102 protein-coding genes, 2 tRNA genes and 1 pseudogene (2 of these 105 only partly in view) are annotated in these 112690 nt (G+C 72.5%); 39 read left to right on the plus strand and 66 right to left on the minus strand.

Features of this window, described 5'->3' with window-relative positions:
- The 7 genes from CTZ28_RS00490 to CTZ28_RS00520 form a co-directional block, all read right to left on the minus strand.
- Positions 1–352, minus strand: partial view of a tetratricopeptide repeat protein gene (locus tag CTZ28_RS00490; protein ID WP_121887602.1) — the beginning only. Its footprint begins 656 nt before the window's first position; 352 of the gene's 1008 nt are visible here — the first part of the coding sequence; the start codon lies at positions 350–352; the stop codon falls past the left edge of the window.
- A gap of 111 nt (positions 353–463) precedes the next feature.
- Complete coding sequence (locus CTZ28_RS00495) at positions 464–1825, minus strand: HD-GYP domain-containing protein (protein ID WP_259471408.1); 1362 nt, start codon at positions 1823–1825, stop codon at positions 464–466.
- On the minus strand, positions 1822–3162 hold the full coding sequence (locus CTZ28_RS00500) for an HD-GYP domain-containing protein (RefSeq protein WP_121887156.1): 1341 nt from the start codon (positions 3160–3162) through the stop codon (positions 1822–1824). The genes CTZ28_RS00495 and CTZ28_RS00500 overlap by 4 nt, the downstream gene beginning before the upstream one ends.
- Positions 3163–3321: 159 nt before the next feature.
- A complete protein-coding gene (gene rsrA, locus CTZ28_RS00505) occupies positions 3322–3624 on the minus strand; it encodes a mycothiol system anti-sigma-R factor (RefSeq protein WP_121887157.1) in 303 nt (100 codons plus the stop codon).
- Entirely contained in the window at positions 3621–4304 is a 684-nt protein-coding gene (gene sigR, locus CTZ28_RS00510; protein ID WP_220795297.1) for an RNA polymerase sigma factor SigR, read from the minus strand. Before sigR ends, rsrA begins: the two co-directional genes overlap by 4 nt.
- A gap of 256 nt (positions 4305–4560) precedes the next feature.
- Complete coding sequence (locus CTZ28_RS00515) at positions 4561–5190, minus strand: alpha/beta hydrolase family protein (RefSeq protein WP_121887159.1); 630 nt, start codon at positions 5188–5190, stop codon at positions 4561–4563.
- 1 nt (position 5191) lies between these two features.
- Positions 5192–6046 (minus strand): SOS response-associated peptidase, encoded by an 855-nt coding sequence (locus CTZ28_RS00520; RefSeq protein ID WP_121887160.1) that lies wholly within the window; start codon positions 6044–6046, stop codon positions 5192–5194.
- A gap of 114 nt (positions 6047–6160) precedes the next feature.
- On the opposite strand from CTZ28_RS00520, the gene CTZ28_RS00525 reads away from it, so the two are divergent.
- From CTZ28_RS00525 to CTZ28_RS00540, 4 genes are all read left to right on the plus strand, one after another.
- On the plus strand, positions 6161–6883 hold the full coding sequence (locus CTZ28_RS00525; RefSeq protein ID WP_121887161.1) for a M50 family metallopeptidase: 723 nt from the start codon (positions 6161–6163) through the stop codon (positions 6881–6883).
- A 137-nt stretch (positions 6884–7020) separates the two neighbouring features.
- Positions 7021–8337, plus strand: a complete 1317-nt coding sequence (gene aroA / locus CTZ28_RS00530) for a 3-phosphoshikimate 1-carboxyvinyltransferase (RefSeq protein ID WP_121887162.1) — start codon at positions 7021–7023, stop codon at positions 8335–8337.
- 16 nt (positions 8338–8353) lie between these two features.
- The gene (gene rsgA / locus CTZ28_RS00535; protein ID WP_121887163.1) at positions 8354–9364 is read left to right on the plus strand and encodes a ribosome small subunit-dependent GTPase A; all 1011 of its coding nucleotides are present in this window, start codon (positions 8354–8356) and stop codon (positions 9362–9364) included.
- A 76-nt stretch (positions 9365–9440) separates the two neighbouring features.
- A complete protein-coding gene (locus tag CTZ28_RS00540) occupies positions 9441–9764 on the plus strand; it encodes a DMT family transporter (protein WP_121887164.1) in 324 nt (107 codons plus the stop codon).
- A gap of 175 nt (positions 9765–9939) precedes the next feature.
- On the opposite strand, the gene CTZ28_RS00545 is transcribed toward CTZ28_RS00540, so the two are convergent.
- A complete protein-coding gene (locus tag CTZ28_RS00545) occupies positions 9940–10545 on the minus strand; it encodes a TetR/AcrR family transcriptional regulator (RefSeq protein ID WP_121887165.1) in 606 nt (201 codons plus the stop codon).
- Between the two features lie 197 nt (positions 10546–10742).
- On the opposite strand from CTZ28_RS00545, the gene hisN reads away from it, so the two are divergent.
- The gene (gene hisN / locus CTZ28_RS00550; protein ID WP_121887166.1) at positions 10743–11543 is read left to right on the plus strand and encodes a histidinol-phosphatase; all 801 of its coding nucleotides are present in this window, start codon (positions 10743–10745) and stop codon (positions 11541–11543) included.
- Between the two features lie 279 nt (positions 11544–11822).
- On the plus strand, positions 11823–12215 hold the full coding sequence (locus tag CTZ28_RS00555; protein ID WP_121887167.1) for a CBS domain-containing protein: 393 nt from the start codon (positions 11823–11825) through the stop codon (positions 12213–12215).
- Between the two features lie 73 nt (positions 12216–12288).
- Here the strand turns inward: CTZ28_RS00555 and CTZ28_RS00560 are convergent, their stop codons facing one another.
- Positions 12289–13758, minus strand: coding sequence for a catalase (locus tag CTZ28_RS00560; RefSeq protein WP_121887168.1), 1470 nt, complete (start codon positions 13756–13758; stop codon positions 12289–12291).
- Positions 13759–13885: 127 nt separating this feature from the next.
- Between CTZ28_RS00560 and CTZ28_RS00565 the strand changes: the two genes are divergently transcribed.
- From CTZ28_RS00565 to CTZ28_RS00580, 4 genes are all read left to right on the plus strand, one after another.
- On the plus strand, positions 13886–14302 hold the full coding sequence (locus CTZ28_RS00565; protein WP_121887169.1) for a Fur family transcriptional regulator: 417 nt from the start codon (positions 13886–13888) through the stop codon (positions 14300–14302).
- Positions 14303–14456: 154 nt separating this feature from the next.
- Positions 14457–15224: an ABC transporter ATP-binding protein gene (locus CTZ28_RS00570; protein WP_121887170.1), complete on the plus strand. Its 768-nt coding sequence runs from the start codon at positions 14457–14459 to the stop codon at positions 15222–15224.
- Entirely contained in the window at positions 15221–16081 is an 861-nt protein-coding gene (locus CTZ28_RS00575; RefSeq protein WP_121887171.1) for an ABC transporter permease, read from the plus strand. Before CTZ28_RS00570 ends, CTZ28_RS00575 begins: the two co-directional genes overlap by 4 nt.
- On the plus strand, positions 16078–17229 hold the full coding sequence (locus tag CTZ28_RS00580) for an ABC transporter substrate-binding protein (protein ID WP_121887172.1): 1152 nt from the start codon (positions 16078–16080) through the stop codon (positions 17227–17229). The genes CTZ28_RS00575 and CTZ28_RS00580 overlap by 4 nt, the downstream gene beginning before the upstream one ends.
- Before the next feature lie 79 nt (positions 17230–17308).
- On the opposite strand, the gene CTZ28_RS00585 is transcribed toward CTZ28_RS00580, so the two are convergent.
- The 4 genes from CTZ28_RS00585 to CTZ28_RS00600 form a co-directional block, all read right to left on the minus strand.
- Positions 17309–17382 (minus strand) — tRNA-Met (locus CTZ28_RS00585).
- 301 nt (positions 17383–17683) lie between these two features.
- Positions 17684–19543 carry a TPR domain-containing protein gene (locus tag CTZ28_RS00590; RefSeq protein WP_183154197.1) on the minus strand — a complete coding sequence of 620 codons (1860 nt, stop codon included), beginning with the start codon at positions 19541–19543 and terminating at the stop codon, positions 17684–17686.
- Positions 19544–19759: 216 nt separating this feature from the next.
- Positions 19760–19833, minus strand: a tRNA-Met gene (locus tag CTZ28_RS00595).
- A 40-nt stretch (positions 19834–19873) separates the two neighbouring features.
- A complete protein-coding gene (locus tag CTZ28_RS00600; RefSeq protein ID WP_121887603.1) occupies positions 19874–22834 on the minus strand; it encodes a UPF0182 family membrane protein in 2961 nt (986 codons plus the stop codon).
- 175 nt (positions 22835–23009) lie between these two features.
- On the opposite strand from CTZ28_RS00600, the gene CTZ28_RS00605 reads away from it, so the two are divergent.
- A complete protein-coding gene (locus CTZ28_RS00605; RefSeq protein WP_183154198.1) occupies positions 23010–23552 on the plus strand; it encodes a PPA1309 family protein in 543 nt (180 codons plus the stop codon).
- A 130-nt stretch (positions 23553–23682) separates the two neighbouring features.
- On the opposite strand, the gene CTZ28_RS00610 is transcribed toward CTZ28_RS00605, so the two are convergent.
- From CTZ28_RS00610 to CTZ28_RS00620, 4 genes are all read right to left on the minus strand, one after another.
- Positions 23683–24780, minus strand: coding sequence for a YlbL family protein (locus CTZ28_RS00610; protein WP_183154199.1), 1098 nt, complete (start codon positions 24778–24780; stop codon positions 23683–23685).
- A gap of 58 nt (positions 24781–24838) precedes the next feature.
- The gene (locus CTZ28_RS46790) at positions 24839–25003 is read right to left on the minus strand and encodes a hypothetical protein (RefSeq protein ID WP_183154200.1); all 165 of its coding nucleotides are present in this window, start codon (positions 25001–25003) and stop codon (positions 24839–24841) included.
- A gap of 131 nt (positions 25004–25134) precedes the next feature.
- Positions 25135–25593, minus strand: coding sequence for a molybdenum cofactor biosynthesis protein MoaE (locus tag CTZ28_RS00615; RefSeq protein ID WP_121887174.1), 459 nt, complete (start codon positions 25591–25593; stop codon positions 25135–25137).
- Positions 25594–25731: 138 nt separating this feature from the next.
- The gene (locus CTZ28_RS00620; RefSeq protein ID WP_121887175.1) at positions 25732–26844 is read right to left on the minus strand and encodes an SDR family oxidoreductase; all 1113 of its coding nucleotides are present in this window, start codon (positions 26842–26844) and stop codon (positions 25732–25734) included.
- A 195-nt stretch (positions 26845–27039) separates the two neighbouring features.
- Here CTZ28_RS00620 and CTZ28_RS00625 point away from each other — a divergent pair, with 195 nt between their 5' ends.
- Positions 27040–28485 (plus strand): zinc-dependent metalloprotease, encoded by a 1446-nt coding sequence (locus CTZ28_RS00625; protein WP_121887176.1) that lies wholly within the window; start codon positions 27040–27042, stop codon positions 28483–28485.
- Positions 28482–29015 carry an NUDIX hydrolase gene (locus tag CTZ28_RS00630; RefSeq protein WP_121887177.1) on the plus strand — a complete coding sequence of 178 codons (534 nt, stop codon included), beginning with the start codon at positions 28482–28484 and terminating at the stop codon, positions 29013–29015. Before CTZ28_RS00625 ends, CTZ28_RS00630 begins: the two co-directional genes overlap by 4 nt.
- Before the next feature lie 139 nt (positions 29016–29154).
- Here CTZ28_RS00630 and CTZ28_RS00635 read toward each other — a convergent pair whose 3' ends face one another.
- From CTZ28_RS00635 to CTZ28_RS00650, 4 genes are all read right to left on the minus strand, one after another.
- A complete protein-coding gene (locus CTZ28_RS00635) occupies positions 29155–29910 on the minus strand; it encodes an AIM24 family protein (protein ID WP_121887178.1) in 756 nt (251 codons plus the stop codon).
- An 18-nt stretch (positions 29911–29928) separates the two neighbouring features.
- On the minus strand, positions 29929–30609 hold the full coding sequence (locus tag CTZ28_RS00640; RefSeq protein WP_121887179.1) for an AIM24 family protein: 681 nt from the start codon (positions 30607–30609) through the stop codon (positions 29929–29931).
- Between the two features lie 11 nt (positions 30610–30620).
- On the minus strand, positions 30621–32312 hold the full coding sequence (locus CTZ28_RS00645; RefSeq protein WP_121887180.1) for a TerD family protein: 1692 nt from the start codon (positions 32310–32312) through the stop codon (positions 30621–30623).
- A gap of 137 nt (positions 32313–32449) precedes the next feature.
- Positions 32450–33046, minus strand: coding sequence for a M48 metallopeptidase family protein (locus tag CTZ28_RS00650; protein WP_121887181.1), 597 nt, complete (start codon positions 33044–33046; stop codon positions 32450–32452).
- A 277-nt stretch (positions 33047–33323) separates the two neighbouring features.
- On the opposite strand from CTZ28_RS00650, the gene CTZ28_RS00655 reads away from it, so the two are divergent.
- Together CTZ28_RS00655 and CTZ28_RS00660 are read left to right on the plus strand one after the other, a co-directional pair.
- On the plus strand, positions 33324–34538 hold the full coding sequence (locus tag CTZ28_RS00655; protein ID WP_121887182.1) for a TOMM precursor leader peptide-binding protein: 1215 nt from the start codon (positions 33324–33326) through the stop codon (positions 34536–34538).
- Positions 34531–35904 carry an ABC1 kinase family protein gene (locus CTZ28_RS00660; protein WP_121887183.1) on the plus strand — a complete coding sequence of 458 codons (1374 nt, stop codon included), beginning with the start codon at positions 34531–34533 and terminating at the stop codon, positions 35902–35904. The genes CTZ28_RS00655 and CTZ28_RS00660 overlap by 8 nt, the downstream gene beginning before the upstream one ends.
- Positions 35905–35910: 6 nt before the next feature.
- Here the strand turns inward: CTZ28_RS00660 and CTZ28_RS00665 are convergent, their stop codons facing one another.
- The 5 genes from CTZ28_RS00665 to CTZ28_RS00685 all read right to left on the minus strand — a co-directional run bounded on the left by CTZ28_RS00665 (position 35911) and on the right by CTZ28_RS00685 (position 39813).
- The gene (locus CTZ28_RS00665) at positions 35911–36123 is read right to left on the minus strand and encodes a hypothetical protein (RefSeq protein ID WP_121887184.1); all 213 of its coding nucleotides are present in this window, start codon (positions 36121–36123) and stop codon (positions 35911–35913) included.
- A 134-nt stretch (positions 36124–36257) separates the two neighbouring features.
- Positions 36258–36581 carry a hypothetical protein gene (locus CTZ28_RS00670; RefSeq protein ID WP_121887185.1) on the minus strand — a complete coding sequence of 108 codons (324 nt, stop codon included), beginning with the start codon at positions 36579–36581 and terminating at the stop codon, positions 36258–36260.
- Positions 36578–36946 (minus strand): WhiB family transcriptional regulator, encoded by a 369-nt coding sequence (locus CTZ28_RS00675; RefSeq protein WP_121887186.1) that lies wholly within the window; start codon positions 36944–36946, stop codon positions 36578–36580. The genes CTZ28_RS00670 and CTZ28_RS00675 overlap by 4 nt, the downstream gene beginning before the upstream one ends.
- A 174-nt stretch (positions 36947–37120) precedes the next feature.
- Positions 37121–37417, minus strand: coding sequence for a hypothetical protein (locus tag CTZ28_RS00680; RefSeq protein ID WP_398655151.1), 297 nt, complete (start codon positions 37415–37417; stop codon positions 37121–37123).
- 200 nt (positions 37418–37617) lie between these two features.
- Positions 37618–39813, minus strand: coding sequence for an ATP-dependent DNA helicase UvrD2 (locus tag CTZ28_RS00685; RefSeq protein WP_121887188.1), 2196 nt, complete (start codon positions 39811–39813; stop codon positions 37618–37620).
- Positions 39814–39995: 182 nt separating this feature from the next.
- On the opposite strand from CTZ28_RS00685, the gene CTZ28_RS00690 reads away from it, so the two are divergent.
- Positions 39996–40238, plus strand: coding sequence for a mycoredoxin (locus CTZ28_RS00690; protein WP_121887189.1), 243 nt, complete (start codon positions 39996–39998; stop codon positions 40236–40238).
- Positions 40239–40316: 78 nt separating this feature from the next.
- Here CTZ28_RS00690 and nudC read toward each other — a convergent pair whose 3' ends face one another.
- From nudC to CTZ28_RS00715, 5 genes are all read right to left on the minus strand, one after another.
- The gene (gene nudC / locus CTZ28_RS00695) at positions 40317–41261 is read right to left on the minus strand and encodes an NAD(+) diphosphatase (protein WP_121887190.1); all 945 of its coding nucleotides are present in this window, start codon (positions 41259–41261) and stop codon (positions 40317–40319) included.
- A gap of 152 nt (positions 41262–41413) precedes the next feature.
- Positions 41414–42817, minus strand: a complete 1404-nt coding sequence (locus CTZ28_RS00700; protein WP_121887606.1) for a dipeptidase — start codon at positions 42815–42817, stop codon at positions 41414–41416.
- Between the two features lie 10 nt (positions 42818–42827).
- A complete protein-coding gene (locus CTZ28_RS00705; RefSeq protein ID WP_121887607.1) occupies positions 42828–46349 on the minus strand; it encodes a UvrD-helicase domain-containing protein in 3522 nt (1173 codons plus the stop codon).
- 98 nt (positions 46350–46447) lie between these two features.
- Positions 46448–49762, minus strand: coding sequence for an ATP-dependent helicase (locus tag CTZ28_RS00710; protein WP_121887191.1), 3315 nt, complete (start codon positions 49760–49762; stop codon positions 46448–46450).
- 254 nt (positions 49763–50016) lie between these two features.
- Entirely contained in the window at positions 50017–50406 is a 390-nt protein-coding gene (locus CTZ28_RS00715) for an MGMT family protein (RefSeq protein WP_183154201.1), read from the minus strand.
- Positions 50407–50591: 185 nt separating this feature from the next.
- On the opposite strand from CTZ28_RS00715, the gene CTZ28_RS00720 reads away from it, so the two are divergent.
- The 3 genes from CTZ28_RS00720 to CTZ28_RS00730 all read left to right on the plus strand — a co-directional run bounded on the left by CTZ28_RS00720 (position 50592) and on the right by CTZ28_RS00730 (position 56588).
- Positions 50592–53333, plus strand: a complete 2742-nt coding sequence (locus tag CTZ28_RS00720) for a lysylphosphatidylglycerol synthase transmembrane domain-containing protein (protein WP_121887193.1) — start codon at positions 50592–50594, stop codon at positions 53331–53333.
- An 86-nt stretch (positions 53334–53419) separates the two neighbouring features.
- Positions 53420–54958, plus strand: coding sequence for an alpha/beta hydrolase (locus CTZ28_RS00725; protein ID WP_121887194.1), 1539 nt, complete (start codon positions 53420–53422; stop codon positions 54956–54958).
- A gap of 181 nt (positions 54959–55139) precedes the next feature.
- Positions 55140–56588, plus strand: coding sequence for an alpha/beta hydrolase (locus CTZ28_RS00730; RefSeq protein WP_121887608.1), 1449 nt, complete (start codon positions 55140–55142; stop codon positions 56586–56588).
- Between the two features lie 98 nt (positions 56589–56686).
- Here the strand turns inward: CTZ28_RS00730 and moeZ are convergent, their stop codons facing one another.
- The 12 genes from moeZ to CTZ28_RS00785 form a co-directional block, all read right to left on the minus strand.
- The gene (moeZ, locus tag CTZ28_RS00735) at positions 56687–57865 is read right to left on the minus strand and encodes an adenylyltransferase/sulfurtransferase MoeZ (protein WP_121887195.1); all 1179 of its coding nucleotides are present in this window, start codon (positions 57863–57865) and stop codon (positions 56687–56689) included.
- Positions 57866–57928: 63 nt separating this feature from the next.
- Entirely contained in the window at positions 57929–58678 is a 750-nt protein-coding gene (locus tag CTZ28_RS00740) for a spherulation-specific family 4 protein (RefSeq protein WP_121887196.1), read from the minus strand.
- Positions 58666–59625, minus strand: a complete 960-nt coding sequence (locus CTZ28_RS00745) for an NAD-dependent epimerase/dehydratase family protein (protein ID WP_121887197.1) — start codon at positions 59623–59625, stop codon at positions 58666–58668. Before CTZ28_RS00745 ends, CTZ28_RS00740 begins: the two co-directional genes overlap by 13 nt.
- 139 nt (positions 59626–59764) lie before the next feature.
- A complete protein-coding gene (locus CTZ28_RS00750; RefSeq protein WP_121887198.1) occupies positions 59765–61243 on the minus strand; it encodes a hypothetical protein in 1479 nt (492 codons plus the stop codon).
- A complete protein-coding gene (pelF, locus tag CTZ28_RS00755; protein WP_121887199.1) occupies positions 61240–62925 on the minus strand; it encodes a GT4 family glycosyltransferase PelF in 1686 nt (561 codons plus the stop codon). The genes CTZ28_RS00750 and pelF overlap by 4 nt, the downstream gene beginning before the upstream one ends.
- A 190-nt stretch (positions 62926–63115) precedes the next feature.
- Positions 63116–64933 (minus strand): dipeptide ABC transporter ATP-binding protein, encoded by a 1818-nt coding sequence (locus CTZ28_RS00760; RefSeq protein ID WP_121887200.1) that lies wholly within the window; start codon positions 64931–64933, stop codon positions 63116–63118.
- Complete coding sequence (locus CTZ28_RS00765; protein ID WP_121887201.1) at positions 64930–65928, minus strand: ABC transporter permease; 999 nt, start codon at positions 65926–65928, stop codon at positions 64930–64932. The genes CTZ28_RS00760 and CTZ28_RS00765 overlap by 4 nt, the downstream gene beginning before the upstream one ends.
- Positions 65925–67004 carry an ABC transporter permease gene (locus CTZ28_RS00770; protein WP_121887202.1) on the minus strand — a complete coding sequence of 360 codons (1080 nt, stop codon included), beginning with the start codon at positions 67002–67004 and terminating at the stop codon, positions 65925–65927. The genes CTZ28_RS00765 and CTZ28_RS00770 overlap by 4 nt, the downstream gene beginning before the upstream one ends.
- A 21-nt stretch (positions 67005–67025) precedes the next feature.
- Entirely contained in the window at positions 67026–68744 is a 1719-nt protein-coding gene (locus CTZ28_RS00775) for an ABC transporter substrate-binding protein (RefSeq protein ID WP_121887203.1), read from the minus strand.
- A 181-nt stretch (positions 68745–68925) separates the two neighbouring features.
- A complete protein-coding gene (locus tag CTZ28_RS49245; protein ID WP_310887582.1) occupies positions 68926–69021 on the minus strand; it encodes an Ms4533A family Cys-rich leader peptide in 96 nt (31 codons plus the stop codon).
- 56 nt (positions 69022–69077) lie between these two features.
- A complete protein-coding gene (locus CTZ28_RS00780; RefSeq protein WP_121887204.1) occupies positions 69078–70592 on the minus strand; it encodes a DUF3152 domain-containing protein in 1515 nt (504 codons plus the stop codon).
- A 9-nt stretch (positions 70593–70601) separates the two neighbouring features.
- Positions 70602–71669, minus strand: a complete 1068-nt coding sequence (locus CTZ28_RS00785; RefSeq protein ID WP_121887205.1) for an alpha/beta fold hydrolase — start codon at positions 71667–71669, stop codon at positions 70602–70604.
- A gap of 207 nt (positions 71670–71876) precedes the next feature.
- On the opposite strand from CTZ28_RS00785, the gene CTZ28_RS00790 reads away from it, so the two are divergent.
- The 4 genes from CTZ28_RS00790 to CTZ28_RS00805 all read left to right on the plus strand — a co-directional run bounded on the left by CTZ28_RS00790 (position 71877) and on the right by CTZ28_RS00805 (position 73789).
- Positions 71877–72101 carry a hypothetical protein gene (locus CTZ28_RS00790; protein ID WP_121887206.1) on the plus strand — a complete coding sequence of 75 codons (225 nt, stop codon included), beginning with the start codon at positions 71877–71879 and terminating at the stop codon, positions 72099–72101.
- A 167-nt stretch (positions 72102–72268) separates the two neighbouring features.
- Positions 72269–72913: a TetR/AcrR family transcriptional regulator gene (locus CTZ28_RS00795; protein WP_121887207.1), complete on the plus strand. Its 645-nt coding sequence runs from the start codon at positions 72269–72271 to the stop codon at positions 72911–72913.
- A gap of 153 nt (positions 72914–73066) precedes the next feature.
- Positions 73067–73294 (plus strand): DUF3107 domain-containing protein, encoded by a 228-nt coding sequence (locus CTZ28_RS00800; RefSeq protein ID WP_183154202.1) that lies wholly within the window; start codon positions 73067–73069, stop codon positions 73292–73294.
- Positions 73295–73519: 225 nt separating this feature from the next.
- Positions 73520–73789: a hypothetical protein gene (locus CTZ28_RS00805; protein ID WP_121887209.1), complete on the plus strand. Its 270-nt coding sequence runs from the start codon at positions 73520–73522 to the stop codon at positions 73787–73789.
- Positions 73790–74557: 768 nt separating this feature from the next.
- Here CTZ28_RS00805 and CTZ28_RS00810 read toward each other — a convergent pair.
- The gene (locus CTZ28_RS00810) at positions 74558–75316 is read right to left on the minus strand and encodes a ferritin-like fold-containing protein (RefSeq protein ID WP_121887210.1); all 759 of its coding nucleotides are present in this window, start codon (positions 75314–75316) and stop codon (positions 74558–74560) included.
- Positions 75317–75812: 496 nt separating this feature from the next.
- On the opposite strand from CTZ28_RS00810, the gene CTZ28_RS00815 reads away from it, so the two are divergent.
- Both CTZ28_RS00815 and CTZ28_RS00820 read left to right on the plus strand, forming a co-directional pair.
- Positions 75813–78218: a DEAD/DEAH box helicase gene (locus CTZ28_RS00815; RefSeq protein WP_259471433.1), complete on the plus strand. Its 2406-nt coding sequence runs from the start codon at positions 75813–75815 to the stop codon at positions 78216–78218.
- Positions 78219–78346: 128 nt separating this feature from the next.
- A complete protein-coding gene (locus CTZ28_RS00820) occupies positions 78347–79234 on the plus strand; it encodes an alpha/beta fold hydrolase (RefSeq protein WP_121887212.1) in 888 nt (295 codons plus the stop codon).
- Positions 79235–79261: 27 nt separating this feature from the next.
- Here the strand turns inward: CTZ28_RS00820 and CTZ28_RS00825 are convergent, their stop codons facing one another.
- Positions 79262–80152 carry an NYN domain-containing protein gene (locus CTZ28_RS00825; RefSeq protein ID WP_121887213.1) on the minus strand — a complete coding sequence of 297 codons (891 nt, stop codon included), beginning with the start codon at positions 80150–80152 and terminating at the stop codon, positions 79262–79264.
- Positions 80153–80323: 171 nt separating this feature from the next.
- Here CTZ28_RS00825 and CTZ28_RS00830 point away from each other — a divergent pair, with 171 nt between their 5' ends.
- Positions 80324–80476 carry a hypothetical protein gene (locus tag CTZ28_RS00830; protein WP_121887214.1) on the plus strand — a complete coding sequence of 51 codons (153 nt, stop codon included), beginning with the start codon at positions 80324–80326 and terminating at the stop codon, positions 80474–80476.
- 122 nt (positions 80477–80598) lie between these two features.
- On the opposite strand, the gene CTZ28_RS00835 is transcribed toward CTZ28_RS00830, so the two are convergent.
- The 3 genes from CTZ28_RS00835 to CTZ28_RS00845 all read right to left on the minus strand — a co-directional run bounded on the left by CTZ28_RS00835 (position 80599) and on the right by CTZ28_RS00845 (position 82908).
- Positions 80599–81204, minus strand: a complete 606-nt coding sequence (locus CTZ28_RS00835) for a MarC family protein (protein ID WP_121887215.1) — start codon at positions 81202–81204, stop codon at positions 80599–80601.
- 51 nt (positions 81205–81255) lie between these two features.
- Positions 81256–82113, minus strand: a complete 858-nt coding sequence (locus CTZ28_RS00840) for a PHP domain-containing protein (protein ID WP_121887216.1) — start codon at positions 82111–82113, stop codon at positions 81256–81258.
- Positions 82114–82266: 153 nt separating this feature from the next.
- Positions 82267–82908 carry a DUF6758 family protein gene (locus tag CTZ28_RS00845; protein ID WP_121887217.1) on the minus strand — a complete coding sequence of 214 codons (642 nt, stop codon included), beginning with the start codon at positions 82906–82908 and terminating at the stop codon, positions 82267–82269.
- Positions 82909–83015: 107 nt separating this feature from the next.
- Here CTZ28_RS00845 and CTZ28_RS00850 point away from each other — a divergent pair.
- A pseudogene (locus CTZ28_RS00850) lies at positions 83016–83329 on the plus strand (hypothetical protein); the annotation flags it as partial.
- Between the two features lie 121 nt (positions 83330–83450).
- Here CTZ28_RS00850 and CTZ28_RS00855 read toward each other — a convergent pair.
- Positions 83451–84047, minus strand: a complete 597-nt coding sequence (locus CTZ28_RS00855; RefSeq protein ID WP_121887218.1) for a suppressor of fused domain protein — start codon at positions 84045–84047, stop codon at positions 83451–83453.
- A 491-nt stretch (positions 84048–84538) separates the two neighbouring features.
- Here CTZ28_RS00855 and CTZ28_RS00860 point away from each other — a divergent pair, with 491 nt between their 5' ends.
- Positions 84539–85672, plus strand: a complete 1134-nt coding sequence (locus CTZ28_RS00860; protein WP_121887219.1) for a magnesium and cobalt transport protein CorA — start codon at positions 84539–84541, stop codon at positions 85670–85672.
- A 53-nt stretch (positions 85673–85725) separates the two neighbouring features.
- Positions 85726–86241, plus strand: coding sequence for a hypothetical protein (locus CTZ28_RS00865; RefSeq protein WP_121887220.1), 516 nt, complete (start codon positions 85726–85728; stop codon positions 86239–86241).
- A 70-nt stretch (positions 86242–86311) separates the two neighbouring features.
- On the opposite strand, the gene CTZ28_RS00870 is transcribed toward CTZ28_RS00865, so the two are convergent.
- Complete coding sequence (locus CTZ28_RS00870) at positions 86312–87067, minus strand: hypothetical protein (RefSeq protein ID WP_398655012.1); 756 nt, start codon at positions 87065–87067, stop codon at positions 86312–86314.
- Positions 87068–87348: 281 nt separating this feature from the next.
- On the opposite strand from CTZ28_RS00870, the gene CTZ28_RS00875 reads away from it, so the two are divergent.
- The 3 genes from CTZ28_RS00875 to CTZ28_RS00885 are packed head-to-tail and all read left to right on the plus strand — an operon-like array spanning position 87349 to position 90403.
- Positions 87349–88626, plus strand: coding sequence for a magnesium transporter MgtE N-terminal domain-containing protein (locus CTZ28_RS00875; RefSeq protein WP_121887221.1), 1278 nt, complete (start codon positions 87349–87351; stop codon positions 88624–88626).
- Positions 88623–89225: a DUF1003 domain-containing protein gene (locus CTZ28_RS00880; RefSeq protein ID WP_121887222.1), complete on the plus strand. Its 603-nt coding sequence runs from the start codon at positions 88623–88625 to the stop codon at positions 89223–89225. The genes CTZ28_RS00875 and CTZ28_RS00880 overlap by 4 nt, the downstream gene beginning before the upstream one ends.
- Before the next feature lie 44 nt (positions 89226–89269).
- Positions 89270–90403: an Mrp/NBP35 family ATP-binding protein gene (locus tag CTZ28_RS00885; protein ID WP_121887223.1), complete on the plus strand. Its 1134-nt coding sequence runs from the start codon at positions 89270–89272 to the stop codon at positions 90401–90403.
- A gap of 262 nt (positions 90404–90665) precedes the next feature.
- On the opposite strand, the gene CTZ28_RS00890 is transcribed toward CTZ28_RS00885, so the two are convergent.
- From CTZ28_RS00890 to sigE, 5 genes are all read right to left on the minus strand, one after another.
- Positions 90666–91337 (minus strand): hypothetical protein, encoded by a 672-nt coding sequence (locus tag CTZ28_RS00890; RefSeq protein WP_183154203.1) that lies wholly within the window; start codon positions 91335–91337, stop codon positions 90666–90668.
- Positions 91338–91593: 256 nt separating this feature from the next.
- Positions 91594–92055, minus strand: coding sequence for a sec-independent translocase (locus CTZ28_RS00895; protein WP_121887225.1), 462 nt, complete (start codon positions 92053–92055; stop codon positions 91594–91596).
- Positions 92056–92181: 126 nt separating this feature from the next.
- The gene (locus tag CTZ28_RS00900) at positions 92182–94134 is read right to left on the minus strand and encodes a S1C family serine protease (RefSeq protein ID WP_121887226.1); all 1953 of its coding nucleotides are present in this window, start codon (positions 94132–94134) and stop codon (positions 92182–92184) included.
- Between the two features lie 134 nt (positions 94135–94268).
- Complete coding sequence (locus CTZ28_RS00905) at positions 94269–95243, minus strand: anti-sigma factor family protein (RefSeq protein WP_121887227.1); 975 nt, start codon at positions 95241–95243, stop codon at positions 94269–94271.
- Positions 95240–95959 carry an RNA polymerase sigma factor SigE gene (sigE, locus tag CTZ28_RS00910; protein WP_121887228.1) on the minus strand — a complete coding sequence of 240 codons (720 nt, stop codon included), beginning with the start codon at positions 95957–95959 and terminating at the stop codon, positions 95240–95242. Before sigE ends, CTZ28_RS00905 begins: the two co-directional genes overlap by 4 nt.
- Before the next feature lie 234 nt (positions 95960–96193).
- Between sigE and CTZ28_RS00915 the strand changes: the two genes are divergently transcribed.
- Positions 96194–96892, plus strand: a complete 699-nt coding sequence (locus tag CTZ28_RS00915; protein WP_121887229.1) for an O-methyltransferase — start codon at positions 96194–96196, stop codon at positions 96890–96892.
- Between the two features lie 269 nt (positions 96893–97161).
- Here CTZ28_RS00915 and CTZ28_RS00920 read toward each other — a convergent pair whose 3' ends face one another.
- The gene (locus tag CTZ28_RS00920) at positions 97162–97329 is read right to left on the minus strand and encodes a DUF3117 domain-containing protein (protein WP_018544333.1); all 168 of its coding nucleotides are present in this window, start codon (positions 97327–97329) and stop codon (positions 97162–97164) included.
- 374 nt (positions 97330–97703) lie between these two features.
- On the opposite strand from CTZ28_RS00920, the gene chcB reads away from it, so the two are divergent.
- Entirely contained in the window at positions 97704–98507 is an 804-nt protein-coding gene (gene chcB, locus CTZ28_RS00925) for a 2-cyclohexenylcarbonyl CoA isomerase (protein ID WP_121887230.1), read from the plus strand.
- On the opposite strand, the gene CTZ28_RS00930 is transcribed toward chcB, so the two are convergent.
- Positions 98504–99127, minus strand: a complete 624-nt coding sequence (locus tag CTZ28_RS00930; RefSeq protein ID WP_121887231.1) for a DNA-3-methyladenine glycosylase I — start codon at positions 99125–99127, stop codon at positions 98504–98506. The genes chcB and CTZ28_RS00930 overlap by 4 nt on opposite strands.
- Complete coding sequence (locus CTZ28_RS00935) at positions 99124–99477, minus strand: DivIVA domain-containing protein (RefSeq protein ID WP_121887232.1); 354 nt, start codon at positions 99475–99477, stop codon at positions 99124–99126. The genes CTZ28_RS00930 and CTZ28_RS00935 overlap by 4 nt, the downstream gene beginning before the upstream one ends.
- A gap of 165 nt (positions 99478–99642) precedes the next feature.
- Here CTZ28_RS00935 and folP point away from each other — a divergent pair, with 165 nt between their 5' ends.
- Positions 99643–100503, plus strand: a complete 861-nt coding sequence (gene folP / locus CTZ28_RS00940) for a dihydropteroate synthase (RefSeq protein WP_121887233.1) — start codon at positions 99643–99645, stop codon at positions 100501–100503.
- Positions 100504–101667: 1164 nt separating this feature from the next.
- Here the strand turns inward: folP and CTZ28_RS00950 are convergent.
- The gene (locus CTZ28_RS00950) at positions 101668–102426 is read right to left on the minus strand and encodes an LOG family protein (RefSeq protein WP_121887235.1); all 759 of its coding nucleotides are present in this window, start codon (positions 102424–102426) and stop codon (positions 101668–101670) included.
- A 125-nt stretch (positions 102427–102551) separates the two neighbouring features.
- A complete protein-coding gene (gene dapE, locus CTZ28_RS00955; protein ID WP_121887236.1) occupies positions 102552–103631 on the minus strand; it encodes a succinyl-diaminopimelate desuccinylase in 1080 nt (359 codons plus the stop codon).
- A 95-nt stretch (positions 103632–103726) separates the two neighbouring features.
- Between dapE and CTZ28_RS00960 the strand changes: the two genes are divergently transcribed.
- Positions 103727–104728 carry a VldE C-terminal domain-containing protein gene (locus tag CTZ28_RS00960; RefSeq protein ID WP_183154204.1) on the plus strand — a complete coding sequence of 334 codons (1002 nt, stop codon included), beginning with the start codon at positions 103727–103729 and terminating at the stop codon, positions 104726–104728.
- A 351-nt stretch (positions 104729–105079) separates the two neighbouring features.
- Positions 105080–105529 (plus strand): ATP-binding protein, encoded by a 450-nt coding sequence (locus CTZ28_RS00965; RefSeq protein WP_121887237.1) that lies wholly within the window; start codon positions 105080–105082, stop codon positions 105527–105529.
- An 82-nt stretch (positions 105530–105611) separates the two neighbouring features.
- Here the strand turns inward: CTZ28_RS00965 and CTZ28_RS00970 are convergent, their stop codons facing one another.
- Both CTZ28_RS00970 and fdxA read right to left on the minus strand, forming a co-directional pair.
- Positions 105612–106709 carry a bifunctional succinyldiaminopimelate transaminase/glutamate-prephenate aminotransferase gene (locus CTZ28_RS00970; RefSeq protein WP_121887238.1) on the minus strand — a complete coding sequence of 366 codons (1098 nt, stop codon included), beginning with the start codon at positions 106707–106709 and terminating at the stop codon, positions 105612–105614.
- Positions 106710–106849: 140 nt separating this feature from the next.
- Positions 106850–107170, minus strand: a complete 321-nt coding sequence (gene fdxA / locus CTZ28_RS00975) for a ferredoxin (protein ID WP_030929316.1) — start codon at positions 107168–107170, stop codon at positions 106850–106852.
- Positions 107171–107310: 140 nt separating this feature from the next.
- On the opposite strand from fdxA, the gene CTZ28_RS00980 reads away from it, so the two are divergent.
- Positions 107311–108384 (plus strand): GNAT family N-acetyltransferase, encoded by a 1074-nt coding sequence (locus CTZ28_RS00980; protein WP_121887239.1) that lies wholly within the window; start codon positions 107311–107313, stop codon positions 108382–108384.
- Between the two features lie 17 nt (positions 108385–108401).
- On the plus strand, positions 108402–109253 hold the full coding sequence (locus CTZ28_RS00985; protein ID WP_121887611.1) for a transglutaminase family protein: 852 nt from the start codon (positions 108402–108404) through the stop codon (positions 109251–109253).
- 503 nt (positions 109254–109756) lie between these two features.
- Here CTZ28_RS00985 and CTZ28_RS00990 read toward each other — a convergent pair.
- The 4 genes in view from CTZ28_RS00990 to CTZ28_RS01005 are tightly spaced (at most 10 nt apart) and all read right to left on the minus strand, a layout consistent with a single transcriptional unit that may run on beyond the window.
- Positions 109757–110371, minus strand: a complete 615-nt coding sequence (locus tag CTZ28_RS00990) for a response regulator transcription factor (protein WP_121887240.1) — start codon at positions 110369–110371, stop codon at positions 109757–109759.
- Positions 110372–110381: 10 nt separating this feature from the next.
- Entirely contained in the window at positions 110382–111563 is a 1182-nt protein-coding gene (locus CTZ28_RS00995; protein WP_121887612.1) for a sensor histidine kinase, read from the minus strand.
- 5 nt (positions 111564–111568) lie between these two features.
- Positions 111569–112309 carry an ABC transporter permease gene (locus CTZ28_RS01000; protein ID WP_121887241.1) on the minus strand — a complete coding sequence of 247 codons (741 nt, stop codon included), beginning with the start codon at positions 112307–112309 and terminating at the stop codon, positions 111569–111571.
- Positions 112306–112690 carry the 3' portion of an ABC transporter ATP-binding protein gene (locus tag CTZ28_RS01005; RefSeq protein ID WP_183154205.1) on the minus strand. Its footprint extends 542 nt past the window's final position, so the window shows 385 of its 927 coding nt (coding positions 543–927); its start codon lies beyond the right edge, outside the window; its stop codon occupies positions 112306–112308. The genes CTZ28_RS01000 and CTZ28_RS01005 overlap by 4 nt, the downstream gene beginning before the upstream one ends.

Below are 112690 nucleotides of genomic sequence, written 5' to 3' on the forward strand. Positions count from 1 at the left end.
CCCCGGGCACCCGCAGCCCATAGGCCTGCCAGGCGCGGTGGGCCAGCGGCCAGTCCTGCAGGGCGGTGGCGGCGATGCCCACGTTCCACCAGTCGGGCGCTCCGGTCTCCCGGTCGAGCAGCGCCACGGCGCGCAGTCCGGCGGCGCGGGCCTGCTCCCAGTCGTGCCGGAACTTGTGCAGCAGGGCGAGGTTGAACCAGGACTCGGACAGCCAGGGCTCCAGATCGGCGGCGCGTGTCAGCAGCTCGCCCGCGTCCTCGTACCGGCCGTCGCCGATGAGCGTGAACGCCCGGTCCGTGGCCTGCCGCCAGGAGGCGGAGGGCCGGTGCCGTCCCTTGCCGAAGATCCTCACGATTCCCGCCTGCCAGTTCCAGATCCGCACTGTGGGCTGGCTTGTGCCCCCGGACACCCTCTCCCTCGCATCCAACCACGTACGGCGGGAGAGGCGCTCATTACCCATGGGTTACCCAGCCGGGGCCGGGTCAGACCGTCCGGTCCTGCGCCCGCCGCCCCGACCGGGAAGCTCGCGCGCCGCACCCCGGTCCCCCAGCACTCGCGCGAGCGACTCCACCACCTCGGGTGCGTAGTCCCCGGCGGTGCCCAGCCGCAGTTCCTCCAGGGCCTTGAGGGCGGCACCGGGGCCGGCCTCCCGCGCCTTCTCCTCGTACGCGTTCACGGCCCGGATGATCCGCGCGGCCACCGGCTGCTCCCGGTAGGGGTCGGCCTGCCGCTCCACGACCACCGCGACCGCCGCGTCCACCCCGGTCTGCCGTACCACGGCGCCGCCGAGCAGCGCTATCCGCCGCTGTTCCGCGGCGGGCAGTCCGGCGGTGGCGCCGGCCGGCACCGGGTCGACCAGGCTCAGCTGGCCGATGTCGTGCATGAGGGCCGCGTACTCCAGCACGGTCAGCTCGGGCGCGGTCAGCCCGAGGTCCCGGCCGACGGCCCGGCTGAGCGCGGCGACCCGGTGGGCGTGACCGGCCGGGGTGTAACCGGCGATCTCGGTGGCCCGGGCGAGGGAGGCGATGGTCTGCCGGTAGGTGGCGCGCACGGCGACGTACCGGCGCAGTGTGAGCTGGGTGAGCAGGAGCGGCAGGCAGAACACGGGCAGCGCCCACAGTCCGACGACGGCCACCGCCAGCGCCATCACCGCGCCCGTCGCGCACACCGCGGAGCCGATGCCGAGCAGCCCCCGCAGCTCGTCCCGCAGCAGCGGGCCGAACGGCCACCGGGTGCGTGAGTGGGCCAGGGCGGCGGCCAGGACCGCGTCGCACAGGGCGGTGAGCACGAGGAGCGCGAGCAGCAGCACGGCGTGTACCGAACCGCCCAGGGACCCGAACAGGCCGTCCCCGTGCAGGGGTTGGCAGCAGACGGCGGCGAAGCCGATGGTGAGGACCCGGCGGGCCAGATGGTCGAGCGTGGCGGCCCGGCCGCACCAGATGTGCGGGACGCTGCCGAGCAGCGAGGCGGCGAGGACGACGGTGACGACCTGCGCGGCACGGACGGGTGTCCCCGAGCTCTGGGCCAGGTCGAGCGCGTGGGGGGCGGTCGCGTGCCCGGCTCCCTCGCCGAGCAGCGCGTACGACAGGGCGCCGGCCGCGCCGAGCGACGCCGTCTCCCGGACATCGGCGCCGGTGACGGTCACGGGAACGCCCGCCACCCGGGCCGGCGCGGAGGGCCGGGGGACGGTCAGCTCGCCGACGGCTATGAGCACACCGAAGGCGAGGGCGGTCCCGCGCTGCTCCAGGCCGAGGACGAGGGTGACGGCGAGGGAGACAGCGGCGAGCAGCGCGGCACAGACATGGACGAGCCGGAGCGCGCTCATCGATGTGCCTCGCGCGGGCCCGCGACGGGTTCGGGGGGCGGCACCGGGTACTGCCGCTCGTCGGCGGTGACCGCGGGATGCCAGCCTCCCCCGCTCCCGGCTTCGTTCGAGCGGGGGCACCCCCATCGCCCCACGGCCCGGACCAGCGCGGCGACCATCCGGGGGTCGAACTGGGTCCCGGCGCAGCGCTCCAGTTCCCGCAGTGCCGTCGGCACCGGGCGCGCCCTGCTGTAGGAGCGCGTGGACGTCATCGCGTCGAAGGCGTCGGCGACGGCCACCACTCGGGCGCACTCCGGGATCTGAGCGCCCGCCAGCCCGTACGGGTAGCCGCTGCCGTCGAGCCGTTCGTGGTGGTGCAGGATCGCCGCCCGCGCCTCGCCGAGGAAGGAGATGCCCCGGACCATCTCGTGGCCGTACTCGGGATGCAGCTCGATCACCCGCCGCTCCTCGGGGGTGAGCGGCCCGTCCTTGCGCAGCAGCCGGGTCGGCACGCCCAGCTTGCCGACGTCGTGCAGGATCCCGGCGAACCGCAGCACCTCGACGCGGTCGTCGTCCAGGCCGAGTTCGCGGGCGATCATCACGGACGCCTGTCCGACCCGCTCGCTGTGGCCGCGGGTGTAGCCGTCCTTGATGTCGACGGCCTGCACGAGCGCGCGGATCGTCGCCTGGTGGGCCGCCCGCTCCCGGTGGTACTGCGCGAAGACCCACCAGGACACGCCCATCGGCAGCAGCACGAGCAGCGCGGCGACCGGACCGTGCGGGCTGCGCCACAGCACGGCCATCATCAGCCCGGCCAGTCCGTGCACGGCGATCGGCGCGAGCGAGCGGGGCAGCAGCCCGCGCCAGGCCCGGCGGGCCGGCACCTGTTCGGCCAGGGCGAGGATGCCGCCGTCGAGCGCGGCGAGGACGAGGCAGAAGGCCAGCACGGCCGCGGCGGCCGGCACGAGGGCGTAGGGGAAGTCGGAGTGCACGACCGCGCCACGGCCGCCGAGCACCTCGTGCACGCGGGCCGCGGCGTACACGGCGAGCGAGGACTGGGCGGCGCGCCAGATCCGGCGCAGCGCGCGGGGCCGTTCGGCGGGCGAGAGCAGGGCACCGGGCACCGGTACGAGCGCGGCGGCGGGCGCGGGCAGCAGAAAGGCCCCGGCGAGCAGGACGGGGTGGAAGGTGCCTCCGAAGCGGCGCCTGACGATCTGCTCGCAGGCCGCGTACAGCGCGGTGAGCAGCGCGATCGCCCACCAGGGCGCGTGGGTTCTGGGCAGCGGCAGCATGCCGAGCAGGGCCAGGGCGGCGACGGAGGCCACGTACACGCGTGCCCGTGCCGGAACCGCATCCATGACGCCCTCCCCCGACCATGCCGTCCTGGTTCCGGAGCCTAGGACGCGGATCGGGGAGTCCGTGAGGCCATGCCGCACGGATTAGCACGTTCGGGTGATGACCGTGAAGTCAGCAGCGGGGTCGGACGGCGGACCGCGGAACGCGCCGGCCGGGAGCCGTCAGGACTCCTGCGGGGTCGCCGTGATGTCGTGCTCGGGCACCGCCTGGCCGGAACGGATCAGATCGATCCGCCCCATGACCTTGGCGCGCAGGTCGATCGGCACGTCGTCATGGCCGCAGCACCGCTTGACCAGCTTCTTCACCGCCTGCTCCAGGCCGTACTTCTCCAGGCACGGCGAGCACTCCTCGAAGTGCTGCTGGAACTTGTCGCGATCGGCTGCCGGCATCTCGCTGTCGAGGAACTCGTACAGATGATCGAGTACCTCACTGCAGTCCGTCTCGTGCGGCTCTCCGCAGCTCATGAGCCCGAGCCTTTCGCTTCGTTCGACTCTCCGGCGCCCGCCGGGACCAGCCCGCGCTCGCGGGCGTAGTCCTCCAGCATGCCGCGCAGCTGACGGCGGCCTCGGTGCAGCCGGGACATCACCGTACCGATGGGTGTCCCCATGATGTCCGCGATCTCCTTGTACGCAAAGCCCTCTACGTCCGCGAGGTAGACGGCGATGCGGAATTCCTCGGGGATCGCCTGCAGCGCTTCCTTCACATCGGAGTCGGGCAGGTGGTCGAGCGCCTGCGACTCGGCGGAGCGCAGACCGGTCGACATGTGCGACTCGGCACGGGCAAGCTGCCAGTCCTCGATCTCCTCGGCCGCACTGCGCTGCGGCTCGCGCTGCTTCTTGCGGTACGAGTTGATGAACGTGTTCGTGAGGATCCGGTACAGCCACGCCTTGAGGTTGGTGCCCTCGCGGAACTGGTGGAAGGACGCGTACGCCTTGGCATACGTCTCCTGCACCAGGTCCTCGGCGTCGGCCGGGTTGCGCGTCATGCGCAGCGCGGCCGAGTACATCTGGTCGAGGAATTCCAGCGCGTCCCGCTCGAAGCGCGCGTTGCGCTCCGAGTTCGACTCCGCGCCGACGCCCTGGCCCTCGGGCAGCTCCGCCTGGCCGTTGTCGGTCCCTGCGTCGGTCCCAGTGACCGGACCCACCTCCTCAAGATCCCGGGCAGGACCGATACCGGTCCCACTCGAATCGGAGGATAGAACACGACCCGTGCCTGCCGCCGCTCGAACCGGAGCCGTCCTGGCCGCGTGCAGCACCGTCCAGTCCAGGCCGGTGCGGCTGCTGCGGCTCGGGCAAAAGGTCGAACCCATGCGGCGGACTCCCTCTCCTACGGCGTGAGTGCTGGAGCTTCAGCACTTCTGACCGCCACAACAGTGCGCCGGCGCGCGGCATTCCCGGGCGTCACCCGAGTGACGCGACCCACTCCGCGACGCCGTCGGTGACGATCTCCAGGGCCCGCTCCTGGCCGATCTCCGCGCGCTTGGGCACGGCGAGGCCGTGGTCGCCGTGCGCCACCTCGACCAGCCGGTACGCACCCGCAGGGAACTCGTCCGGCCTGCCGAACGGGTCGTTGCCGCCCTGGACGACCAGCGTGGGCACCCCGGCCCCGAGCAGCTCCGCGGCCCGTGACTTCTCGGGCTTGCCCGGCGGGTGCAGCGGGAAGCTCAGGGCGAGGACCGCGTGCGCCCCCAGCTCGTGCGCGGTGCGGCAGGCGACCCGGGCCCCGGCGCTGCGCCCGCCGGAGATCACGGGCAGCCCGGGGGCGGTCAGCGCGGGCCAGACCCCGCGCCAGCCGGTGTCGAGGGTCTTCGGGGCCGGGGCGACCTTCCGGCCCGCCACCCGCCAGGGCTGCTCGACGAGGGCCACGGTGACGCCGTGGGCGGGCAGCGCCGCCGCGAGCGCCCGCAGGTCGCGCGCCTCGATGCCGCCGCCCGCCCCATGGCCCACGGCCAGCACGAACCGGGGCCGCCGCGCCGGGTGCCAGGTGATGCGGGCGTCCCCCGCGTCCGTACCGATGATCTCTGTGGTCACGTCAGAAGAGTGTGCCCGCTTCCGGCCCCGCCAGCTCCTTCAGCAGCTCCGGGCCGTTGTTGCGGACGTCGCTGACGGCCGTGGAGACCGGGTAGGCGCGCAGCAGGCCGTGCGGCGGCGGCTCCAGCAGCGAGCGCAGGTCCTCGGCCTCGGTGCGGGCGGGGTCGAGCCAGGCGTCCCAGCGGTCCGGGGTGAGCATCAGCGGCATCCGCGGGTGGATCTCGGCGAGGCTGTGCGGCCCCTCCGCGGGCGCCACGGCCAGCGGGGTGGTCTCCGCCTCCGTGGTGATCACCGAGCAGGTCGCCCACCAGGCCTGCGGGTGGTCGTCGGGCAGGGTCCGGTCCCGCCAGAACTCGTACAGGCCCGCCATCGCGAAGACCGAGCCGTCGGCGGGCAGCACGAAGTACGGCTGCTTGCGCGGCCGCTTCTTCCTGCCCGCGACCTCCAGGTCCCGCTCCTGCTTGCCGGTGACCCACTCGTAGTAGCCGTCGGCGGGCAGGATGCAGCGCCGGGCGGCGAAGGCACGACGGTACGACGGCTTCTCGTGCACGGTCTCCGCACGGGCGTTGATCATCCGGGCGGCGCCCTCGGGCGACTTGGCCCAGGACGGCACCAGACCCCACTTCAGCCGGCGCAGCTGGCGAACCGGACGCGGGTCGTCGGCGTCTTTCAACGGACGGTCGAGGACGGCGTAGACCTCCTTGGTGGGCGCCACGTTGTAGTCGGCCTGAAAAGTCTCCTCCGGCGGCTTCCCCTCAGTGCTCGACTCCGCGCCGACAGGAGGGACCCCCACCTCGACTTCAAAGACTCCTGCGAGATCCTCGGGCCTACGACTCGCTGCATACCGTCCGCACATACGTGCCACACTGCCAGGCCCACCCGCCACCCGGCCACCGTCTCCGACCCACCCGACCCGACCGGCCCGACCGGAGCCCGGCCGGAGCCCGACCAGAGGGAGCGACCGCACCACATGGACAGCACCGCATCGACCGCGCTGCCCGACCTCTGGGACCGGCTGTGGGGCACCCAGCCCGACCCGGACCTGTGGGTGGTGCTGGCCACCCTGGCCGCGGCGCTCGCCGTGGTCGTCCCGCACGGGCTGTGGCGCCTCTCGCGCAACGCCATCACCATCGCGCACGAGGGCGGGCACGGCCTGGTGGCCCTGCTCACCGGCCGGCAGCTCACCGGCATCCGCCTGCACTCCGACACCAGCGGCCTCACCGTCAGCCGGGGCAAGCCGCACGGCCTCGGCATGATCCTCACCGCGGCATCCGGTTACACCGCGCCGCCGCTGCTCGGCCTGGGCGGGGCCGCGCTGCTGGCCGCCGGGCACATCACGCTCCTGCTCTGGCTGGCCACCGCCCTGCTCGTCGCCATGCTGGTGATGATCCGCAACGCGTACGGGGCGCTGACCGTGCTCCTCACCGGCGGCACCTTCCTGCTGGTGTCCTGGCTGGCCGGCGCGCAGGTGCAGGCCGCGTTCGGGTACGCGGTGGTGTGGTTCCTGCTGCTGGGCGGGGTGCGGCCGGCCTTCGAACTGCAGGCCAAGCGGGCGCGGGGCGGAGCGGGCGACTCGGACGCGGACCAGCTGTCGCGCCTGACCCATGTGCCGGCGTGGCTGTGGCTGTTCCTGTTCCACACGGTGTCGCTGTGCTCACTGATCGGCGGGGGACGGTGGCTGCTACGGGGATGAGGGCCCGCCCCGAAGAGGCGCGGGGACCTGAGCGCCCAGCCCGCACGGCGCCGCACCCGACAACGCGACGCCCCGCACATCGCCGTCCGGAAAGCGCGCACCCGCGCCCGGCCGTCCCCGCCCACTAAAGTGGGGCCATGGCCCCGAACACCGCGCACACCGCCCTCTGGCCCGCCCCGCACGCGAGCGGAGCCGTCGACGCGACGGTCCACGTGCCCGGGTCCAAGTCCGTCACCAACCGCGCCCTCGTCCTCGCCGCCCTCGCCTCCGAACCGGGCTGGCTGCGCCGCCCGTTGCGCTCCCGCGACACCCTGCTGATGGCGGGCGCCCTGCGCGCCATGGGCGTCGGCATCGAGGAAGGGGTCGGCCCGGACGGCTCCGGCGAGGCCTGGCGGGTACTGCCCACGGGCCTGCACGGCCCGGCCTCGGTCGACGTCGGCAACGCCGGCACCGTCATGCGCTTCCTGCCGCCCGTCGCCGCGCTGGCCGACGGCCCGGTCCGCTTCGACGGCGACCCCAGGTCGTACGAGCGCCCGCTGCACGGCGTGATCGACGCCCTGCGCGAGCTCGGCGCCCGGATCGACGACGACGGCCGGGGCGCGCTGCCGCTGACCGTGCACGGCAGCGGCGCCCTGGAGGGCGGTCCGGTGTCGGTCGACGCCTCGTCGTCGTCCCAGTTCGTCTCGGCGCTGCTGCTGTCCGGGCCCCGCTTCAACCAGGGCGTCGAGGTCCGCCACACCGGCGCCTCGCTGCCCTCCCTGCCGCACATCCGGATGACCGTCGACATGCTGCGCGCGGTCGGCGCCCAGGTGGACACCCCGGAGTCGGGCGGCGAGCCGAACGTCTGGCGGGTCGCTCCGGGCGCCCTGCTGGGCCGCGACCTCACCATCGAGCCGGACCTGTCGAACGCCCAGCCGTTCCTGGCCGCGGCCCTGGTCACCGGCGGCAAGGTGCTCGTCCCCGACTGGCCGGCGCGCACGACCCAGCCGGGTGACCGGCTGCGCGAGATCTTCACCGAGATGGGCGGCTCCTGCACGCTGACCGAGTACGGCCTGGAGTTCACCGGCTCCGGCGCGATCCACGGCATCGACGTGGACCTGGGCGACGTGGGCGAGCTGACCCCGGGCATCGCCGCGCTCGCCGCGCTCGCGGACTCCCCGTCGACCCTGCGCGGCGTGTCCCACCTGCGGCTGCACGAGACGGACCGGCTGGCCGCGCTCACCAAGGAGATCAACGAGCTGGGCGGTGACGTGACCGAGACCGCCGACGGCCTGCACATCCGCCCGCGCGCGCTGCACGGCGGGATCTTCCATACGTACGACGATCACCGCATGGCGACGGCCGGCGCCGTCATCGGTCTGGCGGTCGCGGGCGTGCAGATCGAGAACGTGGCGACCACCGCCAAGACCCTGCCCGACTTCCCCGAACTGTGGGCCGGGATGCTCGGGAACTGACGGGCGGACCGGGATCATGCGCCGCTACGGCAAGCACACCGACGAGGACGACATCCGCACCCGCCCGAACCGCAAGGGCAACCGGCCCCGCACGAACATCCGGCCCAAGCACGAGGACGCCGCCGAGGGCATGGTCCTCACCGTGGACCGGGGCCGGCTGACCTGCCTCGTCGAGGGCCGTACGGTCCTGGCGATGAAGGCCCGCGAGCTGGGCCGCAAGGCGGCCGTCGTGGGCGACCGGGTGGCGCTGGTCGGTGATCTGTCCGGCCGGAAGGACACCCTCGCGCGGATCGTCCGCATCGAGGCGCGCACCTCGGTACTGCGCCGTACCGCGGACGACGACGACCCGTACGAGCGGGTGGTCGTCGCCAACGCCGACCAGCTCGCCATCGTCACCGCCCTCGCCGACCCCGAGCCCCGCCCCCGGCTGATCGACCGCTGCCTGGTCGCGGCCTACGACGGCGGCCTCGACCCGCTGCTGGTGCTCACCAAGTCGGACCTGGCCCCGCCCGGCAAGCTCCTCGACCTGTACGGCGACCTGGACATCCCGCACGTCGTCACCAGCCGCCTGGAACTGGAGGAGGGGGCCGCGGCGGACCGGGTGCGGGAGCATCTGGCGGACAAGGTCACCGCGTTCGTCGGCCACTCCGGCGTCGGCAAGACCACACTGGTCAACGCCCTGGTCCCGGAAGACCGCCGGCGCATGACGGGGCACGTCAACGCGGTGACGGGCCGCGGCAGGCACACCACCACGTCGGCGCTCGCGCTGCCGCTGGGCGACGCGGACGGCTGGGTCGTCGACACCCCGGGGGTGCGCTCCTTCGGCCTCGCCCACATCGACCCGTCCCGCGTGATCCACGCCTTCCCGGACCTGGAGCCAGGCACCGAGGGCTGCCCGCGCGCGTGCAGCCACGACGAACCGGACTGCGCACTGGACGAATGGGTGACCGAGGGACACGCGGACCCGGCACGCCTGTACTCTTTGCGCCGGTTGCTGGCCACACGGGAACGCAGGGACGGCGACTGACCTCAGCGGTGTTTGCGGGGGCGCGGGCCTGGCAAGTGCATAATCGCACCGAGCCGGACATACGGGAGGACAGCACATGGCGTGGCTGCTGGTCGTCGTGGCCGGATTGCTCGAAACCGGCTTCGCGGTCTGCCTGAAGCTATCGCACGGTTTCACCCGGCTGTGGCCGACCATCGCGTTCGCCTGTTTCGCCCTCGGCAGCTTCGGCCTGCTGACCCTCTCCCTGAAGAAGCTGGACGTGGGTCCCGCCTACGCCGTGTGGACCGGCATCGGCGCCGCGGGCACCGCGATCTACGGCATGGTCTTCCTGGGCGACCTGGTGTCGACGCTGAAGATCGTCTCGATCAGCCTGGTCATCATCGGCGTGATCGGCCTCCAACTGTCGGGCTCGTCCCACTAGGCCCTGTCGTCAAACTCCCTCCCCCAGCCTCCGGCCGGGAGGTGCCCCCAGCCCCACGACGCCATGCACGCTCCCCCAAGCTCTCGGCTCCGCTCGACCAGAGGGGGCACCCCCACGACGCCGCAGGGCCCGCCCTCCGGGCGGACGACGGGAGTTTGACGACAGGACCTAGGGTTCACACCGGCTGGCGGTGCAGTGCGTCCCGTACCAGTTCGGCGATCCCGCCCTCCGTGGGCGGCGCGGCCACGCAGGACAGCGCGAGCCGCACCACCAGCTCGCAGGAGCGGGCCAGTTCGGTGCCGGCCACCCTCACCGCGCCCGGCCCGGTCAGGGCCACCAGCGCCCGGTCGCGCACGATCTGCACGAAGTCGCCGGGCGACGGCAGCGGCCCGTCCGCGCGGCGCTGCGCCGGCACGGCGGAGGATGACGGCACGGCGGACAGCGTCGGCGCGGGCAGCCGCTCGCTCCAGCAGCCGGTGAGCATGGCGCGCACGATCGGATTGTCGCGGGCGAGGGCGGCGGTCCACTCGGCGGTGGCGGTGAGCCGCTCACGCGGTTCGACGCCACCGGCCAGGGCCCGCTCGATCCCGGCGAGATAGCCGTCGGCCTCCCGGCGCACCAGCGCCCGGGCGAGCCCTTCCTTGCTTCCGAACTCGTTGTAGAGGGTCTGCCGGGACACTCCGGCCGCCGCGGCCACGTCCACCATCCGCACGGCGGACCACGGCCGCCGCACGAGCGCGGTGTAGGCGGCGTCCAGCAGGGATTCCCGGGCAGCAGGCATCGTCGCCTCCCTGGGGTGAGCGGCTCTGCGCCCAGGTTTGACGCGCCTCCCGGCACTGTCAAGAGTTCGCGTAGCGGGTGCGCCTCCCGGGGACGGTTGTGCGCCACCGTCTCGGCCGAGCCGGGCGCGCCGGGGCGGCGTCCTCGCCCGCGGCCCCCGCTGGCCGCGCCGCGACCGGGCCGGATACGGTGCATCACATGCCCGACTACCTCGACGACCTCCGCCTCGCCCACGTCCTCGCGGACGCGGCCGACGCCGCGACAATGTCCCGCTTCAAGGCCCTCGACCTCAAGGTGGAGACCAAGCCGGACATGACCCCGGTGAGCGAGGCGGACAAGGCCGCCGAGGAGCTGATCCGCAGCCAGCTCCAGCGCGCCCGGCCCCGGGACGCGGTCCTCGGCGAGGAGTACGGCATCGAGGGCACCGGGCCCCGCCGCTGGGTGATCGACCCGATCGACGGCACCAAGAACTATGTGCGGGGCGTGCCCGTCTGGGCCACCCTGATCTCGCTGACGGAGGCGGGCGAGGGCGGCTACCAGCCGGTCGTCGGGGTGGTCTCCGCACCGGCCCTGGGCCGCCGCTGGTGGGCCGCCAGGGGCCATGGCGCCTTCACCGGCCGCAGCCTGTCCTCCGCGGCCCGCATCCACGCCTCGCGCGTCTCCCGGCTGGCGGACGCGTCCTTCGCGTACTCCTCGCTGTCCGGCTGGGAGGACCAGGGCCGGCTCGGCGGCTTCCTCGACCTCACCCGCGAGGTCTGGCGCACGCGCGCGTACGGCGATTTCTGGCCCTACATGATGGTCGCCGAGGGGTCGGTGGACATGTGTGCCGAGCCCGAGCTGTCCCTCTGGGACATGGCGGCGACGGCGATCGTCGTCACGGAGGCCGGCGGCACCTTCACGGGTCTCGACGGCCGCCCGGGCCCGCACAGCGGCAACGCCGCCGCGTCCAACGGGCTGCTCCACGACGAGTTGCTGGGGTATCTCAACCAGCGCTACTGAGAAACCTGGGCTGCCTGCGCACGCCCTCGGTCCGCTGCACGCGCCCCCTTGTTGACTCGCGCTTTGCCTGCGACTCTGAAAGTCCCCCCGATTTGTGAATTTGTGAATCCGCGAACTATCGATTCGTCGACGTGTCGATCCATCGATGCGCCGGTCCGCCGATCTGCCGGTCCTTCGATCCCGTGATCAGCCGGTCGGCCACTCCGTCGCCAGGTCACCACGTCGCTCGGTCGGTCCGGATTCCGCCGGAGGATTCTCCCTAGGAGGTGGCTCCATCCCATGCTCGTTCGCGACGCCATGAGCACGGTGGTCCTCACCATCGGCCCCGCACACACCCTCCGCCAAGCCGCCGCCCTGATGTCCGCCCGCCGCGTGGGCGCCGCGATCGTCCTCGACCCCGACGCCGGCGCCATCGGCATCCTCACCGAGCGCGACATCCTCAATTCCGTGGGCCTGGGCCAGAACCCGGACACGGAACGCACCCACGCGCACACCACCAACGACGTCGTGTTCGCCACCCCGACCTGGACGCTGGAGGAGGCGGCCCACGCGATGGCGCACGGCGGATTCCGCCATCTGATCGTCCTGGACCACGGCGAGCCCGCGGGCATCGTCTCGGTCCGCGACATCATCCGCTGCTGGGCGCCACGGCGGCAGCGGGTGCCGGCCTGACCTGCCAACGGGCCGGAATCCCCGTACCCGAGGAGTCCGGCCCGCGCCACGGCAAGCGGTCCAGTGCTGGTGATCAGCCGCGCAGGGCCTGGACCGCGGCCTCCAGCCGCTTGCCGAAGTCGTCGTCCGCCCGGCGGAAGTTGCCGATCGCGCGCTCGGCGATGTCGTCCCTCGACACCTTGGCGATGAAGCCCGCCAGATTGCCGATCAGGCGCTCCTTCTCGTCCTCGGACATCAGCCGGTAGAGGCTGCCGGCCTGCACGAAGTCATCGTCCTCGGCGTACACCGGTGCCGGGTGGTCGCCCGTGCCGCCAGCGACCGCCGTGGCCTGCCACAGCGGCCGGTCGGTCTGGAACGGGCCACCGAAGCTGTTCGGCTCGTAGTTCTTCGCGCCCTTGTGACGGCCGTCGTAGAGGAAGCCGTCACGGGAGTAGGTGCGCGCCTCGGTGGCGTGCGGGCGGTTCACCGGCAGGTGGTCGGCGTTGATGCCGACGCGGTAGCGGTGGGCGTCGCCGTACGCGAAGAGGCGGCCCTGGAGCATCTTGTCCGGGGACGGGCCGATGCCGGGCACGAAGTGCGCGGGGCTGAAGATCGACTGCTCGACCTCGGCGAAGATGTTCTCCGGGTTGCGGTCGAGCTCCAGCTTGCCGATCTCGATCGGCGGGTAGTCCGCGTGCGGCCAGACCTTGGTCAGGTCGAACGGGTTGAAGCGGTACGCCGCCGCGTCGGCCGCCGGCATGATCTGCACCTGCACGGTCCAGCTCGCGAACTCGCCCCGCTCGATGGCCTCGCGCAGATCGCGCTGGTGGGAGTCGGGGTCCTCGCCGGCGAGCCTGTTGGCCTCGGCCTGGGTCAGGTTCTTGATCCCCTGGTCGGTCTTGAAGTGGTACTTCACCCAGAAGACCTCGCCGGCCTCGTTGTTCCACTGATAGGTGTGCGAGCCGTAGCCGTTCATGTGGCGGTACGAGGCCGGGATGCCGCGGTCGCCGAACAGCCAGGTCACCTGGTGCGTGGACTCGGGCGACAGCCCCCAGAAGTCCCAGACGTTGTCCGCCTCCTGCGAGCCGGTGTACGGGTCGCGCTTCTGGGTGTGGATGAAGTCCGGGAACTTGATGGCGTCCTTGATGAAGAACACCGGGGTGTTGTTGCCGACGAGGTCGTAGTTGCCCTCCTCGGTGTAGAACTTCAGCGCGAAGCCGCGCGGGTCGCGGACCGCGTCCGCGGCGCCCAGGTTGCCGGCCACGGTCGAGAAGCGCAGGAAGGTCTCCGTCCGCTTGCCGACCTCGGAGAGGAACCGGGCGCGCGTGTACCGCGTGACATCGGCGGTGACCGTGAAGGTGCCGTACGCACCGGCGCCCCGCGCGTGCACCACGCGCTCCGGGACGCGCTCGCGGTTGAAGTGGGCCAGCTTCTCCAGCAGCAGCTGGTCCTGGACGAGCACCGGGCCGCCGACACCCGCGGTCTCGCTGTTCTGGTTGTCGGCAACCGGAGCACCGGCCTCCGTCGTGAGAGGTCCCTGCGTCACGTGCGCCTCCTGCGTCACTTTGCACTGATCCTGTCGCTTGGCCAAGGCCGAACTCGATCCTACAATGGACACTGTCTAAGTCAAATGGCGATCCAAAGTCACACCTGTTCGCGACCTGGTCCCCTCGACTGTTAGGCTGGGCTTTATGAGTGACCTTCTGGAACGGCTGCGCGGACGCGGATGGCGGATGACCGCGCAGCGGCGCGTCGTGGCCGAGGTCCTGGACGGCGAGCACGTCCATCTGACGGCCGACGAGGTCCACGCCCGGGCCGTCACCCGGCTGCCCGAGATCTCCCGCGCGACCGTCTACAACACCCTCGGGGAGCTGGTCTCGCTCGGCGAGGTACTGGAGGTCGCCACCGACAAGCGGGCCAAGCGCTACGACCCGAACGCCCACCGGCCGCACCACCACCTGGTGTGCGCCCGCTGCGGCGCGATCCGCGACGTCCACCCGAACGGGAACCCGCTCGCCGATCTCCCCGACTCGGAGCGCTTCGGCTTCGCGGTCTCGGACGTCGAGGTGACCTACCGCGGGGTGTGCCCGGACTGTGCGAGCGCCTAGCCGCAGCCCCGCACCCGCCTGACGGCGGCCCGACGAGCCCCGGCACCGACGGATGCCGGGGCTTTGTGCTGCGTACGGGCTTCCTGAATCTGACGGCCCGTCATATGGTCAACGGCGCCCACCAGTCCGTTCCGCACTCCGCGAGGAGACGCCCGTGGGAGAGCCGTATCCGAAACTCCGAGCCACCGATCTGACCCGTACCTTCGGCCGAACCCCCCACACGGTCGACGCCCTCGGCCCCCTCGGCCTCACCGTCGCCGCCGGCGAGTTCGTCTGCGTCGTCGGCCCCTCCGGCTGCGGCAAGTCCACGCTGCTGCGCATCGCCGCGGGCCTGCTGCGCCCCAGCACGGGCACGCTGGAGATCCGCACGACGAGCCCGCACCCGGTCGCCATGATCTTCCAGGACTACGGCATCTACGACTGGAAGACGGTCCAGGCGAACGTGCGCTTCGGCCTGGACGTCCAGCGCGTCCCGCGCCGCGAGGCGAACGCCCGCGCCGCCGACTGGCTGGCCCGGCTGGGCCTCGCGGACTTCGCGCACGCCTACCCTGCGACGCTCTCGGGCGGCATGCGCCAGCGCGTGGCGATCGCCCGCGCCCTGGCGGTGGAACCCGAACTGCTGCTCATGGACGAGCCGTTCGCCGCGCTGGACGCCCAGCTGCGCACCATCCTCCAGGACGAACTGCTGGAGATCACCCAGGCGCTGCACACCACCACCCTGTTCATCACGCACAGCCTGGAGGAGGCGATCGTCCTCGGCGACCGCGTCCTGGTGATGTCCGCGCGTCCCGGCCGGATCATCGCCGAGCGGCGCCCGCCGTTCCCGCGCCCGCGCACCGGCGGCATCCGCTCGGCGCCCGCTTTCACGGCCCTCAAGGGCGAGCTGTGGGACCTGCTGCGCAAGGAGGCGGTGCCGGCATGACGACCGTGCTCCCCGACCGGGCAACGGTCCTGGTCCGCCGTCCCGGCGTCCGCGAACTGCACCCGGTCGGCGCCCACCGCCGGCGCCGCGCCCTGGAGCTGTCCCTCGCGGTCGCCGTGCCCCTGCTGCTCGTCCTGCTGTGGCAGCTGGCCGCGAGCCGCGCCTGGATCGACGACCGCGTCTATCCGGCCCCGTCCACGATCCTGGCCGACGGCTGGGACCGGGCGGCGGCCGGCGAGCTGTGGCCGGACGTGTGGGCGACGCTGCGCCGCGTGCTGGCGGGCTACGCCGTCGGCACCGCGACGGGTTACCTGCTCGGCCTCCTGATGGGGTCGCTCCCCCTGGTACGGGCGGCCCTGGAACCGCTCCTTGACGCCCTGTACGTCGTGCCGAAGCTGGCCCTGCTCCCCGTCTTCCTGAACATGTTCGGCCTGGGCGAGGGCCCGCAGGTGGCCCTGGTCGCGGCCACCGTCTTCTTCTTCGTCTGGATCTCCACGATGTCGGCGGTGATCGCCGTCCCGGCCGGCCACCGGGATGCCGGGCGGGTCTTCGGCGCCTCACCGTGGCAGATGTTCCGCCACGTCCTGCTCCCCGCCTCCCTCCCGTCGGTCCTGGTCGGCGCGCGGATCGCGGCGGGCGTGGCGGTCCTGGTGATCGTCGCCTCGGAGCAGATCGCCGCGGCGGACGGCCTGGGCCATCTGATCTTCGACTCGCGCGCGCTGTTCCAGAACGACGTGATGTTCGTGGGGATCGTCTGCGTGGCCGTGCTCGGGGTGCTCTTCTCCGAGCTGGTCCGGATCGCGGGCCGGCTGCTCACCCCCTGGGCGCCGCGGGACCGGGGACGGGGGCAGTCATGAGGAAACGCCTCGGCCCCGGGCGGGGGACGGCGCTCGCCGTGGTCGCGGCCCTGCTGGCGGCGGCCGGCTGCTCGTCGGCGCGCTCCGGGGACGCCCCGCCGCGGTCCGGGACGGAACACCGCACGGTCCGCACGGTCGCCGGCTGCGGCACGGCGTCCTGGACCGACCCGGCGGACCTCTCCGCCGACCGCGCACCGGCCCGCTGCGCACCGCGGACCCCGGCCGCCCGGCCGCCGGCCCAGCGCCGGAAGCTCACCATCGCCACCGGGACGCTGAGCGCGGAGTACGCGGCCCCGCTGCACGTCGCCCTGGACAAGGGCGAGTTCACGGCGGACGGGCTGGATGTCACGCTGCGGGTGCTGCCCACGCCGGACGCGCTGCCGCTGCTGGCCAAGGGCGACATCGACGCCCTCTGGGCGGCTCCGGAGGCGGCCGTGATGAACGGCGTCCGCGGCGGTTTCGACATCAAGTGGGTCGCGGGCAACTTCTCGCCCGACCCGGAGTCGAAGAGCGGCCTGTGGGTGAAGCTGGCGGACGGCGAGAGCGCGGCGCAGGTCCCGATGGCGGGCCGCACCATGGGCACCATGATCGGCAAGGGGTCGGTGATCGCGTACCCGATGCAGCGGGCCCTGGCCCGGCACGGCGGTGGCCTGGACGAGATCCGCTACCAGCAGCTGGGCTCGGCGGATGTGCTCACGGCCCTGCAGAGCGGCGGCGTGGACTCGGCGTGGCTCCTCGACCCGGTGTGGCGCCGGGTGGACGGGGAGCGGGGCTATGCGTTCCTGGGCGGCCAGCCGCTCGGGGAGCCGCTGGGCGGCATGTTGTACGGCCCCTCGCTGCTCCAGGACGACGTGGACGCCGGGGTGGCCCTGCTCCGGGCCTACATCCGCACGGTCGACACCTACTTCGCCGGCGACTACAAGAAGGATGCGGGGTTCGTCACCTACCTGGCGAAGCTCCTGAAGACGGATGCGGCGGTCCTGAAGTCGACGCCGTCGCTCCGCATGGACTGGGAGATCAGATCCGGCACCGTCGCCCGCCTCCAGTCCGCCTACCGGGCCCAGGGCGTCACCGAGGGTGCGGCCCTGCCGGAGTCGAAGACGGTGGACCGCTCGTTGTACGAGGAGGCGGTGGGCCACGCCCCCTGAAGCGCCGCCCTGCTGCCCGTTCGCCGGGCATACGCCGAGGGCCGGAGTCCCTTGCCTGGACTCCGGCCCTCGGTTTCAGTAGCGGGGACAGGATTTGAACCTGCGACCTCTGGGTTATGAGCCCAGCGAGCTACCGAGCTGCTCCACCCCGCGTCGGTGAACGCAACATTACGTGAGCGCCGCCCCCAGAAGCAAATCGATAACGCCCCCACGCCCCAGGGCCCTGTTTCTCCCCCTGTGCCTGCCTGCCAACCCCCGGCACAACCAACCCAGGGACGCGAGGAACTGCGCACCCAACCCCCACACACCCGCACAGGCCGACGCACCGCACCCCCCACGGCGAGACCCAGCCCCCGCACCCACCAGCCAACCCCGGGCACAACCAACCCAGGGGCGCGAGGAACTGCGCACCCAGCCCCCACACACCCGCACGGACCAGCGCACCGCAACCGAACTACGCCGAGAGTTCCTCCCGCAGCGCATCCCGCAACCGAGCCGCACGCTCGCCGACCTCCGCGGGCCCCAGCGTCACCGCACGGTCGGCCCACCGCTGCCCCTCGACCAGCTCCCCGCGGCGGGCGTAGACGAGGGCCAGCCGCAGGGCCGCCCGGCCGTGCCCGGCGTCGGCGGCCCGCGTCCACCACACCGCGGCCTCCGGCTCGCTCCCCTCCCGGGCCAGGAGCAGCCCGAGGTTGAACGCCCCGTTCCGGGACCCGGCCTCGGCCGCCTCCCGGTACCACCGCGCCGCCTCCACGACATCGCCACGCGCGGCGGCCAGCATCCCGACCCGCACCTGCGCGCGCCGGTGCCCCTGACCTGCCGCCCGCTCGTACCACTCCTCGCACTCGGTCTTCTCGTGCACCGACTCCCCCAGCTCGTGCGCGGACCGCGCGGGCCGCCGCGCGTCGAGCAGGGCGGCCAGCCGGTACGCCGCCTCCGCGCTGCCGGCCCCCGCCGCGCACCGCAGATGCCGCTCCGCCTGCTGCTCGTCCCCCTCCCGCAGCCGGGCGATCCCGACCTGCAGCGCCGCCTCCGTGTGCCCGGCCGCCGCAGCCCGCTCGTAGTAGCGCAGCGCCACCCGCTCCTCGCCCCGCCCGGCGTACAGGATCCCCAGGTTGAACGCGGCGTCCACGCTGCCCGCCTCCGCCGCCTTGGAGAACCACGGCTCCGCACCGGCCGGGTCGCCGCTCTGCAGCAGCAGGATCGCCAGCGCGTTCGCCGCCTCCCGGTGCCCGGCGTACGCGGCCCGCCGGTACCACTGCTCGGCCTGCCCGATCCGCCCCTGCGCGGCGCAGAGCAGTCCGAGGTTGTACGCACCGTTGTCGTCCCCGGCGTCCAGCGCGGTCCGGTACCACCGCTCGGCGGTCTGCGGCTGGCCGCGCTCGGCGTACAGCGCGCCCAGCGCGTTCGCCGCGTTGCCGTCGCCGTCCTGCGCGGCCCGCAGCCACCACACGGCCGCGCTCTCGGTGTCCCCGGCGTCCCGGAGCAGGAACCCGAGCGCGCAGGCGGCCCGCGCCTCGCCGTCCTTGGCCGAGGTCAGGTACCAGCGCCCGGCCTCCTTCAGCTCACCCCGCCGCTCCAGGATCGCCCCGAGCTGGAGCGCGGCCCGCCGGTGGCCGCGCGCGGCGGCCTGCCGGTACCACTGCTCGGCCTCCCCCGGGCCGGACCTCCGGGCGCCGTTGCCGGCCCCGGTGCCCCCGCCGGCTCCCGCGGCGCGGTCCAGCATCCGCGCCAGCCGGTACGCCGCCTCGCGGTGCCCGCGCTCGGCGGCGGCCCGCAGCCACCGCTCGGCTCCGTCCGCACCGCGGTGTTCCAGCAGATCGGCGAGCGCGTACGCCCCCAGCACATGGCCCTGCTCGGCGGACTGGCGCAGCCAGTACTCCGCCGCGGGTTCGTCGCCGCGCTCACGGTGGTGCCGGCCGAGCGCGTGCGCGGCGGCCGACGAACCGGCGACGGCGGCGATCCGCCACCATCCGGCGGCCTCGTCGGGGTAGCCGCGCTGATGCAGAAGGACGCCGAGGTTGTTGGCGGCGGCGCGGTCGCCCGCGGCGGTGGCGGCACGCAACTGGGGTTCGGCTCCGTCGAGATCACCGCGGCGCAGCAGCATGGCCCCGAGGACGCTCATCGCCTCGGCGTCGCCCGCCTCCGCGGCGAGCCGGCGGCGCACCTCCTCGGCGGCCTCGCCGGCCTCGTCACGGTCGGCGGACTGCACAAGGTCGGCAGGCCGCACGAGGTCGGCAGCCTGCCCAAAGTCGGCAGGCTGCGCAAAACGCCCTGTCTCCAACAGACTTGCCTTGTCCCCCATAACGTCCATCGTCGCACCACCTGCAACCTGGGTACACCCGGTATACCCCAGCCCGTGAGGTCACTTCAGCGTTTTGTCGACATGCCCACAGAGAGACAAGTCAAACACACATCCCCCAAGTCCCCACGAAGACACGACGACCCGCACATCGGCAGATCCGCTCACCACGCGTCCGCACACGCCGAAGGCCCGGATCCTCTGGAGGATCCGGGCCTTCGATTTCAGTAGCGGGGACAGGATTTGAACCTGCGACCTCTGGGTTATGAGCCCAGCGAGCTACCGAGCTGCTCCACCCCGCGCCGTGTTCGGAAACCTTACCACGGCACGGGGTGTCCTTGATCAGCCGCCGCTCTGGCCGTCCCCGGGGCTGGGACTGCCGCTCGGACTCGGACTGCCGCCCTTGCCGTCGCCGTTCTTGCCGCCGCTCGCGCTGTCGGCCTTGGCCTGCGCCTCCTCGGCCCGTCGCAGCGCGTCCTGGAGGTCCTTCTGTGCCGTGCCGTAGGCCGCCCAGTCGTTGTTCTTCATGGCCTCCTGGCCGGCGTCGAAGGCCTTCTGCGCGTCCTCCAGTGCCTGCTGGACCGTGGGATCACCGGACGTCGGCGGCGGATTCTCGGTGCCGGTGCCGGTGTCGTCGTCCGACGGCGGAGGAGTCGAGGCCTTCGCCCCGAACACCACGTCCAGCGCCTCGTCGAGGGTGTCCTCGAAGGCGGTTCTGCCCCCGTAGGTCACCAACACCTTGCGCAGGAGCGGGTACTTGAGTCCGCCACCGCGTACGTAGACCGGCTCGACATACATCAGTCCGCCGTCGAGCGGCACGGTCAGGAGGTTGCCGTACTCGACCTGCGAGCTGCCGCCTTCGAGCAGCTTGATGGCCGAGGCGATGTCCTGTTCCGAGTTGAACTGGCTCTGCACCTGTTTGGGCCCGTCGACCGTCGTGCTCGTCGGCAGCTTCAGGATTCTGATCTTGCCGTAGTCGCCGGTGCCCGCCTCGGCATCGACCGACATGAACGCGCTGAGGTTGTCACGGCCGTTGGGCGTGAACGTCGTCGACAGCGAGAACGACTGCGCCGCCTGGTCCGGCATCCGCATGCTCAGGTAGTACGGCGGCACCGCGTTGCCCGACTTGTTGGTCGGGTCGTCCGGCACCTGCCACACCTCGCTGCCGGTCAGGAACGTCTGTGCGTCCGTCACGTGGTAGCGGGTGAGCAGTTCCCGCTGGACCTTGAACAGGTCCTGCGGGTAGCGGAGATGCGCCATCAGATCGCCCGAGATATCCGACTTCTGGTGAACCGTGCCGGGGAACGCCTTCATCCAGGTCTTCAGGACCGGGTCCTTGGTGTCCCACTCGTAGAGCTTGACCTCGCCGGTGTACGCGTCGACGGTCGCCTTCACCGAGTTGCGGATGTAGTTGACCTGGTTCTGCTGGGCCACCACCGCGCGCGAGTTGTTCGTCGCGGTCAGCGAGTCGGCCGTCGTGTCACCGAGGGTCGTACGCGAGGAGTACGGATAGCCGTTCGTCGTCGTGTACGCGTCGACGACCCACTGGATACGGCCCTTCACGACCGCCGGATAGGCGTCGCCGTCGATCGTCAGCCAGGGGGCCACCGCCTCGACGCGGTCCTTGGGCGTGCGGTTGTACAGGATCCGCGAACCGTCGCCGATCGCACCGGAGTAGAGGATCTGCGGCTCGTTGAACGCCAACGCGTACGCGGCGCGGTTGATCGGGTTGGCGAGGCTGACCCCGCTCTTGCCCTGGTAGCTGGTGGTCTTCTCGCCGTTGTCGTCGGAGTAGTCGATCTCCTTCTGGGGACCGCCGACGATCGAGTACGTGCCGGTCTTCTCGCCGTAGTAGATCCGCTGCTCGTACGTGCCCAGGTCACCCTTGGACGGCAGGTTGTACTCGGTGAAGACCGGGCGCCCCTCGGAGTCCGCCTCGGTGCCCTTGGCGGCGACCACACCGTACCCATGGGTGTAACGGAAGTGGTCGTTGATCCAGTTGTTCTTCGGGATGCCGTCCAGGTTCAGCTCACGCAGACCGATGACGGTGTCCTGGTCGTTGCCGTCCTTGGAGTACCGGTCGACGTCCAGATTGGTCGGGAACGCATAGTAGTTCCGCATCTGCTGGAGCTGCTGGAACGTCGGCGAGACGATGTTCGGGTCCATGATCCGGATGCTCGCCGCGGAGTTGACGTCGTCCCGCAGCTGCGTCTTGTCCGAGGTGGTGCTCTTGCCCTCGTACTCGGTGACCTTGGTGTCGTCGATGCCGTAGGCCTCGCGGGTCGCCTTGAGGTTCTTCTGGACGTACGGGGCTTCCTTGGCCTGCTCGTTGGGCTGGACCTGGAACTTCTGGACGATCGCCGGGTACAGGCCGCCGATGAGGATCGCCGAGAGGACCATCAGGCCGAAGCCGATGACGGGCAGCTGCCAGGTGCGCCGCCACAGCGTGGCGAAGAACAGCAGCGCGCAGATGACCGCGATGCAGAACAGGATCGTCTTGGCCGGCAGATAGGCGTTCGCGTCGACGTATCTGAGGCCCGTCCAGTTGCCGGTGGCCTTGAAGTCGCTGGACTTCACGGCCAGTCCGTACCGGTCGAGCCAGTAGGCGACCGCCTTCAGGGTGACGAAGACGCCGAGCAGCACCGACAGATGCCCGGTGGCCGCCGCGGTGGCGCGCGCGCCAGGGCTGGTCACGCGCAGCCCGCCGTACAGGTAGTGGGTGAGCGCGGCGGCGATCGCGGACAGGATCGTGGCGGCGAAGCCGAAGCCCAGCAGGAAGCGGTACCAGGGCAGATCGAAGGCGTAGAAGGAGACGTCGAGGTGGAACTGCGGGTCCTTCTCGTGGAAGGGCACGCCGTTGACCCACATCAGCCAGGTGCGCCACTGACTTGCCGCGGAGGCGCCGGCGATCAGGCCCACCAGGGCGGTGATGCCGAGCAGGAGCCACTTCTTGAAGGGCGCGATGCCCATGCGGTACCGGTCGAGACTCTGCTGCTCCATGGACATGGCGCTGAGCGGGGGCCGCAGCCGGTGTGCGAGCCAGATGTTGAAGCCGACCGCGAGCGCCATCAGCAGCCCGAAGACGGCGAACAGCCCGATCTTGGTCCACAGTGTGGTGGTGAACACGGACGAGTAGTGCACCGACCGATACCACAGCCAGTCCGTCCAGAACCCCGCGAACATGGTGAACGCCATGCCGAGGACGGCAAGGACGCCCAGTGTCATGAGCAGGGTCCGGACGCGCCGGGACGGGCGGCCCGCTCTGATCCGTGGCCCCGTCGGGCCTCCGCCGCGGTCCGGCATCTGGAAAGCCAAGGTGCGTACCTCGAAGTTCGGTGTTGATTCGCTGTCGTTACGTCAGGCCCCCGAGTTCGCGGACCGTCCGGTGGGCCCACAGATCGTGGGCCCACACCTATGCAACTTACTCACGGTTTACTCGGTTCCCGATTCCGGCGATGAACGAGGCAGGATTGTGACCATGTCCAACACTCCCATGGCAGCGAACCCGCTCACCCGGTCCGTGCTCGAGATCGACGAGTACGCCTCCGGCCTCGGCTGGGACCAGCCCGCTCGCCTCTTCGCCCTCGTCGACACCGCGCGGCTGCGGGCCGAGGAACCCGCGCTCGCGGCCCAGCTCGACCTGCCGGACGAGCCGGCGGCCGCCGGCCTCACCCCGATCGAGCAGGACGAGGTCCCCGCGGGCAAGCCGCTCGACGAGTTCCTCGGCACCATCGCCTGGCCCGACGCCGTGGCCGGCTGCGCGCTCACGGTGGAGCGGCTGATGCTGCCGCCGTCCGCCGAGGCCCAGGTCCCGCAGGGGCTGGACGGGGCGAAGCTGGCCAAGTGGGTGGCGGACCACCCCGAGCGCCAGGAGGTCCGGATGACGGTCGCGGTGCTGCGCGACGGCACCCGGGAGTCGGCCCTGCGGCTGCGTGACAAGGACACGCCGACGGAGGTGCTCACCGGGCCCGACCTGGTGCCGGGTCTGGCGGACGCGCTGACGGCGACGTTCGCGGACTGACCCGCGTCGGCGGCCCGCCGCCGGGACCTCGGCGCCGGCCGTCACCGCCGGCGCCGGGCACCCCTTCCGGCCGGGCGCTTCTTCCGGCCCGGTCCGCGGGCGGCCCCGGCCACGCGCGGGTGCCGGTTCCTCAGCCCTTGGCCGTGCACATCGGCAGGGCGGCCGTGTCCCCGTTGCGGATGTCGTCGAGGGCGCCCAGGGCGTCCTTCATGGTCTTGACCTTGACGAGGGTCAGCCCGCCCGGGGTGTCCTTGAGCGCGGCGGCGCAGTTGTCGGCGGGCGTCAGGAAGTACTGGGCGCCCTTGTCGCGCGCGCCGACGGTCTTCATCTCGATGCCGCCGATCGGCCCGACCTTGCCGCTGTCGTCGATCGTGCCGGTACCGGCGACGAACTTGCCGCCGGTGAGATCGCCCGGGGTGAGCTTGTCGTAGATGCCGAGCGCGAACATCAGGCCGGCGCTGGGCCCGCCGACGTCGGCAAGCTTGATGTCGATGGTGAACGGGAAGGTGTGGTCGGTCCCGGCGGAGATCCCCACGATGGCCCGCTTGGTCCCGCTGTCCTCGGACGTCGTCGTGGTGATCGTCACGTCCTGGGCGCCGGTCGGTGTCCGGTTCTCCTTCTCGGCGGCGGCCTGCTCCTTGGCCGGGATGATCGTGAAGACGACGTCCTGGCCGGGCTTGTGCTTGGTCACCAGCTCGGCGACGTCGGCGGGCTGCTTCACTGCCGTGCCGTCCACGGCCTTGATGACGTCACCGGCGTGCAGCCGGCCCTGGGCCGGGGAGCCCTTGACGACGGTGGAGACGATCACCCAGGACCTCACCGGGATGTCCAGTTCCTTCAGGGCGGCGACCTTGGCGCTCTCCTGGGACTGGCTGAACTCCTCGGCGTTCTCCTGGGTGGACTGCTCCTCGGTCTTGCCGTCCGGGTAGAGCGTGTCGTGCGGCACGACCTTGTCGTCGTGCGCCAGCCAGCCGTAGACGGCCTCGACCAGGTTCATCCTGTAGTCGGCGCTGGTGACCCGGACCGTGGTCATGTTGAGGTGTCCGGTCGCCGGGTACGTCTTGTGACCGGAGATCTGCAGTACCGGCTCGCCGTCGTGCTCCCCCAGCGTGTTCACCGTCGGCCCCGGGGACATCTCCGCGTACGGGACGGGCAACAGCACACCCGCGCACAGGAACGCGATCAGCATCAGGGTGGAGGCGAGCATCGTCGCGGTGCGGCGTGGCATGGTTCGACATTACGGGACGGGTCTGTCAGCGCACCGTCAGGGCACCCCTGCCCAGGCCTCACCGACCGGCGTGCGGTTTCTCCATCGCCGCGCAGAACCGGGCATAGCCGTCCAGCTCGGGGCCGTCGCTCCGGGCCTTCCGGTTCCGGTTGGCCCAACTGCCCCACAGACCCGCGCCTATCGCGGAGACAAACGGAATCAGCAACCAGGCGAGCGACGCCATGCCGACCTCCCAACCCCATGACCGTCCGCAACTGAGTGATCAGCAGATTAACCACTCGCACTGACAACGCTCAGCCCAGGGGTGCGGTTACGCAACCGGAAGGGTTACGGCGGGTCCGACCCGCCCTGGGGCTACGCGCCCACCCACTCCTCGGTGCCGTCGGAGAAGGTCTGGTGCTTCCAGATGGGCACCTCGTGCTTCAGGTCGTCGATCAGCTTCCGGCAGGCCTCGAAGGCCTCCGCCCGGTGCGGGCAGGCCACCGCGACGACGACGGCGATGTCCCCGACGCCCAGATCCCCCACTCGGTGGACGGCGGCCAGGGCCCGGACCGGGTACTCCGCGACGACCTTCTCGGCGACCCGGCGTATCTCGGCCTCGGCGCCGGGGTGGGACGAGTACCCGAGCCGGTCGACGTCCGCGCCCCCGTCGTGGTTGCGCACGGTCCCCACGAACAGCGCGATGCCGCCCGCCGCCGCGTCGCCCACGGCCTGGAACACCTCGTCCACGGACAGCGCGGTCCGGCGGACGCCGATCAGCTTGATGGGATCCTGAGCCGCCTGCTCACCGGGGTGACCGTTGGTGGGTGCCATGGGGCCATCGTGCCGCACCGCGGGCAGATCCCGGAACAGCAGGTACGCCCGTCACGCGCGCGTGCACCTCCGCAGGCTCCTCGCCTCCTCCGGAAGCGCGCGATCCGCCGGGCTTCCGCCAGAGGGCCGAAACCCTTCTCAGATCCGCCGCCGCGCCTTCCGCGCCCGCCGTACCACGGCCGCCGCGCCCAGCAGGGCGACCGTCGCCCCCGCGGCCCCCGCCGCGGTCGCGTCCTTGCGGCCCAGCCGCCGTCCGGCCACGGTGTGCCGCCCGGAGACCTCGTCCAGCAGCTCCGCCAGGACCTCCTCATTGGTCCACTGCGGCCGCCATCCGGCGTCGTGCAGCCGGCTCCCGCTGACCACCCACGGGTACATCGTGTAGGCCAGGTCCCCGGCCGGCGACGGAGTGAGCCCGATCCGGTGCAGCCGGGCCGCCGCCCCCAGGGCGACCGCCGACGGCAGTTCCATCCGCCGGATCCCGCTCAGCTCCTCGACCTCCTCCTGCTCCAGCCAGCCGTCACAGCCCACGGCCAGCTCCCCGTCGACCTTCTCCAGGACCGCGTACTCCAGTGCGCCGCACAGGTCCTCGACGTGACAGAACTGCCAGGCGGGCCGCGACCCGGCCACCACAAGGAGCCGCGGCGACTCGAAGTACCTGGTCAGCGCGGTGTCGGTGCCGCCGACCAGGACGGCGGGCCGCACCACGGTGACATTGAGCCCGGGATGCGCCCGCGGCGCCCGCCGGGCCAGCCGCTCGATCTCCAGCAGGTCACCCACGCCGGTCGCCTCGGCGGTCGCCCGCAGCTCCGCGTCCTCCGACAGGGGCAGCTCGTTGTCCGGCAGGGCCCCGTACACCATCGCGGAGGTGCACAGCACGACCCGGTGCACGCCGGCCGCCGCGGCGGCGGTCAGCACCGTCTGCGTGCCGCGCACGTTGTACGCCGTCCGGGCCGACGCGTCGGTCTCCAGGTCCAGGTCGAGCGCGAGGTGCACGACCACGTCCGCGCCGCGCAGCCGGTCCGCGATGGCCGGATCCCGTACATCGAGGATGTGCCACTGGGCCGCCGCGCACTCACCGCGCCGTTCGTCGATCGCGACGACCCGCTTGACCTCCTCGGACGCGGCGAGCCGCGCCGTGAGCAGCGCGCCGACCCCGGTCGCGGCGCCCGTGACCGCGACGACGGGCCCGCGCACGGCGGGAGGGGTTGAGTGGTTTCGCGCTGCGCGAACCTGCGGATCTGGGGAACTCACCAGGCGTCTCCAGCGGTTGTCTTGAGTATGCGCGCGTAGGACACGTACGTACCAGGTGGCATCCATCCTGCCGCAGGCCGAGAGTCGGCGAAGCACCGAGGCCCGATCGGGTCTTTGGTGTCTACGCTGGGTGGTGTTGTCGGGCAGCCGCGCCGTCGGAGAGAACCGGCGGCCTAACACCAGCCGAGGAACCCCGTGAGTGACACCCCATTCGGATTCGGCCTTCCGCCGGAGGAGCCGGAGAACGGCGACGAGGGCAAGAAGAAGGACCAGCAGAGCGGTGGTGGGCAGGGACCGGCCAACCCGTTCGGTTTCGGACTGTCCGGAGCCGGGGGCCTGGGCGGCCCGGGCGCCGACAATCCGCTCGCCGCCATGTTCGGTTCGCTGAACCCCGCCGACCTGGGCGCGGCCTTCCAGCAGCTGGGCCAGATGCTCTCCTACGAGGGCGGCCCGGTGAACTGGGACATGGCCAAGCAGATCGCCCGCCAGACGGTCTCGCAGGGCACCCCGGACGGCGTCAAGGACGCGAGCGTCGGCCCGGCCGAGCGCTCCGCGGTCCAGGAGGCCGTGCGCCTGGCCGACCTGTGGCTGGACGACGCGACGTCCCTGCCGTCCGGCGCGGGCTCCGCGGTGGCGTGGAGTCGCGCGGAGTGGGTCGAGGCCACGCTTCCGGCCTGGAAGGAGCTGGTCGACCCGGTCGCCGAGCGTGTCGGCGCGGCCATGGGCGACGTCCTGCCGGAGGAGATGCAGGCCATGGCGGGCCCGCTGATCGGCATGATGCGCTCGATGGGCGGCGCCATGTTCGGCACGCAGATCGGGCAGGCCGTCGGCGTGCTCGCGGGCGAGGTCGTCGGCTCCACCGACATCGGCCTGCCGCTCGGCCCGGCCGGCAAGGCCGCGCTGCTGCCGCTGAACATCGAGGCGTTCGGCAAGGACCTGGGCGTGCCCAAGGACGAGGTGCGGCTCTACCTCGCCCTGCGCGAGGCCGCCCACCAGCGTCTGTTCGCGCATGTGCCGTGGCTGCGCTCGCACCTGTTCGGCGCGGTCGACGGCTACGCGCGCGGGATCAAGGTCGACACGGCCAAGCTGGAGGACGTGGTCGGCCAGTTCGACCCGCAGAACCCGGAGCAGCTGCAGGACGCCCTTCAGCAGGGCATGTTCCAGCCGGAGGACACACCCGAGCAGAAGGCCGCCCTGGCGCGTCTGGAGACGGCTCTGGCGCTCGTCGAGGGCTGGGTGGACGCGGTGGTCCACGCGGCCGCGAAGCCGCGTCTGACGTCCGCCGACGCCCTGCGTGAGACGCTGCGCCGCCGCCGTGCCACGGGCGGGCCGGCCGAGCAGACGTTCGCGACGCTGATCGGCCTGGAGCTGCGGCCCCGCCGGCTGCGCGACGCCTCCCGGCTGTGGGCCTCCCTCACGGACGCGCGCGGTGTCGACGGCCGGGACGCCCTGTGGGCCCACCCGGACATGCTGCCGACGGCAACCGACCTGGACGACCCGGACGGCTTTGTCCACCGCGAGCAGCTGGACTTCTCCGAGCTGGACAAGATGCTCGGCGAGGCGGCCGACGGCACCGGCGAGAAGCCGAACCTGAAGAAGGGCGACGCGGGCGACGACGCCAAGGGTGACGGCACCGAGTGAGCCTGTACGACGACGCGGTCCTCGTCCTGAAGGGGTACGAGGGCCGGGAAGAGGGCCAGGAAGAGCTGCGCCAGGCCTATCTGGACCATCTCGCGGCGCATCCGGACGGCCTGTGGAAGGCCTGCGGGGCGGGGCACCTCACGGCGAGCGCCCTGGTCGTCGACCCGGCGCACGGCCGGGTGCTGCTCACCCTGCACAAGAAGCTGCGAATGTGGTTGCAGATGGGCGGCCACTGCGAACCGCAGGACACCTCCGTGCGGGCGGCGGCCGTGCGCGAGGCCACGGAGGAGTCCGGCGTCCCGGGGCTGACGCTGCTCCCGGGCGGCCCGGTGCGCCTGGACCGCCATCCGATCCCGGCCCCGTGCCACTGGCACTTCGACGTGCAGTACGCGGTCGTGGCGCCGCCCGGTGCGGTCCAGGAGATCAGCGACGAGTCGCTCGACCTGCGCTGGTTCGGCTACGACGAGGTGCCGCGCGTGGCGGACGAGTCGGTCGTACAGCTGCTGGACGCGACGCGCGCCAGGCTCTGAGACCCGACGGCATCCCGACGGACCGGGCAGGACCTGCATACGGGCGACCGGCCTGCGCGCGGGCGACCCACTTGTAAGGGGCGACCGCCCAGGGTGGTCGCCCCTTACTGCCGGCTCACTGCTGCCGGCTCGCTGCGGCTCAGCTCCAGACGTTCCCCTGGTTCTGGCCGCGCGCCCCGTGCTGTCCCATGCCGTACTGCGCGGCGAGCCCCCGCCCGATCGTGGCGTTCTGCGGCGGCAGCAGCTCGCTGGGCTGGACGAGCGCGTAACCGGTGCCCATGAAGCTCAGCTCCCAGCCCTCACCGGTGCTGCCGCGGCGCCGCCACACGCCGGAGGAGTGCGTCTGCGCCTGCATCTGGACGCGCAGGCCCGTGGACCAGGCGACGATCGCGTCGGCGTCGCAGTTGACGTACCGGTCGGGTGTCACCTGCATCATCAGTGGCACGCCCGAGGTCATCAGGGCGACCTTGCCGTGGCCGGTGATGTTGAGCTGGTACTTCCCGGACCCCGAGATGCCGTACAGGCTGTCGACGGCGATGACCTCGTGGTGCAGCGAGGAGTCCAGGGCGAGGACGTAGCTGCTGTCGACCGTCAGGCCCTCCTGCTCGACATCCACCACATGGACGTACTGGGCGAGGTTGGCGAAGTAGACCGTGCCCTGCCCGTGGCAGCGCATCAGGTCCAAGCCCTCCCCGGTGTACGCACGCGCGTGTGCCTGGCCGCTGCCCTGGTACTCGGCGTCGAACTCGACGAGGCCCTGGTAGGCGACCATGCTGCCCTTGCGGGCGAGGAGGTCTTCGTGGCCCTCCAGGGCGACGCGGAGCAGCTGCTTGTTCTGCAGGCTCCAACGCTCCTGGGTCTGCTGGTCGTTGTAGGCGAAAAGCGGGCTCTGCATGATGGCTCTGGCTCCCCCTCAGCCCCGGACCCGGAGGCGGTCGGTGCTGTCCTCGCTGGGCTGGACGACGACGATGCCCTGACCGGAGAAGGCCATCTGGTAGGCCTCGCCGCTGCCGCGGCCGATCAGCGACTGCGCCTTGAAGCTGCGCTTGCCCTTCACCTTGAGGTTCGGGGACCACGCGACGAGCGCGTCCGGGTCGACGTACGTCTCGTCCTCGCCGCCGCCGCAGTCGACGACGATCGGCTTGCCCCGGGAGGTCAGGGCGACCCAGCCCTGCCCGGAGATCCTGGTGTTCCACAGGCCCTGTCCGGCGAACTTCGCGAGCCCCTTGACCCGCTCCACGCCCCAGGTCAGCTGGGCGTCGAAGGCGAGCAGATTGGTGGCGTTGACGGAGATGCCGTCGCCGTTGAGGTTGATCACGACGACGTTCGCACCGTAGTCGGCCAGGTACAGCAACCCGTCCCCGGAGCACTTCATCAGGGGGGCGCCCTCGCCGGTGACCCAGTCGCGGGCGATCTGGCGGACGGCCGGCGGGTTGGGCTCGTACTGCACGAAGCCTTCGTAGGCGACCATGGACCCCACGCGCGCGAGGAGGTCGTTCCCGGTCTGCATGGCGACCTTCAGCATGTGGTCGCCGTGGTTCTCCATGCGGGCGGTGACCGGTGCGGGGGCGTAGCCCATGAGCGGCTGGTTCATGACGGGCTCCCTCAGACCTCGTACGGCTGGACGACGATGAAGTTGCCGGGTGCGCCCCGGAACTGCAGGTTGACGCTCTCGCCGGTGTCGCCGGGGTAGGCGTTGCGGCGCATACGGACCTGGCTGGAGACGATCACCTGGGAGGCGGCCGACCAGGCGACGACCGCGTTGCAGTCGGCGAACGTGGTGGGCGTGACGGGCAGGACGACGGGCGTGCCGTGCGTCTTGACGACGACGGTGCCGGTCCCCTGGAACTGCATCGTGAACAGGGCGCCTCCGGGGATGCCGTGTCCCTCGATGCGGCGGACCTCGTACTGGAGGCTCTCGTCGAAGGCGAGGACATTCTCGGAGGAGACGCAGATCGCGTCGCCCTGGAGTTCCACGGGGTGCAGATGCGTGGCCTCCTCGGCGAGGAACACCTGGCCCTGGCCGGTACAGCGCATCAGCTGCAGTTCCTGGCCGGTGGCGTTGCCCACGATCCGGCCCATGACGCCGGCGCCCTTGTAGCTGAAGTCGACCTTGCCCTGGTAGAGCACCATGCTGCCCTGCCGGGCCAGCACGGGCTGGCCGCCGATGCCGAGGTCGACGCGGACGAGCTTGCTGTTCTGCTGGGTCCAGCGCTGCCCGGTGGGCGTCTCCTTGAACTGCTGCAGCGCCGCGGTCACACCGGCGCCGCCCTGGGGCGCGCCCTGCGGCACGCCGTAGCCGGTGGCCTGCTGGCCGGGGACCGGTCCGAGCGGCGGCTGCTGGCCGTAGCCCAGGGGCGGGGTCGGCTGCCCGTAGCCGGGCGGCGGCGCCGGGGCCTGCGGGGCCGGGGGCTGGCCGTATCCGGGGGGCAGGGGGGCGCTCGGGGCGGCGGGCTGGCCGTAGGGCGCCGGTGGCGGGGGCGGGGGCGGGGGTGGCACCGTGCCGCCGGGGGGCAGGTTCAGGGGGGCGATGATGGTGGGCGCGCCGTGCACGTTGGGCGCGGGGGCCGGGGGCGCGGGCGGCGTGGCACCGGGCGGGGGCGCGAAGCCCTGCGGGGCGGGAGCCGGCGCCGGGGCGGGCGCAGGGGGTGCGGGAGCCGGGGCGGACGGGACGCCGAACGCGGGCGGCGCGGCGGCCTGGGCGGGCGGGGCGAAGCCCGGAACGGCGCCGGACTGCGGCTGCTGCGGGGCGGCCTCGGGCGCCTCCTCCTCCAGCACCTCGCCGCCGAAGTTCTTCAGCAGCGCTTCGAGGCCGCCGTCGAAGCCCTGGCCGACCGCCGCGAACCGCCACACGTCCTTCAAATAGAAGTCGCCCAGCATCACGGCTCGTTCGGTGGAGAACTCCGCGCCGTCGAACGCGTACCGGGCCACCTCCTCGCCGCCCGCGACGATGCGGAGGTACCCGGGCTGTATCTGCGACATCTGCCCGGCGCCGTCGACGGTCGCCGTGAACGACAGCTTCTGGATCTGCGGCGGGATCCGGTCCAGCGTGACCCGGAAGGACTCCGTGTCGCCGGCCTGGGCACCCAGCAACTGGATGGACTCCTCGGGGGACTTCGGCTGATTGAAGAAGACGAAGTACCGGTCGTCCGAGAGACGTTCGTCGGCGTCGAGCCCGAAACAGCTGATGTCGAAGGTCAGCCCGGGGCCCGAGATCTGCACACCTACGTACAGATCCGTGCCCGCGGTGAGGTCACTGATCCTGGCCTTGTGGCCCCGTTGGAATTCCCTGGTCATGCGTAACGACCGTCCCCCATCCCGAATGCAAGTGCGTCGCGCCAGGCTAACGGCAAACCCCGACATCGGACGAAGCCGGTACAGACCCGGTACACAACCGTCTTCCGCGGCACGCGCGGCCCCACCAGGGGAGCGGATCACTCGTCCTGCGGGCCGGGCGCAGGAGGCAGTCGGTCCGCGGCGGCCACGCCTTCGAGGTAGCCGCGCGCCCGCTCGGTCCGCGGGTACGCCTCCAGCAGCCGCCAGAACCGCGGCCCGTGCCCGGGCACCAGCAGATGGGCGAGTTCGTGACAGAGCACGTAGTCGACGACATAGTCGGGCATGCCCTGCAGCCGGTGCGAGAGCCGGATGCTGCCCTCGGCGGGGGTGCACGAACCCCAGCGCGTGTTCTGGTTGGTGACCCAGCGCACGGAGGCGGGCCGGGCCCGGCCGTCGAAGTACTGCTCCGACAACCGCTGGGCGCGCTCTCCCAGTTCCGTGTCGCCCAGCACCCGCTTGTTCTCCTGGGCGGCCAGTTTGTCGAGCATGACGGTCACCCAGCGCTGCTCCTCCGCCTCGGACATCCGGGCAGGGATCAGCACGACGGTGCGGTCGCCCTCGCGGTACGCGGAGACCGTCCGGCGTCGCCGGGCGCTCCTGCGGACCTCGATCGGGCTCGTCCCCGAGCCGCTCGGCGGCTGGCTCGTCGTACTGCGCTGTGGCTTTCCGGCACGGTGCGGTGGGTCGGCGGGCACGCCCCGACGTTACCTGCTGCGCCCGGGGGAAGTCCCGGGTCCGGAACGGTTCAGTGTCGTTCCCCCGACCATGCGCTTGATTCGTACGACGAATATCCACCGCCTGTGGACAACTTGCGGCACCGCCTCGGCGAGCCGGGCATGCTGGCACTCGTCGGCGGGGCGTGACCGGTTCCACCGACCATCACCGATATGCCGTGAATTGCCTTCCTTTTATGCGAATCACGGAGGATTACGGTGAAGTACGGGGAATAGCAGCGAATGACGGGGGACAGATATGCATCCGATGATGAAGCCCGCGTTCCGGCGCGGCTGGCGCGACCTCAACACCGTGCAGTTCGGCATGACACCGGCGCACGCGCTGACACTCGGCCCGATCGACACGGCGACGGGCAGTTTCCTGGAGCTGCTCAACGGCACCCGGGGACTGCCGCTCCTGCGCGACGAGGGACACCGGATGGACCTGCCCGACGGTCATGTCGACGCCGTGGTCCGCGGGCTGGCCGGGGCCGGGCTGCTCGACGACGCGCGAGGCGGCGGTCCCGCGGGCGCCGCCCTGCGCGAGCAGAAGGAGACGCTCGACCGGCTGCACCCCGATCTGGCCTCCCTGTCCCTGGCCACCTCCGAACCGGGCGAGGCGATCGACCGCCTGGCGGCCCGCCGCGCCCTGCGCGTGCAGATCAGGGGCGCGGGCCGGGTCGGGGCCGTCCTGGCCTCGCTGCTGTCGGGCGCGGGGGTCGGCGAGGTCGACGTGTGTGACGGCGGCCAGGTCGAGCCGTGGGACGTCGCCCCGGGCGGACTGCCCGCCGAGTCGGTCGGCGAGCGCAGGGACGAGGCCGCGCGGCAGGCCGTGCGGCGGGCGGCACCGGACCGCGCGCGCCGTCGCACCCGCGCCCGGCCGTCCCCGGTCGACGATCCCGGCTTCTCCCTGGTGGTCCTCGCACCGCGGGACGACGTCGCCGTGCACACTCCCGATCCGGGCGTCGCCGATCCGTTCCTGGCCTCCGGGACACCCCACCTGTACTGCGGCGTCGTGGAGGGAACCGCGGTCGTCGGTCCCCTCGTCCTGCCGGGCGAGACGGGCTGCGCCGGCTGTCTGCACCGGACCCGCGCGGACCGGGACCCGGTCTGGCCCCGTCTGGTCGCGCAGTGGCGCTCCGGGAGTACCCGCCCGGTGGGCCCCTGCGACCTGACGCTTTCGGCCACGGCCGCCGGGCTGGCGGCGGCACACGCGCTCGCCTTCCTCGACGGGGGTTCACCGTCGAGCACGGGTACACGCTGGGAGGCCGCGCTGCCGGGCCTGCGGTGGCATGCGCTGCCGGTCCCGCCCCACCCCGCATGCCCGTGCGGGGCGGCACGGAGAGGTAAGGAAGAACACATCTCCACGGACGGGCGGAGGCACGAGACAATGGCGGTGCAACGGCCGTCGACGCAACGACGACGCACCACGGACGCGGCGCGGCCGGCTGGGACTTGGAGGGCGCATGTCTGATCTTCCTCGGAAGGCGGTCACCCGGACCGCCAAGCTCGCCACGCTCCCGCTCGGCTTCGCCGGCCGGGCGACCTGGGGCCTGGGCAAGCGGATCGTGGGCGAGTCCGCGGAGATCGTCAGCCGCGAACTGCAACAGCGCACGGCGGAGCAGTTGTTCAAGGTCCTCGGCGAGCTGAAGGGCGGTGCGATGAAGTTCGGGCAGGCCCTGTCGGTCTTCGAGTCGGCACTGCCCGAGGAGGTCGCGGGTCCCTACCGGGCGGCCCTGACGAGGCTCCAGGAAGCGGCGCCCCCGATGCCCACCCGCACCGTGCACTCGGTGCTGGAGGAGCGGCTCGGGGCGGGCTGGCGTGAGCTGTTCCTGGAGTTCGAGGACAAGCCGGCCGCGGCGGCGTCGATCGGCCAGGTGCACCGGGCGGTGTGGCACGACGGCCGCAAGGTGGCGGTCAAGGTGCAGTACCCGGGAGCCGGCGAGGCCCTACTGTCCGATCTGAGGCAATTGAGCCGCTTTGCCGGCCTGTTGGGGCCACTCATCCCGGGCATGGACGTCAAGCCGCTCATCGCCGAGCTGCGGGACCGCGTCTCCGAGGAACTGGACTACGGTCTGGAGGCCCAGGCCCAGCAGGCACACGCGGAGGAGTTCGCGGACGACCCCGACGTGGTGGTCCCGGCCGTGGTGCACCAGTACGACCAGGTACTGGTCACCGAGTGGATCGACGGGATCCCGCTCTCGGAAGTGATCACGGACGGCACTCAGGAACAGCGCGACCGGGCCGGCCAGCTTCTGGCCCGCTTCCTGTTCTCGGGTCCGGCCCGCACCGGCCTCCTGCACGCCGACCCGCACCCGGGCAACTTCCGTCTGCTCCCCGGCGAACCGGAGGGCGAGGGCGACTGGCGCCTGGGCGTCCTGGACTTCGGCACCGTCGACCGTCTCCCCGGCGGCCTGCCGACGCCGATCGGCGACTCCCTGCGCATGACCCTGGACGGCGAGGCCGGCGCGGTCTACGAGATGCTGCGCACCGAGGGCTTCGTCAAGGACTCCATAGAACTGGACCCGGATGCCGTCCTCGACTACCTCCTGCCGATCATCGAGCCGGCCCTGGTGGACGAGTTCACCTTCACCCGCACCTGGATGCGCAGCCAGGCGGCCCGTATCGCCGACCCCCGCTCCCCCGCCTACCAGCTGGGCAAGCAGCTCAACCTGCCCCCGGCCTACCTGCTGATCCACCGGGTGACCCTGAGTACCATCGGCGTCCTGTGCCAACTGGGCGCGACGGTACGGCTGCGGGAGGAACTGGAGGATTGGCTTCCGGGATTCGTCCCCGACGACGAGGACCTGACCGTGCAGGAGCCGGCGGCGCCGGCGTGAGCCCCCTCACCAGCGGGCCGAGTCCAGCCGCCCCTCGATCGCTCTGAGGTTCTCCCGGGAGCAGCCGTCGCAGAAGTACTGACGGACGCCGTTCTCCACGGAGCAGGTCCAGGTCACGGGGTACAGGGCCGCGGACGGGGTGCGACAGCGGGCGCACACGAGGGGACGCGGCTGCGCGGTGGGGACGTCGTGGTCACCGTCTCCGGAAGAACTCGTCACTCGGTGACGATATCTCCGCGCCCCGGGTTCGGCGGGACAACGCACCGCGGGGGCCGGTCCGTTCGAACGGACCGGCCCCCGCGGGAAGGTTTCGCCCCCTCAAGGCCGGGGGCCACCGCTTCAGGTGTGGTCGGCTACTGCATGAGCGCCATGGCGAGCGCACGGCGGGCACGCCTGGAGGCACGCTCGGCCCGGCGCTGCATCCGACGGGCGGCCGCCAGGCGTACGGCCTGACGATCCCGTTCGGCCTCTTGCAGCCGGTCGTGCATATGCGCACGCGCCAGGGCTTCTGGGATGAGTTGCATCTCGCGGGTCCTGTTCTGACGCGAGTCGATCGCGCCGGTGCTGGTGAAGTCTGGGGTCGCGGAGCCTGCGGGCTCGCTGGTGGACGGCTTCATCGGGGCCTGCTTCTTGGGATCGTGCGTGAGGGGACGGTCGATGGTTCCTGGGATGTTCATGCTGTGACCGGGTTCTTGCGCGGGCGGCCACGCGGCCGCTTCCGGGCGACGACAACGCCCTGCACGAACAGCTCGCCACCCCAGACGCCCCAGGGCTCACGCCGTTCCTTGGCACCGGCGAGGCAGGCCTCGATCAGCGGGCAGGTCCGGCAGAGGGACTTGGCGTACTCGACGTCCGCCGGCGACTCCGCGAAGAAGACCTCCGGGTCGTAGGAACGGCAGGGGACCGGCACGCCGAGGTTCTCGATGGCGTCGTCGAGCGCGGTGAGCGGGGTGAGCGGGGTCAAGGTGGAGTCCTCCGTGGGGACGGGCGGGGGGATCGTGTCGGAAGGCGGTACGGACGGGGCGTGCGCTTCGAGTTGCACGGTTCGTCTTCCTCGTCTGGTCGGTCCGGCCTGTTGACCGGGTGTCGGCTTGGTACCGGGTTCTGTTCTTGTCCCGAGGCCCCTTCGCTCCGTCGTCCCCGTTCGGGGAAAACAGAAGGGCCGCGGATCCCGGATGGGGTTCCGCGGCCCTGAAGGCGCCGGCCTGATCGGCGATCAGGCTGGATCACTCCAGGGTTCTGGCCCACGGAAGGCCCACATCTGGTGGTGCTGCGTCGTCTGCTTCCGGAATCCGGCACCGGCTGCCGCAAAGGCATAGGCCCGCGCCTGCGCCACTACTGCTTCCAGTGCCTCGGTCGGTCGCTCATTGCGCTCACGCACGGGAAGACCCGCGAGAGACACGGAGGACGCCGGACGCACGGCACGGATGCCGGACAGACCGGTGCCCGGGTTCGAGGCGCCGAGCATGCACAGGGAGACGGTCGAGCGATCGCGCAGTTTGGCCATGCTCATGGAACCGGCGCTGGTGCTGATGTTGATGCTGATCACTGGACTCGCCTCCTCTCGGCGTCTCGGGGACTGGGATGAGCCAGTCCGCTCGGATATGCAAGTAGAACACGGAATCACTGCCTCCGAGAAGGCCGCGGTTTCCGTGCCTAGAACCTATGGGGATTGCCGGGGCATGCGCAAACCATTTTTTCGACGAGTTCGCATCAGTCGCGCTCGTCGTCCTGGGCGGTGCTCCGGCCTGCGCAGATGGCCAGTACGGCGGCCCCGTAGAGCTTGAGCTTGCGGGCCGGGACACCGGGGATCCGGGACAGCTCGGGATAGTCCTCGGGGACGGACTCAGCGATCGCCATCAGGGTCTTGTCGGTGAACACGCAGAAGTCCGGTTGGCCCGAACGCAACGCCTGCTCCGCACGCCACTCACGCAGCCGCTCATAGATTCCCTCGTCCATGTCGGAAGGGCAGCCGTCACAGCGCATCAGCTTCATCTCACCGGCGTCGGTGAGCGTACGGCCGCAGACCCGGCACCGGGCCGGGGTGCGCTGGGTACGCCGGGGCACGGCGGTGCCGCCCGTCGCCCGGCCCCGCTCGATGCCGCCCGCGGCACCGCCCGCCGAACGCCCGACCGTGCCCGTGGAACCGGGGCGCAGGCCGTCGAGGAAGCGGCTGGGCCGGCGGCTCGGGCGACCGCCCGGGGACCGGGCGAGGGACCAGGAGACATACAGCCGCTCCCGGGCGCGGGTCACTCCCACATAGAGGAGCCGGCGTTCCTCCTCGACCTGCTCGTCGGTCTTCGCGTAGCTGATCGGCATCATGCCCTCGGCGACGCCGACCAGGAAGACGACGTCCCACTCCAGGCCCTTGGCCGAATGCAGCGAGGCGAGGGTGACGCCCTGCACGGTGGGGGCGTGCTGGGCGTTCGCCCGTTCGTCGAGTTCCGCCACGAAGTCGCCCAGGGTGGCGCCCGCTCTGGCCGCCGCGAAGTCCTGCGCCAGGCTGACCAGGGCCGCCAGTGATTCCCAGCGCTCCCGGACCGCCCCCGAGCCGGCCGGGGGCTCGGTGGTCCAGCCCTCCCCCGACAGGACCGCGCGCACCTGGGAGGGCAGGTCCACGACGTCGTCCAGCAGCGCGTCGTTGCCGCCGAAGCGGGCCGCGCCGCGCAGGGCGATGCCCGCCTTGCGCACCTCGGGCCGGTCGAAGAACCGCTCGGCGCCGCGCAGTTGGTAGGGCACCCCGGCGTCGGCGAGGGCCTGCTCGTAGGTCTCGGACTGTGCGTTCGTGCGGAACAGGACCGCGATCTCGGCGGCGGGGACACTGGCGTCGATGAGTTCGCGGATGCGGCGGGCGGCGCCCTCGGCCTCGGCGGGCTCGTCCACGTACTCGGTGTAGCCCGGCTCGGGGCCCGCGGCTCGCTGCGAGACCAGCTCCAGCCGGTGGTCGGCGGCCCGCCCGTGGGCCTGGGCGAGCAGCCCGTTGGCGAGGCGGACGACCTGGGGGGTGGAGCGGTAGTCGCGGACCAGCTTGACGACGGTGGCACCGGGGTGGCGGATGCGGAAGTCGAGAAGGTGATCGGGGGTCGCACCGGTGAAGGAGTAGATCGTCTGGCTGGCGTCGCCGACGACGCACAGGCTCTCCCGGTTGCCCAGCCACAGCTCCAGCAGCCGCTGCTGGAGGGGGCTGACGTCCTGGTACTCGTCGACGACGAAGTGCTGGTACTGGGCGCGGACCTGCTCGGCGATGTCGTGCCGGTCCTGCAGGATCGCGACCGTCAGCAGCAGGACGTCCTCGAAGTCGATGACGGAGCGGCTGCGCTTGAGGTCCTCGTACACCGAGTAGAGCTGGGCGATCTCGGCCACGTCGCGAGGGGTTTCCCGGCCGGCCTTCGCGGCGGCGAGTGGATAGTCGGCGGGCACGGTCTGGGTGACCTTGGACCACTCGATCTCTGCGGTGACGTCACGCAGCTCACCACGGTCGAGACGGATGCGGCAGGCGGCGGCCGCGTCCGCGACGAGCTGGATCTTGCGGTCGATGAGCCGGGGCATGCCGCCGCCGACCGCCTTCGGCCAGAAGTACTGGAGCTGGCGGAGCGCGGCGGAGTGGAAGGTGCGGGCCTGGACCCCCTGGGCGCCGAGCTGGCGCAGCCGGCCGCGCATCTCGCCGGCGGCACGGTTGGTGAAGGTGACGGCGAGCACGCTGGAAGGCTGGAGGATGCCCGCCCGCACGCCGTAGGCGATGCGATGGGTGATCGCCCGCGTCTTGCCCGTGCCGGCCCCGGCCAGCACGCACACCGGGCCGTGCAGGGCGGTGGCCACCTCGCGCTGCTCGGGGTCGAGCCCTTCGAGCACCGCGTCGGCCGAGTCCGGTACCTGCGGGAAGAGGGTGGAATGCGTTGCTGCTGTCACACGGCCATGCTGCCAGGTCGCCCGGGACGGCTGTGGCGGTTGTCCACAGGGAGACCCGTGCAGTCGTACTGATACGGCAGGCGTCGCGCCCGGCCCCTATACCCCCGGCGGGAATGGCGGGCCCGGTGGCGTACGTTCCCACAGGACGACCTTCCCCGAGCTACCAGAGGAGCGCGAGCGAGATGCAGGGCACTGTGACGATGTACAGCACGACGTGGTGCGGATACTGCCGCCGGCTGAAGAGCCAGATGGAGCGGGAAGGCATCGCGTACACCGAGATCAACATCGAGCAGGACCCCGAGTCGGCCGCGTTCGTGGAAAAGGCGAACGACGGCAACCAGACCGTTCCGACCGTGCTCTTCGCCGACGGTTCGACGCTGACGAACCCGTCGCTGGCACAGGTGAAGCAGAAGATCGGCGCCTGAGCGAACACGCGCGCAAGGGGTGGCGGTCCCGGTCCGGGACCGCCACCCCTTCGCCGTCTTCGGCCTCCGCCCCGGTCCTCAGACGAAGCTGCGGGTCGGCAGCGGCTTGCCGTACCAGAGTTCGATGAGGCGGGCGGCGATGGAGATGCCGTACGGCGGCTGCACCTCGCCGGACTCGAACGCGGCCCGCAGCTCTTCGCGGGAGAACCAGCGGGCCTCGTGGATCTCGTCGCCGTCGACCTCGATGTCGGTCGTGGTGGCCTGGGCCATGAAGCCCAGCATGAGGCTGGACGGGAACGGCCAGGGCTGGCTGGCGACGTACTCGACCCGGCCGACGGTGACGCCGGCCTCCTCGAAGACCTCGCGGCGCACCGACTGCTCGATGGACTCACCGGGTTCGACGAAGCCGGCGAGCGTCGAGAAGCGGCCCTCGGGCCAGTGGACCTGGCGGCCGAGCAGGATGCGGTCCTCGTCATCGGTGACCGCCATGATCACGGCGGGGTCGGTGCGCGGGTAGTGCTCGGCGCCGCAGGCAGGGCAGCGGCGGATGTGTCCGGCGGCGGCGATGGCCGTGCGCTCGCCGCAGCGGGAGCAGAAACGGTGGGTGCGCTGCCAGTTCTCCAGGCCGACCGCGTGCACCATCAGACCGGCATCGCGGGGTGACAGCAGCAGTCCGGCCTCCCGCAGCCCGGCCGGGCGGGCGGACTGGTCGATGCGGCCGGGCAGGGAGTCCTTCTGGAGGGCGAAGTAGCTGACGCCGTCGTCGTCGGTGCCCAGGAAGTAGCGGTGCGCCTCGGTGAGGGGGGCCTCGAAGGACGGGGTCATGACGAGTTCGGTACGGCCGTCCGCCGTCTCGTCGATGAGGACCTGGCCGCCGGAGACCACGAAGCAGCGGGTCGTGGGGTGGCTCCACGCCGCCGCGAGCCAGGCCTCGTCGAGCCGGTGGTGGGCGGCGCGGTCGATGCCGCTGGGGGCGGTGAGCGAGATGGGTCGGTCGGCGGTCTGGTCGGTCCAGGTGGTCACAGGTGCTTCCAACTCCCCCGGTGGAACGGTCGGGTTCGGCGGGCGGTCAGCGGGATATGGGGCGGGAGGGAACCGGGTCGGGCGGGTGCGGGGCGGGCAGGACGGTCCTTCCAGTGTGCCGCGCGGGCGGTGCGGCCCCGCGCGACGCCGGATCAGGGCGCATGGCGCCAGTTCTGCGCGAGGTCGCCCCACAGGTGGGCACTGGTCTCGACGCCCTTGAGCAGCAGGTCCAGCTCGACCTTCTCGTTCGGGGCGTGCCAGCCGTCGGAGGGGACGGAGATGCCCAGGAACAGGACGGGGGCGCCGAGGACCTCCTGGAGGTCGGCGGCCGGTCCGGAACCGCCCTCGCGCGTGAAGCGGACGGGTTGGTCGAAGGCGCGGCCCATGGCGCGGACGACGGACTGCAGGGCGGGGTGGTCCAGCGGGGTCAGGCACGGGCGCGTGGCGGCGCCGAAGTCGATCTCGCAGCGGATCCCGGCGGGCACCTGGTCGGCGGCCCAGGCGCGGACCGCCTTCTCGATGTGGCCGGGGTCCTGGCCCGCGACCATCCGGAAGGAGAGTTTCACCAGCGCCGAGGCCGGGATGATCGTCTTGCTGCCGGGGCCCTGGTAGCCGCCGCCGATCCCGTTGACCTCGGCGGTGGGGCGGGCCCAGATGCGTTCCAGGGTGGTGTGTCCGGCCTCACCGTGGGCGGCGTGGGACTTGGCGGTGTGCAGCCACTGTCCCTCGTCGAACGGCAGCTCGGCGAAGAGTTCGCGCTCGCGGTCGGTGAGTTCGACGATGCCGTCGTAGAAGCCGGGGATCGCCACGCGCGCGTGCTCGTCGTGCAGGGCGGCGACCAGGCGGGCGACGGCGGTGGCCGGGTTGGGCACGGCGCCGCCGAACGAGCCGGAGTGGATGTCCTGGTCGGGGCCGTACAGGCGGATCTCGCACTCGGCGAGGCCACGCATGCCGGTGCACACGGTGGGGGTGTCCGCGGACCACATGCCGGTGTCGGAGACGACCACGGCGTCGGCGGCGAGCCGTCCGGCGTGCTTCTCGACGAGGGCCCGGAAGTGCGGGGAACCGGACTCCTCCTCGCCCTCGATGAGCAGCTTGAGGTGGACGGCGGGGGCGGTGCGGCCGGTGGCGGCGAGGTGGGCGCGGACGCCGAGTGTGTGGAAGAACACCTGGCCCTTGTCGTCGGCGGCCCCGCGCGCGTAGAGGCGGCCGTCCCGGACGACGGGCTCGAAGGGGTCGCTGTCCCAGCCGTCCTCGCGGGCGGCGGGCTGAACGTCATGGTGGCCGTAGACGAGGACCGTGGGTGCCTCGGAGTCGTCGGCGGGCCACTCGGCGAAGACGGCCGGGGCGCCCGGGGTCGCCCAGACCTCGGTGGTCGGGAAGCCGGTCTCCGCCAGTTTGGCGGCGAGCCAGTCGGCGCTGCGTCGTACGTCGGGCGCGTGCTCGGGCTGGGCCGACACGGAGGGGATGCGCAGCCATTCGGCGAGGTCGTCGAGGAAGGCGGCGCGGTGCTGCTCGATGTACGCGTGGACGTCGCTGTCCGGGGTCTGGCTCATGACATCGAGCCTATCGGCCCGGACCGGCATCCTGAGCGGGCGGTTCGTCACACCGGGGCTCCCCGGTGAGCAGTGTTTCGAGCTCCGCCCGGTCGGGCAGACCGTCCGGTCGTACGACCTCGCCGCTGCGTACGTACAGGAAGGCGGCGGTGACGGATTCGGGTGGTACGCCCTGCTGCTCGGCCCAGGCGAGCCGGTAGACCGCGAGCTGGAGCGGATCGGCGGTGCGCCCGCGGCCGGTCTTCCAGTCGACGATCTCGTATGTCGCCGTGGTGCCGTCGCCGTGCTTGTAGACGGCGTCGATCCGGCCGCGCACGAGGCGGCCGGCGAGGGCGAGCTGGACGGGGACCTCGACGCGGTAGGGCGTGCGGTGTGCGTACCCGGTGCGTTCGAAGGCCTCCTTGAGGGCTTCGAGGTCGCGTTCGTCGGCGATCTCGGCCTCGGTGCCGGGCAGTTCCTCCGGTTCCAGCATGGGCAGCGTCAACTCTTCGTAGCGCGCTTCTACCCAGGCGTGGAACCGGGTGCCTCGACGTGCGGCCGGTTGCGGAGGGCGCGGCATGGGGCGTGCGAGTTCCTGTGCGAGCCCGTCGGGGTCGGCGGCGAGGCGGAGCAGCTGGGTCGCGGTCAGCGTGGCCGGCAGGGGGACGTCCGTCACGGTCTCCCGTGCACGCAGCAGTTCTCCGGTGAGCGCGTCCAGGTCGCGGTCCCAGGAGGCGATGGTGCGGGCCTCCTCGGGGGTGAGGGGGGTGGGCCCGGGCTCCGTGGGGTGGGGTTGCGCGGGCTCCGGCGGGGCGGGTGCGCCGGCCTGGTGCGGGACCGTCGGACGGTCGGTGGCCCAGGAATCCCAGTCGGCCGGGTCTTCCGCGAACGGGGGCTCGTCCTCGTCGGGAGCGAACGGGCTCTCGTCGTCATAGGGGGTGTGGGGGGGCTGGGCGTCGAGGGGTGCGTCGTCGTCGGGTGGCGGGGGCCAGTCCGGGTCGTCGTGGGGGTCCGGGGCGTGGACGGCCGCCGGGTGGCCGGCCGTGTGGGAGGGGAGGCCCTCCAGGTGGGCGAGGACCGTCTCGGCGGCGGCCCGGCGGCGGGCCAGGGCGTCGGCGTCCAGGGGCAGCGGCCAGGCCCGGTCGGCGGTCGCCTCGCGCAGGGCCGGGTTCTCCTCGTCCTCCCCGGGTTCGTCCGCCCACGCCTCGATCTCGCCGTGCCCGGCGGCGCAGTGGTCGTGCAGCGCCCACAGGAAGTCGGAGGGGCCGCGGGGCTTCTTCTGGGCGGGGCCCCACCAGTGGCCGGAGCCGAGGAGCAGGGAGCGAGGGCGGGTGAAGGTGACGTAGCCGAGGCGGAGTTCCTCGGTGTGCTGATGGTCCTTCATGGCCTCGTGGAAGGCCTTCATGCCGCGTGAGTCCCAGGAGACGATGTCGGGCAGGGTGTCGGCGTCGCCGCGCAGCCCGTGCGGCAGCACCTTGGCCTGCGAGGTCCACTTCTCCCGGCCCTGGGTGCTGGGGAAGGTCCCGGTGACCAGGCCGGGGACGGCGACGACGTCCCATTCCAGGCCCTTGGACTTGTGCGCGGTGAGCACCTTGACGGTGTTCTCGCCGCCGGGGAGGGCGTTGTCGAGGCCCTTCTCGTACTGGGCGGCGGTGCGCAGGAAGCCCAGGAAGGCGAGCAGTGTGGCCTCGCTCTCGTTGGCGGCGAAGGAGGCGGCGACGTCCAGGAAGTTCGACAGGGTCTCGCGGCGACGGGCCGCCAGGGCGTGCGGGGACGCGGACAGTTCCACTTCGAGGCCGGTGACGGCGAGGACGCGGTGCAGGACGTCCATCAGCGGGTCGGACAGGGAGCGCCGCAGGTCCCGCAGTTCGGCGGCGAGGCGGGCGAAGCGCACGCGCGCGTCCGTGGAGAACGGCAGCCCGTCGTCGGCGCCGTCCGCGTCCAGGGGGGACTCCAGGAATGTGTCGAGGGCGTCCGCGAGCGATATCACCTCGGACGGGTCGACCCCCTCGACGGCCTCGGCGAGCCTGCGGTCGGGGTCGTCGTCGGCACCCACGCGCGTGTGGGACACGAGGAAGCGGGCGCGGCGCCCCAGCAGGGCGAGGTCGCGGGCGCCGATGCGCCAGCGGGGGCCGGTCAGCAGGCGGACCAGGGAGGCGTTGGCCCCGGGGTCCTGGAGGACTTCGCAGACGGCGACGAGATCGGCGACCTCGGGCAGGTGCAGCAGCCCGGACAGGCCGACCACCTCGACGGGGATGTCACGGGCGACGAGCGCGCCCTGGATCTCCGCGAAGTCGGTCGCCGTACGGCACAGCACGGCGATCTCGCCGGGTGCCTTCCCGGTGTGCACGAGGTGGGCGACGGAGTCGGCGATCCAGGCGATCTCCTCGGCGTGGGTGCGCAGCAGGGCGCAGCGGACCGTGCCGTCGTGCTCGGCTCCGGGAGCCGGGCGCAGGGCCTCCACGCCCGCGTGCATCGCGCGCAGCGGCTCGGCGAGGCCGTTGGCGAGGTCGAGGAGACGGCCGCCGCTGCGGCGGTTCTCGCTGAGCGCCTGCCGGGTGGCCGGGCGGCCGTCGGCGTGGGCGAAGTGCTCGGGGAAGTCGTCGAGGTTGGCGACGGAGGCGCCGCGCCAGCCGTAGATCGCCTGGCAGGGGTCGCCGACGGCGGTCACGGGGTGACCGGTGCCGCCGCCGAACAGGCCGGCCAGGAGTACGCGCTGGGCGACCGAGGTGTCCTGGTACTCGTCGAGGAGCACCACGCGGAACTCCTCGCGCAGCACGCGGCCGACGTCGGGGATCTCGGCGAGGGCGGCGGACAGGGCGATCTGGTCGCCGAAGTCGAGCAGATCGCGGTCGCGCTTCGCGGCCCGGTAGCGCAGCACCAGGCCGCCGAGTTCGCGGCGTGCCACGGCTGTCTCGGGGACCTTGCGCAGCTCGGCGTTGGTGAGTCTGGCGCCCTCCAGGGTGCGCAGCAGGCCGGCGTCCCAGGTGCGCAGGTCCTCGGGGCGTACGAGGTGTTCGGCGAGTTCGGCGTCGAGCGCGAGCAGGTCGCTGACCAGGTCGGCGAAGGAGCGGGTGAGCGCCGGGTAGGGTCCGGGGGCCTCGCGCAGCACGCGCGCGGCGAGCTGGTAGCGGGTGGCGTCGGCGAGCAGCCGGGACGTCGGTTCCAGCCCGATGCGCAGGCCGTGGTCGGTCAGCAGGCGGCCCGCGAAGGCGTGGTAGGTGGAGATGACCGGCTCGCCCGGCGGGTTGTCCGGGTCGATGATGTCGGGGTCGGTGACGCCGGCCTTGACAAGCGCCTTGCGGACGCGCTCGGCGAGTTCCCCGGCGGCCTTGTTGGTGAAGGTCAGGCCGAGGACCTGCTCGGGGGCGACCTGGCCGGTGCCGACCAGCCAGACCACGCGGGCCGCCATGACCGTGGTCTTGCCCGACCCGGCCCCGGCCACGATGACCTGCGGGGCGGGCGGCGCGGTGATGCAGGCCGTCTGCTCCGGGGTGAACGGGATGCCGAGCAACTCCTTGAGCTGCTCGGGGTCGGTGATACGGGCGGGCATGTCGCAGAGGCTAGCGGCGGGCACTGACAGCCGGTGCCGGATCCTGCTGTCGGGGCCGGTCGGGCTGCCGGGGCGGAGGGGGCGCGGGCCGGCGCGGGTCACTCGACCACGTGCCGTCCTTCGGACCGTGCGCTGCAGGACGCCCGGAACGCGCAGTGGGTGCAGTGCTGGCCCGTGGTCGGCGTGAACCGCTCGTCGAGAACCTTCCCGGCGGCGGTGGCGAGCAGGTCGCCGATCCACTCGCCCTCCAGGGGGTCCTGGGCCTGCACCTTGGGCAGGCTGTCGCCGCCGTCCCGCTTGGGGGCGCCCTGCCTGAGATGGACGAGTTCGGCGCCGCCGGGTTCGGGGCGCGCTCCGTCGAATGCGTCGTCGACGGCGCCCTCGCGGACGGCGAGCTGGTAGACGGCCAGCTGGGGGTGGCGCTCCACCTCGGCCGCGCTGGGCGCCTGTTTGCCGGTCTTGAAGTCGACGACGTACGCGCGTCCGTCGCCGTCCGTCTCCACGCGGTCCATCTGGCCGCGGATGCGCACCTCGTAGGTGCCAGCTTCCAGGGTGACGTCGAAGTCGTGCTCGCTGGTCACCGGCTTGCGTCCGGCGCGGGCGCCGTTGGAGTCGACGTGCCACGTCAGGAAGCGTTCGAGTGCCACGCGCGCGTTCTCCTTCTCCTGCTCCGACTTCCAGGGCGCGTCGAAGGCGAGCGCGTTCCACACCGACTCCAGGCGCTCCATGAGGACGGAGAGGTCGGCGGGGGTGCGTCCGGAGGCGACCTCGTCGGCGAGGACGTGCACGACGTTGCCGAAGCCCTGGGCGGCGGTGGCGGGTGCGTCGGCCTTCACCTCGCGTCCCAGGAACCACTGCAGGGCGCAGGTGTTGGCGAGCTGGTCGAGGGCGCTGCCGGACAGCACGACGGGCTGGTCTCGGTCGCGCAGCGGCACCTTGCTCTCGGTCGGCTCGAACATGCCCCACCAGCGTTCCGGGTGCGCCGACGGGACGAGGGGGCGGCCTTCCTCGTCGCCGAGCGCGGCGAGCCGGGCCAGGCGGCGCGCGGCGGCCTCGCGCAGTCCGGCCGACGCGCGCGGGTCGACCGTGGTGGCACGCAGTTCGGCGACCAGCGCGGCCACCGACAGCGGACGGCGCGGGCGGCCGGTGACGTCCTGAGGGTCGACGCCCAGCTCGGTGAGGAACCGGGAGGGCTGGTCGCCGTCGTCCGCGGGCGCCTTCACCGCGGTCACGACGAGGCGTTCACGCGCGCGCGTGGCGGCCACGTAGAACAGGCGGCGTTCCTCGGCGAGCAGCGCCCCCGGGGTGAGCGGTTCGGCGAGCCCGTCGCGGCCGATGCGGTCGGCCTCCAGGAGGGAGCCGCGGCGGCGCAGGTCCGGCCACAGGCCTTCCTGGACGCCGGCCACGACGACCAGGCGCCACTCCAGGCCCTTGGCGCGGTGGGCGGTCATCAGCCGGACGGCGTCGGGGCGCACGGCGCGCCGGGCGAGCGTGTCCGCGGCGATGTCCTCGGCTTCGATCTCCTCCAGGAAGTTGAGGGCGCCGCGGCCTCCGGTGCGCTCTTCCGCGCGCTCGGCAGTGGCGAACAGGGCGCACACGGCGTCGAGGTCGCGGTCGGCGTTGCGGCCGGCCGCGCCGCCGCGCCGGGCGGTCCGTGCCAGGCGGCCGGGCCATGGCGTGCCCTCCCACAGGTCCCACAGCGCCTCCTCGGCGGTGCCGCCGCCCGCGAGGCGCTCCCGGGCCTTCCTCAGCAGCGCGCCGAGGCGCTGGGCTCCCCGGGCGTACGCGGGGTCGTGCGCGACCAGCCGTTCGGGTTCGGCGAGCGCCCGCGCGAGCAGCACGTCCGAGGGCGGCGGCAGCGGGTCGCCCGCCGCCCTCTCCTCCTCGCGCAGGGCCCGGCCGAGCCGGCGCAGATCGGCGGCGTCCATGCCGGCGAGCGGTGAGGCGAGCAGGGTCAGCGCGGTCTCGGTGTCGAGCCAGGCGGTGTCCTCCCGTACGCCCTCCTCGGCCGGTCGTGCCGCCTCCGCCGTGGCCACCGCACGGAGCGCCGTCAGCAGCGGTGCCACCGCCGGTTCATGGCGCAGCGGTAGGTCGTCGCCGTCGATGTCGAGGGGGACGCCGGCCGAGGTGAGGGCCCGGCGGACGGTGGGGATGGCGCGGGATCCGGCGCGCACCAGGACCGCCATCTCGTTCCAGGGGACGCCGTCCTCCAGGTGCGCCCTGCGGAGGATGTCGGCGATGTTGTCCAGTTCGGTGCCGGCCGTGGGGTACGTGTAGACCTCGACGCGGCCCGTGTCGCGTACCGGGGCGAGTTCGCGGTGGGCGCGCACCTTGTCGGCCGGGAGACGGGTCAGCGGCATCCGCTGGGTCAGCAGCCGGGTCGCGGCCAGCAGGCCGGCCCCGGAGCGGCGCGAGGTCCGCAGCACCTCGACGGGGGCCGGGCGGCCGTCCGCGCGCGGGAAGGCCGCCGGGAAGTCCAGGATGCCGTTGACGTCGGCGCCCCGGAACGCGTAGATCGACTGGTCGGGGTCGCCGAGGGCGACCAGGGTGCGGCCGCCGCCGGCGAGCGCGTGCAGCAGGCGCACCTGGGCCGGATCGGTGTCCTGGTACTCGTCGACGTACACGGCGTCGTACCGGGCCGCCAGGCGGGCGGCGGTCTCGGGGCGGTCGGCCAGCAGCACCGCGCGGTGCACGAGTTCCGCGTAGTCGAGGACGCCCTGCAGGTCGAGCACGTCGAGGTACTCGGCGAGGAAGGCCGCGGCGGCCCGCCAGTCGGGGCGGCCGATGCGCCGCGCGAAGGCGTCCAGGGTGGCGGGGCCGAGGCCCAGTTCCCGGCTGCGGGCGAGGACGGCACGGACCTCGTCGGCGAAGCCCCGGGTGGTCAGGCAGGCGCGCAGGTCGTCCGGCCAGCGCACATGGGCGAGGCCGAGCCGCTCCAGGTCCGGCTGGCCCGCGAGCAGCTCGCGGACGGTCACGTCCTGCTCGGGGCCGGAGAGCAGCCGCAGCGGCTCCGCGAACAGGTCGCTGTCCTGGTGGGCACGGACCAGGGCGTAGGAGTACGAGTGGAAGGTGGTCGCCCGGGGCGCGCGGGCCGTGCCCACCCGCCGGGCCATGCGGTCGCGCAGTTCGATCGCGGCACGGCGGCTGAAGGTCAGCACCAGGATCCGCTCGGGGTCCGCGCCGCGGGCGATCCGCGCGGCCACGGACTCCACCAGCGTGGTGGTCTTGCCGGTGCCGGGCCCCGCGAGGACCAGCAGCGGTCCGGACCTGTGGTCAACCACCGCGCGCTGGGCGGCGTCCAGACGAGGGGGATCCGGTTCGGCCGGCGGGGTGCGGACCAGTCGGTAGGCGCCACGGCTCCCCTGCCGCACCTCAAGGTGCGGCAGGTGTCTGGTGGTGGAGGAGGAGCTCACGTGGTTCGCCGGTCCTGGTGCTCGTACTCGTCTGGCTGCCCCGCGCGGAGGGTGGTGGCCACGGGGTGAGGGGGACACGTGCCGCCGACGCTACGCCGACGCGAGGTGCGGAAGCAGGGCTTCCGCTTCTTCCCAGGCGCCTCTCGCGACACACGCGTCCCACACCGCACGAACGTACGGCATGTCACGGACGTCCCCCGTGTCCCCCGTACGGGCCACAGGTTCCCCCAATGGGCCCTCGATGGCGGAAGCTGTCAGGTGTGACCCTGTCCGCTCTCGCCGCCGTCCCATCTGGCCCGTCTCATGTCGAGCCGCGGCAGGTGGCCCTCGGTGGCCCTGCCCGCCTCCTTCAGCGGGGTGCCCTCCGCGCGGTAGTGCCCGAGCGCGCTCAGTTCGTGGCCCGGGAGCAGCACTCCGTCGGCCCGCACGACGCGCCACCACGGCACGGCTCCCCCATAGAGGGCCATCACCCGGCCGACCTGGCGCGGGCCGCCCTCCTCCAGCCACTCGGCGACGTCCCCGTAGGTCATGACCCGCCCGGGCGGGATCCGTTCGGCGACGTCGAGGACCCGCTCGGCGTACTCCGGCAGCGTGTCCGCGCGCCCCTCGGCGCGCGCCTCCTCCGAAAGGCTCTCCTCGCTCATTCGCCCCATCCTGCCCCACCCCACCGACAACGCGGCGCGAGCGGTGCGATGCCCGCCCTCGCCCTCCGGCGGCGTTTCCGGCACACTGTGCGGCCCCGCATTTGCACCCTGATGACCCTGTGTGTCGGAGGGCCATGCCACCATCGTGCGGGCGGTGACCGGTGATACGAGACCAAGAAGAGACGATGAAGCAGCAGGGCGTACACGCCGAGGGCGCGGAGAGCACCTCCGCCGCCGAGGCGCGCCCGGACGCCGCCGAGACGCACGGCACGAGCCCCGCCGAGGAGGAGAACGGCACCGGGGCCGCGCGCCCCGCCGACTGCCCGGACGACGCGCATGTCGACGAGGTCGAGGGCGACGAACCACTGCTCCCCGCGCGCGTGCACCGTCCCTCCGACCTGGTGCGCCTCCTGGTGGGCGTGCTGGCGATCACCGTGCTCCTGGCCATCGCCGCCTTCGCCCACGGCACCACCTCGGGCCTGGAACAGGACATCAACAAGGGCACCGGCCAGGCACCCGATCTGCTGATCAAGATCGCGGGGCTGGCGTCGAGCATCGCGATCCTCCTGGTGCCGGTCGCGTTCGCGATCGAGCGCCTGATCAAACGGGACGGGCTGCGCATCGCCGACGGCGTCCTGGCGGCGGTCCTCGCGCACGGGGTGACGCTCGCCACCGACCTGTGGGTCGCCAGGGCCGCTCCGGACTCGATCCAGGAAGCGCTCACCCAGCCCTCCCCCGGCAACATCCACGCGCTGACCGACCCGGTCCACGGCTATCTGGCCCCCGTGATCGCGTACATGACGGCCGTCGGCATGTCCCGCAGACCGCGCTGGCGCGCCGTGCTGTGGATCGTGCTGCTGCTCGACGCGTTCTCCATGCTCGTGACCGGCTACACGACGCCGTTCTCGATCATCCTGACGGTGCTGATCGGCTGGACCGTGGCCTACGGCACGCTGTACGCGGTCGGCTCCCCCAACGTCCGCCCCACCGGACGCACGCTGATGGCGGGCCTGCGCCACGTCGGCTTCCACCCGGTCTCCGCCGCCCGGGAGGAGGCCGCGGACACCGAGAACGGCGACCGCGGACGGCGCTACTTCGTGACCCTGGAGGACGGGCAACCCCTGGACGTCACCGTGGTCGACCGGGAGCAGCAGGCGCAGGGCTTCTTCTACCGGGCGTGGCGCAATCTGACCCTGCGCGGCTTCGCCACCCGCTCCAGCCTGCAGTCGCTGCGCCAGGCGCTGGAGCAGGAGGCGCTGCTGGCGTACGCCGCCATCGCCGCCGGTGCTAACGCGCCCAAGCTGATCGCGACCTCCGAGCTGGGCCCGGACGCCGTCATGCTCGTCTACGAGCACACCGGCGGGCGCACACTCGACTCGCTGGCCGACGAGGAGATCACCGACGAGCTGCTGCGCCACACCTGGCACCAGGTGCAGGCATTGCAGTCGCGACGCATCGCGCACCGCAGGCTCGCGGGCGACGCGATACTGGTGGATCGTTCCGGCACGGTGATCCTCACCGATCTGCGCGGCGGCGAGATCGCGGCCGGAGATTTGCTGCTGCGTATGGATGTCGCCCAACTGGTGACCACGCTCGGACTGCGGGTGGGCGCCGAACGGGCGGTGGCCTCCGCGGTCGGCGTCCTCGGCCCCGACGCGGTCGCCGACTGTCTGCCGATGCTCCAGCCGATCGCCCTGACCCGCTCCACGCGCGCGACACTGCGCAAACTGGCCCGCGAGCGGACGCAACGCGAGCGCGAGGCGGTCCTGGAGGCCGCCCGGCAGGCCAAGCAGGCCCGTCTGGAGGAGGCCCCCGAAGACACCAGGACCGCCCTGGAGAAGCCCGACAAGAAGACGGTGCGCGCCGAGCAGCGGGCCGAGAAGCGGGCCATCGACGAGGCCCTGGAAGAGGCCCGCGAAGACGATCTGCTCACCCAGATCCGGCACGAGGTGCTGCGGATCAGGCCGCAGGCCCCCGTGGAGCCCGCCCGGCTGGAGCGGGTCCGACCACGCACGCTGATCAGCTTCATCGCGGGCGCCATCGGCGCGTACTACCTGCTCACCCAGCTCACGCACATCGAGTTCGGCACCCTCTTCGCGCAGGCCCAGTGGGGCTGGGTCGCCGCGGCGGTGCTGTTCTCCGCGCTCAGTTACGTCGCCGCCGCCATGTCGCTCCTGGGCTTCGTGCCCGAGCGCGTGCCGTTCCTGCGGACCGTGGCGGCCCAGGTCGCCGGGTCGTTCGTGAAGATCGTGGCGCCGGCCGCGGTCGGCGGTGTGGCCCTCAACACGCGCTTTCTGCAGCGCGCCGGCGTGCGCCCCGGGCTCGCGGTGGCGAGCGTCGGCGCCTCCCAGTTGTTCGGGCTCGGCTGCCATGTCCTGATGCTGCTGTCCTTCGGCTATCTGACCGGCACCGAGAAGACGCCGTCGCTGTCCCCGTCCCGGACGGTCATCGCCGGCCTGCTGACGGTGGCGGTGCTCGTCCTCGTGGTGACCTCGGTGCCGTTCCTGCGGAAATTCGTCGCCACACGCGTGAGGTCACTGTTCGCCGGCGTCGTGCCGCGCATGCTCGACGTGCTGCAGCGCCCGCAGAAGCTGGTCACGGGCATCGGCGGCATGCTGCTGCTCACCGCCTGCTTCGTGATGTGCCTGGACGCCTCGATCCGCGCGTTCGGCGACGAGTCGACGTCGCTCAGCATCGCCAGCGTCGCCGTCGTCTTCCTGGCCGGCAACGCCCTCGGCTCCGCGGCGCCGACGCCGGGCGGCGTGGGCGCCGTGGAGGCCACACTGACCGTCGGTCTGATCGCCGTCGGGCTCCCCAAGGAGGTCGCCGCACCGGCCGTGCTGCTGTTCCGGCTGCTCACCCTGTGGCTACCGGTGCTGCCGGGCTGGCTGGCCTTCAACCACCTCTCACGCCGGGGCTCCCTCTAGAGCGCCGGACCCCGGCCAGGGGCGGCCCGTACCTCGTACGGCTCGCGCCCCGAGCGCCCCGGCGTGCACGACCCCAGGATGGGACCATGACCCCCTCCCGGATCCATGCCACCCTGGCCGCCGCCGTCCTGCTGCCCTCGCTGCTCGTGGCCTGCGGCGAGGGCTCGGCGGCCGGGGATCTGACAGCCCAGAAGCTGGTCTGGAAGGCCTGCCCGGCCCCCTCCGAGGCGGAGGGCGGCGGCACCCCGCCCTCGCCGCCGGCGGGCGGCGGCGGTTCCTGGCAGTGCGCCACCCTGGAGGCTCCCCTGGACTGGAGCAACCCGGGGGGCGACACCATCGGGCTCGCGCTCATCCGGGCCAGGGCGAGCGGTGTCCCGGCCCAGCGGATCGGCTCGCTCATCTTCAACTTCGGCGGGCCCGGCGGCAGCGGCGTCACCACGCTGCCCGCCTTCGCCGCGGACTACACGAAGCTGCGCACGCGTTACGACCTGGTGAGTTTCGACCCACGCGGCGTCGGCCGCAGCGCCCCCGTCAAGTGCAAGACCGACGCACAGCTCGACGAGTACTTCCAGCAGGACGCGACGCCCGACAACGCCGCCGAGCGCGCCCAGCTCGTGGACCGGACCAGAGGGTTCAACGCAGCCTGCGAGAAGAACTCCCAGCAGATCCTGCCGCATGTGCGCACCACGGACGCCGCCCGCGACATGGACCTGATGCGCCAGGTCCTGGGCGACACCGAGCTGCACTACTTCGGCATCTCCTACGGCACCGAACTCGGCGGCGTCTACGCCCACCTGTTCCCCAAGAACGTGGGCCGGGCCGTCTTCGACGGGGTCGTCGACCCCACCAAGACCCCCGAGCAGAGCGCCCTGGGACAGGCCAGGGGCTTCCAGCGCGCGCTCGACAACTTCGCCGACGACTGCACCTCGAAGATCGCCGAGTGTCCGATCGGTGACACCGCGCAGGACGTCAAGAACCGCATCGTCAAACTCCTCGCCGACCTCGACAAGAAGCCGATCCCGGGCATCTTCCCGCGCCAGCTCACCCAGACCGCCGCCACCAACGGCATCGCGCAGTCCCTGTATTCCAAGGACTTCTGGGAGTACCTCACTGCGGGCCTGGAGGAGGCGTACGACGGCGACGGCAGGATCCTGATGCTGTTGTCCGACTCGCTGAACGGCCGCAACGAGAACGGCGAGTACAGCAACCTCACCGCCGCGAATGTGGCCATCAACTGCGCTGACGAGAAGCAGCGGTACACCGTCGACCACATCCAGCGGAAGGTGCCCGAGTTCCGCGCCGCCTCCCCGCTGTTCGGGGACTTCCTGGCCTGGGGCATGATCAGCTGCACCGACTGGGCGGTGCCGGGCGCCGCCGAGCACCCCGACGTGAGCGCGCCCGGATCCGCGCCGATCCTCGTCGTGGGCAACACCGGCGACCCCGCGACCCCGTACGAGGGCGCGCGGAGCATGGTGGACGCGCTCGGCAAGGGCGTCGGCGTCCTGCTGACGTACAAGGGGCAGGGGCACGGCGCGTACGACAGCAAGAACAAGTGCGTGCAGGATGCCGTGAACGGCTATCTGCTGGACGGGAAGGTGCCGACCGCCGGCAAGGTCTGCTCCTGACCCGCCCTCATCCTCGGCTGAATCGCAGGTCAGAGGGTTATCCACAGGCCGCAACGCGGCGGAGGCGATCCGCCTACTATGGCCTGACCGCTCTCCGCGACCGACGTGCGGAGGGCTTGCGAGGGGGGTGCAGAAGGTGCGTTTCGTACGGTGGACGGCCGCGGTGGCGGCTGCGGTGCTGATGTCCGGATGCGGCGGCGGATCGTCCGACGGCAGTGGGGACGGAGGCGAGGGGAAGGGCTCCTCGCTCACCTCGCAGAAGCTCGGCTGGGGCCGCTGCAAGGCCACCGCGGACTCCGCGGCGCCGAGCGCCGACTGGCAGTGCGCGACGCTCACGGTGCCGCTGGACTGGGCGAAGCCGGACGGCCGGACGATCGGCGTCGGCCTGATCCGGGCGCGGGCCACCGGCAACGACCGCATCGGCTCACTGCTCTTCAACTTCGGCGGCCCGGGCGGCTCGGGCGTCTCGATGATGCCGTACTACGCACCGACGGTCGCCAAGCTGCGCGAGCGCTACGACCTGGTGAGCTTCGACCCGCGCGGGGTCGGGGCCAGCGAGGGCATCCGCTGCCGCAGCGACCGCGACATCCAGGCCGCCGAGACCGTGGACAACACCCCGGACACCCCGGCCGAGGAAAAGGCCTATCTCCAGGACGCAGCCGACTTCGGCAAGGGCTGCGCACGCGCCGCCGGGACGCTGATGGAGCATGTCTCGACGACGGACACCGCCCGCGACATGGACCTGATGCGCCAGGTCCTGGGCGACACCGAGCTGCACTACTTCGGCATCTCCTACGGCACCGAACTCGGCGGCGTCTACGCCCACCTGTTCCCCGAGAACGTGGGCCGGATGATCCTGGACGCGGTCGTCGACCCGACCGCCGACACGGTGGGGCACGCCAAGAACCAGGCCCTGGGCTTCCAGCGGGCCCTGGACGACTACCTGAAGTCCACCGGTCAGGACCCCGCGGAGGGTTCCCGGAAGATCGCGGCCCTGTTGGACAGGCTCGACGCCCAGCCGCTCCCGGCGTCGTCCGGGCGCGGGCTCACCCAGTCGCTCGCGGTCACCGGCATCGCCCTGCCGCTGTACAGCAAGTCCCGCTGGCCGGAGCTGACCGAGGCGCTGAAGGCGGCCGAGCAGGGCGACGGCAGCGGGCTGCTGTCCCTCGCCGACGACTACAACGAGCGGGACCCCTCGGGGCGTTACGGCACGTCGTCCCATGCCCAACGGGTCATATCGTGCCTGGACGACAGGCAGCGGCCCACGCTGGAGGAGACGAAGAAGCTGCTGCCGGAGTTCGACGAGATCTCCCCGGTGTTCGGGGAGTTCCTGGGCTGGGACACGGCCGGCTGGTGCCACGACTGGCCGGTGGCCGGGCAGTACGACACCCCGGAGGTCGGCGCGCCGGGTGCGGCGCCGATCCTGCTGGTCGGCAACACCGGCGACCCGGCGACGCCGTACGAGGGCGCCCGCAGGATGGCGGACGAACTGGGCAAGGACGTCGGTGTGGAGCTGACCTGGAAGGGCGAGGGACACGGGGCGTACGGCAGGAGCGACTGCGTCGATACGACGGTGAACGCCTACCTGCTGGACGGAATGGTGCCGAAGGACGGCAAGGTCTGCTCCTAGCGGCCCACGGAGCGCGGGCCCCGGGCAGCCCGCGGGCAGCGGAAAGGGGCCCGGCACACGCGCTGCCGAGCCCCTCCGGAACCGGTGAAGGTGTACGCCTAGTAGACCGGCTTGTGCGGTTCGATCTGGTTGACCCAGCCGATCACGCCGCCGCCGACGTGCACGGCGTCGGCGAAGCCGGCGGACTTCAGCACCGCGAGAACCTCCGCGCTGCGGACGCCCGTCTTGCAGTGCAGGACGATCTTCTTGTCCTGCGGGAGGCCCTCCAGGGCGGAGCCCATGAGGAACTCGTTCTTCGGGATCAGCCTGGCGCCCGGGATGGAGACGATCTCGTACTCGTTCGGCTCGCGGACGTCGATGATCTCGATGTTCTCGCCGTCGTCGATCCACTCCTTGAGCTGCTTGGGAGTGATCGTCGAGTCGGCGGCCGCCGCCTGGGCCTCCTCGGAGACGACGCCGCAGAAGGCCTCGTAGTCGATGAGTTCGGTGACGGTCGGGTTCTCGCCGCAGACCGCGCAGTTCGGGTCCTTGCGGACCTTGACCTGGCGGTACTGCATCTCCAGGGCGTCGTAGATCATCAGGCGGCCGACCAGCGGCTCGCCCGTGCCGGTGAGGACCTTGATCGCCTCGGTGACCTGGATGGAACCGACGGACGCGCACAGCACACCGAGGACGCCGCCCTCGGCGCAGGAGGGGACCATGCCGGGCGGCGGGGGCTCCGGGTAGAGGCAGCGGTAGCAGGGGCCGTGCTCGGACCAGAACACCGAGGCCTGGCCGTCGAAGCGGTAGATCGAACCCCATACGTACGGCTTGTTGAGCAGCACGCACGCGTCGTTGACCAGGTAGCGGGTCGCGAAGTTGTCCGTGCCGTCGACGATCAGGTCGTACTGGCTGAAGATGTCCATCACGTTGTCGGCCTCGAGCCGCTCCTCGTGAAGGATCACGTTCACGTACGGGTTGATGCCCTTGACGCTGTCACGCGCCGACTCGGCCTTGGAGCGGCCGATGTCGGCCTGGCTGTGGATGATCTGGCGCTGCAGGTTCGACTCGTCGACCTCGTCGAACTCCACGATGCCGAGCGTGCCGACGCCCGCGGCGGCCAGGTACATCAGCGCCGGCGAGCCCAGACCACCGGCGCCCACACAGAGCACCTTCGCGTTCTTCAGCCGCTTCTGCCCGTCCATCCCGACATCAGGGATGATCAGGTGGCGGGAGTACCTGCGGACCTCGTCTACGGTGAGCTCAGAGGCTGGCTCGACCAGGGGTGGCAGCGACACGGGGACTCCGTTGGTCGGTCGATCACTACAATTGTTCTACCCGTAACACTGCCACGGCCTTTTTCATTCCGAGACACCCGTTCCGATCCGCGAGACGATGTCGTCCCAGTAGCCGGGCATCGACTCCCAGGGGTCGACGCGGCCGCCGCGGTCGGTTCGGTCCGTGAAGTAGATCGTCGCCGCGCCCTGCCAGCGGGCGATGCGCAGCGCCTCGTCGAGATGGCCGCGCGGCACACCGTGCACGAAGTGGCAGAAGCGGTCGGGCGGGTAGTCGGCGGTCCACTCGTCGGCCTGCGACCAGCGGTAGTCGGACCAGGGGCCGGAGAAGGTGACCAGTTGGTCGGCGTTCTCGGCGTAGCCCGGGTGCGGGTGGGTGCCGTGGCCGAGGACGATATGGGTGGTCCTGCCGAGGGCGCGGAGCGCGGCGACGGTGCGCCGGACGGCCGGCAGTTCGGCACGCCCGGTGGGGCAGCGGTCCAGGAGGAAGCCGTCGACCTGGTACCACTCGCGGTAGCGCCGCGCGTCCGCGAGCAGCTCCGCGCGAGCCCGGGCGCCGTACACGGTGTCCAGGTGGCCGAGGACGCGGACGCCCGCGTTGCGCAGCCGGCCCGCAGCCTGCAGGCAGTGCGGGTCGGGATGGGCGCCGGGGCCGCCCGCGACGTCCAGGACCACCCAGTGCAGGGGGGTGCCGGGGCGCGTGAGTTCGGCCCATTCCATCGGGGCGACCAGGGGGTGCGCATAGCCGGGGACGCCGAAGCCGGTTTGCAGGCTCGTGTGGGCGGTGCCCGCAGGGGTGCTGGTCAGATACGGCATGCGGCCTCCATCCAGATGTCGGCGAGGGATTCCTCGAGGTTGATCCGGGGGCGCCAGCCGAGCCGGTCGCGTGCGGTGCGCACATCGGCCTGCTGCCAGCTGCCACAGCCGTCCGGGTACGGGTACGCGACGGGCGGCACATGGTCGGGGTCGGGGCGGGGGTGCCCGATGGCCGCGCGCAACGGGCCGGGCGGTCCGTCGAGTTCGTGCAGGGCACCGCCGTATCCGGCGACACGGGCGAGGACACCGGCGGCGTCGCGGAGCCGGATGGCCCGGCCGGAGCCGATGTTGATGACGCCCTGTGCCGCGGAGAGCGAGGCCGCGTGCACGGCGCGGGCCACGTCGCGTACGTCGATGAAGTCGCGCTGGACGCCCAGACCGCCGAGCTTCAGTTCGCCGTCGCCGGACTGCATGGCGCGGCGCATGGCTTCGGCGAGCCGGCCGAGCGGCGAGCCGGCCGGGGTGCCGGGCCCGGCGGGCGAGAACACGCGCAGCACGACGGCGTCGAGACCCGATCCGAGGACCAGTTCGGTGGCGGCGAGCTTGCTCACGCCGTACGGGCCGCCGGGGCGGGGCACGGCGTCCTCGGCCGTGGAGGAGCCGGGCTGGCTGGGACCGTACTCGGAGCTGCAGCCGATCTGCACCAGCCGGGCGCCGCAGCCGCTGCGGCGCAGGGCCTCGCAGACCGTGGCGACGGCGACGGTGTTGTGCCGGGTCAGTTCGCGGGCACCGCCGCGGGTGGCGCCCGCGCAGTTGACGACGACGCCGGGGTGGACCGCGTCCAGGAAGCGGGTGAGCGCGCCGGGGCTGCCGGTCGCGAGGTCGAAGCGGACGTCGGCGTCGTCGCCGCGGCCGAGCGCGGTGAGCTGGACGGCCGGGTCGGCGAGCAGGCGGTCGGCGACGAAGCGGCCGAGGTAGCCGTTGGCTCCGATCAGCAGGACCCTCATCGTTCGGCTCCCGGGGTGAGTGCTCCGGCTGCTCCGGTGGCTCCGGATGCTCCGGGTCGGGAGGTGGTCATCTGGTCTTCTCCTTCGAAGGGGTGATGCGGTCGCCTTCGCCGGCGGGGCCGGGCGCCGGTGAGTGGGTTCACGTCTGCTCCCCGGTCGGCGCGTGGGCCGAGGCCCGGGTCAGGGAGCGGCTCGCGTGGAGCAGCAGCGCCAGGGCGGCCGTCGCACAGGCGAGCGTCGGGACGGCGCCCGGGCCCCAGGCGTCCACCAGGGCCTCGACGGGGACGGCCAGGAAGGCGCAGCCGGGAAGGTGGGAGGTGAGGACGAGCGCCGGCGCCAGTACCTCGGTCGTGGCCGCGGCGGTGACGGCCAGGGCCGCGGGGTGCGGCAGGCGGTGGACGGTGAGGAGGCGGGCGAGCAGCAGGAGGGCACCGAGGGCGAGCGTCTCGGGGTAGGCGGCGGGCTCTCGCAGCACCGCTCCGGAGAGTGCGGCCAGGGCGGCGAGGGCGCACAGGAAGAGGGCGAACGTGCCGAGCAGCAACGGCCGTACGCCGGCGGCGAACTCCGCCAGGCCGCGGCTGCCGGCGAGTCTGCGGCGCGCGTGGATGGTGAAGAGGTGGGCGCACCAGGCCGCCGGGGCGCAGGCCAGGGTGAGGGCCAGGACGGGCGCGGCGGTGAGCGGCCAGGGGCCGTCAGCGGTGCCGTTGGGCAGGCCGTCGGGGCCGCCGGAGAGGGCGGCGCCGAGCAGGCCGTCACCGAGGAGGGCGTATCCGAACAGCCACCAGGCCCCGGCCTGTGTCCGGCCGACAGGGCGCCACGTGTGCGTGCCGGACGGTGCGCTCAGCGGGCCGCGGCGCAGTGCCACGCCGGCGCCGAGTGCCACGGCGAGGACACCGGCGGCGGCGACCAGGAAGCGTGCGCGTCCGTCGGTGAGGTGCACGCCCGCCAGGGTGAGTCCGGTCAGGGCGCCGGGCAGGAGGGCGCGCAGGGCCCAGTCGGCGCGTGCCCGGGCGGCCGGGGCGGTCCTGGCAGGCGGCGGGGGCTGGTCGGCGTCGCGGGGTACGCGGGCGTACATCTCCTCGGCGAGGGAGAAGACGTCGCGGTGGCGGAAGCGGGCGGCGGTCCGCTCGGTGATGCCGTGCGCTTCCAGCCCCGCGGCGATCTCCAGCGGGTCCACGGCCCGTTCGCACAGTTCGCGGTGCCGGTGCATCAGCGTCTTCACGGGGTCCGCGGCTCCGCGGCGCCCCGTGGACCCGCGCTTGGCGCCCGAACCCGCGCCGGCCGCACCGCCCGCGCCGCGGCCCCCGCCCATCGGTCTCGTACCGGTCAGGGCGCCGGACGTCGTGCGCGCGGCGACGCCCGTCGGCGCCCGCATGACGTCCCCTGTATCCGCCGTATCCGCCGTATCTGCTGTATTCGTTGCATGCGCTGTATCCGTTGTATGCGTTGTATGCGTCACACCAGCTCCGCCGGTCACATTCGGCTCGTCCGTCGCGTTCGGCTCGTTCGGCTCATCCGGGTCGTTCGGTTCTGCGAAGAGCCAGCCCTCCGAACGGGTGTCCCAGGCGCCGGGGCTGACCGGGGTTCCGGGGCGGTCCAGTTCGCCCAGGCCGCTCATCGGGCACCCTCCGCGGCCGCCGACGAGGTGGCCGCCACCGGGTCGGGTGCGGTGGAGGCCCAGCCGGGGCCGCCACGGGCGAGGACACGGCTCGCCGGGCCGGTCCAGCGGCCGGGGATGTGCGCCTCGGCCGGGACGGCGAACGGCAGGGGTTCGCCGGCGCCGTCGAGGACCACGCGCCGCACCGGGCAGCGCGAGACGACCTCCAGGTAAATGCTGTGAAATGCCGCGATGTTCTGCTCGACGGTGAACAGTTCGAGCGCGCGGGCGCGGGCGGCCGCGCCCAGCCGCGCACGGCGCTCGGGGTCGCGCAGCAGCGCCACGCAGGCCTCCGCGAGGGCCCGCGGGTTGCGCGGGGGCACGACGAGGCCCGTGCCGCCGATGACCTCGACCACCGCGCCGACGTCCGTGGAGACCGTCGCCCGGCCGCAGAACATGGCTTCGACCAGGCCGATGGGGAAGCCCTCGACGACGCTGGACAGGACGACCACGGCGCCCGAGGCGTACGCGTCGGCCAGGGTCGGGGCCTCCGGGCCGCCGATCTCCTCGAAGGACACCGGATTGTCCCCGACCGCGTGCACGCCGTCCGCCTCGTCCGGGAAGAGCTGCGCGGCGAGCGCCCGGCAGTGGCCGAGATAGGCCTGGCCCTCCGGGTCCGCCGGAGCGCCCACGACCCGCAGCCGGGCCTTGGGTTGCGCCCTGCGGACCTCCGCGAAGGCGTGCAGCAGCGACACCAGGTCCTTGGCGGGCTCCACCCGGCCGACCCACACCAGCGTGTCCGTGTCGGCGGGCTCCTGGGACTCGCCGACCTCGGCGAAGCGGGACGCCTCCATGCCCGGGTAGACCGTGCGGATCTTGGCGCGGTCCGCGCCGCACCGCTCCTGCCAGCGGCGTGCGTGCGTGTTGCCCGGGGTGACGAGCGCGGCTCGTGCGTAGGTCTCGGCGGCGAGCCGGCGGTGGAAGACGGCGAGCAGCGCCCGTACGGCCGGGGACTCCGTGCCGGCTCCGGTGGCCAGGTAGTGCGAGCGCAGCTGGACGCCGTACTCGGTCACCAGGAGAGGCACACCGGAGAAGTGGCGGGCGAGCAGTCCGGGCACCGCGGCGGCGCCGCCGGCCGTCGCGTGGCACAGGTCGACGGAGCCGAGACTGTCGTCGCCGTACCAGTCGAGGGAGAGGGGGCGCAGGGCGCGTTCGAGGTGCGCCGCGACGGTGAGGAGGTCGGGGACTCGGGCCTCACGCGCCGTGCGTGACGCGCCGGGGGCGCGGCAGGCGCGTTCCAGCGCGCCTACGGCGGTCTCGGAGCGGAGCGCGCCGACGAGTCCGCCCTCGTCGCGGGCCAGTTCCGCGAGCCCGTACAGGGCACTGGCGAAACGGTCCGCCTGATCGTCCGAGTCGATACAGACGGCCCTCGCGAGATCCTCGTAGCATGCGGCGAAGCGCCGGCGCGCACGCCGTGCGTAGCCGATCCCGTCGTCCTCGGCCGTCCACACAGGCGCCGTGCGTACGCGGCTGACCTGTGGTGGGAGCGGCAGCCAGCCCTCGTCCTCCTGCTGCCTGCTACGGCTGAGCGCGTAGATGTCGAACTCGTGTTGCCCGAGCCCGCGCACGAGCCGGTCGCACCAGAGCCTGGCGTCACCGCTCACATACGGGTAGCCACCCTCCGTAAGCAGTCCGATGCGCACGTGTGCACCCCCGATCTCCCTTTTGGGGAGCCGCCGTTGTCCCGGCGGCTCGCAGCGGGACGAACGTAAGCGGACAGGGCGGTGGTACGACGGACGGTTGTCCGTCGCACCACCAAAAGGGGTGAACGGTCGTAACTTTCGCCTGCGGGTCGCGTTCCGTCGCGCTAAGGGTTCACACGGACACGAAACGTCACGCCGTGGCCGGCTCCCGGCGGGCGGCCCGGCGCCGGGCCGCGGTCTCGGGGTCGAGGGCGGGCACCGCGGCCAGGAGCTGCTTGGTGTACGGGTCCTGCGGGGAGTCGTACACCTCGTCGGCCGGGCCGGACTCCACGACGCGGCCCTGGCGCATCACCGCGACCCGGTCGCTGACCCGGCGGACGACGGCGAGGTCGTGCGCGACGAAGACCAGCGCGAGCCCGAGTTCCCGCTGCAACTCGCCGAGCAGGGCGACCACCTGGGCCTGGGTGGTGACGTCCAGCGCGGAGACGGGTTCGTCGCAGACGATGACGCGCGGCTCTGCGGCGAGCGCCCGTGCGATGCCCACGCGCTGGCGCTGGCCGCCGCTGAACTCGTGCGGGTAGCGGTCGTAGTGGGCTCCTTCGAGTCCCACGCGCTCCAGCAGGTCGCGTACGCGCCCCCGGATGTGCTCCTCGTCCCGGCCCCGCGCGCGGAGCGGGTCGGCTATGGACTCGCCCACGCTGCGACGGGGGTTGAGGGAGGCGACGGGGTCCTGGAAGACCATCTGCACGGCCGGGTCCACCCCGGTGTGCGGCCGGCCCGCGTACCGGATCTCGCCCGCCGTCGGTGGCAGCAGGCCGACGAGCATGCGGCCCAGGGTCGTCTTGCCGCTGCCGCTCTCCCCCACGACGCCGAGGGTCTCGCCCCTGCGGACCGTGAGGGAGACGTCGTCGACGGCGAGGAGCGCCCGTTTGCCGCGCCCGAAGACCCGGCTGAGACCGGCCGCCTCCAGGACGACCTCGGCAGCCACGCCCGAGCCGCCACCCGAGGGACCGAGGCCGGACGAGCCGACGCCCGGCGTACCGGGGCCGGACACACCGCCCGGCACAACGGCGCCGGGCACACCGGCGCCCGACCCGACGGCACCCGGAGCAGCGCCGTCCGGCGCCTCAGCATCCGCCGCCTCCCCCCGCACGGCGCCCGCCCGAGCCACGTCGACCCGAGCCACGTCGACATCGGCCAGAGCCGCGTCCGGCCGGGCCGGGTCTCCCCGCTCCTCGTCCACGCGCGGCACCGCGGCGAGCAGTTCACGCGTGTACTCCTGTGCGGGCGTTCCGAGGACCGTGCCGACCGGGCCGTGTTCGACGGCCTCGCCGTGCCGCATGACCAGCACCTCGTCGACGCTCTCCGCGGCGACGCCCACGTCGTGGGTGACGAGCAGCAGCCCCATCCCGGTCTCCGCGCGCAGCGTGTGCAGCAGGTCGAGGATCTGCGCCTGGACGGTCACGTCCAGCGCGGTGGTCGGCTCGTCCGCGATCAGCAGGTCCGGCGCGCAGGCCAGCGCCATGGCGATCAGCGCGCGCTGGCGCATGCCGCCGCTGAACTCGTGCGGGCGCGACCGGGCCCGGCGCCGGGCGTCCGGAATCCCCACCCGGTCCAGGACCTCGACGGCACGCGCGCGTGCCGCCCGCCGTGACACGCGCGCGTGCACGCGATACACCTCGGCGATCTGGTCGCCGATCGCGTAGTACGGGTCGAGCGACGACAGCGGGTCCTGGAAGACCATGGCGGCCTTCCCGCCGCGCAGCCGCCGCAGTTCCGCGTCGGAGGCCCGCTGCACATCGGTCCCGGCGGCCTGGACCGAGCCGCCGACCCGGGCGCCGGTGTCCCGGTGCAGGCCCAGCAGGGCGTTCGCCACCGTGGACTTGCCGGAGCCGGACTCGCCGACCAGGGCGAGCGCGGCGCCCCGCTCCAGCCGGAAGGAGAGCCCGGCGACGGCCCGCAGGGGACCGAACTCGACCGTGAGGTCCGTGACGTCCACCAGGCTCATGCGAGCACCACCCGTCGGTCGGCCACCGCGTACAGCACGTCCGCGACGGCGTTGGCGATGACCACGAAGAAGCCGATGACCAGGACCATGCCGACGACCACCGGCAGGTCGACGACGTTGACGGCGTGCACCAGTTCCTCGCCGATGCCGGGCAGGCCGAAGAGGGTCTCGGTGAGCACGGCGCCGCCGACGGCGGAACCGACGTTGTTGGCGTTCAGCGCGATCACGGGGGCCAGCGCGCCGCGCAGCGCGTGCCGGCCGACGACGGAGCGTTCGCCGACGCCGTACGCGCGGAAGGTGCGGATGTGGTCCTCCGCGAGCGTCTCCAGCATCGCCGCCCGGGTGAGCCGGGCGAACGCGGCCGCCTCGATCAGGGCCAGCGACAGCCACGGCAGCAGCAGGTTCCAGGCCCACTGCTCGGGGTCGTCGGTGAGGGCGACGTACTGCGGGAAGGGCAGCAGCTGCAGTTCGCCGCAGACGACGATCATCAGGACGAGGCCGATGACGAAGACGGGGGTCGCGGTGCCCGCGAGGGTGACGGCGGTCAGCAGCCGCTCGGAGATCCGGCCGCGCCGCCACACCGACAGCACGCCGGTCCCGACGCCGAGCACGAGCCACATCACCATCGCGCCGAGCACCAGCGACAGGCTGACGGGCAGCTTGGCCAGGATGATGTCCAGGACCTGCTGGCCGGTCTGGTACGACAGCCCGAGGCAGGGGGCCGGGCAGTGCTCGACGGACGTGCCGGTCGAGTAGTCCTGGCCGGCGACGAGCCCTTGCAGGAAGTGGCCGTAGCGCACGTAGAGCGGGTCGTCGAGCCTGAGCTGCTGGGCGACCTGCTGCACCTGTTCCGGGGAGCAGCGCGGACCGCAGGTGATCTGGGCGACGTTGCCCGGGGTGGCGTAGAAGACGACGTAGACGATCACCGAGATGGCGAGCAGGGTGACGACCGTGCCGACGGCGCGGCGCAGGACGAAGCCGCCGAAGCCGCTCATGCGGTGTCCTCCTTCTGCGCGGCACCGCCGGCGGGCCCGCGCCCGCCGCTGTCCCGGGCCCCGTTCGAGCGGCCGGTCCCGCGCCCCGGTCCGCCCGCGCGCCCGCGGCCCGTGCCGACGCCGAGGCGCGAGGCGGCGCGCGGGTCGAGGGCGGTGCGCACGCCGTCACCGAGGACGGTCAGCGCGAGCACGGTGACGAACAGGGCGCCGGCCGGCAGCAGCAAGTACTGCGGCGCCGCCTGGTACCAGACGTCGGCGGAGGTGAGCATCTGCCCCCAGGACGGCGTGGGCGGCTTCACGCCGACGCCGAGGAAGGACAGGGCCGCCTCGACGGAGATGTTCATGGGCACGAGCAGGGCGGCGTAGGTGATGACGGGCGCGGCGAGTCCGGGCAGCAGTTCGCGCCGGGCGACGTGCCAGGGACCCCAGCCGCTGAGCCGGGCGGCGGCGACGTGGTCGAGCCCCTTGAGGGTGAGCGTCTGGGCGCGCACGATCTTGGCGATGCTGCCCCAGGCGATCAGGCCGATGACCAGGGTGACCAGGACGGGCCGCGGGAAGGCCGACGGGACGATCGCGAGCAGCGCCAGCGCCATGATCATCAGTGGCATGGCGACGATGATGTCGGTGGCCCGGCTCAGCAGTTGATCGACCCATCGGTTGCCGAGCGCGGCCGCGACGCCCACGACGACCCCGATCAGGATCTGCACCAGGGTCGCGGTCAGTGCGACGCCGAGCGACACGCGCGCCCCGTGGACCAGCCGCGCGAACAGGTCGCGCCCGGTCTGCGGTTCGACGCCCAGCCAGTGGTCGCCGCTGATCCCGCCGAACCGGCCGATGGGCACGCCGCCGCGCGCGGAGTCGACGAGCGACGGGTGGTAGGTGGTCGGGTCCTGGCCCTCGACGGCGGTGAGCAGCGGCGCGGCGAGCGCGACCAGGACGAGCAGCGCGACGACGACCGCCGCGACGAGGGCGGCGCGCTGCGTGCGCAGCCGCCGCCAGAACTGACGGGCCCCGGAGACCGCCGGGACGGTGGTGTCCGTCCCGGCGGTCCTGGAGACCGTTGAGGCCTCGCTCATGACTGTGGTGACCCGCTCGGCCTACTTGACCGCGGCCTGCGAGATGTCGAGGACTCCGGTCCAGTCGCTGATCACGATGTTCTTGACGTCCTTGCCGTACAGACGCTTGTAGACGGGGTGGAACAGCGGCACGGTCAGGGCCTGTGCGCCGATCTTCTTGTCCAGTGCGCCCCACCTCTGGGCGGCGGCGTCGAGGTCGGTCAACTTGTTGATCGCGTCGATCTCGTCATTGACCGACGTGTCGTCGAGCAGACCGGTGTTGAAGTTCGCGCCGTCCTTGACGATCTGGCGGCCGTCGAAGATCGGGGCGAGGAAGGGGCCGCCGGAGGGCCAGTCGGCACCCCAGTGGGCGAGGAAGAGGCCCGGCTCGGTCGAGACGTTGTGGATCTTGTCCGAGTAGTCGTTGTCCTCCAGGCCCTGGAGCTTGACCGTGATGCCGGCCTTCTTGAGCGCGTCCTGGACGGCGGTCGCGATCTCCGGGCTGGTCTCGAAGTCCTTGCTGTTGGAGTGGGTCAGGGTGATGGTCAGCCCGTTCGGGTGCCCCGCCTTCTTCAGCAGTTCCCTGGCCTTGGCCGGGTCGCCCGTCTCACCCGCCGGGAACAGGTCGTACGGCGTGTGCCCGAAGGACTTCTGGTCGGGCAGGAAGGTGGTCGCTGGCTCGGCGAGTGCGGAACCGCCGGCCGCGTTGATCACGGACGAGCGGTCGATGGCGTACGAGATCGCCTGCCGCACCTCGGGGTCGTCGAACGGCTTGACCGTCGGATTGAACGCGAGGTAGTTCGTGTAGCCGAAGTGGCCGGTGCCGACGCGCGCGGCGAGTTCCTTGTCGCCGGTGACCTTGGCGAGTTCGGCGGGTCCGAGGTTGGTGTCCGTGGTGACGGCGGCCGCGTCCGCGCCCTGGGACGCCGACAGCCGCTGGTTGATCACCGAGGAGTCGAGCCCGGAGCGTACGTCGATGGTGTCCGGGTAGGCCTTGCGCTCGGCGTCCGTGGCGGCGGACCAGTGCGGGTTGCGCTCCAGGACCAGGTGCTCGCCGTCGTTCTCGTTCTTGACGACCTTGTAGGGGCCGGACGAGACGGGGTGTTCCTCGTACTTGGCGCCGGTGTCCTTGCTCTTCGGGACGGGCGTGAACTGCGTCTGTGTGGCCAGGTAGGGGAACTCGCCCTCCGGCTTGTTCAGACGGAAGACGATCGTCCGGTCGTCCGGGGTCTCGATCGCCGACAGCCCCTTCTTGTCCTTGTACGGCCCCTGGTAGTCGGCCGCGCCGACCAGCCAGTCCCTCAAGTACGGGGCGCCGCCGGAGAGTTCGGGGGCGAAGGAGCGCTCGATGCCGTACTTGATGTCGGCCGAGGTGATCGGGGTGCCGTCCTCGTACTTGAGGTCCTTCTTCAGGGTGTACGTCCACACGGTCGCGTCCTTGTTGGGACGCCCGGTGTCGGTGGCGAGGTCGGGGACGACCTGGGTGCCGGCCGCGCCGTTCTCCCGGTTGCGGGTGGTGAGCGTGCGGAAGACCAGGGAGGGGACGTTGCCGCCGCCGGAGGTGTAGAGGCGGGCGGGGTCGAAGTTCTGCTGCGGGCTGGAGTTGAGGACCGTGAGCGTGCCGCCCTTGTGGGGCCCGGAGTCGCCGCTCGACCCCTTGGCATCGTTGTCTTCCGGGCCGCAGGCGGCGGCGCCCGCTGCCACGACCAGGCCGACGGTTGCCGCTGCCAGGCGGCGCGCTGTGCGGGACGGATGACGCATCGAAATGACGACCTCTCGGTTGATATCGAGGGTTTCTCGAATGGCGAGACAGATGGACAAGGGGTGAGACGCATCTGAACAGACGTCCACCCCGGCGCCGGGTCGTCGAAAAGGTCCGTGCGGTCGGCACGGTTCACGGAAACGGTGAGTCAGGTCGCGACGCGAACGCCAGGGGCAGGCGTCAGCGACAGTGGATGTCGGCCACGCAGAGCGCGGTCACGCCGATCAGCGCCAGCTGGATGGCGGCGCGAGAGGTGACGGCAGGACAGGACCACATGCGCAGAAATATGAACGATCAATCTGCACATGTCAACGTGACCGGGGAGACACCGGTCAACTCCCGGGGTAAGGCCAGGGGTTGGGCAGACAGTGGATTCCGTCATGGTCGAGGAACTTGGTCTGCTGCTGCATGACCGGGGCGGGCTGCCCGTCCTTGTCGCAGGTGACATGGCCGTAGCCGAGCCGGTGGCCCACCTCGTGGTTGATGAGCATCTGCCGGTAGGCGTGGATCTCGTCGCCGTACGTCGTGCTGCCCTGCGCCCATCGATAGGCGTTGATCATCACGCGCTGGGTGGCGGCCGAGTCGCAGGAGACGTTGTCCTCGGTGGTGTCCAGACCGGACTTGGCGCACCACTCGGCGGTGGTGCCGGGGCTGGCGAGGGTGATGACGAAGTCGGGCTCGCCCGAGTGGATCCGCTCGAAGGTGCGGGCGCCGCCGTGGGCCCAGCTGCGGCGGTCGTTGAGCGTCTTCTGCACCGCCTGGGCGAACAGTTCGCCGTCCAGGCCGAGCCCCTGCTCCACGTCCACGCGGTAGGTGTACTTCCGGCCCGCGCCCGGCGCCTTGGCGATGCCGGGGATCGCGTCGAACCTGCCCGAGGCCGTGAGTGTGGCGCCGAGCGGGTACTTCTTGTCCATCTTCTGCCCGTACGTCAGCGTGACCGGGCTCGGCGACGCGGACGGGGTCGTCCGGCCGTCGGCGCGCGAGGCCGGGTCGCGGACGTCGCGCGCCTGGTCGGTGGCGGACCGCGGCTGTACGTCGGCGTCGTCGCGGCCGTCGGTGACCTGCCCGGCCACGACCACCGCGAGCACGGTGGTGACGGCGGCGGCCGCTATCCCGGTGAACGCCCGGCCCTTGGCGGCCTTGGCCGGCGCGGGCGGCCCGGCCGGGGGCTCGTCGTCCGCGTCGTTGCCGTCCACCACGGGGGCGGCGGGGGCGTACGGTTCCGCGTGCCGCAGGCCGGTCCTGGCCCGGGGTGCGAACACATCGTCGTCGGCGTCGTGGGCGAAGGCGTCGAGGTACTCCTGCCGGGGCCCGCCGGGCGTCCCGGGCCGCTGCCGCGGCAGTGCGGCACCGGGCCCCGCGGCGGCCGGCCCCGGGGCAAGCCCGTGTGCCGCAGCGGTCCGTCCGCCCGGCTCGCCCCAGCCCCCGCCGGGTTCACGCTGCTCGGGATGGCCTCCGCGGGCCTGTGGAACACCGCGCGCGGGGGTACCGTCCGGCAGCCGTGGAAAACCGTGGGCGGGCGTCCCGTCGGGCAGCCGCGGAAAACCGTGCGCCGGAGTGCCGTCGGGCAACCGCGGAAATCCGTGCGCGGGCGTCCCGTCGGGCAGCCGCGGCGCGCTCCGTACGGGCGTCCCCTCGCCCGTCGGACACCGCTGGCCGGGCACCTGTCCCGGCGCGGAGCCCGGCCGTGCCGCCTGTCCGGACGCGTGCCTCGCGCGCGGGGCGCCGACGCCGCCCGCGTCTGCCGGGCCGCCCGCCGGCTCCCCCGGGCCCGCCGCCCCGCGCCGTGCGGTTATGTCCGCGGCATCGCCCTTGGGGGCGGATCCGCGGCGGCTGTGCCGTCCCACCTCGCCCCCTCAGCTCCGTTCGTCCGCGTCACCGGGTCCGTGCCCGGCCTCCACGGCGACATCGGCGGAGCCGGGTTCACCGGGCCCCTCAGGTCGCCGCGCCGGGATCTGCTGCCCGTCCAACTCCCTTATGTCCCGCAGGAGTTCCCGGAAAGCACCGGCCACCGTCTCAGGGTATTCCATCATCGCCACATGCCCGGCGTCCGGCAGCGACAGCAGCCGGGAGTCACGGAAGGAGCGGGCCGCCTTCTGGGACATGCGGTAGCCGACGAGCAGGTCGCGGCCGCCGTAGATCAGCAGGGTCGGGGCGAGCACGCGCTCGGCCTGGCGCCACAGCCCGTGCTGGCCGCCCAGGGTGTAGGCGTTCACCAGCCCGCGCGCGGAGCGCGCCATGGCGTCCCAGAAGTACGGCAGCCGCAGCCGCCGCTCCAGCTCCTCCACGGCGTGCTCGAACGCCTCCGGAGTCACCCGTCCGGGGTCGCCGTAACAGAGGCCCATGACCCCGCGGACCCGCTGCTCGGCCGACCACTCCTGGGTGATCCGGGTGAACAGCGGGGCGACACCGGGCAGGCCCAGCAGGGCGGTCGGCACGGCGGTGCGCTGCACACGCAGCTCCGGAAGGGCGGGAGAGACCAGCGTGAGGGTCCGGACGAGATCCGGGCGGACCGCGGAGACCCGGGTGGCGACCGCGCCGCCCAGGGAGTTCCCGAAGAGGTGCACCGGGCCGCGCCCGGCCGCGTCGAGATAGCGGATCACCGCGCGCGCGTGCCCGGTGACGGAGTAGTCGCCGTCGTCCGGCGGCGGGGAGTCGCCGAAGCCCGGCAGGTCGACCGCTTCGCCGTCGACGACGTGGTCCAGCTCGGACATCAGCGCCGACCAGTTCTGCGAGGAGCCGCCGAGCCCGTGCACGTACAGCGCGGGCGGCAGGCCCTCACGGGCCGGCGGACGCGACCGGACCGACAGGGTGACCCCCGGCAGCCCGACGGACCTCAGCCGCTCGCCCTCCGCGACCCTGACGAGCGCCACCCTCGGGAGGACGCTGGTGGCCGACACGGACGGCAGCTCGGTCGAAGACATGCGGCAATGTTACGAGACGATCACATAGTGGTTCTGTGTCCGCCGTCACAGATCGGGCGCCGCCCGGGCGTGTCGCGGGGCGCGGACCCCACGCTCGCCCAGGTCTCGGGCATGGCATCCGTACCGGGTGTCTTACGCTCGTACACAGGGCACCCGCATTTGTGGCCCCTGCTTCGTCCGGGGGTGTTCGTAGGAAGGGAGCCCGCCATGGCCTATGACCCCACCGATCCCGACGCGATCGAGGACCTGGAGGTCCAGGGAGTTCCGGAGATCGACGTCGAGGCTCCCGAGGGCGACGCCGCGGAGCAGCACACGGACATCGCACCGGAGCACGACGATCCCCTGACCGGCGTGGACCCGGACCGCGCCAACGAGGCCGACCTCATCGAGCAGGCACGGGTCGTGGCCCTCGACGAGGACGACTACCGCTGACGCCGGCCCGGGCACGGGGAGTGACCTGCCCCTTCTGAGGCGCCCTGATCGGCTTCCGGCACCGCCCGGTCCGTGAAATTCTGCGCTCGCACCGCGCACACCACGGTTACCGAAAAGTACGATGGCGGCGCGGCGCACACCGCATGTGGACGATCTTGGGAGGCGGCGTGACAGCCATCGAGCAGACAGAGGCGGCACGCCCGCGGGGCACGCGCCTGCCGCGCCGTGCCCGACGGAACCAGCTCCTGGGCGCCGCCCAGGAGGTCTTCGTGGCGCAGGGCTACCACGCGGCCGCGATGGACGACATCGCCGAGCGGGCCGGCGTCAGCAAACCGGTGCTCTACCAGCACTTCCCGGGCAAGCTCGACCTCTATCTCGCCCTGCTGGACCAGCACTGCGAGTCCCTGATCGGGGCCGTGCGGAGCGCGCTGGAGTCCACGACGGACAACAAGCAGCGCGTCCGGGCGACGATGGACGCCTATTTCGCGTACGTCGAGGACGACGGCGGGGCGTTCCGCCTGGTCTTCGAGTCCGACCTGACGAACGAGCCCGCGGTGCGCGAGCGCGTCGACAAGGTCAGCAACGACTGCGCCGAGGCGATCTGCGACGTCATCGCCGAGGACACGGGCCTCTCGCGCGCGGAGTCGATGCTGCTGGCCTCCGGTCTCGGCGGCCTCGCCCAGGTGGTCGCCCGCTCCTGGCTGCACAGCGACCGGAGCGTCCCGCGCGACCAGGCGGTGCAGCTGCTGACCTCGCTGGCCTGGCGGGGCATCGCCGGCTTCCCGCTGCACGGCACCGAGCAGCATCTCTGAGTCGCCCGGCCGCGTCCGGCCGGTTCTTGTTCCCGCCCGCTGTTCGCTCCTGGCGTTCTTGCGCGCAGCGTGTATGTCCCCTCACCGGGCTAATGTGTGCTGGGTACGGCGCGCTGGGTCGCGCACTTCACTGACCGTCGGAGGGACATAGCCGTGGAGGTCAAGATCGGCGTGCAGCACGCGCCCCGCGAGATCGTTCTGGAGAGCGGTCAGAGCGCGGAAGAGATCGAGCGCGTGGTGGCCGAGGCACTGGCCGGCAAGTCGCAGCTGCTGAGCCTTGAGGACGAGCGCGGCCGGAAGATCCTGGTCCCCTCGGACCGTCTGGCCTACATCGAGCTGGGCGAGCCGACCACCCGCAAGGTGGGCTTCAGCGCGCTGTAGTCGGCACGCGGGGCACCGTACGGCGCGGCGCCGGACGTACCCGCTGCTCATCCGGACCAGGGGCCCGGTGGCTGACGGCCACCGGGCCCTCGCGCGTGTCCGGCGCGCGAAGGTTCTCCACATCCGGGGCACAAGTCATCCACAGGGGAGGATTGCATTCCGCAGGTCACGGGTAGGACGGGCTACGACCGTGAAGCGCCGGCCGGCCGTGTGGAAGGACCCCTCATGATCCTGGAAGCTCTCGGCTCGGCCCTGGCCGGCCTGGCCCTGGCCGCCGTCGCGGTGCGCCGGCTCTCCCACCGGCTGCCCGCTCCCCTGCTGGTCTTCTGCACGGGTGTCGCCGGCGCCCTGTTCGGCGACTTCGTGACGCACACGGCGCTGGGCCCCGGCCCGGTCCCGGTCAGCCTGCTCGGCGCGGTGGTCGTCTCCACGGCGTCACTGTCGCTGCTGCTGCGCCCGGCCGGAAGGCTACGCCGACGCTCCGCCCCGGCGTGACCACACGACACGGCCCCGGGTGACCTGACGCCTGGCGGCACACCCCGGGACCTAGGCGATCCCGCGCCCCGATAGCACTCCCCCCGGGCCAAGGCGATCCCCTGCCCGGTGGCGGTCCACCGCCCTGTAGCGCTGGACCAAGGTGCTCCCCCGACCAACAGCACTCCCGCCAAACGAAGGCGCCCCACCGCCCAGCAGCGCACCCCGGACCAAAGCGATCCCCCGCCCGGTAGCACTCCCCCCGGGATCAAGACGATCTCCCGCCCGGTGACCCACCGCTCTGTAGCGCTCCCCCGGACCAAGGCGATCCCACGCCCGATGACGCGCCCACACTCGGTGGCAGTCCACCGCCCAGTAGCGCTGGACCAAGGTGCTCCCCCGACCAACAGCACTCCCGCCGACCAAGGCGATCTCCCGCCCGACGACGCGCCCGCGCCCGGTCGCAGCCCACCGCCCAGCAGCGCTCCACCCGACCAAAGCTGATCCCCCGCCCCGGTAGCACTCCCCCCTGGGATCGAGACGATCTCCCGTCCGGTGGCCCACCGCTCAGTGGCGCTCCCCCGGACCAAAGCCATCCCCCGCCCGATGACGCGCCCGCGCCTGGTAGCGGTCCACCGCCCCGTAGCACACGCCCGAACCAAGGCGATCTCCCGGCCCAATAGCACTCGCCCCGGACCAAGGCGCCCCACCGCCCGATGGCGCGCCCGCGCCCGGTCGCAGCCCACCGCCCCGCAGCGCACCCCCGCCCAATAGCGCGCCAGTGGTCGGTCAGGCGGCCAGGCCCAGGGCGGCCATGCGCTTGGTGTGTGCCTCGGTGATCCGGGAGAACATCCGGCCGACCTCGGCGAGGTCGAAGCCGTCCGCGACGCCGCCGACGAGCATCGTGGACAGCGCGTCCCGGTCGGCGACGACCCGCTGGGACTGCGACAGTGCCTCGCCCATCAGCCGCCGCGCCCACAGGGCGAGCCGGCCGCCCACCCGGGGCTCCGCGTCGATGGCCGCGCGCACCTTCTCGACGGCGAAGCTGGCGTGCCCGGTGTCGTCGAGGACGGCGAGCACCAGATCGCGCGTGTCGGCGTCGAGCCGGACCGCGACCTCCCGGTAGAAGTCGCTGGCGATCGAGTCGCCGACGTACGCCTTGACCAGCCCCTCCAGCCAGTCCGACGGCGCCGTCTGACGGTGGAAGCCGTCGAGCGCGGCGACGAACGGCTCCATCGCCTGGGTCGGCTCCTCGCCGATCTCCGTGAGCCGGTCCCGCAACTGCTCGAAGTGGTGGAACTCGGCCGACGCCATCTTCGCCAGCTCCGCCTTGTCCGCCAGGGTGGGCGCCAGCTTGGCGTCCTCCGCGAGCCGCTCGAACGCCGCCAGTTCGCCGTAGGCGAGCGCGCCGAGCAGGTCCACGACCGCGGCGCGGTACTGCGGGTCGGCGGAGGCCGTCGCCCAGTTCCGGGCGGCGACCCCGGTGGCCTGGGCCGAAGCGTCCTCGGGGGCGTGGTCAGGCTTGTCAGAGCTCGTCATGAAGCGCACAATAGCCCGCTCCGAGAGCGGGGGAAGTCCCTGATCGATCAGTGTGACGACGACTACGTGACCAAATCGGCCATCGCATGTGCACGATTCCGGGGTATGGTGGTAATGCGCCTGCTGGGCACTCCGTCGTAGTCCGACGCCGTTTCCGGTCAGGCCGCACGCATGAGGATGCCCGGTCGGTGGCCCGATCGGCTCCGACCCGACAGCCCTCCACGGATGTACGGCACATTGGCGTACGACGACCGGAGGGACCCTCAGCGGCGAGAGCGCTAGAGCGTCGGCAGAGGTCCCGTGCCAAACGGCTTGCCCCCGCGGTTCGTCCGTGAGGCAGTCGACGTCCCCAGCACGGTCCGACACGACCCCCGCGCTCGCCTCGCGCCGCGCACACAGAAGAGGCAGCACCCTGACTACGACGTTTCGAGAACTCGGAATCCTCCCCGAGACCGCCGAGGCCCTGGAGGCCGTCGGCATCATCACTCCCTTCCCCATCCAGGAGATGACGCTCCCCGTGGCCCTCTCGGGCACGGACGTCATCGGCCAGGCCAAGACCGGCACCGGCAAGACGCTGGGCTTCGGCCTCCCGCTCCTCGAGCGAGTCACCGTCCCCGCCGACGTCGAGGCGGGCCGGGCCGCGCCCGAAGCCCTCACCGACGCGCCGCAGGCGCTCGTCGTCGTCCCGACCCGCGAGCTGTGCACGCAGGTCACCAACGACCTGCTGACCGCGGGCAAGGTCCGCAACGTGCGCGTGACCGCGATCTACGGCGGCCGGGCCTACGAACCCCAGGTGGAAGCCCTCAGACAGGGCGTCGACGTGGTCGTCGGCACCCCCGGCCGGCTGCTCGACCTCGCCGGGCAGAAGAAGCTGAACCTGAAGCACGTCAAGTGCCTGGTCCTCGACGAGGCCGACGAGATGCTCGACCTCGGGTTCCTGCCCGACGTCGAGAAGATCATCGACATGCTCCCGGCCAAGCGCCAGACCATGCTGTTCTCGGCGACCATGCCGGGTGCGGTGATCGGCCTGGCCCGCCGGTACATGTCGCAGCCCACGCACATCCGTGCCACCGCGCCGGACGACGAGGGCGCGACCGTCGCCAACATCAAGCAGTTCGTCTACCGCGCGCACTCCATGGACAAGCCGGAGATGATCGCACGCATCCTGCAGGCCGACGGCCGCGCGCTGGCGATGATCTTCTGCCGGACGAAGCGGACGGCGGCGGACATCGCCGAACAGCTCCAGCGGCGCGGCTTCGCCTCCGGCGCGGTCCACGGCGACCTCGGCCAGGGCGCCCGCGAGCAGGCGCTGCGCGCCTTCCGCAACGGCAAGGTCGACGTCCTCGTGTGCACCGATGTCGCCGCGCGCGGCATCGACGTCGAGGGCGTGACCCACGTCATCAACTACCAGTCCCCCGAGGACGAGAAGACGTACCTGCACCGCGTCGGCCGTACCGGCCGGGCGGGCGCGAAGGGTACGGCGATCACGTTCGTCGACTGGGACGACATCCCGCGCTGGCAGCTGATCAACAAGGCGCTGGAGCTGAACTTCAACGACCCGGTGGAGACGTACTCCACCTCCCCGCACCTCTTCGCGGACCTCGGCATCCCCGAGGGCACCAAGGGTGTCCTGCCACGCTCCGAGCGCACCCGCGCCGGGCTGGCGGCGGAGGAGCTGGAGGACCTGGGCGAGACCGGGGGCCGCGGTGCGCGCGGTCGCGGCGGGCGGGGCGGCCGGGGCGAGTCCCGGCCGGCCGAGCCGGCCGAGCACGAGCGTCCGACGCGCACGCCGCGCCGTCGCCGCCGCACGCGCGGCGGGGCACCGCTCGACTCCGCGCCCGCCGGGTCGGGAGCGGCGCCGGTCGATTCCGGGGCGCCGGCCGCCGAGGCCGTCACTGCGGAGGAGATCACGGCATCCCGCACGCCGCGCCGCCGTCGCCGCACCCGCGGCGGGGCACCCGCGGAGCCGGTGGCGGTCGCCACGGTGGCCGAGCCGGCCGAAGCGGAGCCGGCGCAGACCGCCGAGTCCGCGCTGACGACGGCGGAGGGCCCGGCGGCGGTCGAGGCCCCCGAGCGGCAGCCGCGCCGCCGCCGCACGCGTAAGGCCGCGGAGCAGGCGACGGCGCCTGCCGAGACCGTGTCCGAGGCGGTCGTCGAGCCCGTGGCCGCGGCGCCCGCGCCGGAGGCGACGGCGATTGCCGAGCCGGAGCCGGAGACCGAGGCGAAGCCGCGCCGCCGCACGCGCAAGACCGCGACCGCGGCCGCGGCCGAGACGGTGCTGGACACCGCCGAAGCCACGGAGGCGAAGCCCAAGGTCCGTCGGACCCGCAAGGCAGCCGCCGCGCCGGTCACCGCCGAGCCGGCGGAGGGCACGGTCGAAGGCGCGGAGGCCACGGACACCGCCGCACCCCGCCGCCGCACCCGCAAGACGGCGGCCGCGGCCGAGACCGCGGTGGACACGGCGGAGGCCGCGGAGGCGAAGCCCAAGCGCACCCGTAAGACCGCCGCTGTCGCCGAGGCGCCGGCGGAGACCGCCGAGGCCGAGGCCAAGCCGAAGCGCACCCGCAAGACCGCGGCCGCAGCCGAGACCGCGGTGGACACGGCCGAGGGCACGGAGGCGAAGCCGAAGCGCACCCGCAAGGCGACCGCCGCCGTGGACACCGCGAACGGCGCCGAGGCCGAGCCCAAGGTCCGTCGGACCCGCAAGGCAGCCGCCGCCGAACCGGTGACCGCCGAGATCCCGGCGCAGGCCACCGAGGAGCCGGAGGTCAAGCCGCGGCGCCGCACGCGCAAGGCCACGGCCGCCGCGGACCCGGTCGGCGCCGAGGCCACCGAAGCCGCCGCGGAGCCGAAGCCCAGGGCGCGCAGGACCCGGAAGACCGCCGCGACGGCGGAGACCCCGGAGTCCTGAGCCGACAGCACCACCACGCCGACGGCCCGGCCCGCCCCCGCGGGACCGGGCCGTCGGCGTTCCAGGGTTCATCCGCGCTCCCCCCGCCAGTTCTCCTCCCTGCCCCCGCGGCCGATAACCTCTGGGGCATGAGCAGGCCGCCCTCCTTCGTTCCGCCTCCCGGTGCCCGTGCCCACGCGTTGCGCACCGCGCGTGGCGACTTCGCCGTGGTCGACGCGCCCGCGGCCGACGGTGTCGAACCGCGCGGGGTCGCCCTGCTGCTGCCCGGGTTCACCGGGAGCAAGGAGGACTTCCATCCGCTACTCGTGCCGCTCGCGCGGCGCGGCTACCGGGTCGTGGCCGTGGACGGGCGCGGCCAGTACGAGTCGGACGGCCCGGAGCACGACGAATCCGCTTACGCGCAGCAGGAGTTGGCGCGGGACGTGCTGGCGCAGGCCGAGGCGCTGGGCACTCCGGTGCAGCTGCTGGGGCACTCGCTGGGCGGGCAGATCGCGCGTGCGGCCGTGCTGCTCGACGCCACTGCGTTCCGCTCGCTCACTCTCATGGCCTCCGGCCCGGCGCAGATCTCCGCCTCCCAGCAGCAGCGCGTCAAACTGCTGCGGGACGCCCTCGCCGTGATGTCGATGGCCGAACTGTGGGACACCATCCAGACGTTGGAGCCGCCCGAGGAGACCGAGGTCGACGGCGGTCCGGACGACCGAGCGGAGCTGCGCCGCCGCTGGCTGGGCAACAAACCGGCCCAACTGATCGCCACCGGAAGCCAGTTGTGCACCGAGCCGGACCGCGTCGGCGAACTCGCCGCGGTGGGACTGCCGTTCCATGTGCTGTCCGGCGCGACCGACGACACCTGGCCGGTGCCGCTCCTCGACGACATGGCCGTACGGCTCAGGGCGCGCCGTACCGTCATCGAGGGCGCGGAGCACTCGCCCAACACCGACCAGCCGCTCCCGACGGCCCGCGCGATCGCCGACTTCTGGGACGGCACCGGCGAGGACGGTCGGCACCGCGGCCGATAACGCGCCGGTGCTGCGTCCAGTACTGCGTCAGTACTGCGTCCGCAGGTGCTCCCAGAAGCCGTCCCGGAGCGCGCGCCGCAGCTCCGCCTGGCCGCGCAGCGAGTACTGGAGCAGCCCTTCGGCCTCGACCAGCAGGTCCTGGTCGACCGAGCCGGGCAGGTAGGGGTGGCCGGGCAGCAGTTCCAGCACGGGCTCCCGGCCGCGCGCGGACAGCCACTTCGCCGCGATCTGGGCGCCCACGAACCGGACGTCCTCGCGCGTGGGCCGGTTCGCCGTGCCCTCGTAGGCGGCGGTGCGCCGGGAGACGTACGGCTTGAAGAAGTCCAGGTCGAAGGTGCGCTGGCTGTCGACCTCCCACAGCAGGGGCTCCGCCTGGTTGCGGCCCTCGGGGGCCTCGATGCCCCACAGGTGGACCCGGGCGCCGTAACCCTGGGCCGCCTCCACCGCCGAGACCAGGTCCTCGTCGCCGCCGATGAGCGCGGCGTCGCTGATGGCGCGGTGCCGGGCCAGGGACTCCAGGTCGGTGCGGATGAGGGAGTCGACGCCCTTCTGCTGGTTGTTCGCGTTGAGATTACCGAGGCGGACCTTCACGTCGGGGAGTTCGGCGATGGACTGCTGCTCGGCGGTGTGGATGCGCCGCCGGGCGCCGTCGTACCAGTAGACCCGGAGCAGTCTGCTGTCCGCGAAGATCGTGCGAGCGCGGTCGATGAGCGCCTCGATCATGCCCTCCGCGTCGAGGTCAAAGGCGCGCCGGTCCTCCGTCCCGGCCACCAGCCGACCCGCGGCCGCGTAAAGGTATCCGGCGTCCACGAAGATCGCGTGGGTCGAAGGCGTCTTCGCCACTTCGGCGAGCATGCGCTGGAGCAGCTCGTTGGTGCGCTCGATGCGGGCCTGGATAGGGGCCTGGTCGTCATTCATCGCCTCTATTGTCTCGGCGGTCACGCTGCGAACACAACCGGTCCCGGTCAGTCTCGTAACTACCTCTTACCAGTCGGTAATTAGACGTTCGAAAAATTTCCTTAGCGTAGGGAATGTTTGTAACACGCATCCCGTTGACTCATACGGAACAACGAGACGAAGGGAGAAGCCATGCGCTTCGAGATCATGCGACTCGACGAGGTCGACGGAACGCCCGTGGACAGCACCGTCGTGGACGCCGCCTCCGTCAACCGGATCGTGCAGCAGGCCGCCGCCATCGGACAGCGGCTGTGGATCCGACCCGCCGAGAGCACGGCCTCGTAACAGACACGGATCACGCGGATCACCGATCACACGGACCACGGATCACCGCGAAAGAGCTTCAGAGCCCCCGCGCGGCAGCGACGCCGCCGGGGGCTCTGCGCATACGGCGGGCCGCCCGGGGCTCAGACCCCCTTGATCACCTGGGTGATCCCGTTGATGATCTGCTGCACGGCGATGGCGGAGAGCATCATGCCCGCAAGCCGCGTCACCAGCACCACCCCGCCGTCCTTGATGACCCGGATGATCAGCAGCGAATAGCGCATCACCAGCCACAGCACGACATGAATGGCGAGGATCGCGGACCACACCGAGATCTGTGTGCCCACGGTGTCGGCCTTCTGCACGGCCAGGATGACCGACACGATGGCGCCCGGACCGGCCAGCAGCGGCATGCCCAGCGGTACGAGAGCGACATTGACGTCTTTGGTCTGCTTCGGCTCGTCCGTCTTGCCGGTGAGCAGGTCGAGCGCGATCAGCAGGAGGAGCAGACCGCCCGCGATCATCAGCGCGGGCACGGAGACATGCAGGTAGTCGAGGATCTGATGGCCCAGCAGGCCGAAGACGGCGATCACCCCGCCGGCCACGCAGACGGCCTGGAACGCCATCCGCTTCTGCACCTTCGCGGGGCGCCCTGCGGTCAGCGCGAGGAAGATCGGGGTGATCCCGGGGGGATCCATGATGACGAAGAGGGTGAGGAACAGGGAGCCGAAGACGGCGAGGTCGAACATGGGCGCAGCAGAGCCTTGCGGAGGAGACGTACGGGGGGACGCGGGCGGGTGTCAGGCCCCGCCGGTCCCGGGCACCGGGAACGCACCGGTCGCACGCCGGGTGATCTCGCCGTACACCTCCGGGTCCGTGGTGTACTCGCCGAGGGCCACGGTCTTGCGGCTGCCGTGGTAGTCCGAGGAGCCCGTGACCAGCAGTCCCAGGTCCTTCGCCAGTCCGCGCAGCCGGGTCCTGGCGTCCGCGTCGTGGTCCATGTGGTCGACCTCGATGCCGTCGAGGCCGGCCGCGGCCATCTCGGCGATGGCGGACTCAGGCACCGTACGGCCGCGCTTGGCGGCGGCCGGGTGCGCGAAGACGGTGACCCCGCCGGCGGCCTTGACCAGCCGGATGGCCGCGAACGGGTCGGTCTCGTGCTTCTCCACGAAGGCCCGGCCGCCGTCGGCCAGCCACTCCTCGGTGAACGCGTCGCTCACGGTCGGCACGACGCCCAGGTCGACGAGCGCGGACGCGACGTGCGGCCGTCCGACGGAACCGTCACCGGCGATCCGCTTCACTTGCTCCCAGGTGACCGGGACGCCCAGCCCGTTCAGCTTGGCGATCATGCCCTGGGCCCGCGGCACCCGGTCGTCCCGGACCAGCTCGCGCTCGGCGAGCAGGGCGGGCTCCTCGGGGTCGAAGAGGTAGGCCAGCAGGTGCATGGAGATGCCGTCGATACGGCAGGACAGCTCGGCGCCCGTGACGAGGGTGAGCCCCTGCGGGAGCGCGGCGACGGCCTCGGCGTGGCCGCGGGTGGTGTCGTGGTCGGTCAGCGCGACGACGTCCAGACCGGCCGCCGCCGCGTTCCGCACCAGCTCGGCCGGGGTGTCCGTGCCGTCGGACGCCGTGGAGTGGCAGTGCATGTCGATGCGCACGACGCGAACTCCAGGCGGGGACGGGACCGAAGGGACACCTAAGGATAACCGGCGTCCACGGATGCCATGTCACGGCCGAAGCACGCCTGCGCCCCCTACCGCGGCCTCCTCCCGGCCCCGACAGCCGCCGCACGGCCGGCCCGCCGGCGACGCTCAGGGTTCCAGCAGCCTCGGCGACAGCGCTCCACAGGGCACCAGGTCCAGCTCGGCGCCCGCGTCCCGCAGGTCCGTCAGCACCAGTTCGTCGTACATGAGCATGCCCGTCTGCTCGGGCCACACCACGGCCCACAGCCACAGCCCGCGGGCCTCCCCGGCGAAGACGGCGCGGTCGTCGGGGGTGCCGGTGACGTGCCAGAGCGGGGTCGGGCGGCCGGCGGCCAGCACCTTGGCCTGGGGCGGTTTCTCTACGTTCATGTACGGTCCCGGATCGGGCCCGTCGATGCCCGCGTAATGCGCGCCGAGGCCGACGCCGAGCTCCTCGGCGACCAGGATCAGCTCACCCACACCGCCGAGCGGGCCGGGTCCCGAGCAGGCCACCGCGGTCGCCCGGCCGCCGCTGCGGTCGTCGCCCGCGCAGGCCACCCCCGTGAACAGCCAGCCGACCGGCAGCGGCCAGGGCATCCACACCGGCACCTGCGTCCGATGGACCACGACGCTGAGGGCCTCGACGCTGGGCGGGATCACGGGCTGCAGCGGATGCACCGTCCCGTGCACATCGCACTGCCAGGAATCGGCGAAGAGTCCGGGAGCCCTGACCCGGCCACCGCACTTCGGGCAACTGGGTTCGCCCCTCATAGGGCCCCACGGTCCTACCCGCACACCGCCACGTCAAGGACGATCACCCGTCCGGACGGAAACCCCCGCCAGGGGGCGCCGCCCGGTTCGGAGCGCACAGGGACACCCAGCCCAAGGCAGTCTGGGCGACGGCCGGCGCCTCGGTCGTCGCCTTCATGGGCATCGGCCTGGCCGACCCGATCCTGCCGTCCATCACCCAGGGCCTGCACACCACCGCCGGCCAGGTCTCCTGCTGTACGAGTCCGCGCTCGGCCTCGGCATGGCGTGCGGCCCGCTGCTGGGCGCGGTGCTCGGCAACGTCGGCCGGCGCTACCCGTTCTTCGGCACGGCCACGCTGACGGCGATCGGCTTCCTGTGCATGGCGGTGTCCCTGACGGAACAGCCGACGCCGGCCCGCAGGACCTCGCTGCTCGGCGCGCTCGTGGTCGTCGTGCGGCGGTCCGCGCTCACCGACGAGGCGGTGGAGCCGGCGAGGACGAGGTCGGCGGCTTCGCCAACTGGCCCGTTCCGGCCAGGATTCGGTGAGATCGGTCACTCTCGGGTCAGCCGAGCGGGACGGATCCGCGAGCGGCGTCCCGCAGGTCCGTACCGTGCGTCAGCCAGCGTTCCTGGAGAGCCTGGGCGCCGTGCACGCGTTTCCATGCGGCCTCGTTCGGGGTCATCGGGAGCAGCGGCAGGAACCGTACGGGATCCATCGGCGCGTCCAGCTCCAGGTCCTCGACCAGTCCGCCCGGCTCGGCGACCAGGACGGAGCCGAAGGGCGCCCCCGGCCACAACGGCTCGCCCACGTCGAGGGACGCGCCCGGGGCCACGACCACGCCCTCCACCTGCGGCGAGGCGGCGAGCACGGCGAGCGGACGAAGCACCTTGCCGGTGTCGGCGAGGCCGGCGCGTACGGACAGGACCAGCTCGGCGCGGGGGCCCCGGACGGGGTCCGCGAGCACCGTCGTGGGGTCCGTCATGGGATGGGCGGACATGCCGAGCGTGGCGTAGCGGACGACGGCTCCCTCACGGTCGCGGTCCTGGAAGCGGAGCACCTCGATGCGGTCCGTACCGAGGAAGGTGACGGCCGCGCGCGCGTCCGGTTCGCCCAGCGCGGTGCGCAACCGCGCCTCGACCAGAGGAAGAACATCAACCATGCGGCGAGCATAGAACTCGTCAGCAGCGGGCAAAGCGTCACCTTGACACTGCGGTCGGCTGATACTCTTGGCCGGTGGTTCGGGGCAGCACGCAGAAGCGTCGCATCGAGTCCCGACGCCTGTGAGACTCCCCTACGGGGAATGGACCGTCCCTCACGAGGGACCGGCTGGAGGAGGTGGGGCTGCCATGGATCGAAGTCGGCCGTGCAGTACCACCCGCTCTTCCGGCTGTTGAAGTAGCCGTTCCGGATCTGGCCTACCGCCACCTCTCGCGCTCGCGTCGTCGTACGTGCCCTCGGAAGAGCACTTCGTTCTGTCCTGCCTGATCTGACCGATCTGAATCAGCAGCGAAGCTCGCCACCGCGACGGTGCGGTGCTCCCCGCTTTGTGGACGTGCCAAACATGTGCACTCAGGACGTCCTCATTCCGGGCAGTTCCAGCCGTGACCGCGGCCCTTTCGCGCTTCGCCGCCCACCGCGAAGGAGCCCGCCATGTCGATGATCCGCGACCTGCGTGCCGTGGTCCGTCCCTCCCGCCCCTCCCTGCGCAAGAGCGCGCCGCGCCGCGACACCGGGGCCTACGACACCACCCGCGACCCCTCGACCCCCTCGGCCGTCGTCGACTGCGCCGTCTACCGGGACGGCGCCCGGGTCGAGAGCGCCAAGCCGCTGACCCCGCACGAGGCGATGCGCCAGGTGCGGCGCGACGGGGGGTTCGTGTGGATCGGGCTGCACGAGCCCACGGAGGCCGAATTCGCCGGTATCGCAAGCGAGTTCGGGCTGCACCCGCTGGCCGTGGAGGACGCGGTGCAGGCGCACCAGCGGCCGAAGCTGGAGCGGTACGACGACTCGCTGTTCACCGTGTTCCGGACGGTCCACTACGTCGAGCACGACCAGCTCACCGCCACCAGCGAGGTCGTGGAGACCGGCGAGGTCATGTGCTTCACCGGGCGGGACTTCTTCATCACCGTCCGGCACGGCGGGCAGGGTTCGCTGCGGGCGCTGCGGCACCGGCTGCAGGACGACCCGCAGTTGCTGGCCAAGGGGCCGTCGGCCGTGCTGCACGCGATCGCCGACCATGTCGTCGACGGATACCTCGCGGTCGCGGACGCCGTGCAGGACGACATCGACGAGGTGGAGACCGAGGTCTTCTCGCCGAGCCGCAAGGGCGGGGCGTCGCGCGGTGTGGACTCGGCGCGGATCTACCAGCTCAAGCGCGAGGTGCTGGAGTTCAAGCGCGCGGTCTCGCCGCTGATGCGGCCGATGCAACTGCTGAGCGAGCGGCCGATGCGGCTGATCGACCCGGAGATCCAGAAGTACTTCCGGGACGTCGCCGACCATGTCGCCCGGGTGCAGGAGCAGGTCGTGGGCTTCGACGAGCTGCTCAACTCCATTCTCCAGGCCAACCTGGCGCAGGCGTCGGTCGCGCAGAACGAGGACATGCGGAAGATCACGGCATGGGCCGCGATCATCGCCGTACCGACGATGGTGTGCGGGGTCTACGGCATGAACTTCCATAACATGCCCGAGCTGAGGTGGAAGTACGGCTATCCGCTGGTCATGGGCGTCACGGTGGCGCTCTGTCTGACCATCCACCGCACGCTCAAGCGCAACGGCTGGCTGTGACGGCGGTCGCGGCCACCGAGGCCGGCGGCGGGACGGCTGGTTAGGCTGGTCGCATGACAACCGAGCTGCTCGACCGGGCCCTCGTCGAGGAGGCCACGAAGAAGTCCGGCCTCGTCTGGGTCCGCGGTGCCGGGGTGCCGGCCGCGCGTGCGCTGTGGCACGCGTGGCACGACGGAGCGGCGTGCCTGGTCGGCGACGGGCCCGGGGAACAGCCGCTGCCCGGACTCACCGACGGCGGCTCGGCCGAGGTGACCGTGCGCAGCAAGGACAAGGGCGGCCGGCTGGTCACCTGGGCGGCGACGGTGTCCGAACTCCCGCCGGGGTCCGCGGAGTGGGCGGCGGCGGTGAGCGAGCTGAAGGGCAAGCGGCTCAACGCGCCCGACGGCGAGGCGATGACGGACCGTTGGTCCCGCGAGTGCCGGGTGCTCCGCCTGACACCGACGGGCACGACGGCGCCCCTCCCGGACGGGCCGCTCGCCGCGCCCCCGCCGCCGACGCCGGCAACGACCCGCCAGCCGGCCCCCGCGGCCCTGCCACGCCTCCTGGCCCGCCGCAGGAACCGAAAGTAACGCCCCCTCAAGGGACCGGGGTCGACCCGGCATGGGGCACGTCAGTGACCCAGGGCGTCCGGCCCGCCGCTCACGACGTCGGCAGTTGTTTGCCGTAGTCCACCGTCTCGTCCTTCGACGGCTCGGCGAGGGGGAAGTCCTTGCCCCAGTCGGAGAAGCGGAGCGTCCCCGCGTCGCCCGCGCGGGTCAGGCTGAGCGGGTACGGCGTGCCCTCCAGGGAGACGTCGAGGCTGCCGCCGGAGCCCTTGTCGCCGGTGATACGGATGGTGCGGACGCCGGACTGCTCGTGGTGGCCGGCGGTGGCCAGGGCGCCGTGCAGGCTCAGCAGCCCGTCGAGGAGCACAGCCTTGTCCGTGAAGCCGCTGAACTTCTTGTACGCGGGGTCGCCCTGCGGCACCTTCACGTACTTGCCGTCCAGTTTGTCCGCGGTCGCCGTCTCCCCGCCCTTCCCGTCGCCGCTGTCCGCATGGCTCCAGAAGCCCGCGTCGGCCTTCAGATACAGCTGCTCGCCGATCCGCAGCAGCCGGAAGGTCGCCCCCTCCGAGGTCACCGAGCCCGTACCGCCGTCGGCCTTCAGCCGCATGTCGAGCTTGTACGTGCTCCCGCTGGTCACCACGGTCCCCGACAGCCGTACCGCCCCGGCCGAGTCCGCCGCCGCCCGGGTCCGCGACTGGATCGTGTCGGCGGGCAGCTTGCCCACCCCGTTGGTGCCCGCGTCCGGATCCTCGCTGCACCCCGTGAGCCCCGTCACGCCCGTCACGGCCAGCGCGCACATCGCGGTCACCACCACGGCCCGGCGAATACGGCCCTGCGGAATCACGGTCACAGGCGGGGCTGCCTTTCTGCTGGATCCTGAGCGGCGTACGGCAGCGTACCGGGGCCGTCGAGCCTTGGCGGAGCCAGTCCGTCCGGACCGCTCACCAGGGCGTATCCGATCGGGACGGGCTAGCCTGAACCCCACCGAGCGGGCAATTCGGAAAGGGGGACGAAAGGGGGACACGGAAACGCGCGGCCAGCGGCCTGCCGTACGCGGCCGGCAGCGAGCCGTACCCGGCCGGCGGCCTCGCCGTACGCGGAGGAAGCCAAGGAAGCTGAGGAAGCACAGTCATGGCAGCCGGCACTCCCCGGATCTTCGTCTCGCACCTCGCCGGGGTCCCCGTCTTCGACCCGAACGGCGACCAGGTGGGCCGGGTGCGGGACCTCGTGGTCATGCTGCGCGTCGGACGGCGCCCCCCACGCCTGCTCGGCCTGGTCGTCGAGCTGTCCACCCGGCGCCGCGTCTTCCTGCACATGACCCGGGTGACCAGTATCGAGTCCGGCCAGATCATCACCACCGGGGTGCTCAACGTGCGGCGCTTCGAGCAACGGCCCACCGAACGTCTCGTCTTCGGGGAGCTGCTCGACCGCCGCGTCACGCTGGCCGAGACCGGCGAGGAGGTCACCGTCCTGGACGTGGCCGTGCAGCAGCTGCCGGCCCGCCGGGACTGGGAGGTCGACCGGGTCTTCGTGCGCAAGGGCAGAAAGGGCGGTGCCTTCCGGCGGACCAAGGGGGAGACGCTGACCGTGGAGTGGTCGGCGGTCACCGGGTTCTCGCTGGAGGAGCACGGGCAGGGCGCCGAGAGCCTGCTCGCCACCTTCGAGCAGCTGCGCCCCGCCGACCTCGCCAACGTGCTGCACCATCTGTCCCCGAAGCGCCGCGCCGAGGTCGCCGCCGCCCTCGACGACGACCGCCTCGCCGACGTCCTGGAGGAGCTGCCCGAGGACGACCAGATCGAGATCCTCGGCAAGCTCAAGGAGGAACGGGCCGCCGACGTCCTGGAGGCCATGGACCCGGACGACGCGGCCGACCTGCTCGGTGAACTGCCCGAGGAGGACAAGGAACGGCTGCTGAGCCTGATGCAGCCCGCCGACGCGGCCGAGATGCGGCGGCTGATGTCGTACGAGGAGCACACGGCCGGCGGACTCATGACCACCGAGCCGATCGTGGTACGGCCGGACGCCACCGTCGCCGACGCCCTCGCCCGTGTCCGCAACCCCGATCTGTCCCCGGCCCTCGCCGCCCAGGTCTATGTGTGCCGGCCGCCCGACGAGACCCCGACCGGCAAGTATCTGGGCACCGTGCACTTCCAGCGGCTGCTGCGCGACCCGCCGTACACCCTGTGCAGCTCGCTCGTCGACGACGATCTGCAGACTCTCGCCCCGGACGCCACGCTTCCGGTCATCGCCGGGTTCTTCGCCACGTACGACATGGTCGCGGCCCCGGTGGTCGACGAGGCCGGGTCGCTGCTGGGCGCGGTGACCGTGGACGACGTCCTGGACCACATGCTGCCCGAGGACTGGCGGGAGACGGAGTTCCATCTGCAGGAGGGGACGAGCGCGCAATGACGCCCGAGCGCGAGAGCACCCGCGAGCGTGGCCCCGCCGGGGCCACCGCCACCGCCAGGACCCGCGCCGCCCGCCTCGACCAGCCGGGTCCGCGCCGGCGGCGGATCCTGCCCGAGTGGGACCCGGAGGCATTCGGACGGCTGTCGGAGAAGATCGCGCGCTTCCTGGGCACGGGACGCTTCATCGTCTGGATGACGGTCGTCATCGTGCTGTGGGTGCTGTGGAACATCGCCGCGCCGTCCTTCCTGCGCTTCGACCAGTACCCGTTCATCTTCCTGACGCTGATGCTCTCGCTCCAGGCCTCCTACGCGGCCCCGCTGATCCTGCTGGCGCAGAACCGGCAGGCCGACCGCGACCGCGTCAACCTGGAACAGGACCGCAAACAGAACGAGCGGTCCATCGCGGACACCGAGTATCTGACCCGCGAGATCGCCGCGCTGCGGATGGGCCTGGGCGAGGTGGCGACCCGCGACTGGATCCGCTCCGAGCTCCAGGACCTCGTCAGAGACCTGGAGTCGCGGCGCCACCGCGACGGGCAGATCGTATTCCCGGCAGAAGGGGCGGAACGGCCGCCGGGACGTGACCCGGAAAACGGCTGACGGGGCTTACCGGAGGCCCCACCGAGCGCCGTACCATCGTCCTTATGGCTACGGAAGACGCGGTGCGCCAGGCACTGGCGACGGTGAACGACCCCGAGATCAACCGACCCATCACCGAACTGGGGATGGTCAAATCGGTGCAGATCGGCGCGGACGGAGCGGTCGCGGTCACCGTGTACCTGACGGTTTCCGGCTGCCCGATGCGCGACACGATCACCCAGCGGGTGACGGAGGCGGTCTCCCGGGTCGACGGCGTCACCCGGGTCGACGTCACCCTCGACGTGATGAGCGACGAGCAGCGCAAGGAGCTGGCGACGGCCCTGCGCGGCGGCCAGGCCGAGCGCGAGGTCCCCTTCGCCAAGCCCGGCAGCCTCACCCGTGTGTACGCGGTCGCGTCCGGCAAGGGCGGCGTCGGCAAGTCCTCGGTGACGGTGAACCTGGCGGCGGCGATGGCGGCCGACGGGCTGAAGGTCGGTGTCGTCGACGCCGACATCTACGGCCACAGCGTGCCGCGCATGCTGGGGGCCGACGGGCGGCCGACCCAGGTGGAGAACATGATCATGCCGCCGTCCGCGCACGGCGTGAAGGTCATCTCCATCGGCATGTTCACCCCGGGCAACACCCCGGTCGTCTGGCGCGGCCCGATGCTGCACCGCGCGCTCCAGCAGTTCCTCGCGGACGTGTACTGGGGCGACCTGGACGTCCTCCTCCTGGACCTCCCGCCGGGCACCGGTGACATCGCGATCTCCGTGGCCCAGCTGGTCCCGAACGCCGAGATCCTGGTCGTGACCACCCCGCAGCAGGCGGCGGCCGAGGTGGCCGAGCGCGCCGGCTCCATCGCCGTACAGACCCATCAGAAGATCGTCGGCGTGGTCGAGAACATGTCCGGCCTGCCCTGCCCGCACTGCGGCGAGATGGTCGACGTCTTCGGCACGGGCGGCGGTCAGCTGGTCGCCGAGGGCCTGACCCGCACGACCGGTACGACGGTCCCGGTGCTCGGCAACATCCCCATCGACCTCCGCCTTCGCGAGGGCGGCGACGAGGGCAAACCGGTGGTCCTGAGCGACCCGGACTCACCGGCGGGCTCGGCCCTGCGCACCATCGCCGGCAAACTGGGCGGCCGCCAACGAGGCCTGGCAGGCCTCTCCCTGGGAATCACCCCCCGCAACAAGTTCTGATTACGGGTGCGGGTGCGGGTGCGGGTGCGTTGTCGCTTGTTGCGCAGTTCCCCGCGCCCCTTGCGGGGCGGGGGGACTGGGGGGTTAGCCACGACGCTGGCCGCAGCACGCGCCCATAGGGGCGCGAGGAACTGCGCGCCCAGCCACGACGCGCCGCAGCCGAACAACGACGGGTCGGGCCCCGAAGGGGCGCGGGGAACTGCGCAACCCCCCAGACACGCCCCGCACCCGCCAACCCCCCAAGCCCCCAAAGCGCCGCAGGCTACCCGTACAGGCCAATATCCTTGATCATCGCAAACCCAAGCCCATACGCGCTCATCCCCCGCCCGTACGCCCCCAGGTGCACCCCCTCCTGCGTGGAACCCGCAAGCACCCAGCCGAACTCCGACTCCTGGTAGTGGAAGGACGCCGGCACCCCGTCCACGGGCAGCGACAGCGTCGACCACTCCGGCCCGGACAGATCGTCGGCCAGGGCCCACGCGGTCTCCGTCTGCTGCTCCAGCCACTCGTCCCGCAGGGTGTGGTCCATCTGCCCGGGCCAGGTGAAGGACAGCAGCCCGACCCCGGCCAGCCACGCCGCCGAGGAGACCGACGTGGCCTCCAGCAGCCCGGTGCCGTCGGCGCTGCGCCGGGACGGATGCGCGGCGACGGTCACCACGACCGCGAACTTCTCCCGCGGCTCACCCGTGGAACCGGCCGCGTACTCGTTCTTGACGGAGGGTTCGTCGCCATGCCCGATCGAGCCGTGCTCGACGGTGCCGTCCGCCGCCGTACCGACCTGCATCAGCCAGCGCGGCCCCGTGAAGGCCTCGTCGAGGCCGTACCACGGGAAGGGTGCCAGCAGGTAGCCGTCGACCGCGCGCCGCTCGGAGGGGGGCTGCTGTCGGCCCGCCGCGGCCGACGCCCGCGCGACCGCCCCACTTGTCGTGTCCATGTGCCCGGACGCCTCCTCGATCTCGTCGGACCGGGGCGGCCCGCCCCCCTTCGGGCGTACTCGTCCGGTCCGCACAACAACTCGGCAGCATATCCACACCGCTGCGGGCAGCAGGGAAGCCGCCCGGCGCGTGGGGGCGCGCGGCAGCCGGTTCAGGTCGCGCGCGGGCCCGTACGCGGTATGAAACACATCACGTCCCGATGCGGTTCGCATCGGGACGTGGGGTGCGCGGCGCGCCGCGGGTTCGGCCGTACGGTCAGGTGGCGTCCGCGTCGAAGGGCGGGCGGTCGTCCTTGCGGGGCTCCTCGGGCTTCTTGGTCATGTCGACCCGGCCACCGGACCCACCCGAGGCGGACGAGGAAGACGAGGAAGACGAAGCGGACGGCGCCTCACTCTCCCGGCCGTGGACCGCATCGGTGACCTCGGCCATCTCCTTCTTCAGGTCGAAGCCGTTGCGGATCTCCTTCAGGCCCAGTTCGTCGTTGTCCAGCTGCTTGCGGATGAACGTCTTGGGGTTGAGATCCTCGAACTCGAAGTCCTTGAACTCCGGGCCCAGTTCGTCACGGATGTCCTGCTTGGCGCTCTCCGAGAACTCCCGAATCTTGCGGACCGTCCGCATCACGTCCTGAATGACTTTGGGGAGCTTGTCCGGACCGAAGACGAGCACGGCGAGCACAATGATCGTCACCAGCTCTAGCGGTCCTATGTCATTGAACACCTGAAGCTCCTTGCGATGTCCTCGGTCCTCGGCCCTCGGGCGTCCGTGGTGTTTCCGTGGTCCGGGCCGGGTCCACGGTACCCGGCGTTCCCGTCCGACCGATACTGTCCCGAAGTGAGGTTTCCGTCAGTTGTGGTCTGAGGAACCAAGGACCAACGAAACCTGTTTTTCCGTGCCATCGCGTTCGACGGTCAGGCTCAGACGGTCGCCGGGGCGGCGGGCGCGGGTCTTGACGATCAGTTCGTCGCCCGAGTGGACGCGCTGTCCGTCGACCTCGGTGATGATGTCGCCGGGCCGGAGTCCTGCCCGGTCCCCGGGGCCGCCCGTGGTGACGGCGGGGCCGCCGTCGCCGCCCTTGGTGCCGATGCGGGCGCCGTCGCCGGAGTAGGCCATGTCGAGGGTGATCCCGATGACCGGGTGGGTCGCCCTGCCGTCGTTGATCAGTTCCTCGGCGACGCGTTTGGCCTGGTTGACCGGTATGGCGAAGCCCAGGCCGATGGAGCCGGACTGGCCGCCCTGGGTGTCGGAGCCGCCGTCGGCCGAGCGGATGGCGGAGTTGATGCCGACGACCCTGGCCTGCGCGTCGAGCAGCGGGCCACCGGAGTTGCCCGGGTTGATGGGCGCGTCGGTCTGCAACGCGTCGACGTACGACACGTCGCTCCCGTTCCCGCTGCCGCCGCCCGCCGTGATGGGCCGTTCCTTGGCGCTGATGATGCCCGAGGTGACGGTGTTGGAGAGGTCGAAGGGGGCGCCGATGGCGACGACGGGGTCGCCGACCTGGACGTTGTCGGAGTTGCCGAGGGGCAACGGCTCGAGTCCGTGTACGCCCTTGACCTGGACGACGGCCAGGTCGTAGCCGCTGTCCCGGCCGACGACCCGGGCCTTCGCGGTCTCGCCGCCGCTGAACGTCACCGTTATGTCACCGTTCGACCCGGCGGGCTCGACGACGTGGTTGTTGGTCAGGATGTGGCCGCGTGTGTCCAGCACGAAGCCGGTGCCGGTGCCCTGCTCGCTGCTACCGGTCACATGCAGCGTGACGACGCTGGGCAGGGCACGCGCGGCGATCCCGGCCACGCTGTCGGCGGGCCGGGCGGTGGTCTCCTTGCCCGCCTGCGGCAGCCGGACGTCCGCCACTCCGCCGTTGCGCTCCAGATACATCCCGACGACGCCACCGACGCCACCGGAGGCCAGGGCCAGCGCCAGGGCGCCCCCGATCAGCGCCTTGCGCGCCCGGCGTCGGCGCTGCCCCTCGGTGGGGACGGCGGCGCCGTTCTGCTGGAGCGGGGCCGGGGCGGCCCAGGGGTCGTAACGATGCCAGGGACCGGGGTGCGAGCCCGGCTCCGGCGCGGGATAGGGCGCCGGGTGCGACACGGGGTACGGCGTCGAGTCCGGCCCGGCATGGGGCGTCGAGTCCGGCGCAGGGTACGGCGTCGAGTCCGGCCCGGCATAGGGCGTCGAGTCCGGCCCGGGGTACGGCATCGCGTCCGGCCCGGTGTACGGCATCGCGTCCGGCCCCGCGTACGGCGCCGCGTCCGACCCGGTGTAGGGCGCCGCGTCCGGCTCGGGCTGTGGCGTGCCCGTCACAGGCGGCACGTCGTGCGGCGCACCGGGCGCCGGGATCGCCGCGTCGTGCGCGGGCGGCGGAGCCGGGGCCGGGATCGCCGTGCCCTGGGCGGGCGTCGTCGCCGGGTGCTGGACCGGTGGGGCCGGCGCCCAGGGACCGGGCTCACCGTACGGCGGGGTGCTGTACGGATCGGGGTCGTGCAGGGGCTTGCCCCGCCCACCGGCCTCGCCCGCCGGAGCGGCCCCGGCGCCCTCGGCACCCAGAGCGACGGCACCGAGGTCGGCACCGGCACCTCGGCCGCCGTCGGCCTCGGCGCGGGAACCGGCAGCCGCCCGGACAGCCTCGGCACCGGCGTCGGCGTCCTCGGCACCCGCGGCCGTGGGGTGCCTCAGCGCGAAGTCACCGGTGGCCGCGGCGGACGGCCGGGCCAGCTCGAAGTCACCGTCGCTCCCGGCGACCGGTGTCGGTGTGTCCGCCACGTCCTCCCCCGGCGGGACCGGCTTCCCCTCGTTCATGCTCTCCCCACAGCTGGCCGCGGCCGGGCGCTCCGGCGGCTGACCGCTCATCGTCGACCCCGTGCCCGAAGCGGTGCCGCGGGCACGGCTTCACAGGATTCAACCAGGTTCGCGGGCAGCCGCGCAGGGACCGGTCAGCGAGCCGGGCGCGAGGAGGGGACGGCGGCGGAGGGGGACGAGGAGGACGGGGAGGGAGCGGGGGTCGGGTCGGGATCGGGCGCGGCGAGCAGACCGGGCGAGGCCAGCCCGGGGGCGGTGGACCACGAGATCAGGGAGATCGGCGGGGTGGCGCCGAACGAACGTATCAACGGTGACATGGCGGCCGCGTCGGCTTCCACCTGCGTCAGCAGGGGGGTGAGGGCCTGCCCGGTGGCGGGGGCCGGCACTCCGGGCAGCAGCGGCGCGGACACCGAGGTCGACGCGATCGGCGTCTCGCCCAGCGGCGTGCCCTGCATGAGCAGCGGTCCGACCGGGCGGCGGCGCTGGGCCTCGGACGTCGTGGCCGCTCCCGCACCCGCCGTGCGCGTCGGCGTGACGCTGCCGGGGCCGCCACGGGCGTCCGCGGCCGCGTCACCGGGAATGCCGGTGGTCATGCCGCCCAGTGCGACCGCGGCCAGCGACACCGCCCCGGCGGCGACGAACGCGAACCGCATGCCGCGCGAGGCGTGCCGGTCGGCGGCGTCGGGGCGGCCGACGGGGTGGATGCGGAAGCCGCGGTCCGCGTGCGTGCGCGGGGAGTCCGGGCGCGCGGGGACGTAGTCGAACTCGAACCGGCCCTCGCGCCCGGACCCGAAGACGCCGGGCGTGGAGCCGCCGGGGAGCGCGCCGTCGAGCGGCGAGCCGCCGTCCGGACCGCCGCTGCCGGGCAGCCCCTGGAGGCGCGCCAGGAAGCTCTCCGAGGGCGGCGGGGGCGCCGATTCCGCGAAGACGTTCTTCAGCTGCCGCTGGGCGTCCGCCTCCGCCTTGCACCTGGCACAGGTCGCCAGGTGGGCCAGGACCCGCTCACGCGCGTCATGACCGAGCTCTCCGTCCACCAAGGCGGAGAGCCGGTCTCCCAGATGCTCTTCTGCGAGGTGCCCCTGCGCAGATTTCGGCCGTGATCCACTCACGCGGTCGCGCCCCCTCCCCCCAGTGCGGGAACGCGGGGCACGAAGGAGCGGCGGCGCTCGGCGGCCCTGGCCTCCGGCGAACGGTGCGCAAGGGCCTTGCGCAACTGCGAGCGGCCACGGTGGATACGGGAGCGGACCGTGCCGAGCTTCACGCCGAGGGTCGCGGCGATCTCCTCGTACGACAGTCCTTCGATGTCGCACAGCACGACCGCGGCACGGAACTCGGGCGCGAGGGTGTCGAGGGCCTGCTGGACGTCCGCGTCGAAGTGCGCGTCGTTGAAGATCTGCTGGGGCGTGGGCTCGCGGCTGGGCAGCCGCTCGGCCGCGTCCTCTCCGAGCGCGTCGAAGCGGATGCGCTGCTTGCGCCGGACCATGTCCAGGAAGAGGTTCGTGGTGATGCGGTGCAGCCAGCCCTCGAAGGTGCCGGGCGTGTACGTCGACAGGGAGCGGAAGACACGGACGAAGACTTCCTGGGTGAGGTCCTCGGCGTCGTGCTGGTTGCCCGTCAGACGGTACGCCAGGCGGTAGACCCGGCCGCTGTGCGTGCTGACGATCTCCTCCCACGTGGGCGGAGTCCACGCCTGCCCGTCCGCGTCGGTGGCGAAGGTCGCGGTCTGGCGCCCGCCCGCGGCGGAACCGGTGGCGTGGCTGTGGTCAGCAGCGGTGTCGTTCACGGATTTCGGCCTGCCCGCCGATCCGAGGAAGCGCCGCAGCACTCCTCCCCGGTCCTCGGGCGCGGCCGCACCTCCCCTGTCGGCTCTGGTGGTGTCCATTGGAGCCCCTACCATAGCCACCTCGCCCGTTAGCTCCGGATAAGCGGTTTTACGAGAAATTGATCGGTGCTGATACGGCTCATGCGGCTGCGTCAGCACTTGCTCGCCGTCCTGGTCCACCTCTTACCCCCCGTCGGGTCCCGCACCACTCGCTCACCCCCTTAAACGCGCGGTCCCATCTGCGGGTTCCCGGGCCCAACGGATACAGTCACGCCCAGGCAACCACGGGGACAGGAGAGGGTCATTACCGGCAACCGGCAGACGAGCTGGGCGTTCGCCGACGCCTTTGTCGCCGAGGACGACGCGCTGCGCTGGGCCCGCGACCGGGCCCGCGAGGCAGGGCTGCGCTCGGTGACGCCCAGCACGGGCGCCGCGCTGCGGATGCTCGCCGCCACCGTGGACGCCAAGGCGGTGGCGGAGATCGGCACCGGCTGCGGCGTCTCCGGCATGCACCTGCTGCACGGCATGCGGCCGGACGGAGTGCTGACCACCGTCGACCCGGAGCCCGAGCACCAGCAGTTCGCCCGGCAGGCGTTCCGCGCCTGCGGCTTCGCCAGCAACCGGGCCCGCTTCATCCCGGGCCGCGCCCTGGACGTGCTGCCCCGGCTCGCGGACGCGGGGTACGACCTCGTCTTCTGCGACGGCGACCGGCTGGAATATCTCGACTATCTAGCTGAATCGTTGCGCCTTCTGCGGCCCGGCGGCCTGGTGGTCTTCGAGGGCGTCTTCGCCAACGGCCGCACCGTGGACTCGGGCCCGCAGCCCACCGAGGTGCTGCGGCTGCGGGAGCTGCTGCGCACGGTGCGGGAGAGCCAGGAGCTGATGCCGTCGCTGCTGCCGGTGGGCGACGGGCTGCTGTGCGCCGTCAAGCGGTGACCGGTTGCTGGCGCCGGCCTCGGTGAGCGGTACGGGCAGCCGCGCCCGCCGTGCATGGACGGCCCGCCCGCCTTGAACGCACACGCCCCGCCGCCGTACCGGCACGACTGCCCCCACGGGCCGATCATCGCGCGCGGCAACATCGTGGCTAGCCACGCAGTACCCCGCACCCCCGACCAGCGCTGCCCCGGGCGCCACTGATGCGTAACGCGACTGCCCCGGCACGGTGTGCGTGCCGGGGCAGCCGGAAGGATATGGTCGTTTGCGCCTCAGACGACGACCTTCTTCAGGGCGTCGCCAAGCGCCTCGGCCTCGTCAGGGGTCAGCTCGACGACGAGCCGACCGCCGCCTTCGAGCGGAACGCGCATGACGATGCCCCGCCCCTCCTTGGTCACCTCGAGCGGGCCATCGCCCGTCCGCGGCTTCATGGCCGCCATGCTCGTTCCCCTTCCTGAAACCAGCTCATCGTCTGCCGACGTCCCCGGGAAGGGGCACGCGCGGTCCGTGCGAGGCCCGCGGCACCGGCATCGAACACATTGCTTCCAAGCCATTATCCCGCATCTCAGGACCCGATGACCAACATCGGTCGGCATCGCTTGGGCAACGCACGCGAGCAAAACCACTCAATTCGGCGATGTGGCTGCGATACTGCGCCGCAGCATCTACGTCCCCCGGCCCGATCCCGGCGAAAATTCTTTGACGCAGGTCACACGTCGGGGCCGGTCCCGGGGCGGGGATCTCCGCCATGCTGTCCTCAGACAACGGCGTACCGAGCGGTACGTCAGTGCCGCGACACCGGAGGGGATGTCCCATGGCCGACACCGTGCTCTACGAGGTGAGCGACGGGCTCGCGACGATCACGCTGAACCGCCCCGAGGCGATGAACGCGCTGAACATCGCGGCCAAGGTCGCCCTCCGGGACGCGGCGCGGGCCGCGGCCGACGACGCCGCCGTACGGGCCGTGCTGCTGACCGCGGCCGGGGACCGGGCGTTCTGCGTGGGCCAGGACCTCAAGGAGCACATCGGGCTGCTGGCCGCCGACCGGGAGACCGGGTCGGGGCAGACGATGAGCACGGTGCGGGAGCACTACAACCCGATCGTGCGGGCCCTGGCAGGCGCGCCCAAGCCGGTCGTCGCCGCGGTGAACGGGGTCGCGGCCGGGGCCGGCCTCGGCTTCGCGCTCGCGGCGGACTACCGGGTGGTGACCGAGACGGCGACCTTCAACACGTCGTTCGCGGGGGTCGCGCTGACCGCCGACTCCGGGATCTCCTGGACGCTGCCCCGGGTGGTCGGCCCCGGCCGCGCCGCCGACCTGCTGCTCTTCCCGCGCAGCATCACGGCGCAGGAGGCGTACGAGCTGGGCATCGCCAACCGGGTGGTGCCCGCCGACCGGCTGCGGGCCGAGGCCGAGACGGTCGCGCGTGCGCTCGCCGAGGGGCCGACGGTGGCGTACGCGGCGATCAAGGAGGCGGTGGCGTACGGGCTCACCCACTCCCTCGACGAGACGCTGGACAAGGAGGACGAGCTGCAGACCCGGGCGGGCCGGTCCGAGGACCACGCCATCGCCGTGCAGGCGTTCGTGAACAAGGAGAAGCCGACGTACCTGGGCCGCTAGGCCCTGTCCTGGGTTCTGGCGCCCCGGGTGCCGGACGGGGTGGTGCGGCTGACGCATCCCTCCAGGTGGTCGTCGACCAGGCCGCACGCCTGCATCAGCGCGTACGCCGTCGTCGGGCCGATGAAACGCAGGCCGCGCTTCTTCAGGTCCTTCGACAGGGCCGTCGACTCCGGGGTGACCGCCGGGACGTCGGAGAGGGTCTTCGGGGCCGGGCGGGCGGCCGGGTCCGGGGCGTACGACCAGATCAGGGTGTCCAGCTCGCCCGGGGACCAGTCGGCCAGCACGCGCGCGTTGGCGAGGGTCGCGTCGATCTTGGCGCGGTTGCGGATGATGCCCGGGTCGACGAGGAGGCGTTCGCGGTCCTCGTCGGTGAAGGCCGCGACCTTCTCGATCCTGAAGTCGGCGAACGCGTCGCGGAAGCCCGGGCGGCGGCGCAGGATGGTGATCCAGGACAGGCCGGACTGGAACGCCTCCAGGCTGAGCCGCTCGTACAGGGCGTCGTCGCCGCGGACCGGGCGGCCCCACTCCTCGTCGTGGTACGTCACATAATCCTCGGCGGACAGGGCCCAGGGGCAGCGCGGTGCGCCGTCGGGCCCGGCCAGGACGGTACGGTCGGTCACGGCTGGTCCTCCGGGTGTACGGGCTTGTCCAGCCGGACGTGCGCGGCGGCCTGGGCGCCGGCCAAGGCGGACTCCAGGCCGGCGATGCGGGCGTCCCGCTCGGCGAGCTCGGCGGCGACGCGGCTCAGGGCGTCGTCCACGTCCGCCATGCGGTAGCCGCGGGCGGCGAGCGGGAAGCGGAGGCGCTCCACGTCCGCGCGGCCCACGGGGCGGTCGGGGGGCAGCGGGTCGTGCAGCCGCTCCGGCGCCGCCTCCGGCAGCGGGCCGCTCTCGCCGCCGCCCACCACGGCCAGCGTCACCGCGGCGACCACCACGGCGAGCGCGACGACCAGGAACAAGAACATAACCATCGGTCGGCTCCCCACGTTCGGTGTGCTCGGTGCACCCGATGTGTTCGGTGTCGAAAGTGTCAGGGTCCGATCGTGCCATGCGCGTCCGACAGTTAGGGTCGCAGGCGGCTGTGCAGCGGGATGTACCGGGACGTAGCGGGGACGTACGAGGAGAGGTCACAGGGGATGCTCAGGCTGGGCAGGCGGGAATTCGGGCCGCACGAGCCGGTGATCATGGCGATCGTGAACCGGACCCCGGACTCCTTCTACGACCGCGGGGCCACGTTCGGTGACGAACCGGCGCTCGCGCGCGTCGAGCAGGCGGTGGCCGAGGGTGCGGCGATCATCGACGTCGGCGGGGTCAAGGCGGGGCCCGGGGACGAGGTCAGCGCGGCGGAGGAGGCGCGCAGGACCGTCGGGTTCGTGGCGGAGGTACGGCGCCGGCATCCGGACGTGGTCATCAGCGTGGACACCTGGCGGGCCGAGGTCGGGGAGGCCGTGTGCGAGGCCGGGGCGGATCTGCTGAACGACGCGTGGGGCGGGGTGGACCCGCGGCTGGCGGAGGTCGCCGCGCGGCACGGGGTGGGGCTGGTGTGCACGCACGCCGGCGGCGCGCTGCCGCGGACCCGGCCGCACCGGGTGACGTACGACGATGTCATGGCCGACATCCTGCGGGTGACCGTGGGGCTGGCCGAGCGGGCGGTGGCGCTGGGGGTGCCCCGGGAGTCGGTGCTGATCGATCCGGGGCACGACTTCGGGAAGAACACGCGGCACAGTCTGGAGGCGACGCGGCGGCTGGACGAGATGGTCGCCACCGGGTGGCCGGTGCTGGTGTCGCTGTCCAACAAGGACTTCGTCGGGGAGACGCTGGACCGGCCGGTGAAGGAGCGGCTGCTGGGGACGTTGGCGACGACCGCGGTGTCCGCGTGGCTGGGGGCGCGGGTGTACCGGGTGCACGAGGTGGCCGAGACGCGGCAGGTCCTGGACATGGTGGCGTCGATCGCGGGCCACCGCCCACCCACGGTCGCCCGAAGGGGCCTGGCATGACCCACGGGAGGATTGCCGAGCGGCTCGGGCGCGTGGCGGGCCCCTCGGACAGGCGGGGCGGCTCCTGGGCCAGGCAGGCGGGAAGTAGCCCAGTGGCTCGGGTTCCGGGTGACCGGGCGGAGAGGGATCGGCCCGGTGACTGCGCGGCGCTTCCTGGCGAGGGTGCCCGATGCCTCCCGGCCACCGCCGGAAGCGCACCACGCCCAGCCGGCCAGGGCCATCGACCTGACAAGACGCCTCGCCGGAGACACCGCTCGGCCTGACCCGAAGCCCCGCCAGGCACGCTGCTCAGCCGGCAACGAAGGTCGGCTCGACGACGCCCCACCACACACGACCCTCAGCCAGCCACGCCACCCGTCCCGGCACGACGCCCCACCACACACAGCGGTCAGCCAGCCACGCCACCCGGCGACGCACGACGCCCGCCAGTCACGACGGTCGGCCACACACAACGCCCGGCCGGCCACTACGCCCCGCGACACCTGACACCCCGCACGCACGGCGGTCAGCCGACCACGACACCCGCCCCGGCACGACGCCCCACCACGCACAGCAGTCAGCCGGCCACGGAGGCCGGCCCGGTGCCGCTCCACCACGCACGGCCCTCAGCCAGCCACAACGCCCGGCCGGCCACTACGCCCCGCGACACCTGACACCCCGCACGCACGGCGGTCAGCCGACCACGACACCCGCCCCGGCACGACGCCCCATCACGCACAGCGGTCAGCCGACCACGAAGGTCGGCCCGGCGACGCCCCACCACGCACGGCCCTCAGCCAGCCACAACACCCGGCCGGCCACTACGCCCCGCGACACACGACGCCCCGCACGCACGACAGTCAGCCGAGCACGACACCCGGCTACCCACTACACCCCGCCGACCACGACACCCGGCGACGCGCGACGGCCCGCCGGTCGCGGCGGTCGGACCGGTGTGGTGCCCCGTTGCGCACAAGGCTCCCGGCCGGAACGCCATGCCCGGCACAGGCAGGTCGTCGGGGCCTAGGGTCTTTCGTTTGGATCAGGCCGGATCAGGGAGCGGGGTCTGGTGCCGTGGATCGCAAGGCGGAGGAGGGCGGCAGGGCGGAGCCCTGACAACCGACGACAACGCCGCGAGGCGCGGTGCCAGGGCCCGCGAGCCCGGCATGATCCAAACGAGAGGCCCTAGCGGGCTGCCTCCTTCGAGACCAGGGCGACCGCTTCCGCCACGTCGTCCGTGACGTGGAACAGGAGCAGGTCCTTCTCCGCCGCCTTGCCCTGGGCCACCAGGGTGTTCTCCAGCCAGGAGACCAGGCCGCCCCAGTACGCGCTGCCGAACAGGACGATGGGGAAGCGGGTGACCTTCTGGGTCTGCACGAGGGTCAGGGCCTCGAAGAGTTCGTCGAGGGTGCCGAGGCCGCCGGGCAGCACCACGAAGCCCTGGGCGTACTTGACGAACATCATCTTCCGGACGAAGAAGTAGCGGAAGTTCAGGCCGATGTCGACGTAGGGGTTCAGCCCCTGCTCGAAGGGCAGCTCGATGCCGAGGCCCACCGAGACGCCGCCGGCCTCGCAGGCGCCCTTGTTGGCCGCCTCCATGGCGCCCGGGCCGCCGCCCGTGATCACCGCCCAGCCCGCCTCCACCAGGCCGCGGCCGAGCCGGACACCGGCGTCGTACTCGGGCGAGTCAGCCGCCGTCCGCGCCGAGCCGAACACGCTGATGGCGGGCGGCAGTTCGGCCAGGGTGCCGAAGCCCTCGATGAACTCCGACTGGATCCGCAGCACCCGCCAGGGGTCGGTGTGCACCCAGTCCGAGGGCCCGCCCGCGTCCAGCAGGCGCTGGTCCGTGGTGCTCGCCGTGACCTGCCCGCGCCGGCGGAGGACCGGCCCCAGGCGCTGCTCCTCCGGCGGCTGCCTCGTGCCCTCCGGGCTCCCAGTGGCCATGTGCGCTCCCTCCGATTGCGGTCTTTCCGACCTCAGCGTAGATCGGCGCGGGTTACGCGCGGGGGACCTGGGCATGTCCGCCGCCGAGCGCCGTGTCCTCGCCCCGCTCCGGCCGTCCGGCCCGGTCAGGCCGTCAGCCATGCCCGCAGGCGGGCCTCCCCCGCCAGAATCTTGGCGATTTCTACCCGTTCATCCCTTTTGTGCGCCAAGTGTGGGTTTCCCGGGCCGTAGTTGACCGCGGGGACGCCCAGCGCCGAGAACCGCGACACGTCCGTCCAGCCGTACTTGGGCCGCGGCTCGCCGCCCACCGCCTCGATGAAGGCCGCCGCCGCGGGGTGGGACAGCCCAGGAAGGGCGCCCCCGCCGTGGTCGTCCACCACGAACTCCGCCACTCCGCAGTCCGCGAAGACCTCCCGGACGTGGGCGATCGCCTCCTCCTCCGTGCGGTCGGGCGCATAGCGGAAGTTGACGGTGACGACGCACTCGTCGGGGATGACGTTGCCCGCCACGCCGCCGCCGATGCCCACCGCGTTCAGGCCCTCCCGGTACTCCAGGCCGTCGATCACCGGGCGGCGCGGCTCGTAGGACGCGAGGCGGGCCAGGATCGGGGCCGCCGCGTGGATCGCGTTGGCGCCCATCCAGCCGCGCGCCGAGTGGGCCCGCTCGCCCGCCGTCCTGAGGAGCACGCGCAGGGTGCCCTGGCAGCCGCCCTCGACCTCGCCGTCGGAGGGCTCCAGCAGCACCGCGAAGTCGCCCCGCAGCCACTCCGGGTGGGCCTCGGCCACGTGCTTGAGGCCGTTGAGGTCGGCCTGGACCTCCTCGTTGTCGTAGAAGACGAAGGTCAGGTCGCGGTTGGGGGCCGGGACGGTGGCCGCGAGGCGCAGCTGCACGGCGACGCCCGACTTCATGTCGCAGGTGCCGCAGCCCCACAGGACGCCGTCGGCGTCGAGCCGGGAGGGGACGTTGCCGGCGATCGGGACCGTGTCGATGTGGCCGGCCAGGATCACCCGCTCCGGGCGGCCCAGGTCCGTCCGGGCGATCACGTTGTTGCCGTACCGGTCCACCGTCAGATGCGGCAGGGCGCGCAGGGCGCCCTCGATCGCGTCGGCGAGCGGCTTCTCCGTGCCGCTCTCCGAGGGGAAGTCGACGAGTTGCGCGGTGAGCGCGGCGGCGTCCAGCGTGAGGTCAAGCGAGGTGTCGGCCATGGCGTCGACCCTAACGCGCCACCTCGCGCCGGCCGTCCCGCACCGGCCGCCGCACCCGGCGCCGGGGCCACAGCGGCCTCCAGTACCTTGTACGCGTGCCAGAGTCGACCCCTCCTTCCCCCAAGCGTCGTGGCCGCCTCTTCCGCCTCGGTGCGGCTCTTGTCGCCCTGTGCGCGCTCGCGGGCTATCTCGTCGTGCAGTACGTCACCGGCGGTACGCGGACTCCGGCCTGCAAGGTGATCGCGACCGGGAACGACCGTACGTCGTACCGGTTCACGCCCGAGCAGGCGGTCAACGCGGCGACGATCACCGCCGTCGGCACCGGGCGCGGCATGCCCGAGCGGGCCGTGGCCATCGCGCTGGCCACCGCGCTCCAGGAGTCCGGGCTGCGCAATCTGGAGCACGGCGACCGGGACTCGCTCGGACTGTTCCAGCAGCGTCCCTCGCAGGGCTGGGGCACCGAGAAGCAGATCATGGACCCGGGCTACGCGGCGGGCATGTTCTACGACCATCTGGTCAAGGTGCGGGACTACGAACAGCTCCCGCTCACCGTGGCCGCGCAGCGCGTGCAGCGCAGCGGCTTCCCGGAGGCGTACGCCAAGCACGAGCCGGACGCCATACTGCTGGCCGCGGCCCTGACCGGGCAGTCGGCGGCCACGCTGACCTGTCAGGGGCGGCCCACGGCCGACGGGCAGGCGACCGCCGCGGCCACGGGGACCGACGCGGTACGGGCCGCGCTGGTACGGGACTTCGGGCCGCGCGAGACCCTGGTGGCGGCCGGCGCGGAGGTGGGCGACGCGAAGCGGCCGTCGCCGGCCCCGACGGTGACCGCGCGGGCGGAGGGCCGGACGGTGACCGTGCCGGTGCCGGGCGGACCGAAGACGGACGCGGCGGCCCGTACCGAGCGGGAGCGGGGCTGGCAGCTGGCGCACTGGGCGGTGGCCAACTCCTCGGCGCTGCACATCCAGCGGGTGTCGTACGCGGGGCGCGAGTGGACCGCCGGGCGCACGGACAGCACGTGGCGTCCGATCGCCGCGCAGGGCACCGCGGGCGCGGAGCGGGCCGCGGGATCCGTGCGGATCGTGACCGGGCAGTAGTACAGCGGCTCACTCTCAGGGGTTATCCGACGCGGGCCGGAGTGGACGGGCGCGCAGGTTTTCGCGCGGTCACCCCACGATCCGGAAAACCCTTGGGAATGCCGGGATGCAGGGGTCCTGCGGGCGCTCCGGCAAGGCACTCTTTGCCCGTTTTCATCCACACCTGATAATGCGATGCGTTAACAATTCTTTACCCGGAGTCTGCGCAACCTTCGCGCTCTTCGAGCGGTAGTCACTGTGTCCGAGCCCGAACGATCAACAGCGGACGATCCCCTGCGGTCGGTCCCCCGCGGTCGGTCAACTGCCGGGCCCGGTCGAGCACTTCACAGTTCTCCCGTCGAATGGAGCATCATGTCCCTCCCCCTGACCCGCCGGATCGCCCGTACCGCGCTGCTCGTCGCAGCGGGAGCGGCCGCCGGCGTCGGTGTGGCCGGCTCCGCCAGCGCGGCGCCGAGCCTCCCGGCCACCCCGAACCTCGGCGGGCTGACCGCCCTGGACGGGGCGAGCGTCGCCAGCACCGTCGACGGCGCGGCCCAGCACGTCACCGAGGTCGCCGCCGACACGGGCGGCAAGACCGTCAAGAAGGCGGTGCCGGCCGCGGGCGACACCGGTGGCCAGGCCGTGCAGAAGGCGGCGCCGCTGGTGCAGAAGGCGGCGGGCGACACGGCCCGCTCCGCCGAGGGCATCCTCGGCGAGACCGCCAAGTCGGCCACGCAGGGCGGGCTGCCGACGGACGGCCTCACCAAGGGCGGGCTGCCGACGTCCCAGCTGCCGGTGCAGGGGCTGCCGCTGGGCGGCTGATGCCGACAGCGTGCGGTACCGGGGTCCAGGGCGTTTCCTGGGCCCCGTCGCCGTGTCCGGCCCCGGACCGGGACGGCCGCGGTCAGTCGGCCAGCCGCCGCACCGCCGCCGCGATCCGCTCGTCCGTGGCCGTCAGCGCGACGCGTACGAACGTCTCGCCCGCCGTGCCGTAGAAGTCGCCCGGCGCGACCAGGATGCCCCGGTCGGCCAGGTGGGCGACCGTGTGCCAGCAGGACTCGTCGCGGGTGGCCCACAGGTACAGGCTCGCCTCGCTGTGCTCGATGCGGAAGCCGTGGGCGAGCAGCGCCTCGCGCAGCACCGTGCGGCGGGCGGCGTAGCGCTCGCGCTGCTCGCGGACGTGCGTGTCGTCGCCCAGGGCCGCCACCACCGCCGCCTGGGTCGGCGCCGGGGTCATCATGCCGCCGTGCTTGCGGATCTCCAGCAGGGGGCCGAGGACGGCCGGGTCACCGGCCAGGAAGGCGGCGCGGTAGCCGGCCAGGTTCGAGCGCTTGGAGAGGGAGTGGACGGCGACGATCCCGTCGTACGAGCCGCCGTTCACGTCCGGGTGGAGCACCGAGACCGGGTCGGCCTCCCAGCCCAGTTCGAGGTAGCACTCGTCGGAGAAGACCAGGATGCCGTGCTCGCGGGCCCAGGCCACGATCCGGGTCAGCTCCTCCTTGGCCAGCACCCGGCCCGTCGGGTTCGACGGGGAGTTCAGCCACAGGAGTCTCAGGTCCGCGGGGTCCAGGTCCGTCGGGTCGTCGTAGACCACGTGGCCGGCGCGGGCCAGGCGGGCGCCGACCTCGTACGTCGGGTAGGCCAGGCGCGGGTGCGCCACCTTGTCGCCGGGGCCGAGGCCCAGCTGGGTGGGGAGCCAGGCGACGAGTTCCTTGGAGCCGACGACGGGCAGGACATGGCGGTGGGTGAGGTCACGGGCGCCGAGGCGGCGTGTCACCCAGCCGGTGATCGCGTCGCGCAGTTCGGGCGTGCCCCAGACGGTCGGGTAGCCCGGCGAGTCGGCCGCGGCGATCAGCGCCTTCTGGATCAGCTCGGGGACCGGGTCGACGGGGGTGCCGACGGACAGGTCGACGATGCCGCCGGGGTGCGCGGCAGCCGTCTTCTTGTACGGCTCCAGTTTGTCCCAGGGGAAGGCGGGAAGGCGGTCGGAGACTGCGGACACGGTGTACTGGCTCCCTTTCGTCGGTACGGCAAACGCCTCGGTCCCGTGCGGCGGCGATCAAGGCGACCGGGCCGTACGGGACCGAGGCGGCGCGGAGGCCCCGGTTGCCGAGAACGGGGGGCGCGGGCCGTCGTGCGGGGTTACTCGGCCTGCGGCGGCAGCGCGGCAATGAAGGGGTGGTCGCGCTCGATCAGACCCAGCTTGCTGGCGCCGCCGGGGGAACCCAGCTCGTCGAAGAACTCGACGTTCGCCTTGTAGTAGTCCTTCCACTCCTCCGGAGTGTCGTCCTCGTAGAAGATCGCCTCGACCGGGCAGACCGGCTCACAGGCACCACAGTCGACGCATTCGTCCGGGTGGATGTACAAGGACCGCTGGCCCTCGTAGATGCAGTCGACCGGGCACTCCTCGATGCACGCCTTGTCCTTGACGTCGACACAAGGCTGCGCGATGACGTAGGTCACGCTGTCGTTCCTCCTCGATAGGGCGCCGGCGGGCCTCCACAGGCTCCGCCGCCTGGCGCGCGGGAGCGCGGCGTCGTCGATGCCCGCACCTAGTATCTCCGTTCTTGGGCATGATCCGAACAGGAGGGGTGAACTGACCTGTGGAAATCTCTGCCACCGGGCGATTCGAGGTCCGAATCACCGCCGCTGACGTGGGTAAACGGGTCTCCGTGCGGCGCTTGAGCGAACCCGGAGATCCCTCGGCGAAGTTCACCGACACGGTGGGGGTTCTCACATCCTGGGACGACGGTGTGCTGCTGATCACACGGAAGGACGGGCAGTCCGTCCGGATCCCGGAATCCACGCTGGTCGCGGGCAAGACGGTGCCGGCCGCCCGGGCGCGCCGCCGGGGTCCCGCCGCCACCTACGAGGAGCTCGCGCGGGTGTCCGCGAGGGCCTGGCAGCCGGTGGAGAGCGAGCGGCTGGGCGCGTGGGAGCTGCGCGCCGCGGTCCAGGGGACGCCGCCCGAGGCGCGCCCTCGGGGGGCGGGGGCCGGGCGACGGACGGGATTCACCCGGCGGGCCAACAGCGTGCTGCCGCTCGGCGACCCGGGGCTTCCGCTCGACGCGGCACTGCGGGCCGTACGACGCTGGTACGACGAGCGTGGGCTGCCCGCGTACGTGCAGACCGCGACCGGCGCCGCGGGCACCCAGGAGCTGCTGTGCGCGGAGCTGGAGCGGCGCGGCTGGGTGCGCGAGGTGACCTCCGAGCTGTGGACCGGGGCGCTCGCGCCGGTCGCGGACCGGGCCGAGGGCAGCGGTGTGGTGCTGTCCCGGACCGCGGACCGGACATGGCTGACCAGATACCAGCGCAAGGGGGTGAGCGAGGTGGCCCTGCGGGTGCTGAGCAGCGGGCCGTCGGTGTGGTTCGCGACCGTGCCCGGTGCGGACGGGGCGGCCCCGGCCGCGATCGGGCGGTGCGTCGTGGACGGGCGGTGGGCCGGGTTCGCCGCCGTCGAGGTGGATCCGGAGCAGCGCCGGCGGGGGCTGGCCACGGCCGTGCTGGCCGCGCTGGCCCGGCGGGCCCTCGACGAGGGTGCCTCGGCCGCCTGGCTCCAGGTCGAGGCGGACAACGCGGGGGCGCGGGCGCTGTACGCCGGTCTGGGCTTCGCCGCGCACCACGCCTACCACCACTACCGGGAGCCCGCTGACACCGACGGGTACGGGCCGTCGTGACCCGGCGCGGGCCTGCCATGCGTCCCCCCTATCCCCCGTCCCCGGAGCGCTCCGCGGAGGTGCGGCGGCGGTTCGCCGCGGAGGCGCGCGCCGAGCGGCCCGATCTGTCGCTGCTGTGTCTGCTGCTCGGCGCGGAGGCGGACGGTTCGCTGGACGAGGCGGGCCTGGACGCCGCGCAACTGGAGCTCGACCGGCTCGCGGGGCAGCTGCCCTACGGTCCGGGCGGGCCGTCGGACTGGGCCGCCGCGCTGCACCGGCTGCTCGGGGTGCGGTACGAGTTCCATGGCTCCGCGGCCGACTACCGGCGGCTGGAGTCGTCGCTCCTGCACGCGGTGCTGCGGCGGCGGCGCGGGCTGCCGATCCTGCTGTCGGTGGTCTGGATGGAGGTGGCCCGGCGGGCGGGGGCGCATGTGTACGGGGTCGCGTTGCCGGGGCACTTCGTGGTGGGGTTCGGGCCGGCCGGGGACCAGGTGCTGGCCGATCCGTTCGACGGTGGCCGGGTGCTCACCGGGACGGACGCGGAGCTGTTGGTGACCGGGGCCACGGGGGCGCCGCTGGAGCCGTCCATGCTGGTGCCCGCGGCGCCGCTCGACGTCCTTGTGCGGATCCTGAACAACGTCCGGGCGTGGGCGGCGGTGCGGCCGGAGCGGTCGGATGTGGCGTTGTGGGCCGTGGAGCTGTCCCTGTTGCTGCCGTCGCATCCGGCCCGGCTGCGGTATGAGCGGGCGCAACTTCTCGTTCAGCGGGGGGAGTTCGTTGCCGGGGCGGCGGAGCTTGATGCGTATGCGGAGGTGTTGGCCGCGGTGGATGAGTCGCGGGCGCGGCGGGTGCGGGGGCAGGCTTCTGCGGCTCGGGCGCGGTTGAACTAAGCCCGCGGGTCCCTGCGGGGCTTTTGCGGGGCGTGGGTTCGTTGTCGGGTGCGGCGGCGTTGTGGTTGATCGCGCCGTTCCTCGCGCCCCCCTGCGGGGCACAGGATCGTCGTCGGGAGCCGCGCCATCGTGGTTCATCGCGCCGTTCCCCGCGCCCCTCACGGGGCACGGGACCGTCGTCGGGTGCCGCGCCATCGTGGTTCATCGCGCCGTTCCCCGCGCCCCTCACGGGGCACGGGACCGTCGTCGGGTGCCGCGCCATCGTGGCTCGTCGCACCGGTCCCCGCGCCCCCTGCGGGGCACAGGACCGTCGTCGGGTGCCGCGCCATCGTGGCTCGTCGCACCGGTCCCCGCGCCCCCTGCGGGGCACAGGACCGTCGTCGGGTGCGGCGCCATCGTGGCTCGTCGCGCCGGTCCCCGCGCCCCTTTCGGGGCACAGGACCGCCGTCGCGTGCCGGTTCCCGTGACCCCCTTTGTGGTGGGGGCTGATGTCGATCGCTTTGCTATAGCCAGCCCTTTTTTTGGGCTATGTGGGCTGCTTCTGTTCTGTTGCGGGCCGTTAGTTTTTGGATGGCTGTGGACAGGTAGTTGCGGACCGTGCCCTGGGAGAGGTGCAGGGTTCTGGCCAGTTCCGCGTTGGTGGAGCCGTCGGCGGCGGCGCGGAGGACCTCGCGTTCGCGGTCGGTGAGGGGGTTGGCCCCCTCGGCGAGGGCCGCGGCGGCGAGCGTGGGGTCGATGACCCGCTCGCCGGACAGCACCTTGCGCACCGCGTCGGCGAGCTGCGCGGCGGGGGCGTCCTTGACCAGGAAGGCGTCGGCGCCCGCCTCCATCGCGCTGCGCAGGTAGCCGGGGCGGCCGAAGGTGGTGAGGACGACCAGCTTCACCCCGGGCAGCTCCCGGCGCACCCGGGCCGCGGCCTCGATACCGGTGCAGCCCGGCATCTCGATGTCGAGCAGGGCGACGTCCACGCCGTGCTCGCGCGCCGCGGCCAGCACCTCGTCCCCGCGCGCGACCTGGGCGACGACCTCGATGTCGTCCTCAAGGCCGAGCAGGGCGGCCAGCGCCTCGCGGACCATCGACTGGTCCTCGGCGAGGAGGACCTTGATCGTGCTGCTCATGCCGGAAATCCTAGGCCGCGCCGGCCGTTACGGGCACGCGGGCGATCAGGCGGAAGCCGTGTCCGACCCGGCCCGCCTCCAGGGTGCCGCCGGCCTTCTCCAGGCGTTCGGTCAGGCCGGTCAGGCCGTTGCCCGGGCCGCTGCCTGAGCCGCCCGCGCCGTTGTCCTCGACGGAGAGTTCGAGGACCGGCCCGTCCAGGGTCTGCCGGCGCAGCACCTCCACCGCACACCGCTGGGCGCCGCTGTGCCGTACGACGTTGGTGACCGCCTCGCGCAGCGCCCAGGCCAGCGCGGACTCGGCGTCCTCGGGCACCCCGGCGAGATCCGGTTCGGCAGGCACCCGGGCGGTGACCCCGGCGGCGGTCAGGGCGACCTGGGCGCCGGCGAGTTCGGCGGCGAGACGCGGGCGCCGGTAGCCGGTGACCGCCTCCCGGACGTCGACCAGGGCCTGGCGGCTGACCCGCTCGATGTCGGCGACCTGCCGGGCCGCCTCGTCGGGCCGGCCGGGCAGCATCCGGCCCGCGAGTTCGCTCTTCAGCGTGATCAGCGAGAGGGAGTGGCCGAGCAGGTCGTGCAGATCGCGGGCGAGCCGCAGCCGCTCCTCGTTGGCGGCGAGCTGGGCGACGGTGGCCCGGGCCTTGCGGAGCTCGACCGTGGTGCGGACCAGCTGGCCGACGCCGCTCATCGCGAACCCGATGAGCAGCTGGAGCAGGAGCAGGTCGCGTGCCGTCGCCACGTCGTCGATGCGCACCGCGACGAGGTACATCGCGGCGGCCGACGCGGGGACGGCCCAGTACGCGACGCGCAGCGGCAGCGCCGCCCCGCAGGCGACGGAGAGGTAGACGAACAGGCCGAGCCAGGGCCCGCCGAGGGTGAGGGCCAGCACCGGGGCGAGGACACCGAGGACGGCGAGCAGGACGGCGACGACCCGCACGGGGCAGGGCCGGCCCATGGTGCGGAAGAGCAGCACCAGATAGACGCCGACGAAGCAGACCAGGCCGAGCGCGCCGGCCACCGTGCCGCCGGTGGTATGACCGCTGTGCACCAGATCCTGGCTCGGCGAGCCGAGGAAGACCAGCCAGACCCCGATCCACAGCAGCTTGACCAGCAGCCCACGGCGGTCGCGCAGGGACTGTCCCCTGCGCAGCCACCCTCGCGGTCCGCTCTCGTGGGCCCTCGCATCCCCTGTCATCGTGCTCACGCCGTCAGCGTGTCCTTCCGGTACAGCCAGGCCGCGCCGCCCGTGAACAGCACGAAGAAGACGGCGAGGACGGCGATGTCCTGGGCGTGCGGCGCCTGGTTCTGCTCGATCGCGCGCCCCAGGGCAGCGTACGCGTGCGTGGGCAGCCACCTGGCGATGTCCTGGAGCCACTGCGGGAAGGTCGTGGACGGCATCCACAGGCCGCCCAGGATCGACAGGCCGAAGTAGATGATCATCGTGATCGGGCGGACGGCGTCCCCGGCGGCCAGGTAGCCGAGGGCGACGCCGAGCGCGGCGAAGACCAGGCTCCCGGCCCAGATGGCGCCGGTGAGGGCGAGCCACTGCCAGGCGTCCAGCCGTACGTCCCGCACGGCCGCGGCGACCACGAAGACGAGGACGATCGACGGGAGGCTGACGACGGCCGCGCTCGCGGTCTTGGCGAGGACGTAGCCGCGCCCCGGCAGGCTGGTCAGCCGCAGCTGCCGCACCCAGCCGCTCTCGCGTTCCCTGGCGATGCGTTCGCTGTTGCCCATCAGAACGGCGGTCAGCGCGCCGAAGGAGGCCATGGAGACCATCATGTACGCCGGCAGGGTCAGGCCGGTGCCGTCGACCGTGCCGGTGGCGTCCGCGCGGCCCGCGATGAGCAGGAACAGGGCCGAAGGGTAGAGCACCGAGAAGAACAGGAACCTGCGGTTGCGCAGGGCGCGGGTGAGTTCCAGCTTGATCAGGCTGTTCATGACTGCTTGGCCTCCTCGGCCTCCGTGATGGCGACGAAGGCCTGCTCAAGTCCGAGCCCGGTGACTTCGAGGTTGCGGGGGCGCACGCCGAGTCCGTACAGGGCGTGCACGGTGGCGTCGGCGTCGGTGGACCGGATGCGGACGGTCCGGCCGCTGACGTCGATCGAGGCGAGGAAGGGCAGGGCGTGCAGGGCGGCCCGGTCGATGTCGCCCGCGAGGTCGAAGGAGATCCGGCGGGCGCCCGCCCTCGCCTTGATCTCGGCGGCGGTGCCGTCGGCGAGGAGCCTGCCGCGGTGCAGCACGAGTACCCGGTCGGCGATCGCGTCGGCCTCTTCGAGGTAGTGGGTGGCGAACAGCACGGTACGGCCCCGGTCGGCCTGC

Origin of the sequence: Streptomyces shenzhenensis, assembly GCF_003688995.1 — a bacterium.
Taxonomy (GTDB): Bacteria; Actinomycetota; Actinomycetes; order Streptomycetales; family Streptomycetaceae; genus Streptomyces; species Streptomyces shenzhenensis_A.

Bases quoted from the DNA above. Each gene is read 5' to 3' on its own strand.
- CTZ28_RS00880 (WP_121887222.1), top strand. From the start codon at position 88,623: ATGACGCCCGAGCGCGAGAGCACCCGCGAGCGTGGCCCCGCCGGGGCC.
- CTZ28_RS00730 (WP_121887608.1), top strand. From the start codon at position 55,140: ATGTCCGGATGCGGCGGCGGATCGTCCGACGGCAGTGGGGACGGAGGC.
- CTZ28_RS00865 (WP_121887220.1), top strand. From the start codon at position 85,726: ATGACAACCGAGCTGCTCGACCGGGCCCTCGTCGAGGAGGCCACGAAG.
- CTZ28_RS00640 (WP_121887179.1), bottom strand. From the start codon at position 30,609: ATGAACCAGCCGCTCATGGGCTACGCCCCCGCACCGGTCACCGCCCGC.
- CTZ28_RS00990 (WP_121887240.1), bottom strand. From the start codon at position 110,371: ATGAGCAGCACGATCAAGGTCCTCCTCGCCGAGGACCAGTCGATGGTC.
- CTZ28_RS00820 (WP_121887212.1), top strand. From the start codon at position 78,347: ATGAGCAGGCCGCCCTCCTTCGTTCCGCCTCCCGGTGCCCGTGCCCAC.
- CTZ28_RS01000 (WP_121887241.1), bottom strand. From the start codon at position 112,309: ATGAACAGCCTGATCAAGCTGGAACTCACCCGCGCCCTGCGCAACCGC.
- CTZ28_RS00885 (WP_121887223.1), top strand. From the start codon at position 89,270: ATGGCTACGGAAGACGCGGTGCGCCAGGCACTGGCGACGGTGAACGAC.
- CTZ28_RS00655 (WP_121887182.1), top strand. From the start codon at position 33,324: ATGCATCCGATGATGAAGCCCGCGTTCCGGCGCGGCTGGCGCGACCTC.
- CTZ28_RS00565 (WP_121887169.1), top strand. From the start codon at position 13,886: ATGAGTGACCTTCTGGAACGGCTGCGCGGACGCGGATGGCGGATGACC.
- CTZ28_RS00670 (WP_121887185.1), bottom strand. From the start codon at position 36,581: ATGAACATCCCAGGAACCATCGACCGTCCCCTCACGCACGATCCCAAG.
- CTZ28_RS00700 (WP_121887606.1), bottom strand. From the start codon at position 42,817: ATGAGCCAGACCCCGGACAGCGACGTCCACGCGTACATCGAGCAGCAC.
- CTZ28_RS00745 (WP_121887197.1), bottom strand. From the start codon at position 59,625: ATGAGGGTCCTGCTGATCGGAGCCAACGGCTACCTCGGCCGCTTCGTC.
- CTZ28_RS00965 (WP_121887237.1), top strand. From the start codon at position 105,080: ATGTCCCTCCCCCTGACCCGCCGGATCGCCCGTACCGCGCTGCTCGTC.
- CTZ28_RS00740 (WP_121887196.1), bottom strand. From the start codon at position 58,678: ATGCCGTATCTGACCAGCACCCCTGCGGGCACCGCCCACACGAGCCTG.
- CTZ28_RS00790 (WP_121887206.1), top strand. From the start codon at position 71,877: ATGGCCTATGACCCCACCGATCCCGACGCGATCGAGGACCTGGAGGTC.
- CTZ28_RS00635 (WP_121887178.1), bottom strand. From the start codon at position 29,910: ATGCAGAGCCCGCTTTTCGCCTACAACGACCAGCAGACCCAGGAGCGT.
- CTZ28_RS00855 (WP_121887218.1), bottom strand. From the start codon at position 84,047: ATGGTTGATGTTCTTCCTCTGGTCGAGGCGCGGTTGCGCACCGCGCTG.
- CTZ28_RS00610 (WP_183154199.1), bottom strand. From the start codon at position 24,780: ATGCCACGCCGCACCGCGACGATGCTCGCCTCCACCCTGATGCTGATC.
- CTZ28_RS00830 (WP_121887214.1), top strand. From the start codon at position 80,324: ATGCGCTTCGAGATCATGCGACTCGACGAGGTCGACGGAACGCCCGTG.
- rsgA (WP_121887163.1), top strand. From the start codon at position 8,354: ATGCGCCGCTACGGCAAGCACACCGACGAGGACGACATCCGCACCCGC.
- CTZ28_RS00890 (WP_183154203.1), bottom strand. From the start codon at position 91,337: ATGGACACGACAAGTGGGGCGGTCGCGCGGGCGTCGGCCGCGGCGGGC.
- CTZ28_RS46790 (WP_183154200.1), bottom strand. From the start codon at position 25,003: ATGGCGTCGCTCGCCTGGTTGCTGATTCCGTTTGTCTCCGCGATAGGC.
- CTZ28_RS00985 (WP_121887611.1), top strand. From the start codon at position 108,402: ATGCGTCCCCCCTATCCCCCGTCCCCGGAGCGCTCCGCGGAGGTGCGG.
- CTZ28_RS00495 (WP_259471408.1), bottom strand. From the start codon at position 1,825: ATGAGCGCGCTCCGGCTCGTCCATGTCTGTGCCGCGCTGCTCGCCGCT.
- CTZ28_RS00815 (WP_259471433.1), top strand. From the start codon at position 75,813: ATGACGCTCCCCGTGGCCCTCTCGGGCACGGACGTCATCGGCCAGGCC.
- CTZ28_RS00860 (WP_121887219.1), top strand. From the start codon at position 84,539: ATGTCGATGATCCGCGACCTGCGTGCCGTGGTCCGTCCCTCCCGCCCC.
- CTZ28_RS00835 (WP_121887215.1), bottom strand. From the start codon at position 81,204: ATGTTCGACCTCGCCGTCTTCGGCTCCCTGTTCCTCACCCTCTTCGTC.
- CTZ28_RS00575 (WP_121887171.1), top strand. From the start codon at position 15,221: ATGACGACCGTGCTCCCCGACCGGGCAACGGTCCTGGTCCGCCGTCCC.
- CTZ28_RS00935 (WP_121887232.1), bottom strand. From the start codon at position 99,477: ATGGTTATGTTCTTGTTCCTGGTCGTCGCGCTCGCCGTGGTGGTCGCC.
- hisN (WP_121887166.1), top strand. From the start codon at position 10,743: ATGCCCGACTACCTCGACGACCTCCGCCTCGCCCACGTCCTCGCGGAC.
- dapE (WP_121887236.1), bottom strand. From the start codon at position 103,631: ATGGCCGACACCTCGCTTGACCTCACGCTGGACGCCGCCGCGCTCACC.
- CTZ28_RS00950 (WP_121887235.1), bottom strand. From the start codon at position 102,426: ATGGCCACTGGGAGCCCGGAGGGCACGAGGCAGCCGCCGGAGGAGCAG.
- rsrA (WP_121887157.1), bottom strand. From the start codon at position 3,624: ATGAGCTGCGGAGAGCCGCACGAGACGGACTGCAGTGAGGTACTCGAT.
- CTZ28_RS00920 (WP_018544333.1), bottom strand. From the start codon at position 97,329: ATGGCGGCCATGAAGCCGCGGACGGGCGATGGCCCGCTCGAGGTGACC.
- CTZ28_RS00770 (WP_121887202.1), bottom strand. From the start codon at position 67,004: ATGAGCGAGGCCTCAACGGTCTCCAGGACCGCCGGGACGGACACCACC.
- CTZ28_RS00645 (WP_121887180.1), bottom strand. From the start codon at position 32,312: ATGACCAGGGAATTCCAACGGGGCCACAAGGCCAGGATCAGTGACCTC.
- CTZ28_RS00615 (WP_121887174.1), bottom strand. From the start codon at position 25,593: ATGGCACCCACCAACGGTCACCCCGGTGAGCAGGCGGCTCAGGATCCC.
- CTZ28_RS00525 (WP_121887161.1), top strand. From the start codon at position 6,161: ATGGACAGCACCGCATCGACCGCGCTGCCCGACCTCTGGGACCGGCTG.
- CTZ28_RS00520 (WP_121887160.1), bottom strand. From the start codon at position 6,046: ATGTGCGGACGGTATGCAGCGAGTCGTAGGCCCGAGGATCTCGCAGGA.
- CTZ28_RS00605 (WP_183154198.1), top strand. From the start codon at position 23,010: ATGTCCAACACTCCCATGGCAGCGAACCCGCTCACCCGGTCCGTGCTC.
- CTZ28_RS00590 (WP_183154197.1), bottom strand. From the start codon at position 19,543: ATGGACGTTATGGGGGACAAGGCAAGTCTGTTGGAGACAGGGCGTTTT.
- CTZ28_RS00545 (WP_121887165.1), bottom strand. From the start codon at position 10,545: ATGCCTGCTGCCCGGGAATCCCTGCTGGACGCCGCCTACACCGCGCTC.
- CTZ28_RS00715 (WP_183154201.1), bottom strand. From the start codon at position 50,406: ATGAGCGAGGAGAGCCTTTCGGAGGAGGCGCGCGCCGAGGGGCGCGCG.
- CTZ28_RS00750 (WP_121887198.1), bottom strand. From the start codon at position 61,243: ATGAGCGGCCTGGGCGAACTGGACCGCCCCGGAACCCCGGTCAGCCCC.
- CTZ28_RS00540 (WP_121887164.1), top strand. From the start codon at position 9,441: ATGGCGTGGCTGCTGGTCGTCGTGGCCGGATTGCTCGAAACCGGCTTC.
- CTZ28_RS00720 (WP_121887193.1), top strand. From the start codon at position 50,592: ATGAAGCAGCAGGGCGTACACGCCGAGGGCGCGGAGAGCACCTCCGCC.
- CTZ28_RS00775 (WP_121887203.1), bottom strand. From the start codon at position 68,744: ATGCGTCATCCGTCCCGCACAGCGCGCCGCCTGGCAGCGGCAACCGTC.
- CTZ28_RS00785 (WP_121887205.1), bottom strand. From the start codon at position 71,669: ATGTCTTCGACCGAGCTGCCGTCCGTGTCGGCCACCAGCGTCCTCCCG.
- CTZ28_RS00680 (WP_398655151.1), bottom strand. From the start codon at position 37,417: ATGAGCATGGCCAAACTGCGCGATCGCTCGACCGTCTCCCTGTGCATG.
- CTZ28_RS49245 (WP_310887582.1), bottom strand. From the start codon at position 69,021: ATGTGGTCCTGTCCTGCCGTCACCTCTCGCGCCGCCATCCAGCTGGCG.
- CTZ28_RS00845 (WP_121887217.1), bottom strand. From the start codon at position 82,908: ATGAGGGGCGAACCCAGTTGCCCGAAGTGCGGTGGCCGGGTCAGGGCT.
- CTZ28_RS00765 (WP_121887201.1), bottom strand. From the start codon at position 65,928: ATGAGCGGCTTCGGCGGCTTCGTCCTGCGCCGCGCCGTCGGCACGGTC.
- aroA (WP_121887162.1), top strand. From the start codon at position 7,021: ATGGCCCCGAACACCGCGCACACCGCCCTCTGGCCCGCCCCGCACGCG.
- CTZ28_RS00500 (WP_121887156.1), bottom strand. From the start codon at position 3,162: ATGGATGCGGTTCCGGCACGGGCACGCGTGTACGTGGCCTCCGTCGCC.
- CTZ28_RS00600 (WP_121887603.1), bottom strand. From the start codon at position 22,834: ATGCCGGACCGCGGCGGAGGCCCGACGGGGCCACGGATCAGAGCGGGC.
- CTZ28_RS00760 (WP_121887200.1), bottom strand. From the start codon at position 64,933: ATGAGCCTGGTGGACGTCACGGACCTCACGGTCGAGTTCGGTCCCCTG.
- CTZ28_RS00825 (WP_121887213.1), bottom strand. From the start codon at position 80,152: ATGAATGACGACCAGGCCCCTATCCAGGCCCGCATCGAGCGCACCAAC.
- CTZ28_RS00725 (WP_121887194.1), top strand. From the start codon at position 53,420: ATGACCCCCTCCCGGATCCATGCCACCCTGGCCGCCGCCGTCCTGCTG.
- folP (WP_121887233.1), top strand. From the start codon at position 99,643: ATGCTCAGGCTGGGCAGGCGGGAATTCGGGCCGCACGAGCCGGTGATC.
- CTZ28_RS00995 (WP_121887612.1), bottom strand. From the start codon at position 111,563: ATGACAGGGGATGCGAGGGCCCACGAGAGCGGACCGCGAGGGTGGCTG.
- CTZ28_RS00875 (WP_121887221.1), top strand. From the start codon at position 87,349: ATGGCAGCCGGCACTCCCCGGATCTTCGTCTCGCACCTCGCCGGGGTC.
- CTZ28_RS00660 (WP_121887183.1), top strand. From the start codon at position 34,531: ATGTCTGATCTTCCTCGGAAGGCGGTCACCCGGACCGCCAAGCTCGCC.
- CTZ28_RS00705 (WP_121887607.1), bottom strand. From the start codon at position 46,349: ATGCCCGCCCGTATCACCGACCCCGAGCAGCTCAAGGAGTTGCTCGGC.
- CTZ28_RS00555 (WP_121887167.1), top strand. From the start codon at position 11,823: ATGCTCGTTCGCGACGCCATGAGCACGGTGGTCCTCACCATCGGCCCC.
- chcB (WP_121887230.1), top strand. From the start codon at position 97,704: ATGGCCGACACCGTGCTCTACGAGGTGAGCGACGGGCTCGCGACGATC.
- CTZ28_RS00690 (WP_121887189.1), top strand. From the start codon at position 39,996: ATGCAGGGCACTGTGACGATGTACAGCACGACGTGGTGCGGATACTGC.
- CTZ28_RS00580 (WP_121887172.1), top strand. From the start codon at position 16,078: ATGAGGAAACGCCTCGGCCCCGGGCGGGGGACGGCGCTCGCCGTGGTC.
- CTZ28_RS00900 (WP_121887226.1), bottom strand. From the start codon at position 94,134: ATGAACGAGGGGAAGCCGGTCCCGCCGGGGGAGGACGTGGCGGACACA.
- CTZ28_RS00805 (WP_121887209.1), top strand. From the start codon at position 73,520: ATGATCCTGGAAGCTCTCGGCTCGGCCCTGGCCGGCCTGGCCCTGGCC.